This is a genomic window from Streptomyces bullii (assembly GCF_042657145.1).
GTDB classification, from domain to species: Bacteria; Actinomycetota; Actinomycetes; order Streptomycetales; family Streptomycetaceae; genus Streptomyces; species Streptomyces bullii.
In genome coordinates, this window is record NZ_JBHSNY010000012.1 from 169,764 (window position 1) to 280,653 (window position 110,890).

The window sequence follows — 110,890 nt, forward strand, 5'->3', positions numbered from 1 at the left end:
CCCAGGCCCTAATTGCCCGCCACCGACTTCACCGCCACGGACACCGGCGTCGACCCCGTGACCAGTTCCAGCGTCAGACCGGCCGTCGCCGGTGTGTCCACCAACTCGGCCAGTACGGCGGCCACGTCGGCGCGCGGGATCGGGCCGCGGCCCGTGTGGGCCTCCAGGCGGACCAAACCGGTGCCGACGTCGTCCGTGAGCCGGCCGGGGCGCAGGATCGTCCAGTCCAGGGCGTCCAGGCCGCGGACGTACTCGTCCGCCTCGCCCTTGGCGCGCAGGTAGACGTCGAACACCTCGTCACCCTCGTGCGCCGGGTTCGCGCCCATGGACGACACGATCACGAAACGCCGTACGCCGGCCCGCACCGCCGCGTCCGCGAAGAGGACCGCCGCCGACTTGTCCACCGTCTCCTTGCGGGCGGCGCCGCTGCCCGGGCCGGCGCCCGCCGCGAACACCGCCGCGTCCGCGCCCCGCAGCCGCTCCGCGACCGCCTCCACCGACGCCGACTCCAGGTCCAGCACGACCGGTTCGGCGCCCGCCTGCCGCAGGTCGTCCGCCTGCTCGGCCTTGCGGATGATCCCCGCTACCTCGTCCCCGCGCGCGGCGAGCAACCGCTCCAGCCGCAGCGCGATCTGACCATGACCACCAGCGATGACAATGCGCATGCCTTCGACCGTACGCCCGCCCGCCCTCATCTGCCGCACGGCCGCCTACAGCCCACGGCCGTTGCCTCATCTGCCGACGGCCACGTCCAGCCGACGGCCGCTACCTCTGCCGCACGGCCACCTCCAGCCCACCACCGCTACCTCATCTGCAGGCCACCTTCAGCCCACCACCGCTGCCGCAGCCGCCCCACCTTCGCACCGTCACGCGACCTAGCCACATCAACCACACCAGTCACGCCATGCAGTCAGGTCACTCCGCACCCCCGCCGCGATCACCCCGCATCGACCCCACGACGCCGACCACGCCCACGACGCCGACCACGCCCACGACGCCGACCACGCCCACGACGCCGACCATGCCCACACGCCGCCCAAGCCCCCACCCACGCGACGGCCCTACGACAACTCCCCCCGCCCCTGCCGCGGCAGCCCCAGTTCCGCGGAAGCCGCCGAGTTGCAGAACTCCCGCACCGCGCTGGTCCGCGCCACCACACGTCCCTCATGCACCACGACCCGGCTGTACGACAGTGACAGTGCCTCCGCCAGTCCGCCGCCGCGCACCGCCAGCAGCTCCGCCGGGAAACCGGCCTCAACCCGCACCTCGGGCAGCCCCAGTGCCGCCCGCGCCGACACGCTCACCGCGTCGTACGCGTCCTCGGGCGACAGGCCGTGGCGCGAGGCCAGCAGGTACGCCGCCTCCAGCGGGTCACCGCGCCCCACCGGGTTCGACACGTCGCGCAGCGCGCCGCTCCCGGCGGCGACCCGCACGCCGGCCGCGCGCAGCAGCCGTACCGGAGCCGCGCCCCGCCGTTCGACGCCCCCGCAGCCGCCCTGCGGCAGGCACACCACCGTCACCCCGGCCGCCGCAAGCTGGTCCGCGGTCCGCGAGGCCACCTCGGAGGGCAGCCGGCCGAGGGCACCGCACGGGCCGAGGGCCACCCCGGGACGCAGTCCGCCCGCCATCGCCGCGAGCCGGGACAGTCGCGCCGGGTCGGCGGCGTCGGTGTGCAGGTCGACCGGGCAGCCGTGCTCGGAGGCGACCTCCAGGACCGCCTCCACGTAACCCGTCGGATCGGGGTCGAGATCCGGACAGCCGCCCACCACCGAGGCGCCCATCTTCACGGCGTCCCGCAGGATCGCGAGCCCGTCCGCCCCGGCCACCCCGGTCAGCACCCGTGGCACCGCCACCGTCGTCAGCTCCACCAGCCCGCGCAGCGACCGCCGCGCCCGCAGTACCGCGGTCAGCGCGCCCAGCCCCTGCACGTCACCCACGCGCACGTGTGCCCGCAGTGCGGTCGCCCCGTGCCCGAGCTGCAGCAGGGCGGCCTCCGTCGCCCGGCGCTGGACGTCCTGGGGGTCGCTGGAGACCGGGCCGCCGGTGTCGGCCGACAGGGCCGTGTCGGCGTGGGCGTGCGGCTCGGCCGGGGCCGGCAGGAGCAGGTAGCCGGCGAGGTCCACGCGCGCGCGTGCGTCCTCCGCCGCCAGACTGCCCGCCGTACCGACCGCCTCGATGCGCCCGCCGCCCAGCCGTACGTCCACGGTCCGGCCGTCCGTCAGCCGGGCCCCGCACAGCAGCAGCGGGGCCGGCTCGGCGGAACCGGACGACGAGGACGGCGACGACGAGGGTGGCTGCGGCTGGCTGTCGGGCATCGTGCTCCAGGGGCTCGGGCTGCGCACGGAGGACGCGTGGTCACGCAGAGTGAGTCGAGCCTAGGACGGCCGTACGCCCGTCGCGGGGAGGAGCGCAATAGTCGTACCGGCGTGGTCCGCCGTGGCGGGAGGCAGACGCAGACGGGCAGACGGGCTGCTCCGTCGTGTCGGCAGACGTGCGCCTGGGCGCGATCCGCCGTACCGGCAGACGGCGCCCGCGGCGTGGTCCGCCGTGCGGAGGACCGCGGACAGACGGGGACGGAAGGAACCCGCGAGACCGCTGGGAGGTCCGCGCCAGGACGGGCGCGGGGGTCCGGGAAACGGATTTGGGCGAACGGCTGCCGACCGTGTAATGTCTTCATCGCTCGCCCCAATAGCTCAGTCGGCAGAGCGTCTCCATGGTAAGGAGAAGGTCAACGGTTCGATTCCGTTTTGGGGCTCTGGTGTGACGGTTCCCGCCGCGAGGCGGGTCCGACCACATCAAAGCGGTGTAGCTCAGTCGGTAGAGCAAGCGGCTCATAATCGCTGTGTCACCGGTTCAAGTCCGGTCACCGCTACACAAAGTAGCCGATTGCGGGGTCGGTCCTTCGATCGGCTACTCTTCTTGCGTTAAATCAGTCCATCTGTTCGTCAAGGAGCACTCACGTGGCTGCCACCGACGTCCGCCCGAAGATCACGCTGGCCTGCGTGGAGTGCAAGGAGCGGAACTACATCACCAAGAAGAACCGGCGTAACAACCCGGACCGTCTTGAGATGAAGAAGCACTGCCCGCGTTGCAACGCGCACACCGCGCACCGCGAAACGCGATAAAACAGGCTCGTTCGCGAGGCCGCCCCCGTAACGCCGGGGGCGGCCTCGCGGCGTTTCGACCAGCCGGTTACCGGTCGGTTCCGGTCGCCGGCCCACTTCGGGAAACCACAGCTGACATCAGGAGGTGCCGGGCCATGGCGCTCGACCAGTCCTTCGTGGGGCGGAGCTACCCGCCCACCGAGCCCTATGAGGTGGGCCGGGAGAAGATCCGTGAGTTCGCCGAGGCGGTGGGGGACGCCAACCCGGCGTACACGGACGCGGAGGCCGCCAAGGCGCTCGGCCACCCTGACGTGATCGCCCCGCCGACCTTCGTCTTCGCGATCACCTTCAAGGCGGCGAGGCAGGTCGTCCAGGACCCGCAACTCGGCCTCGACTACAGCCGGGTCGTCCACGGCGACCAGAAGTTCGCCTACAGCCGCCCCGTACGGGCCGGCGACCGGCTCACCGTCACCTCGACCATCGAGTCGATCAAGTCGCTGGCCGGCAACGACATCCTGGACGTCCGCGGCGAGGTCCACGACGAGGCCGGTGAGCACGTGGTGACCGCCTGGACCAAGCTCGTGGCCCGCGCGGCCGAGGAGGCGTGAGCACCATGACGGCGAAGATTGCCTACTCCGACGTCGAGGTCGGCACCGAACTGCCCGCGCAGACGTTCCCCGTGACCCGCGCCACCCTCGTCCAGTACGCCGGCGCCTCCGGCGACTTCAACCCCATCCACTGGAACGAGAAGTTCGCCAAGGAGGTCGGACTGCCGGACGTCATCGCGCACGGCATGTTCACCATGGCCGAGGCGATCCGCGTGGTCACCGACTGGGCCGGCGACCCGGGCGCGGTCGTCGAGTACGGCGTCCGCTTCACCAAGCCGGTCGTCGTCCCCAATGACGACGAGGGGGCCGTGATCGAGGTCAGCGGCAAGGTCGCCGCCAAGCTCGACGACAACACGGTCCGCGTCGACCTGACGGCGACCAGCGCCGGACAGAAGGTCCTCGGGATGTCGCGGGCGGTCGTACGACTGGCCTGACGCGGTCGCGAAGCTGTGAGGTAAGGGGCGCTCTCCCTGGTGGGGCGCCCCTTACCCGTTCCGCCCTTGACCTAGTTAGTGATTGAGTACTAACTTTCATCGCATGGTCAGGATGAGCGCAGAGGAGAGGCGCGAGAGCGTCATCCGCGCGGCGACGGCCGAATTCGCCCGTGGCGGCTACCACGGCACGTCGACCGAGGCGATCGCCAAGCGGGTGGGTGTCTCGCAGCCGTACCTCTTCCGGCTCTTCCCGGGCAAGAAGGCAATCTTCCTCGCGGTGGCGGAACGCTGCGTGGAGGACACCATCCGTACGTTCAGGGAGGCCGCCGAAGGGCTGGAGGGCGAGGAGGCCCTGCACGCCATGGCGAACGCCTACACCACGGTGATCGCGGAGCGGCCCGAGCGGCTGATGATGCAGATGCAGATGTACGTCGCGGTGGCCGCCGCCGAGCAGGAGGGCGATCACGAGTTCGGCGAGGCGGTGCGCGCCGGCTGGATGCGGCTGTGGGACACCGTGCATCTGCCGCTGGGCGCCGACGTCAGCGAGACGACGACCTTCCTGGCGTACGGGATGCTCATCAACTGCCTGGTGGCCATGGGATTTCCTCCCGAGCACCGGGTGTGGGAGGGGCTCTACCCTTCGGCGCGCGCCAAGGGCCGGCTGGAGCACTGAGGCGAAGGCCGTCTGTGTCATGGGTCTTTCGTGAGCGCAAAAGTTAGTGATCAATAACTATCCATCGCGAGCGCATCACTTCTGGGGGAGCGATGTCACAGCAGACCGCAGCACGCGGGGGAGCCGTCTGGGCCCTCGCCATCACCAGCGTCGCCGGATTCATGGCGGCCCTCGACAATCTCGTCGTCACCACCGCACTGCCCTCCATCCGCCAGGACCTGGGCGGCGCCCTGCACGACCTGGAGTGGACCGTGAGCGCCTACACGCTCACCTTCGCCGTCCTGCTGATGTTCGGCGCGGCCCTCGGTGACCGCTTCGGCCGCCGCAGGCTCTTCCTCGCCGGACTCACCGTCTTCACCGGTGCCTCCGCCGCCGCGGCCCTGGCCCCCGGCATCGACTCCCTCATCGCCGCCCGCGCCGTCCAGGGCGCCGGCGCGGCGGTCATGATGCCGCTCACGCTGACCCTGCTGACAGCCGCCGTGCCCGCCGCCAAACGCGGCATGGCGTACGGCGTCTGGGGCGCCGTCAACGGGCTAGCGGTGGCCTCCGGGCCGCTGGTCGGCGGCAGTCTCACCGAACACATCTCCTGGCAGTGGATCTTCTGGCTGAACGTTCCGCTGGGCCTGGCCCTGCTGCCGCTCGCCCGGCTGCGCCTCGCCGAGTCGTACGGCACCGGCGCCCCGCTCGACCTGCCCGGGACCCTCCTCGCCAGCGGCGGCCTGTTCGGGATCGTCTACGGCCTGGTCCGCGGGCCCGTCGACGGCTGGACGGGCTCCCTGGTCCTGACCGGCCTGATGGCCGGGACGGCGCTGCTCGCCGGCTTCGTCCTCTACGGCATCCGCGCCGCCCACCCGATGCTTCCGATGCGGCTGTTCCGCTCCCGCTCCTTCTCCGGCATCAACGCCGCGAGTCTGCTGATGTTCCTCGGCATGTTCGGCTCGATCTTCCTGCTCAGTCAGTACATGCAGGGCGTGCTCGGCTATTCGCCCACCGAAGCGGGCCTGAGGATGCTGCCCTGGACCGGCATGCCGATGCTCGTCGCCCCGATCGCCGGCATCCTCTCCGACCGCATCGGCGGCCGCCCGGTCGTCGCCGCCGGTCTCTTCCTGCAGGCCGTCGGCCTCGGCTACATGGCCACCGTCGCCACGGCCGACGCCTCCTACGCCGTCCAGCTGCCCGCCCTGGTCATCAGCGGCATCGGCATGGCGCTGTTCTTCGCGCCCGCCTCCCACCTGGTGATGTCCAGCGTCCGACCCCACGAACAGGGCATCGCCTCCGGCGCCAACAACGCCCTGCGCGAGGTGGGCGGCGCGCTCGGCATCGCGGTCATGGCGTCGATCTTCTCGGCCCAGGGCGGCTACGAGTCCGGCCAGGCCTTCGTCGACGGCCTGCGGCCCGCTCTGATGACGGGCTCGGCGGTGGTCGCCCTCGCGGGAGTCGCGGCCCTGCTGATCCCGGCCCGGCGGCGGCCCACCGTACGGCCCGCGAACCCGGAACAGCCGGCGCCCGCCCTCGAAACGGCCTCTCACTGACCCGGATCCGAAGGAGCTGTCATGCCCACTCTCCCCTGGACCGTCCCGGACACCCCGCCCCGCGACACCGAGGTGCACGTCTTCGCCTCCCGCTTCGAGACGCGCTCCCTGTGGGGCGCCCTGCGGTTCTTCCTCCGCACGCCGCGTGTGTGGTGGCAGGTGAGCCGGGCCCCCGGCGCCTACGGGGCGTCACTGCGGGCGCAGCCATTGCGGCGCACCTTCTGGACGCTGTCCGCCTGGGAATCCCCTGACGCGCTCAAGACCTTCGCGCACTCCGGCCCCCACGCGCCGACCTCCCGGGGCCTGGCCTCGCAGATGCGTGACGTGAAGTTCGCCTCCTGGAACGCGAACAGCGACGATCTCCCCGTCGGCTGGGCCGAGGCGCTGCGGCGCCTGACCTGACCTGAGCGGCACGCGCGCGTACGGCCCCGTTCCCCGCGAGCGGGGCCGTACGCGCGCGTGCCGGGGCTGTCGGTGGCGTCTCGTAGTCTTGGGCCCGTGCAGGAACTCCACGACGCCCCTCTCGCCCCGCTGACGACCTTCCGGCTGGGCGGCCCCGCCACCCGGCTGGTCACCGCGACGACCGACGACGAGGTGATCTCCGTCGTCCGCGAGGCCGACGACACCGGCACGCCCCTGCTGCTCATCGGCGGCGGCTCGAACCTGGTCATCGGCGACAAGGGCTTCGCGGGCACCGCGCTCGTCATCGCCACCAAGGGCTTCTCCCTCGACGGCACCCGGCTGGAGCTGGCCGCCGGCGAGGTGTGGACCGACGCCGTCGCCCGCACCGTCGAGGCGGGCCTGGCCGGCATCGAGTGCCTGGCCGGCATCCCCGGCTCCGCGGGCGCGACCCCCATCCAGAACGTCGGCGCGTACGGCCAGGAGGTCTCCTCGACGATCACCGAGGTGATCGCCTACGACCGCCGCACCGGCGAAACGGTCACCCTGCGCAACGAGGACTGCGGCTTCTCCTACCGACACAGCCGCTTCAAGGCCCACCCCGAGCGTTACGTCGTCCTGCGCGTCCGCTTCCGGCTTGAGGACGCCGACGGGCTGTCGGGCCCCCTCCGCTACGCCGAGACGGCCCGCGCCCTCGGCGTCGAGCCGGGCGAGCGCGTCCCGCTCGCCACCGCCCGCGAGACGGTCCTGAAGCTGCGCGCCGGCAAGGGCATGGTCCTGGACCCCGAGGACCACGACACCTGGTCGGCGGGGTCCTTCTTCACCAACCCCATCCTCACCGCCGAGGAGTTCGCGGCGTTCCGCGCGCGCGTGAAGGAGCGCCTGGGCCCCGAGGCCGAGCCCCCCGCGTACGCGGCGGGGGAGGGCCGCACCAAGACCTCCGCCGCCTGGCTGATCGACAAGGCGGGCTTCACCAAGGGCTACGGCACCGGCCCCGCCCGCATCTCCACCAAGCACACCCTCGCGCTCACCAACCGGGGCGAGGCGACCACGGAGGACCTGCTGGCCCTGGCCCGCGAGGTCGTCGCCGGCGTCCGCGACGCCTTCGGCATCACGCTGGTCAACGAGCCGGTGACGGTGGGGGTCAGCCTGTAGAGGCCCCTCAGTGCGGCCTCGGTAGGCCCGGCGAGGGCGCCGGAGAGCCGGCCGGCTCGGCCCGGGCCCACCCCACACACGCGGGCTGCGTAACCCGGGTTACGGCGCGGGCTGGTGCGCGGCGCCCCGCTGACCGTGTGCCGACGAGGCGCGCCCAGCCGGTACGCGGCCTCCTGGCGAGCACGCCGGGAGCGGGCCGGCCTGCGCGGACGAGCTGCGGCACGCCGCCCACGCCCGGACGTCCTTCCTCGTCGGCAGCCGGGACGTCGTCGCCGAGACGGCCACCTGCCTCGCCCACGCGGTCGGCCGGGGACCGCGCCGCAAGGCGTCGTCCAAGCCCTCGCTGCTGGTGGGCACCCTCCCGACTGCTCGTGCCGGAGCCGGGCGGCGGGCACCGGGTCCAGGTGCTGATCGAGGGCTGACCGCTTCAAGCCGTATCCGCCCTACGCGCCCTTCAGGCGACCGGGGCGCTGAGCCAGGCGTCGACCCCCGCCAGCAGCTTGTCCTGCACGTCCTGCGGCGCCGCCGAACCCCGCACCGACTGCCGCGCCAGTTCCGCCAGTTCCGCGTCCGTGAACCCGTGGTGCCGTCGCGCGATCTCGTACTGCGCCGCCAGCCGGGAGCCGAACAGCAGCGGGTCGTCCGCGCCCAGCGCCAACGGGACGCCCGCCTCGAACAGCGTCCGCAGCGGCACGTCCTCCGGCTTCTCGTACACCCCGAGCGCCACGTTCGACGCCGGGCACACCTCGCAGGTCACGCCCCTGTCCGCGAGCCGCTTCAGCAACCGCGGGTCCTCCGCCGCCCGCACGCCGTGACCGATCCGGTCGGCCTCCAGGAGGTCCAGGCAGTCCCGCACCGACGACGGCCCGGTCAGCTCACCCCCGTGCGGCGCCGACAGCAGCCCGCCGTCCCGCGCGATCGCGAACGCCCGGTCGAAGTCGCGCGCCATACCGCGCCGCTCGTCGTTCGACAGCCCGAAGCCGATCACCCCCCGGTCCGCGTACCGCACCGCCAGCCGGGCCAGCGTCCGGGCGTCCAGCGGATGCTTCATCCGGTTGGCGGCCACCAGCACCCGCATCCCGATCCCGGTCTCCCGCATCGCGGACTCGACCGCGTCGAGGATGATCTCCAGCGCCGGAATCAGTCCGCCCAGCCGAGGCGCGTACGACGTCGGATCCACCTGGATCTCCAGCCACCCCGAGCCGTCCCGCAGATCCTCCTCCGCGGCCTCCCGCACCAGCCGCTGGATGTCCTCCGGCTGGCGGAGGCACGAGCGCGCCGCGTCGTACAGCCGCTGGAAGCGGAACCAGCCCCGCTCGTCCGTCGCCCGGAGCCTCGGAGGCTCCCCGCTGACCAGCGCCTCGGTCAGCGCGTCGGGCAGCCGCACCCCGTACTTGTCGGCCAGCTCCAGCAGGGTGGTGGGTCGCATGGACCCGGTGAAGTGCAGGTGCAGATGGGCTTTCGGCAGCTCAGAGACATCACGTACACGCTCCATCCGAGGATCCTGCCGTACGCCCCGGCCGCCTCGGTAGCGCTTTCACCGAACGTGGTCTTGCTCGCACGGGCGGACGACGAAGCGGGCCGCTTCCCGAGGGAAACGGCCCGCCGTCAGCTGCTCACGTGCGTGGCTGGTCAGTCCCTGGCCTCCGCCAGCAGCTTCTGGATCCGGCTCACGCCCTCCACGAGGTCCTCGTCGCCCAGCGCGTACGACAGCCGCAGGTAGCCCGGCGTACCGAACGCCTCGCCCGGCACCACCGCGACCTCGGCCTCCTCCAGGATCAGCGCGGCCAGCTCCACCGTGTCCTGCGGGCGCTTGCCCCGGATCTCCTTGCCGAGCAGCGCCTTGACGGACGGGTACGCGTAGAACGCGCCCTCGGGCTCCGGGCAGAGGACTCCGTCGATCTCGTTGAGCATCCGCACGATGGTCTTGCGGCGCCGGTCGAAGGCCTCGCGCATCGTCGCGACCGCGTCCAGATCACCGGAGACCGCCGCCAGTGCCGCCGCCTGCGCCACGTTCGAGACGTTCGACGTCGCGTGCGACTGCAGGTTGGTCGCGGCCTTGACCACGTCCTTCGGGCCGATGATCCACCCGACCCGCCAGCCGGTCATCGCGTACGTCTTGGCGACACCGTTGACGACGACGCACTTGTCGCGCAGCTCGGGCAGCAGCGCCGGCAGCGACACGGCCGCCGCGTCGCCGTAGACCAGGTGCTCGTAGATCTCGTCCGTCAGCACCCACAGCCCGTGCTCGAGCGCCCAGCGGCCGATCGCCTCCGTCTCATGCTCGCTGTAGACCGCGCCGGTCGGGTTGGACGGGGAGACGAAGAGCACGACCTTCGTCTTCTCCGTACGGGCGGCCTCCAGCTGCTCCACGGTCACCCGGTAGCCGGTCGTCTCGTCGGCGACCACCTCGACCGGCACACCGCCCGCGAGGCGGATCGACTCGGGGTACGTCGTCCAGTACGGCGCCGGGACGATGACCTCGTCGCCCGGGTCCAGGATCGCGGCGAAGGCCTCGTAGATGGCCTGCTTGCCGCCGTTGGTGACGAGGATCTGCGAGACGTCGGGCTCGTAGCCGGAGTCGCGCAGCGTCTTCGCGGCGATCGCGGACTTCAGCTCGGGCAGACCGCCGGCCGGGGTGTAGCGGTGGTACTTCGGGTTCCTGCAGGCCTCGATCGCGGCCTCGACGATGTAGTCCGGGGTCGGGAAGTCGGGCTCACCGGCGCCGAAGCCGATCACCGGACGCCCGGCGGCCTTGAGGGCCTTGGCCTTGGCGTCCACGGCGAGGGTGGCGGACTCGGAGATCGCGCCGACTCGGGCGGAGACCCGGCGCTCGGTGGGAGGGGTTGCAGCGCTCATGGAGCCCATCGTTCCAGACCGGAAACGCGCGCGGCACGCGGGTTTCACAGACTGAACAGCACCGGGCAAACCCGTGAACACCAGTCCGGATCCACCCGGCCGCCAGGGCGATCTTCAGCCGATCTGCCGGGCCCGACGCCTCCCACCGTCCCTATCTGTTCGACGACCGGCCGCGGACCACGTACACTCTCACCTCGTTGGCCTTCAGCAGCCGCGCCCTCACGGTGCACACCCAGCATCCGGGCGGATGCGGTACGTTGGGGGACACACAAAGGGTCGTAGCTCAATTGGTAGAGCACTGGTCTCCAAAACCAGCGGTTGGGGGTTCAAGTCCCTCCGGCCCTGCTACACACACCTTCGCCAGGATGTGTGCGCATGTACGTACAGCATTGCACCGCCGTGCGGCTCAGACCGGGCGCGGCACGGCCACGACCCGGAATCAGGTGAGGACGAGTGACGGACGCCGTGGGCTCCATCGACATGCCTGATGCCCAGGACGAGGCGCCGGACTCCCGCAAGAAGACCCGCAAGGGCGGCAAGCGCGCCAAGAAGGGCCCGCTGAAGCGCCTCGCGCTCTTCTACCGTCAGATCATCGCGGAGCTTCGCAAGGTCGTCTGGCCGACGCGCAGCCAGCTGACGACGTACACCACCGTGGTGATCATCTTCGTCGTCATCATGATTGGCCTGGTCACCGTGATTGACTATGGGCTCAGCCACGCCGCCAAGTACGTCTTCGGCTGAGCCGTGAGCGAAGAGCGCCGAGGTACCCGGCGCTCCTTTCGCATGTTCCACCCCTATGTATCCAGGAAGAAGCAGCCACCGTGTCTGACCCGAACGTGAACGACGCCGTCGAGCCTCGCGGCGAAGGTGCCGAGTCCGTCGAGGACGAGCTCGACACCGTCGAGGGCGCGGACAGCGAGGACACCGAGGCCTCCGCCGAGGTCGAGGCTGCCGACGCCGCCGAGACCGAGACCGAGGGCGACGGCGAGACCGACGCCGAGGCCGAGGAAGCGGACACCGAGCCGGAGCCCGAGCTCGACCCGATCGAGAAGCTCCGCCAGGAGCTGCGCGGCCTGCCCGGCGAGTGGTACGTCATCCACACCTACGCCGGCTACGAGAAGCGCGTGAAGGCCAATCTGGAGCAGCGCGCCGTCTCGCTGAACGTCGAGGACTTCATCTACCAGGCCGAGGTGCCCGAGGAAGAGATCGTCCAGATCAAGAACGGCGAGCGCAAGACGGTCAAGCAGAACAAGCTCCCGGGCTACGTCCTCGTCCGCATGGACCTGACCAACGAGTCCTGGGGCGTCGTCCGCAACACCCCCGGCGTCACCGGCTTCGTGGGCAACGCCTACGACCCGTACCCGCTGACCCTGGACGAGATCGTCAAGATGCTCGCCCCGGAGGCCGAGGAGAAGGCCGCCCGCGAGGCCGCCGAGGCCGAGGGCAAGCCGGCCCCGCAGCGCAAGGTCGAGGTCCAGGTGCTGGACTTCGAGGTCGGCGACTCGGTCACCGTCACCGACGGCCCGTTCGCCACGCTCCAGGCGACCATCAACGAGATCAACCCCGACTCGAAGAAGGTCAAGGGCCTGGTCGAGATTTTCGGCCGCGAGACGCCGGTCGAGCTCTCCTTCGACCAGATCCAGAAGAACTGACGCTTTCCGGCCGACACACACGGCCAGGACGCCCCGGACCGGAGAGTGCCTCCGCGGCCGGGGCGTCGGCGTTGCGCCGGTGCGGCAGGGGGGAGTTCCAGGCCGGCGGGCAGCGGTGGTGGCGGAACCGCCCCTCGCGACGAGGCTGGAGCGGCGGCTCCTCGGTGACCACCGGCGGATCCGGATCCCGCCACCACGCGCGGGATCCGCAGGGGGGCGCCCCCGACGAGGCGACCGGCACCCCGAAGATCATGTTGCTGATCGTCCTGCCGGGCGGCTTCAACGGGGTCCTGCTGATCGCCGCGGGCGTCCGCTGGGGCGCCGTACGGCGGCCGGAGGAGTCCGCGCAGGTGGCCTGACCAGCCCGATTTCATTCTCCGCCGGGGCAACGGCTATCGTTGCACGGTATGCCTCCTGCGGGATGAATCATCCGAACCGCCGGACGAGACCGTCCGAAGGGCGCAGGCGGCGATCAACCTCTCACGTAAGGACCCGGAGAGAGCATGCCTCCCAAGAAGAAGAAGGTCACGGGGCTCATCAAGCTCCAGATCCAGGCCGGTGCCGCCAACCCGGCCCCGCCGGTCGGCCCCGCGCTGGGTCAGCACGGCGTCAACATCATGGAGTTCTGCAAGGCCTACAACGCCGCGACCGAGTCGCAGCGCGGTTGGGTCATCCCGGTGGAGATCACGGTCTACGAGGACCGTTCCTTCACCTTCATCACCAAGACCCCGCCGGCCGCCAAGATGATCCTCAAGGCCGCGGGCGTGGAGAAGGGCTCCGGCGAGCCGCACAAGACCAAGGTCGCGAAGATCACCCGCGAGCAGGTCCGCGAGATCGCCACCACCAAGATGCCCGACCTCAACGCCAACGACCTGGACGCCGCCGAGAAGATCATCGCCGGCACCGCCCGCTCCATGGGCGTCACGGTCGAGGGCTGACCCTCACCTTCGTAGACCAGCAGAACGTGGAAGGGCCTGCTCGGCCCGGACCACGACTCCTAAGACTCAACAGGAGCTTTAAGTGAGCAAGCGCAGCAAGTCCCTTCGCGCTGCGGACGCCAAGGTCGACCGGGAGAAGCTCTACGCTCCCCTCGAGGCCGTCCGTCTCGCCAAGGAGACCTCCACGACCAAGTTCGACGGCACCGTCGAGGTCGCCTTCCGCCTGGGTGTCGACCCGCGCAAGGCCGACCAGATGGTCCGTGGCACCGTGAACCTCCCGCACGGCACCGGTAAGACCGCCCGGGTCCTGGTCTTCGCGACCGGTGACCGTGCCGAGGCCGCGCGTGCCGCGGGCGCCGACATCGTCGGCGCCGACGAGCTGATCGACGAGGTGTCGAAGGGCCGTCTGGACTTCGACGCCGTCGTCGCCACCCCGGACCTCATGGGCAAGGTCGGCCGCCTCGGCCGCGTGCTCGGTCCGCGTGGTCTGATGCCGAACCCGAAGACCGGCACCGTCACCCCCGACGTCGCCAAGGCCGTCACCGAGATCAAGGGCGGCAAGATCGAGTTCCGTGTCGACAAGCACGCGAACCTGCACTTCATCATCGGCAAGACGTCGTTCGACGACACCAAGCTGGTGGAGAACTACGGCGCGGCCCTGGAGGAGATCCTCCGTCTGAAGCCGTCCGCCGCCAAGGGCCGCTACATCAAGAAGGCCGCGGTCAGCACCACCATGGGCCCCGGCATCCCGGTCGACCCGAACCGCACCCGCAACCTCCTCGTCGAGGAGGACCCGGCCGCGGTCTGAGCCTGACGGCTCACCCGAAATCCGGTCACGGGCCCGGCACCTTTCGAGGTGCCGGGCCCGTTCCCTTTGCGGGACATCTGTCAGCGCGCTGCGTTAGCGTGAGGCAGCGATACGCAGGGGGACGTATGAAGAGCAGCACCATGCGGCGGACGGGCCTCGCGGTCGCGGTGGCGGCCGCGCTGACGGCGGCGTCCGCCTGCACTCCCTCCGGCTCCTCGGGTGCCTCCGCCGAGAAGGCCCCCCCGCCCCGCAGGGACGCCACACAGGGCGCCGCACTCGCCGGCTCCCTGGCCGCCCTGCGCACCGCCGAACGCTCCACCGACCGGGCCGAGACCGCCCGCGTCGAGTCCACGACGAGCATGGGCGCGCTGATGTCCATGACGGCCCACGGCGCCCTCGGCTGGGGCGACGGCATCACCGGCACCCTCACCATCACCTACACCGGCGGCACCATGGCCGACACCATGCGCCGGCTCGGCACCACCTCCATGGAGGCCCGCTACCTGCCCGACGCCTACTACGCCCGCATGGGTGAGAAGTTCGCCCAGCAGGCGGACGGCAGGCACTGGATCCGGTACGCGTACGACGACCTGGAGAGCCTCGCGGGCGGCTCGGGTGCCCTCCTGAGGGACCAGATGCGCACCACCACGCCCAACCAGTGCGTGAAGCTCCTGCTGGCCTCGGGGGACGTACGGAGGGTCGGCCAGGAGACGGTGCGCGGCGAGCGCACCACCCACTACGCGGGCACCGTGGACGTGGCACGGATCGCCGACGCCGGTCTGAAGAAGCAGCTCACCCAGGCCGGCGTCACCACGCAGACCGTCGACGTCTGGGTCAACGACCGCGACCTGCTGGCCAAGAAGGTCGAGAAGGCCCGGCTGACGACGGGCGTGCTGACGCAGACCGCGTACTACGACGACTACGGCGTGAAGATCACCACCGGCAAGCCCCCCGCCGGGGACACCCAGGACTTCAGGGAACTGCTGCACAAGCAGGGCGGCACCTCCTGACGCCCGGCCAAATTCGGAGATCGACTCCCGCTCCGTGAGATACGCTCACGACCTCGCTGCGCCTGTGCAGCAGCCATGTATTCCTTGGGGGGAATCATATGAAGTCGTCCATACCCGTCGCCGGGCTCGCCGCTCTGCTCCTCGCCGGTACCGCCGTCGGCTGCGGTACCGAGAAGTCGCCGGAGATGTCCCCGGCGGCAGCCGTCGCCAAGGCGGCGAAGAAGACGGAGGACATCACGTCCCTGCGCTTCACCATGAACGGCCAGGTCCCGGAGCAGGGGCGGGTCAAGGGCGAGGCCGCGATGGCCTTCAAGCCCACCGTCTCCATGAGCATGAAGATGACGGCGCCGGACCAGGGCGCGGGCGAAACCTTCGAGATGCGTCTGGTCGACAAGGCGATGTACATCGGCGGGGGCGCCGAGATGGCCAAGGAGATGGACGGCAAGAGCTGGATGAAGCTCGACATGGCCGCGCTCGGCAAGGACAAGGAGCTGAACGCGCTCACGGGCGCCGGCAAGGCCGAGCAGAACCCGACCGCCGAGTCGTCCTTCCTGACCGGCTCCAAGAACGTGAAGAAGGTCGGCACCGAGACGATCGACGGCGTCGAGACCACTCGCTACTCGGGCACCGTCACCCTCGACGACTTCCGCGCCTCCCTCAAGGACGAGGACAAGGCCACCCGCGAGCGGCGCGAGAAGAGCCTCGAGCGGTACGAGGAGATGGGCGTCGACAAGTTCACCATGGACATGTGGGTGGACGGCGACGACCACACCAAGCAGTTCCGCATGAAGGGCGACGCGGACAAGGGCCCGCTCGACCTGACGGTCACCTTCTCGGACATCAACAAGCCGGTGACCGTCACGGCTCCGCCCGCCAAGGACACGATGGACTTCGCCAAGATGATGGAGGAGATGGCGTCCGGCGCCTGATCACCGCGGGAGCGGATTTGCTTGACAGCGATCCGTTCACGTAACCTCTCACAGAAGCCAAAGACCGCTGGTCGTTGCCGTGCGCTCGCATGAGGGCGCGGTGGCCGAAGGATCCGCTGAACTGCGGACGACCCGCGCAGGTGACAGTGGAAGAGTTCCCGGAGCACGCATTCCGTGTGTGCGTCCGGTAGAGCTACGCCCCGTGCGCCTGCGCCGGGGCGTTTCGTTTTCCCCAGTCCTCCTTCGGGTCCGCGCGGTCCGAATCACCCGGAAGGAGGCCGAGGCTCTATGGCGAGGCCCGACAAGGCTGCCGCGGTGGCCGAGTTGACGGACCAGTTCCGCAACTCCAGCGCTGCCGTGCTGACCGAGTACCGCGGTCTCACCGTGGCCCAGCTCAAGCAGCTGCGCCGTTCGCTCGGTGAGAACGCCCAGTACGCCGTGGTGAAGAACACGCTGACCAAGATTGCGGCCAACGAGGCCGGGATCACGACGCTGGACGACCTGTTCAACGGTCCGACGGCAGTCGCCTTCGTCACCGGTGACCCGGTGGAGTCGGCGAAGGGTCTTCGTGACTTCGCCAAGGACAACCCGAATCTCGTCATCAAGGGCGGTGTCCTTGACGGCAAGGCGCTGTCCGCCGACGAGATCAAGAAGCTTGCGGACCTCGAGTCCCGCGAGGTTCTGCTCGCCAAGCTGGCGGGCGCCATGAAGGGCAAGCAGTCCCAGGCTGCCGCGCTCTTCCAGGCGCTCCCGTCGAAGCTCGTCCGCACCGTGGACGCGCTGCGCGCCAAGCAGGCAGAGCAGGGCGGTGCCGAGTAATTCGGCTCGCTTTCCGATCCTCGCCGCATGAGGTGAGGGTCGATGCGGGCCCGACGTACGCCCGCCGCACCCAGTACATCCGGCACCTGCCGATTTAGTGGAAGGACCGCCATCATGGCGAAGCTCAGCCAGGAAGACCTGCTCGCCCAGTTCGAGGAGATGACCCTCATCGAGCTCTCCGAGTTCGTGAAGGCCTTCGAGGAGAAGTTCGACGTCACCGCCGCCGCCCCGGTCGCCGTGGCCGCCGCCGGCGCCCCGGGCGCCCCGGCCGCCGAGGCCGCCGAGGAGAAGGACGAGTTCGACGTCATCCTCACCGGCGCCGGCGACAAGAAGATCCAGGTCATCAAGGTCGTGCGCGAGCTGACCTCCCTCGGCCTGAAGGAGGCCAAGGACCTGGTCGACGGCACCCCGAAGCCGGTTCTCGAGAAGGTCAACAAGGAGCAGGCCGACAAGGCCGCCGAGGCCCTCAAGGGCGCCGGTGCCTCCGTCGAGGTCAAGTAAGACCTTCGCGGGGCCGCGTACGACGTCTCGTACGCCCCTGTAACGCTCAAGCGCTGAAGAGCGATCATCCATCCGGGTGGTCGCTCTTCGGCGTTCCGAGGCTCCGGCGGCGGCTGCCTTGCACCTGTGGCGGCGGGGAGTATGGTGATCATCGTCGTGCCTCCACGGGCCCTGAGCTCCCCCTGGTGGCAAGCGGTTTGGGCAAGGGGGGCCTTGACGAACCGCACGCAGCGCGCAATTCTCAGGACGCGTCGTCACAAGGATCCGAATCCGAGGCATGGATCGACGACGAAGAGGGCAGTATCAACGTGCGTTGAGGGCAGGGCCTTGTCGCAGGTGTTGAGGACAACGAGGGTCAACACGGGTTGCGAAACCCGCACTGGACATCAGTGTGCCAAGTGGCTACACTGACCCTTTGCGCTGCCTGTTAGCTGTCCCCTGCCCGTCACCAGGGGTCTGCCCTCACCCGAGCATCGAGAAACAGATCATCCCGACCTGGGATTTCTGTCTTCGTGCGTGGGGGAGGGGCCGGTACGCGCGTAGTGAGTCCGAGCCCTCGGAAGGACCCCCTCTTGGCCGCCTCGCGCAACGCCTCGACCGCGAATACGAACAACGCTGCCAGCACCGCCCCGCTGCGCATCTCCTTTGCAAAGATCAAGGAGCCCCTCGAGGTTCCGAACCTTCTCGCGCTCCAGACCGAGAGCTTCGACTGGCTGCTCGGCAACGACGCATGGAAGGCTCGCGTCGAGGAGGCCCTGGAGAACGGTCAGGACGTCCCCACCAAGTCCGGCCTCGAGGAGATCTTCGAGGAGATCTCCCCGATCGAGGACTTCTCCGGGTCGATGTCGCTGACCTTCCGCGACCACCGCTTCGAGCCGCCGAAGAACTCGATCGACGAGTGCAAGGAGCGCGATTTCACGTACGCCGCGCCCCTCTTCGTGACGGCCGAGTTCACCAACAACGAGACCGGCGAGATCAAGTCCCAGACCGTCTTCATGGGCGACTTCCCGCTCATGACGAACAAGGGCACCTTCGTCATCAACGGCACCGAGCGTGTCGTGGTGTCGCAGCTGGTCCGTTCCCCCGGTGTCTACTTCGACTCCTCCATCGACAAGACGTCCGACAAGGACATCTTCTCCGCCAAGATCATCCCGTCCCGGGGTGCCTGGCTGGAGATGGAGATCGACAAGCGTGACATGGTCGGCGTCCGTATCGACCGCAAGCGCAAGCAGTCCGTGACCGTGCTGCTCAAGGCTCTGGGCTGGACCACCGACCAGATCCTGGAGGAGTTCGGCGAGTACGAGTCCATGCGCGCCACCCTGGAGAAGGACCACACCCAGGGCCAGGACGACGCGCTGCTCGACATCTACCGCAAGCTGCGCCCGGGCGAGCCCCCCACGCGCGAGGCCGCGCAGACGCTGCTCGAGAACCTCTACTTCAACCCCAAGCGCTACGACCTCGCGAAGGTCGGCCGCTACAAGGTCAACAAGAAGCTGGGCACGGACACCCCGCTGGACGCCGGGATCCTGACCGTCGAGGACATCATCGCGACGATCAAGTACCTGGTGAAGCTGCACGCCGGTGAGACCGAGACGGTCGGTGACAACGGCCGCCCGATCATCGTCGAGACCGACGACATCGACCACTTCGGCAACCGTCGTATCCGCAGCGTCGGCGAGCTGATCCAGAACCAGGTCCGTACGGGTCTCGCCCGTATGGAGCGCGTCGTGCGCGAGCGCATGACCACCCAGGACGTCGAGGCGATCACGCCGCAGACCCTGATCAACATCCGGCCGGTCGTCGCCTCCATCAAGGAGTTCTTCGGCACCAGCCAGCTGTCCCAGTTCATGGACCAGAACAACCCGCTGTCGGGGCTGACGCACAAGCGGCGTCTCAACGCCCTCGGCCCGGGTGGTCTCTCCCGTGAGCGGGCCGGCTTCGAGGTCCGCGACGTTCACCCGTCGCACTACGGCCGTATGTGCCCGATCGAGACGCCGGAAGGCCCGAACATCGGTCTGATCGGCTCGCTGGCCTCCTACGGCCGGGTCAACGCGTTCGGCTTCATCGAGACGCCGTACCGCAAGGTCGTCGACGGCCAGGTCACCGACGAGGTCGACTACCTCACCGCCGACGAGGAGGACCGCTTCGTCATCGCGCAGGCCAACGCGCCGCTGACGGACGACCTCCGCTTCGCCGAGGCCCGCGTGCTGGTCCGCCGCAAGGGCGGCGAGGTCGACTACGTCGGCCCCGAGGACGTGGACTACATGGACGTCTCGCCGCGCCAGATGGTGTCGGTCGCGACCGCCATGATCCCCTTCCTGGAGCACGACGACGCCAACCGTGCCCTCATGGGCGCGAACATGATGCGCCAGGCCGTTCCGCTGATCCAGGCGGAGTCCCCGCTCGTCGGCACCGGCATGGAGTACCGCTCCGCCGTCGACGCCGGCGACGTCGTCAAGGCCGAGAAGAGCGGTGTGGTCCAGGAGGTCTCCGCGGACTACATCACCACCGCCAACGACGACGGCACGTACATCACGTACCGCCTGGCCAAGTTCGCCCGCTCCAACCAGGGCACCTCGGTCAACCAGAAGGTCATCGTCAACGAGGGCGACCGTGTCATCGAGGGCCAGGTCCTCGCCGACGGCCCGGCCACCCAGAACGGCGAGATGGCGCTCGGCAAGAACCTGCTCGTGGCGTTCATGCCGTGGGAGGGTCACAACTACGAGGACGCGATCATCCTGTCGCAGCGCCTCGTGCAGGACGACGTCCTCTCCTCGATCCACATCGAGGAGCACGAGGTCGATGCCCGTGACACCAAGCTCGGCCCCGAGGAGATCACCCGGGACATCCCGAACGTCTCCGAGGAGGTCCTCGCCGACCTCGACGAGCGCGGCATCATCCGCATCGGTGCCGAGGTCATCGCCGGTGACATCCTCGTCGGCAAGGTCACGCCCAAGGGTGAGACCGAGCTGACGCCGGAGGAGCGCCTGCTGCGCGCGATCTTCGGTGAGAAGGCCCGTGAGGTCCGAGACACCTCGCTGAAGGTGCCGCACGGCGAGACCGGCAAGGTCATCGGCGTGCGCGTCTTCGACCGCGAGGAGGGCGACGAGCTTCCCCCGGGTGTCAACCAGCTTGTGCGCGTGTACGTGGCGCAGAAGCGCAAGATCACCGACGGTGACAAGCTCGCCGGCCGGCACGGCAACAAGGGCGTCATCTCCAAGATCCTGCCGATCGAGGACATGCCGTTCCTGGAGGACGGCACCCCGGTCGACATCATCCTCAACCCGCTGGGTGTCCCGTCCCGAATGAACCCGGGACAGGTCCTGGAGATCCACCTCGGCTGGCTCGCCAGCCAGGGCTGGGACGTCTCCGGCCTGGCCGACGAGTGGGCGCAGCGCCTGCAGCAGATCGGCGCCGACCGCGTCGAGCCGAAGACCAACGTCGCGACGCCGGTCTTCGACGGTGCCCGCGAGGACGAGCTCGCCGGTCTGCTGGAGAACACCCTGCCCAACCGCGACGGCGACCGCCTGGTCCTCCCGTCCGGCAAGGCCCGGCTGTTCGACGGCCGTTCGGGTGAGCCGTTCCCGGACCCGATCTCGGTCGGCTACATGTACATCCTGAAGCTGCACCACCTGGTCGACGACAAGCTGCACGCCCGTTCGACCGGTCCGTACTCGATGATCACTCAGCAGCCGCTGGGTGGTAAGGCCCAGTTCGGTGGCCAGCGCTTCGGTGAGATGGAGGTGTGGGCGCTGGAGGCATACGGCGCCGCGTACGCCCTCCAGGAGCTGCTGACCATCAAGTCCGACGACGTCACCGGCCGCGTGAAGGTCTACGAGGCCATCGTCAAGGGCGAGAACATCCCCGAGCCCGGCATCCCCGAGTCCTTCAAGGTGCTCATCAAGGAGATGCAGTCGCTCTGCCTGAACGTGGAGGTGCTGTCCAGCGACGGTATGTCCATCGAGATGCGTGACACCGACGAGGACGTCTTCCGCGCTGCGGAGGAGCTCGGTATCGACCTGTCCCGGCGCGAGCCGAGCAGCGTCGAAGAGGTCTGACGGGAGTCCGGTGGCCTTCACCCCGAAGGCCGCCGGCCCCAGGACCCCCGTATCAGACCAAAGACTTACAACCCTGAGAGGGATTGACGCATAGTGCTCGACGTCAACTTCTTCGACGAGCTCCGGATCGGCCTGGCCACCGCTGACGACATCCGTCAGTGGAGCCACGGCGAGGTCAAGAAGCCCGAGACCATCAACTACCGCACCCTCAAGCCCGAGAAGGACGGACTCTTCTGCGAGAAGATCTTCGGTCCGACCCGGGACTGGGAGTGCTACTGCGGCAAGTACAAGCGCGTCCGTTTCAAGGGCATCATCTGCGAGCGCTGTGGCGTCGAGGTCACGCGCGCCAAGGTGCGCCGTGAGCGGATGGGCCACATCGAGCTCGCCGCGCCCGTCACGCACATCTGGTACTTCAAGGGCGTCCCGAGCCGGCTGGGCTACCTGCTCGACCTGGCTCCCAAGGACCTCGAGAAGGTCATCTACTTCGCGGCGTACATGATCACGTACGTCGACGAGGAGCGCCGTACGCGCGACCTGCCCTCGCTGGAGGCCCACGTCTCCGTCGAGCGTCAGCAGATCGAGCAGCGCCGTGACGCCGACCTGGAGGCCCGCGCCAAGAAGCTCGAGGCCGACCTGGCCGAGCTGGAGGCCGAGGGTGCCAAGGCCGACGTGCGCCGCAAGGTGCGCGAGGGTGCCGAGCGCGAGATGAAGCAGCTGCGCGACCGCGCCCAGCGCGAGATCGACCGTCTCGACGAGGTGTGGAACCGCTTCAAGAACCTCAAGGTCCAGGACCTGGAGGGCGACGAGCTGCTCTACCGCGAGCTGCGCGACCGCTTCGGCACGTACTTCGACGGCTCGATGGGTGCCGCGGCGCTGCAGAAGCGCCTGGAGTCCTTCGACCTGGAGGAGGAGGCCGAGCGCCTCCGCGAGATCATCCGCACCGGCAAGGGCCAGAAGAAGACCCGTGCCCTCAAGCGCCTGAAGGTCGTCTCCGCGTTCCTGCAGACGTCCAACAGCCCCAAGGGCATGGTGCTCGACTGCGTGCCGGTCATCCCGCCGGACCTGCGTCCGATGGTGCAGCTGGACGGTGGCCGCTTCGCGACCTCCGACCTGAACGACCTGTACCGCCGTGTCATCAACCGCAACAACCGTCTGAAGAGGCTGCTCGACCTCGGCGCGCCCGAGATCATCGTCAACAACGAGAAGCGCATGCTTCAGGAGGCCGTTGACGCCCTCTTCGACAACGGTCGTCGCGGCCGTCCGGTGACCGGTCCCGGTAACCGCCCGCTGAAGTCCCTCAGCGACATGCTGAAGGGCAAGCAGGGTCGCTTCCGGCAGAACCTGCTCGGTAAGCGTGTCGACTACTCGGCGCGTTCCGTGATCGTCGTCGGTCCGCAGCTGAAGCTGCACCAGTGCGGTCTGCCGAAGGCGATGGCGCTGGAGCTCTTCAAGCCGTTCGTGATGAAGCGCCTGGTCGACCTGAACCACGCGCAGAACATCAAGAGCGCCAAGCGCATGGTCGAGCGCGGCCGCACGGTCGTGTACGACGTGCTGGAAGAGGTCATCGCGGAGCACCCGGTTCTGCTGAACCGTGCGCCCACCCTGCACCGCCTCGGCATCCAGGCCTTCGAGCCGCAGCTGGTCGAGGGCAAGGCCATCCAGATCCACCCGCTCGTGTGCACCGCGTTCAACGCGGACTTCGACGGTGACCAGATGGCCGTGCACCTGCCGCTGTCCGCGGAGGCGCAGGCCGAGGCCCGCATCCTGATGCTGTCCTCGAACAACATCCTCAAGCCGGCCGACGGCCGTCCGGTGACGATGCCGACCCAGGACATGGTCCTCGGTCTGTTCTTCCTCACCACCGACGCCGAGGGCCGCGACGTCAAGGGCGAGGGCCGGTCCTTCGCCTCCGTCGCCGAGGCGATCATGGCGTTCGACGCGGGCGAGCTCTCGCTGCAGTCGCCGATCGACATCCGCTTCCCGGTGGGCACCATCCCGCCGCGGGGCTGGGAGCCGCCGGCGCGCGAGGAGGGCGAGCCGGAGTGGCAGCAGGGTGACAGCTTCCGTCTGAAGACCACGCTGGGGCGTGCGCTCTTCAACGAGCTGCTGCCCGAGGACTACCCGTTCGTCGACTACGAGGTCGGCAAGAAGCAGCTCTCCGAGATCGTCAACGACCTCGCCGAGCGCTACCCGAAGGTCATCGTGGCGGCGACGCTCGACAACCTGAAGGCGGCCGGCTTCTACTGGGCCACGCGTTCCGGCGTCACGGTCTCGATCTCCGACGTCGTCGTCCCCGAGGCGAAGAAGGAGATCGTCGCCAAGTGGGAGGCCGCGGACGAGAAGGTCCAGAAGCAGTACGAGCGCGGTCTGATCACGAAGGACGAGCGGACCCAGGAGCTCATCGGCATCTGGACCAACGCGACCAACGAGGTCGCCGAGGCCATGACGGGCAACTTCCCGAAGACCAACCCGATCTTCATGATGGTCAACTCGGGCGCCCGAGGAAACATGATGCAGATGCGTCAGATCGCCGGTATGCGCGGTCTGGTGTCGAACGCCAAGAACGAGACCATCCCGCGGCCCATCAAGGCCTCGTTCCGTGAGGGTCTCTCCGTGCTGGAGTACTTCATCTCCACGCACGGTGCCCGTAAGGGTCTGGCGGACACCGCTCTGCGTACCGCCGACTCGGGTTACCTCACCCGTCGTCTGGTCGACGTCTCGCAGGACGTCATCATCCGCGAGGAGGACTGCGGCACCGAGCGCGGTCTGCGTCTGCGGATCGCCGAGCGGAACGCCGAGGGCACCCTGCTCAAGGCGGAGAACGTCGAGACGTCCGTGTACGCGCGCTGCCTCGCCGAGGACATCGTGGTCGACGGGCAGGTGCTGGCCCCGGCCGGCACCGACCTGGGCGACGTCCTCATCGAGGAGCTCGTCTCCCGCGGCATCGAGGAGGTCAAGACCCGCTCGGTCCTGACCTGTGAGTCCGCGGTCGGCACCTGCGCGATGTGCTACGGCCGTTCGCTGGCCACCGGCAAGCTCGTCGACATCGGTGAGGCGGTCGGCATCATCGCCGCCCAGTCCATCGGTGAGCCCGGTACCCAGCTGACGATGCGTACCTTCCACACCGGTGGTGTGGCCGGTGACGACATCACCCAGGGTCTGCCGCGTGTCGTCGAGCTCTTCGAGGCCCGTACCCCGAAGGGTGTCGCCCCGATCTCCGAGGCCTCCGGCCGCGTGCGGATCGAGGAGACCGAGAAGACCAAGAAGATCGTCATCACCCCGGACGACGGCAGCGACGAGACGGCCTACCCGATCTCGAAGCGCGCCCGACTCCTGGTCAGCGAGGGCGAGCACGTCGAGGTGGGCCAGAAGCTCACCGTGGGTGCCACCAACCCGCACGACGTGCTGCGCATCCTGGGCCAGCGCGCCGTCCAGGTCCACCTGGTCGGCGAGGTCCAGAAGGTCTACAACTCGCAGGGTGTGTCGATCCACGACAAGCACATCGAGATCATCATCCGGCAGATGCTGCGCCGCGTGACGATCATCGAGTCCGGCGACGCCGAGCTGCTGCCCGGCGAGCTGGTCGAGCGCTCCCGCTTCGAGCAGGAGAACCGTCGTGTGGTCCAGGAGGGCGGTCACCCGGCCTCCGGTCGCCCGCAGCTCATGGGTATCACCAAGGCCTCGCTGGCGACCGAGTCCTGGCTGTCGGCGGCGTCCTTCCAGGAGACGACCAGGGTCCTCACGGACGCGGCGATCAACGCCAAGTCCGACTCCCTGATCGGCCTCAAGGAGAACGTCATCATCGGTAAGCTCATCCCGGCCGGTACGGGCCTGTCCCGCTACCGCAACATCCGGGTCGAGCCGACCGAGGAGGCCAAGGCCGCGATGTACTCGGCCGTCGGCTACGACGACATCGACTACTCGCCGTTCGGCACGGGCTCCGGCCAGGCCGTGCCGCTGGAGGACTACGACTACGGTCCGTACAACCAGTAAGGCGTACGTCTGAGGCAACTGGAGGGCGGTCATCCTGGGGGTGGCCGCCCTTCGGGCTGTCCGGACGGGACGCACCCGTGCCGATCCCCCTTGTTCGGCGCATCATGGAGGGACTCGGGGGGTTCCGGGGAGGTGCTCCGTGTCGCAGTCGTCGTATCCGTCGTGGCAGCCGTGGCAGGAGGGGCAGGGCGGGGTTCCGCAGCCTGTTCCTCAGCCTGGTGTGCATCCTCAGGCCTGGGTGGGGCACGGTGTGCCGTCGATGCTCGCCTCGCACGCCGATCGTGAGCGGGCCGTGGACGTGCTCCGGGCCGGCTTCGGTGAGGGGCGGCTGGAGAAGGGCGAGTTCGACAAGCGGGTCGCGCGGGCGTACGCGGCCCGTACGGTGGGGGAGCTGGCGCTGCTGGTCGCCGACCTGCCGCAGGGGCCCGTACCGCAGCCTGTGGCCGCCCTGCAGGTGCCGCGGACCTTCCTGCCGGTGCCGCGGCCGCAGACGAACGGGAAGGCGGTCGGGGCGGCCGTGTGCGGGCTGCTGTGTGTGCCGACCTTCGGGCTGACCGGGATTCCGGCGATCGTGCTGGGGCACGCGGCGCGGTCCGAGATCAGCCGCACCGGCGAGGGCGGAGACGGTCTGGCGATGACGGGTCTCGTCCTGGGGTGGATGTACACCGCGGGGTGGGCACTCGTTCTGGTGTTCCTGACCATGGTGTCGGCCCTGGTGGGCTGACACCCCGCAGGAGTGGAAGAAAAGCGATCGAAACGGACGGCTGCCGCCGATTCGAAGATCATCCGAGGGTCGGGGTCTTGACATGTCCCGCATGGCGATGCGGGCGGGGTCCATTTGTTTTGACCGCAGCGAATGCGATAGGTACGCTCAGACCTTGTGCCTGGGGTGTGCCTTGGCTCTCCTGCGTGCCTTCGACCGCATAGGGAGCTGTGACCGGCCACCGTAATCTGCGCCTCTTTCTGCCGTTCGGCAGGAATCTGCGGGATTCGACACACCCGACCGCGTGGGTCGGCGACGTTCCAGGTTAGCTGTACCCATCGGCACACAGAAACCGGAGAAGTAGTGCCTACGATCCAGCAGCTGGTCCGCAAGGGCCGGCAGGACAAGGTCGAGAAGAACAAGACGCCCGCACTCGAGGGTTCCCCTCAGCGTCGCGGCGTCTGCACGCGTGTGTTCACGACCACCCCGAAGAAGCCGAACTCGGCCCTCCGTAAGGTCGCGCGTGTGCGTCTGACCAGCGGTATCGAGGTCACGGCTTACATTCCGGGTGAGGGACACAACCTGCAGGAGCACTCCATCGTGCTCGTGCGCGGCGGCCGTGTGAAGGACCTGCCGGGTGTTCGCTACAAGATCATCCGCGGCTCGCTCGACACCCAGGGTGTCAAGAACCGCAAGCAGGCTCGCAGCCGTTACGGCGCCAAGAAGGAGAAGTAAGAATGCCTCGTAAGGGCCCCGCCCCGAAGCGTCCGGTCATCATCGACCCGGTCTACGGCTCTCCTCTGGTGACCTCCCTGATCAACAAGGTGCTGCTGAACGGCAAGCGCTCCACCGCCGAGCGCATCGTCTACGGCGCCATGGAGGGCCTGCGCGAGAAGACCGGCAACGACCCGGTCATCACGCTGAAGCGCGCTCTCGAGAACATCAAGCCGACCCTCGAGGTCAAGTCCCGCCGTGTCGGTGGTGCCACCTACCAGGTCCCGGTCGAGGTCAAGCCCGGCCGTGCCAACACCCTGGCGCTGCGCTGGCTCGTCGGTTACTCCCGCGCCCGTCGCGAGAAGACCATGACCGAGCGTCTGCTCAACGAGCTCCTCGACGCGAGCAACGGCCTCGGTGCCGCTGTGAAGAAGCGCGAGGACACGCACAAGATGGCCGAGTCCAACAAGGCCTTCGCGCACTACCGCTGGTAGTCGCTACCCACATCGAGACCGAGAGAAGACTGAAGCCTTATGGCTACCACTTCGCTTGACCTGGCCAGGGTGCGCAACATCGGCATCATGGCCCACATCGACGCGGGCAAGACGACCACCACCGAGCGGATCCTGTTCTACACCGGCGTTTCCTACAAGATCGGTGAGGTCCACGACGGCGCTGCCACCATGGACTGGATGGAGCAGGAGCAGGAGCGTGGCATCACGATCACCTCTGCTGCCACCACCTGCCACTGGCCGCTGGAGAACGTCGACCACACCATCAACATCATCGACACGCCGGGCCACGTCGACTTCACCGTCGAGGTGGAGCGTTCGCTGCGCGTGCTCGACGGTGCCGTGACGGTGTTCGACGGCGTCGCCGGCGTCGAGCCGCAGTCCGAGACGGTGTGGCGTCAGGCGGACCGCTACGGCGTTCCGCGCATCTGCTTCGTCAACAAGCTCGACCGCACCGGTGCGGAGTTCCACCGCTGCGTCGACATGATCAGCGACCGTCTGGGCGCGCAGCCGCTCGTCATGCAGCTGCCGATCGGTGCCGAGGCCGACTTCAAGGGCGTCATCGACCTCGTGAGGATGAAGGCCCTGGTCTGGTCCGCCGAGGCCACCAAGGGCGAGATGTACGACACCGTCGACATCCCGGACACCCACGTCGAGGCTGCCGAGGAGTACCGCGGCAAGCTGCTCGAGGCCGTCGCCGAGAACGACGAGGAGATGATGGAGCTGTACCTCGAGGGCCAGGAGCCCACCGAGGAGCAGCTGTACGCGGCTATCCGCCGTATCACCATCGCCTCCGGCAAGGGCCAGGGCACCACGGTGACCCCGGTCTTCTGCGGCACCGCCTTCAAGAACAAGGGCGTTCAGCCCCTGCTCGACGCGGTCGTGCGCTACCTGCCGTCCCCGGTCGACATCGAGGCCATCGAGGGCCACGACGTCAAGGACCCGGAGACGGTCATCAAGCGCAAGCCGTCCGACGAGGAGCCGCTGTCGGCGCTGGCGTTCAAGATCATGAGCGACCCGCACCTCGGCAAGCTCACCTTCGTCCGCGTGTACTCCGGCCGCCTGGAGTCCGGCACCGCCGTGCTGAACTCCGTCAAGGGCCGCAAGGAGCGCATCGGCAAGATCTACCGCATGCACGCCAACAAGCGTGAGGAGATCGAGTCGGTGGGCGCCGGCGACATCGTCGCCGTCATGGGTCTGAAGCAGACCACGACCGGCGAGACGCTGTGCGACGACAAGAACCCGGTGATCCTGGAGTCCATGGACTTCCCGGCGCCGGTCATCCAGGTCGCCATCGAGCCGAAGTCGAAGGGCGACCAGGAGAAGCTGGGCGTCGCGATCCAGCGCCTGGCCGAGGAGGACCCGTCCTTCCAGGTCCACTCGGACGAGGAGACCGGCCAGACCATCATCGGCGGCATGGGCGAGCTGCACCTCGAGGTGCTGGTCGACCGTATGCGCCGTGAGTTCAAGGTCGAGGCCAACGTCGGCAAGCCGCAGGTCGCGTACCGCGAGACCATCCGCAAGTCGGTCGAGAAGGTCGAGTACACCCACAAGAAGCAGACCGGTGGTACGGGCCAGTTCGGCCGCGTCATCATCTCGGTCGAGCCGATCGAGGGTGGCGACGCCTCCTACGAGTTCGTCAACCAGGTCACCGGTGGACGTATCCCGAAGGAGTACATCCCCTCGGTCGACGCCGGTTGCCAGGAGGCCATGCAGTTCGGCATCCTCGCCGGCTACGAGATGACCGGTGTGCGCGTGACGCTGCTCGACGGTGCCTACCACGAGGTGGACTCCTCCGAGCTCGCGTTCAAGATCGCCGGTTCGCAGGCCTTCAAGGAGGCCGCGCGCAAGGCCAGCCCTGTGCTGCTCGAGCCGATGATGGCCGTCGAGGTCACCACGCCCGAGGACTACATGGGTGAGGTCATCGGCGACATCAACTCCCGCCGTGGCCAGATCCAGGCCATGGAGGAGCGGGCCGGTGCCCGCGTCGTGAAGGGTCTCGTGCCCCTCTCGGAGATGTTCGGTTACGTCGGCGACCTGCGCAGCAAGACGTCCGGCCGCGCCAGCTACTCCATGCAGTTCGACTCCTACGCCGAGGTTCCGCGGAACGTCGCCGAGGAGATCATCGCGAAGGCCAAGGGCGAGTAACGGACCCCGTCCGTACGCCGTAGGCTTGACTCCGGAGCCTCATGGGGCAAACACCGCAATCGCGGGCGTTTGCCCCGGAGCTCCGGGCCATCCAGCAAAGATCACCTGGCGCCGATGAAGTAAGGCGTACAGAACCACTCCACAGGAGGACCCCAGTGGCGAAGGCGAAGTTCGAGCGGACTAAGCCGCACGTCAACATCGGCACCATCGGTCACATCGACCACGGTAAGACGACCCTCACGGCCGCCATTACCAAGGTGCTGCACGACGCGTACCCGGAGCTGAACGAGGCCACCCCGTTCGACAACATCGACAAGGCTCCTGAGGAGCGCCAGCGCGGTATCACCATCTCCATCGCGCACGTCGAGTACCAGACCGAGGCGCGTCACTACGCCCACGTCGACTGCCCGGGTCACGCGGACTACATCAAGAACATGATCACCGGTGCCGCCCAGATGGACGGCGCGATCCTCGTGGTCGCCGCGACCGACGGTCCGATGCCGCAGACCAAGGAGCACGTCCTCCTGGCCCGCCAGGTCGGCGTTCCCTACATCGTTGTCGCCCTGAACAAGGCCGACATGGTGGACGACGAGGAGATCCTGGAGCTCGTCGAGCTCGAGGTCCGTGAGCTCCTCTCCGAGTACGAGTTCCCGGGCGACGACTGCCCCGTCGTCAAGGTCTCCGCGCTGAAGGCCCTCGAGGGCGACGCGCAGTGGACCCAGTCCGTCCTGGACCTCATGAACGCCGTCGACACCGCGATTCCGGAGCCGGAGCGCGACGTCGACAAGCCGTTCCTGATGCCGATCGAGGACGTCTTCACCATCACCGGTCGCGGTACGGTCGTCACCGGCCGTATCGAGCGTGGTGTCCTCAAGGTCAACGAGACCGTCGACATCATCGGCATCAAGCCGGAGAAGACCACCACCACGGTCACCGGCATCGAGATGTTCCGCAAGCTGCTCGACGAGGGCCAGGCCGGTGAGAACGTCGGTCTGCTCCTCCGCGGCATCAAGCGCGAGGACGTCGAGCGCGGCCAGGTCATCATCAAGCCGGGCTCGGTCACCCCGCACACCGAGTTCGAGGCGCAGGCCTACATCCTCTCCAAGGACGAGGGTGGCCGCCACACGCCGTTCTTCAACAACTACCGCCCGCAGTTCTACTTCCGTACGACGGACGTGACCGGCGTCGTGACCCTCCCCGAGGGCACCGAGATGGTCATGCCGGGTGACAACACCGAGATGAAGGTGGAGCTCATCCAGCCCGTCGCCATGGAGGAGGGCCTGAAGTTCGCCATCCGTGAGGGTGGCCGGACCGTGGGCGCCGGCCAGGTCACCAAGATCGTCAAGTAAGTTCCGCTTGCTTGAGGGTCGCGTGACCTGACAAGGCCTGAGGGGCCCGTACGACTTCGGTCGTGCGGGCCCCTTTGCCGTGCGTCCGACCGCCGGTCACATGTCGCCCGTGGCGGGTGCGCCCGCCCGCGCGCACGCGGGCTCCGCCCTCAGTCCCGGTACCGGGGGGAGGCGCCCTGCTGCGCGTCGTCCGGGGCCATGGTCATGGCGCTCGCTCCTCGTCGTCCGGGCCCAGGGGCGCGGATCGACACGTTCCCGCCACGCGGCCTCCGGGAGCTCGCCCGGATCGGATCGGCAGCCCCGGCAGCGGCCGGGCTGTGGTGCCCCGAAGTGCGGTACCGCGGGAAGGGGCTTGGCCCCCGCGGCAGGCCGTTGCTTGGGGACCGGGTGGGTTCGGTGTCCGGGCTCGGCGGTGCGGTCGCGCTCGGCGGTGCGGTGTCCGGGCTGGTTGCAGGAGATCGTGCGGGTGACGATCCGGCCGCCGGGGACGCGTTCGCGGACGCGGCGCAGATAGCCGTGGGTCTCCAGCTCGCGCAGGGCGGCGGCGATACGGGTCGTGCCCTCGAGGAAGCGGGCGGCGAGCGTCTTGATGTCGACGCGGGCGCCCGCGGGGAGGGACTGGAGGTGCACCGACAGCCAGATCGCGAGGAGCGAGAGCTCCGGGTGCTGGGCGGTGGTTGCCGACCACGGTGAAGCGGGTGATGTGGCGGGCGTTGTCGTGCACCAGGCCGGTCCTGCTTCCTCGGTGGTCAGGCCCTCGATCGGGATCGCTGGTCCCGGCCGGGGGCCGTCGCATGTCTGCGGTTGTGTTGCGCCGGGCGTAGGGCAGGCAACGGCTCCCGGATCCAGCCGAGTTGGTGATGTCCACCCGCGCGGGTGAGGTGCGCGCGGTGGCGTCGCGGCGGACGGGAGGGGTGGGGCTTGGCTGGGTTCCTTTCACCGTCGTGGTCTTCGGAAGTGACCACTTGAGGCACCGGAGCGCGTGCTGTCGGGCTCCGGTGAGACGTCGAGTTCGGCCAGACCGTCTTGCGGGGCGGCAGGCCCGGAGTCACGCCCCAGCGGTCGGCTAGCGCGCCGACGAGGAGCAGCCCCCGGCCGGACTCGGCGTCCGGAGCGGGGAGTCGGCTCGTCGGCAGGCGGTCGTCGCGGGTGTCCGTCACCTCGATGCGGAGGGTGCCGGCGACGACGTACATCAGGAGACGGAAGTCGCGGCCCGGGACGCGGCCGTGCGTGGCGGCGTTGGTGGTCAGTTCGGCGACGACCAGCCGGGCCGGGTCCAACGGCACTCCCCAGGAACGCAGTTGCTCGGTGGCGAGGAAACGGGCCAGACGTGCGCCGCGCGGGGTCGGGGAGAGCTGGACGCCGAAGCTGCGGAGGGGCGAGGTGAGTTCGGGGAATTTCTGCATCACGTCACTCAGCGTGGCGGCGCCTGCGTACGGTGAACAGTGACTCAGCGGGTGCGTACGGTGACTGTCCGGAGCTTGTCCGGTGGTGTCCGGGCTGTCGGGACGGGACCTACGGGTAGGGCGTCGCTGCACGGTCGTACGACGGAGGGGTACGGGATGACGGTCGAGGCGGAGACAGGTCGGCTCAGGAGCGAGGCGGACGAGCCGGGTTGGGAGGTGGACCCGGACGACGAGTGGGGAGTCGCGGTCATCACCACGGTCGGGCGGCAGCTCAAGCTGCGGCGGGAGGCGGTCGGGATGCGGGCCGCGGAGTTCGGGGCGGCCGTCGGGTACGGCGAGGACATGGTCTACAAGATCGAGGGCGGAAAGCGGATCCCTCGGCAGGAGTACTTGGTCGCTGCGGACGAGGTGCTGCGGTCGGGTGGGCTGATCGCGGCGGCTTGGGAGGACGTGAAGAGGGTCCGGTATCCCAAGAAGGTGCGGGAGCTGGCCAAGCTGGAATCGCAGGCCGTCGAGATCGGGGTGTACGAAAGCATCAGCATCAACGGCCTGTTGCAGACCCCGGAGCACGCGCGAGCGCTGTTCGAGTCGTGGCAGCCTGCGTACACACCGGAGGAGGTGGAGCGCCTGGTGGCTGCTCGCATGGCTCGGCAGTCCGTGTTCGACCGGTCGCCCGCTCCGGCACTCGGATTCGTCCAGGAGGAGGCGACGCTCCGCCGCCCGGTCGGAGGCACAATGGTCTGGCGTCAGCAGCTTGAGCGCCTGCTGGAGGTGGGGCGGTTGCGCAACGTCACGCTTCAGGTGATGCCAACGAGCAGTGAGGCCCACCCCGGTTTGAACGGAAGGATCGAGGTGCTGAAGTTCGGGGACGGCAGTGCAGTGGGTCGGTCCGACGGCGCGTTCAATGGCCGACCGACCTCTGATCCGAAGCAGATCCGGATCCTTGAACTGCGCTATGGCACGATCCGGGCGCAGGCTCTCCCACCACGGGAGTCGCTGTCCTTCATTGAGCAACTGCTGGGAGAAACATGATCCGCAAGTCCTCCACCGGGGACGCCTCCGCACTGGCGTGGTTCAAGAGCAGCTACAGCAGTGGCCCCGATGGCGACTCCTGCCTGGAGATCGCCATAGCCTCCCGCACCGTTCACGTCCGCGACTCGAAGCACGCCGACGGACCTCGACTCGCCGTGACACCGGAGGCGTGGGCCGGCTTCGTCACCGGCGTTCGCACGTAACAGCCGGGGCCGCCCGCTGTATGCGGGGCGGCGCCACCGCCTTCAGGGGGCAGTGGCGCCTACCGCGTCACCCGAACGTCACCACCAGGCGGCCGTCCGAGGCGAAGGACCACCGCATGGTGCCGGCGTACGAGGAGCAGCGGGAGCCGTTCGAGCCCATCCAGAACTGGTTGGAGCTGTCGGCGTTGCCGACGATCCGGTCGTTCGTGCCGCTGCCGCTGCGGCAGGAGGTGTTGTTCTTGAACACCGACGTTCCGGCCTCGAAGTTGAAGTTGCGCTGCGCGTTGTCGACGCTGACGTTGTCCGACACGGTCATCGAGCCGGGGTTCCTGTTGTAGGTGAACCCGTGCTTGCCGTTCTTGTAGGCGATGCTGCGGCGGACGACGTGATTGACCCCGATGTCCTCGCCGCCGAGCTTGTAGCCGTTGCGGTCACCGTTCGCGTTGACGGTGCCGTCGGACAGCGTGCCGTTGCTGTACGCGAGGGAGTCCTCGATGGTCACCGGGCCGATCGCGCCCGTGTCCGACTTGGTGTAGAGGTCCCAGCCGTCGTCGATGTTGTTGTGGGCGACGGCGTACCGGAAGACGTTCCCGGGGCCCGACGTCAGCTTCGCGGCGAAGCCGTCGGCGTCCTCGCCGTCGGAGTCGGCGTTGTCGTGCGACTCCGCGCTGAGGATCAGGTTGTTGGACGGCCACTGGTCCTTGGGCGTGCTGGAGAGCATGCGCGAGAGCTGCAGGCCGGTGTCCCGGTTGTAGCGCGTGATCGTGCGCTCGAAGATGTTGTTGCTGCCGCCCACGAAGATCCCGTTGTCACCGGCGCGCTCGACGACGAGGCCCTTGACGTGCCAGTACGACCCGTTGACGGCGAGGCCGCGGTTGGCCGGGTCCTCGGCCTGGGCCGAGAAGTTCAGTACGGGGGTCTCGCCCGGGTAGGCGGTCAGCGTCTTGCGGGCGCTGGATGTGCCGTTGTTGCCCTGCGCGATGGTGACCGTCTGGGAGTAGCGGTACGTGCCGCCGCGCATGTAGATCGTGCCGCCGGCGGCGACGCGCGTGAGCGCCGAGGTGAGCGTGGTCGGGTCGGACTCCGTACCGGCGGCGTTGTCGGTGCCGTTCGGTGAGACGTACAGGGCGCCGCTGGTCGTGGGCGGCGGGGTGGTGGTGCCGCCCGTCTCGACCTCGATGTAGTCGACGTTGGGCAGGCCGGCGGAGGTGGTCGGGTTGAGCCGGACGGTGTTGCTGCCCGACCGCAGCGACACGGTGAGCGTCTTGGTCGCCCAGGTGCTCCAGGCGCCGGTGGCCTCGAACGACGCCGACGCGGCGGTCGAGCCGTTCACGACGACGTCCGCGGGGCGGGCGGTGCCGCTGCCGTTGGCGAAGCGGACCCGAAGGGTCGCGGTGCCAGCGGCGGGCGCGTTCACGGTGAACTGGGCGTAGCCGCCCGTGGAGTTGGTCCCGTTGCAGAATCCGCTGCCGGAGTAGCCGGACCAGTCGGAGTCGATGGTGCCGGTGCAGACCGCCGGCGAGGTCTCGGCCTCGTACCGGGTGGTGGCGGCCTGCGCCGTGGTGCCGGACAGTGCGACGAGCGTGCCGGTGAGCAGGCCGGCGCATGCGATGACGGGGCTGACGTGTCTCCGTTGCATCGTTCGTCTCCAGAGTGGCTCGTCTACCAGGGCTTGGGTGGTGGGGCTGTGGTTCATCTCCTCGAAGGGGAAAGCGCTTTCTTGGACGTTAAAAGCTTGTTGCGGGCACGTCAATAGACGGGTACTTGATCCTTATTCATGTCCTTGAACAAAAGCGTCGCGCACTGTGCGGAGAGACACTGAACGTCGGGCGGCGCGATTCAAGGGGTGGCAGCGGGCGAACGGGGCCCGCGTGCGGCGTCAGGGGGAAGCCGCCAGCCGGAGGCTCGTCCCGCCCTTGGTTTGATCCATGTCACCCCCGGGGTATTCTCTCCGGCTCGATTGGCATCCTCGCTGCCCCGTATGGCAGACTGTCCGAGTTGCTCGGTCGAGTGTTGATGCTGCGCGCCTCCCGCCGGGGGGACCGGAAGCGAGTCCCACAGTACTCGTCGTCTCAACTGCCACACGGCAGCGCTGAGGCGGACGTACGGGAATCTTCCGGGAAGCGTCGGCGCGGCACCGGCCAGGCACCCGGTGGGCCTTTCGTCCCCGACTCGCGGTTCCGGCAGGGCCGTGTGCAATCCCGCAGGGATGTTCGATCAAGGGACATCTGTGTCAGCGGGAGTGCGACACGCCCGACCGCGTGGGTCGGAGAAACGCAAAGCAGCACTGGGTTCCAGAGCGTAAAGAGAGACAGGACTACGAAGTAGCCATGGCGGGACAGAAGATCCGCATCCGGCTCAAGGCCTACGACCACGAGGTCATCGACTCCTCGGCGAAGAAGATCGTCGAGACGGTGACCCGCACTGGTGCGTCGGTCGCGGGCCCGGTGCCGCTGCCCACTGAGAAGAACGTGTACTGCGTCATCAAGTCGCCGCACAAGTACAAGGACTCGCGCGAGCACTTCGAGATGCGCACGCACAAGCGCCTGATCGACATCCTCGACCCGACCCCCAAGACCGTTGACTCTCTGATGCGACTCGACCTCCCGGCCGGTGTCGACATCGAGATCAAGCTCTGAGGCCGGTGATCTGAAGAGATGGCTAAGCAGATCAAGGGCATCCTGGGCGAGAAGCTCGGTATGACTCAGGTCTGGGACGAGAACAACCGTGTCGTCCCGGTGACCGTCGTCAAGGCCGGGCCGAACGTCGTCACCCAGGTCCGTACGAACGACGTCGACGGCTACGAGTCCGTCCAGATCGCCTTCGGCGAGATCGACCCGCGCAAGGTGAACAAGCCCCTCAAGGGCCACTTCGCCAAGGCCGACGTCACCCCCCGTCGTCACCTCGTCGAGATCCGCACCGCGGACGCCTCCGAGTACACGCTGGGCCAGGAGATCACCGCCGAGGTGTTCGAGGCCGGCGTGAAGGTCGACGTGACCGGCAAGAGCAAGGGCAAGGGCTTCGCCGGTGTCATGAAGCGCCACAACTTCCGTGGCCTCGGCGCCGGACACGGCACCCAGCGCAAGCACCGCTCTCCCGGTTCCATCGGTGGCTGCGCCACCCCGGGCCGTGTGTTCAAGGGCCTCCGCATGGCGGGTCGCATGGGCAACGAGCGGGTCACCACCCAGAACCTGACCGTCCACGCCGTTGACGCGGAGAAGGGTCTGCTGCTCATCAAGGGCGCGGTTCCCGGTCCGAACGGCGGCCTCGTCCTGGTCCGCACCGCGGCCAAGGGGGCCTGAGGTAACCGATGAGCACTGTTGACATCCTTTCGCCGGCAGGCGACAAGGCCGGTACCGTCGAGCTCCCCGCGGAGATCTTCGGCGTTGAGAAGGTCAGCATCCCGCTGATCCACCAGGTCGTCGTCGCGCAGCTGGCCGCTGCCCGCCAGGGCACCCACAAGACCAAGACCCGCGGTGAAGTCCGTGGTGGCGGCAAGAAGCCGTACCGCCAGAAGGGCACCGGCCGCGCCCGTCAGGGCTCGACCCGCGCGCCGCAGTTCGCCGGTGGTGGCGTCGTGCACGGTCCCGTGCCGCGCGACTACTCGCAGCGCACCCCGAAGAAGATGAAGGCTGCCGCTCTGCGTCACGCCCTCACCGACCGGGCGCGTCACAACCGCATCCACGTCGTCACCGGCGTGGTCGAGGGCGAGACCCCCTCCACGAAGGCCGCCAAGAGCCTGTTCGGCAAGATCAGCGAGCGCAAGAACCTGCTCCTGGTCGTCGACCGCTCCGACGAGGCCGCGTGGCTGTCCGCCCGCAACCTGCCCCAGGTCCACATCCTGGAGCCGGGCCAGCTGAACACGTACGACGTTCTCGTCTCGGACGACGTGGTCTTCACCAAGGCCGCTTTCGAGTCCTTCGTCGCCGGCCCGCAGAAGGCCAACGACACCGAAGGGAGCGAGGCCTGATGGCTGCCCGTCACCCCTCCATCGCCTCGAAGGCCGCCAAGGCGGCCAAGGAAGCGCGCGTCAAGAAGGCGCGTCGCCAGGCCGCCGAGGGCAAGAACACCGTCGAGACGCCGCTGAGCAAGTCGTACACGGACCCCCGTGACGTCCTGCTCAAGCCGGTCGTCTCCGAGAAGAGCTACGCGCTCCTCGACGAGAACAAGTACACGTTCGTCGTCGACCCGCGTGCCAACAAGACCCAGATCAAGGAGGCCGTCCAGTCGGTCTTCTCGGTCAAGGTCACCGGGGTCAACACGATCAACCGCCAGGGCAAGCGCAAGCGGACCCGCACGGGCTTCGGCCAGCGCGCGTCCACCAAGCGCGCGATCGTGACCCTCGCCGAGGGCGACCGTATCGACATCTTCGGCGGTCCGACCTCCTGACGGAGGTCCGGATCGTCCGATATCGGACGAGGACTGAGAAATGGGTATCCGCAAGTACAAGCCGACGACTCCTGGCCGTCGTGGCGCCAGCGTCGCCGACTTCGTCGAGGTCACGCGGTCCACGCCGGAGAAGTCGCTGGTTCGCCCGCTGCACAGCAAGGGCGGCCGTAACAATTCCGGTCGTGTGACCGTCCGCCACCAGGGTGGTGGCCACAAGCGCGCCTACCGCGTGATCGACTTCCGTCGTCACGACAAGGACGGCGTGCCGGCGAAGGTCGCGCACATCGAGTACGACCCCAACCGCACCGCGCGCATCGCGCTCCTGCACTACGCGGACGGCGAGAAGCGCTACATCCTCGCGCCGCGTGGCCTGAACCAGGGCGACCGCGTCGAGAACGGTCCCGGGGCCGACATCAAGCCGGGCAACAACCTCGCCCTGCGCAACATCCCGGTCGGTACCACGCTGCACGCCATCGAGCTGCGTCCGGGCGGCGGCGCGAAGTTCGCCCGCTCCGCCGGCGCCTCCGTGCAGCTGCTCGCGAAGGAGGGCGCCTACGCCCACCTGCGCATGCCGTCCGGCGAGATCCGCCTGGTCGACGTCCGCTGCCGCGCCACCGTCGGCGAGGTCGGCAACGCCGAGCAGAGCAACATCAACTGGGGCAAGGCGGGCCGCAAGCGGTGGCTGGGCGTTCGCCCGACCGTCCGTGGTGTGGTCATGAACCCGGTTGACCACCCGCACGGTGGTGGTGAGGGCCGGACCTCCGGTGGTCGTCACCCCGTGTCCCCGTGGGGCAAGAAGGAAGGCCGTACTCGTTCGCCCAAGAAGGCGTCGAACAAGTACATCGTCCGCCGCCGCAAGACGAACAAGAAGCGCTAAGGACGGGTTGAGATGCCTCGTAGCTTGAAGAAGGGACCCTTCGTCGACGACCACCTGATCAAGAAGGTGGACGCCCAGAACGAAGCCGGTACCAAGAACGTCATCAAGACCTGGTCCCGCCGCTCGATGATCGTCCCGGCCATGCTCGGCCACACGATCGCGGTGCACAACGGCAAGACCCACATCCCGGTGTTTGTCACCGAGTCGATGGTCGGCCACAAGCTCGGCGAGTTCTCGCCGACCCGCACCTTCCGGGGCCACGTCAAGGAAGACCGGAAGTCGAAGCGCCGCTAGTCAGCGGGGTGCGAATGACCATGACAAACATCGAAGGGACAACCATGGAAGCCAGGGCCCAGGCGCGGTACATCCGCGTCACGCCCATGAAGGCCCGCCGTGTGGTGGACCTCATCCGTGGCCTGAACGCCACGGAGGCTCAGGCGGTCCTGCGTTTCGCCCCGCAGGCCGCGAGCGTGCCGGTCGGCAAGGTGCTGGACAGCGCCATCGCCAACGCCGCGCACAACTACGACCACACCGACGTCGACAGCCTCTATGTCTCCGAGGCCTACGTCGACGAGGGCCCGACCCTGAAGCGGTTCCGTCCGCGTGCCCAGGGCCGCGCCTACCGGATCCGTAAGCGGACCAGCCACATCACGGTGGTCGTCAGCAGCAAGGAAGGAACCCGGTAATGGGCCAGAAGGTAAACCCGCACGGGTTCCGGCTCGGTGTCACGACCGACTTCAAGTCGCGTTGGTACGCCGACAAGCTGTACAAGGACTACGTCAAGGAAGACGTCGCCATCCGTCGGATGATGACGTCCGGCATGGAGCGCGCCGGCATCTCCAAGGTCGAGATCGAGCGCACCCGTGACCGTGTGCGTGTGGACATCCACACCGCGCGTCCGGGCATCGTCATCGGCCGCCGTGGCGCCGAGGCCGACCGCATCCGCGGCGACCTCGAGAAGCTCACGGGCAAGCAGGTCCAGCTGAACATCCTCGAGGTCAAGAACCCCGAGACCGACGCTCAGCTCGTGGCCCAGGCCGTCGCCGAGCAGCTCTCCTCCCGCGTCTCCTTCCGTCGGGCCATGCGCAAGAGCATGCAGTCCGCCATGAAGGCCGGCGCCAAGGGCATCAAGATCCAGTGCGGTGGCCGCCTCGGCGGCGCCGAGATGTCCCGCTCGGAGTTCTACCGCGAGGGCCGCGTGCCCCTGCACACGCTCCGCGCGAACGTGGACTACGGCTTCTTCGAGGCCAAGACGACCTTCGGCCGCATCGGCGTGAAGGTCTGGATCTACAAGGGCGACGTCAAGAACATCGCCGAGGTCCGCGCCGAGAACGCCGCCGCCCGTGCCGGCAACCGCCCGGCCCGTGGTGGCGCCGACCGCCCGGCCCGTGGTGGCCGCGGTGGCGAGCGGCGCGGTCGCAAGCCGCAGCAGGCCGCTGGTTCCGAGGCCCCCAAGGCCGAGGCTCCCGCGTCCGCCGCTCCGGCTGAGAGCACCGGAACGGAGGCCTGACCACCATGCTGATCCCCCGTAGGGTCAAGCACCGCAAGCAGCACCACCCCAAGCGCAACGGCATGTCCAAGGGTGGCACGCAGGTTGCGTTCGGCGAGTACGGCATCCAGGCGCTGACCCCGGCGTACGTCACGAACCGCCAGATCGAGGCGGCTCGTATCGCCATGACCCGTCACATCAAGCGTGGCGGCAAGGTCTGGATCAACATCTACCCGGACCGCCCGCTCACGAAGAAGCCGGCCGAGACCCGCATGGGTTCCGGTAAGGGTTCTCCGGAGTGGTGGGTCGCGAACGTCAAGCCCGGACGCGTCATGTTCGAGCTGTCGTACCCCAACGAGAAGATCGCCCGTGAGGCGCTGACTCGTGCGGCCCACAAGCTGCCGATGAAGTGCCGGATCGTCAAGCGCGAGGCAGGTGAAGCGTGATGTCGGCCGGTACCAAGGCGTCCGAGCTGCGCGAGCTGGGCAACGAGGAGCTTCTGGCGAAGCTCCGCGAGGCCAAGGAAGAGCTGTTCAACCTCCGTTTCCAGGCGGCGACGGGTCAGCTCGAGAACCACGGCCGTCTGAAGGCGGTCCGCAAGGACATCGCCCGGATCTACACCCTCATGCGTGAGCGTGAGCTCGGCATCGAGACGGTGGAGAACGCCTGATGAGCGAGAACAACGTGACTGAGCAGAACACCGAAGCGCGCGGCTTCCGTAAGACCCGCGAGGGTTACGTCGTCAGCGACAAGATGGACAAGACCGTCGTCGTCGCCGTCGAGGACCGCGTCAAGCACGCGCTGTACGGCAAGGTCATCCGCCGTACGAACAAGCTCAAGGCGCACGACGAGCAGAACGCCGCGGGTGTCGGCGACCGCGTCCTCCTGATGGAGACCCGGCCGCTGTCCGCGACCAAGCGCTGGCGCGTCGTCGAGATCCTCGAGAAGGCCAAGTAATCCCTCCTAGGGGGACCCCCTAGGCATCGTTCCGCCAGGCTCGGCAGGGGCCTTCCTCGGCAGAGGGAGCCCCTGCTGGGAACCGGCAGACAACCAGGAGATAGACGTGATCCAGCAGGAGTCGCGACTGCGTGTCGCCGACAACACGGGTGCGAAGGAGATCCTCTGCATCCGTGTGCTCGGTGGCTCCGGTCGCCGCTACGCGGGTATCGGTGACGTCATCGTCGCCACCGTCAAGGACGCGATCCCCGGTGGCAACGTGAAGAAGGGTGACGTCGTCAAGGCGGTCATCGTTCGCACCGTGAAGGAGCGCCGCCGTCCGGACGGCTCGTACATCCGCTTCGACGAGAACGCCGCCGTCATTCTGAAGAACGACGGCGACCCTCGTGGCACCCGTATCTTCGGCCCCGTGGGCCGTGAGCTGCGCGAGAAGAAGTTCATGAAGATCATCTCCCTCGCGCCGGAGGTGCTGTGAGCATGAAGATCAAGAAGGGCGACCTGGTCCAGGTCATCACCGGTAAGGACAAGGGCAAGCAGGGCAAGGTCATCGCGGCCTTCCCCCGTGAGGACCGCGTCCTGGTCGAGGGTGTCAACCGGGTCAAGAAGCACACCAAGGCCGGTCCGACGGCTCGCGGTTCGCAGGCCGGCGGCATCGTGACCACCGAGGCCCCCATCCACGTCAGCAACGTGATGCTCGTCGTGGAGAAGGACGGCCAGAAGGTCCCGACCCGGGTCGGTTACCGCTTCGACGACGAAGGCAACAAGATCCGCGTTGCCAAGCGGACGGGTGAGGACATCTGATGGCTACCACCACCGTGACCCCGCGTCTGAAGCAGAAGTACCGCGAGGAGATCGTCGGCAAGCTGCGTGACGAGTTCAAGTACGAGAACGTCATGCAGGTGCCGGGCCTCGTCAAGATCGTGGTCAACATGGGTGTGGGCGACGCCGCCCGCGACTCCAAGCTGATCGAGGGCGCCATCCGCGACCTCACCACGATCACCGGTCAGAAGCCGGCCGTCACCAAGGCCCGCAAGTCCATCGCTCAGTTCAAGCTGCGCGAGGGGCAGCCGATCGGTGCCCACGTCACGCTCCGTGGCGACCGCATGTGGGAGTTCCTGGACCGCACCCTGTCGCTCGCGCTGCCGCGCATCCGCGACTTCCGCGGCCTGTCCCCCAAGCAGTTCGACGGCCGTGGCAACTACACCTTCGGTCTCACGGAGCAGGTCATGTTCCACGAGATCGACCAGGACAAGATCGACCGCGTCCGGGGTATGGACATCACCGTGGTCACCACGGCGACCAACGACGCTGAGGGCCGCGCGCTCCTCCGTCACCTCGGCTTCCCCTTCAAGGAGGCGTGAGCGAGATGGCGAAGAAGGCTCTGATCGCGAAGGCTGCTCGCAAGCCCAAGTTCGGCGTGCGTGCGTACACCCGCTGCCAGCGCTGCGGTCGTCCGCACTCCGTGTACCGCAAGTTCGGCCTGTGCCGCGTGTGCCTTCGTGAGATGGCTCACCGTGGCGAGCTGCCGGGCGTGACCAAGAGCTCCTGGTAATCCCCGCTTTAAGGGATTAGCAGGGCTCTCGGTAAGCAACTGGGTCGGCAGAGCGCCCAGCTCACATGCCTTAGGCTTGTGGGGTTGGGCGCCTGCCGTGCCCGTACGACTTACTACGCCGTAGGTCCACCGCGCCGCACCCGTCCCGTCTCGGATCGGGGAGAGGGATGGCGCACCAGGAAACCCCGGCGAGAGAGGCCGAAGGCCAATTCATGACCATGACTGATCCGATCGCAGACATGCTGACGCGTCTGCGGAACGCGAACGCGGCTTACCACGACTCCGTGTCGATGCCGCACTCCAAGATCAAGTCGCACATCGCGGAGATCCTCCAGCAGGAGGGCTTCATCACGGGCTGGCGCGTCGAGGACGCCGAGGTCGGCAAGAACCTCGTCCTCGAGCTGAAGTTCGGCCCGAACCGTGAGCGCTCCATCGCGGGCATCAAGCGGATCTCCAAGCCCGGTCTCCGGGTGTACGCGAAGTCCACCAACCTGCCGAAGGTTCTCGGCGGCCTGGGCGTGGCCATCATCTCCACGTCCCACGGTCTGCTGACCGACAAGCAGGCGCAGAAGAAGGGCGTGGGTGGGGAAGTCCTCGCCTACGTCTGGTAATTCGGGAACGGAGGAGAGACACAATGTCGCGTATCGGCAAGCTCCCCATCCCGGTTCCCGCCGGCGTGGACGTCACCATCGACGGCCGTACGGTGCAGGTCAAGGGCCCCAAGGGCGAACTGACCCACACCGTCGTCGCGCCGATCGAGATCGCTAAGGGCGACGACGGCACCCTCCAGGTGACCCGCCCGAACGACGAGCGGCAGAGCAAGGCCCTGCACGGCCTGTCCCGCACGCTGGTGGCGAACATGATCACCGGTGTGACCCAGGGATACGTCAAGAAGCTCGAGATCAGCGGTGTCGGTTACCGCGTCCAGGCCAAGGGCTCCAACCTGGAGTTCTCCCTGGGCTACAGCCACCCGATCCTGGTCGAGGCGCCCGAGGGCATCACCTTCAAGGTGGAGACCCCGACCCGTTTCTCGGTCGAGGGCATCGACAAGCAGAAGGTCGGCGAGGTTGCGGCCAACATCCGCAAGCTGCGCAAGCCTGACCCGTACAAGGCCAAGGGCGTCAAGTACGAGGGCGAAGTCATCCGCCGCAAGGTCGGAAAGGCGGGTAAGTAAGCCATGGCATACGGGCAGAAGATCCTGAAGGGCGACGCCTACAAGCGCGCCGCGATCAAGCGCCGTCACATCCGGATCCGCAAGCGGATCAACGGTACGGCGGAGCGCCCCCGTCTGGTCGTGACCCGCTCCAACCGCCACATCGTGGCGCAGGTGATCGACGACCTGAAGGGCCACACCCTGGCGTCGGCGTCCTCGCTGGACGCGTCGATCCGCGGTGCCGAGGACAAGTCCTCGCAGGCCAAGAAGGTCGGCGCCCTGGTCGCCGAGCGTGCCAAGGCCGCCGGTGTCGAGGCCGTCGTGTTCGACCGTGGTGGCAACCAGTACGCCGGGCGCATCGCCGCCCTGGCGGACGCCGCCCGCGAGGCCGGGCTCAAGTTCTGAGCCGGTTCCGTAGCTAGCGGAAACAGAGAGAGGTAATTCCAATGGCTGGACCCCAGCGCCGCGGTGGCGGTGCCGGTGGCGGCGAGCGGCGGGACCGGAAGGGCCGTGACGGCGGCGCTGCTGCCGCCGAGAAGACCGCGTACGTTGAGCGCGTCGTCGCGATCAACCGCGTCGCCAAGGTTGTGAAGGGTGGTCGTCGCTTCAGCTTCACCGCGCTGGTCGTGGTGGGCGACGGTGACGGCACCGTGGGTGTCGGATACGGCAAGGCCAAGGAGGTGCCGGCCGCCATCGCCAAGGGCGTTGAGGAGGCCAAGAAGCACTTCTTCAAGGTCCCCCGGATCCAGGGCACCATCCCGCACCCGATCCAGGGTGAGAAGGCGGCCGGCGTCGTGCTGCTCAAGCCCGCGTCGCCCGGTACCGGTGTGATCGCCGGTGGTCCGGTGCGCGCCGTGCTCGAGTGCGCCGGTATCCACGACGTGCTGTCGAAGTCGCTCGGCTCCGACAACGCCATCAACATCGTGCACGCGACCGTGGAGGCCCTGAAGGGTCTGCAGCGTCCCGAGGAGATCGCGGCCCGCCGTGGTCTTCCCCTGGAGGACGTCGCTCCCGCGGCTCTGCTGCGTGCGCGTGCCGGGGCGGGTGCGTAATCATGGCGCAGCTCAAGATCACGCAGGTCAAGTCCTACATCGGCAGCAAGCAGAACCACCGTGACACCCTGCGTACGCTCGGGCTCAAGAAGCTCGGCGACGTGGTCGTCAAGGAGGACCGCCCCGAGTTCCGCGGCATGGTGCACACCGTCCGCCACCTCGTGACGGTCGAGGAGGTCGACTGATCATGGCGGAGAACAACCCGCTGAAGATCCACAACCTCCGTCCCGCCCCCGGCGCCAAGACCCCCAAGACCCGTGTCGGTCGTGGTGAGGCGTCGAAGGGTAAGACGGCCGGTCGTGGTACCAAGGGCACCAAGGCCCGCTACCAGGTTCCGGAGCGCTTCGAGGGTGGCCAGATGCCGCTCCACATGCGCCTCCCGAAGCTGAAGGGCTTCAAGAATCCGTTCAAGACCGAGTACCAGGTCGTGAACCTCGACAAGCTGGCCAAGCTCTACCCCGAGGGTGGCGAGGTCACGGTCGAGGACCTGGTGGCCAAGGGCGCCGTTCGCAAGAACAGCCTGGTCAAGGTGCTCGGCGAGGGTGAGATCTCCGTGGCGCTGCAGGTGCAGGTCGACAAGGCCTCCGCCTCCGCCAAGGAGAAGATCGCCGCCGCCGGCGGTTCGGTGACCGAGCTCGTCTGAGCCGGGGCCGATCCCTGACGCGGAAGGCCGGGAGTTCCCACGGGGAGCTCCCGGCCTTTGCGTGTGTCGCGTCGAACCCGGAGTGAACCGGGAGTGACATTCCTTGCGCGGCCCGAGTGATCCCTGTCGCTGACAGAACGGCGGACCCGTCGAAGAATGCCGTGAGGGCGCCCGGAGAGCGCTCTGAGGGCCTCTTGCGCCGCCTGAGGGCCACCGGGGCCGGTGTCAGCGCTTTCGAGGGTGCTGAGCGGGCCTGACAGGAGGTACCCGAGGCTTGCTGAGAAGGGACAGGACGCAGACCGTGTCAAAGGGAGCGCATCGGCTCCGCCGCTGGCCGACAGGGCGGTTTCATGTCGGTGCGGGCTCCGCGTAGGGTAGTCGACACTGTTAGTCTCCCTGATGCCCTGTCGTAGGACCCTGTGCCGGACAGGTCAACAGGAACAGAGAATTCCGTCCTCGCACAACATACCGTCACCTCTCGCGTAGCGAACGCGGGGGTCGCAGGAGGCACCGTGCTCACCGCGTTCGCCCGGGCGTTCAAGACGCCCGACCTGCGCAAGAAGCTGCTCTTCACGCTCGGCATCATCGTGATCTACCGGGTCGGCACCCACATCCCGATCCCGGGCGTCAACTACAAGAACGTGCAGACCTGTATCGACGCCGCCGAGGCCAACTCGGGCCTGTTCGGTCTGGTCAACATGTTCAGCGGCGGCGCACTGCTACAGGTCACGGTCTTCGCGCTGGGCATCATGCCGTACATCACGGCGAGCATCATCCTGCAGCTGCTGACCGTGGTGATCCCGCGCCTGGAAGCCCTGAAGAAGGAGGGCCAGGCCGGCACAGCGAAGATCACGCAGTACACCCGCTACCTGACGGTGGCCCTCGCCGTGCTGCAGGGCACCGGTCTGGTGGCCACCGCCCGCAGCGGCGCCCTGTTCAGCAACTGCCCGGTGGGCAGCCAGATCGTCCCGGACCAGTCGATCTTCGTGACCATCACGATGGTCATCACGATGACCGCCGGCACGGCCCTGGTGATGTGGCTCGGCGAGCTCATCACCGACCGCGGCATCGGCAACGGCATGTCGATCCTGATGTTCATCTCGATCGCCGCCACCTTCCCTGCCGCCCTGTGGGCCATCAAGGAGCAGGGCAGCCTGGCCGGCGGCTGGATCGAGTTCGGCACCGTCATCCTCGTCGGCCTGGTCATGGTCGGCCTGGTCGTCTTCGTCGAGCAGGCCCAGCGCCGCATCCCCGTGCAGTACGCGAAGCGCATGATCGGCCGCCGTTCCTACGGCGGGACGTCCACCTACATCCCGCTCAAGGTCAACCAGGCGGGTGTGATCCCGGTCATCTTCGCGTCGTCGCTGCTCTACATCCCGGCGCTGATCGTCCAGTTCACCAACTCGACCGCGGGATGGGCGACCTGGATCCGCCAGAACCTCGCGGAGACGGACGCGCCGGCGCACATCACGCTCTACTTCTTCCTGATCGTCTTCTTCGCGTTCTTCTACGTGGCCATCTCGTTCAACCCCGAGGAAGTCGCGGACAACATGAAGAAGTATGGTGGCTTCATCCCGGGCATCCGGGCTGGCCGACCGACCGCTGAGTACCTCAGCTACGTGCTCAACCGGATCACCTGGCCGGGTTCGCTGTATCTGGGTCTGATCGCTCTCGTGCCGACGATGGCGTTGGCAGGTTTCGGGGCAAACCAGAACTTCCCGTTCGGCGGGACCAGCATCCTGATCATCGTGGGTGTCGGACTGGAAACCGTGAAGCAGATCGAGAGCCAGCTCCAGCAGCGCAATTACGAAGGGTTCCTCCGCTGATGCGAATCGTCCTCGTGGGGCCGCCGGGTGCCGGCAAGGGTACGCAGGCCACCCGCCTTGCCGAGAAGCTGCGCATCCCGCACATCTCCACCGGCGACCTGTTCCGGGCCAACATCAGTCGGCAGACGGAGCTCGGGAAGCTCGCGAAGTCCTACATGGACGCCGGCAACCTGGTGCCCGACGAGGTCACCATCGCCATGGCCAAGGACCGCATGGAGCAGCCGGACGCCGAGGGCGGGTTCCTGCTGGACGGCTTCCCACGCAACGTCTCCCAGGCCGAGGCCCTGGACGAGCTCCTCGAGACCGAGAGCATCACGCTGGACGCGGTGCTGGACCTGGAGGTCCCCGAGGAGGAGGTCGTCAAGCGGATCGCCGGGCGGCGGATCTGCCGCAAGGACTCCAGCCACGTCTTCCACGTCTCGTACAGCCCGCCGAAGAAGGAGGGCGTCTGCGACGTCTGCGGCGGTGAGCTGTACCAGCGCGACGACGACTCCGAGGAGACCGTGCGGACCCGGCTGGAGGTCTACCACACGCAGACCGAGCCGATCATCGACTACTACAAGGCGCAGGGGCTGGTCGTGACCATCTCCTCGCTGGGCCCGGTGGACGAGGTCACCAAGCGGGCCCTGGAGGCGCTCAAGCGCGAGGACGCCACCCAGTAGCACGCGCGTCACGCAGCCGAAGGCCGCGGTTCCCGATACGGGGACCGCGGCCGCTGTGTGGGGGCCGGTGCGCGCGGCCCGTATCGTTGAAGGCGTCCGTACTCTCTCCGGTCCCGAACGTCCCGGGCCAAGAAAGGCCGTAGCCCCCATGGTGCAGATCAAGACCCCCGAGCAGATCGCCAAGATGCGAGAGGCGGGGCTGGTGGTCGCCGCCATCCACGCGGCCACGCGTGAGGCCGCCGTACCCGGCGCCACCACCAGGGATCTGGACCAGGTCGCCCGCAAGGTGCTCGCCGAGCACAACGCCAAGCCGAACTTCCTCGGCTACGGCGGGTTCCCCGCGACGATCTGCACCTCGGTGAACGAGGTCGTGGTGCACGGCATCCCGTCCGAGGACGTCGTCCTCAAGGACGGCGACATCATCTCCGTCGACTGCGGCGCGATCATCGACGGCTGGCACGGCGACGCGGCCTACACGGCCTTCGTGGGGTCCGGGCACGCCCCGGAGCTGATCGAGCTCTCCCGGGTGACCGAGGAGTCGATGTGGGCCGGCATCGCGGCCATGAAGCAGGGCAACCGGCTCGTCGACATCTCCCGGGCCGTCGAGACGTACATCCGCCGCCAGCCCAAGCCGGGCGGCGGGCGGTACGGGATCATCGAGGACTACGGCGGTCACGGCATCGGCTCCGAGATGCACATGGACCCGCATCTGCTGAACTACGTCGACCGGCGGCGCGGCAAGGGGCCGAAGCTGGTCCCGGGCTTCTGCCTCGCCATCGAGCCCATGGTGTCCCTGGGCACACCGAAGACGGAGGTCCTGGAGGACGACTGGACGGTCGTCACCACGGACGGCACCTGGTCCTCGCACTGGGAGCACTCCGTCGCCCTGACCGAGGACGGGCCGCTGGTGCTGACGGCTCCCGACGGCGGCCGGGCCAAGCTCGCCGAGTACGGCATCACGGCCGCCCCCGACCCTCTCGGTTAAGGATCTCCTGTGTGGGGCAGACTTCCCCGATTCGTGTTTCCGGGTGCGCTGACGTAGACTGACTCGTCGGCTCTTGTGCACCCGCATGTCCGCATGCTCGAAACGGTGCGCGCCGGAGTCGATCAAGGTAGTCGATTCGAAGGGCGAAGCGTGGCCAAGAAGCAAGGTGCCATCGAGATCGAGGGCACTGTCGTCGAGTCTCTGCCGAACGCCATGTTCAAGGTCGAGCTCCAGAACGGCCACCAGGTCCTGGCACACATCAGCGGCAAGATGCGGATGCACTACATCCGTATCCTCCCTGACGACCGGGTCGTGGTGGAGCTGTCTCCGTACGACCTGACGCGTGGCCGGATCGTCTACCGCTACAAGTAGATCTTGCCCGCGCCCCGGTTCTTCCGGGGCGATGGCACTGACCCGGAGAACCTCACATCCCATGAAGGTCAAGCCGAGCGTCAAGAAGATCTGCGACAAGTGCAGGGTGATCCGCCGTCACGGTCGGGTCATGGTCATCTGCGAGAACCCGCGCCACAAGCAGCGCCAGGGCTGACGCACGACCTTCCTCTGCGATTCGCAGGGCTTCGCGCGACGCGAGCTGAATATGTTCATACGCAGGGCCCGAGCCGCAGCCGCGGCTCGACACCCCCGGTTCGGAGGCCGGGGACCCAGTTCGTACCTGATACGGCGGCTGGGAGCCGGTCCTGCGGCAGACCTCCGAAGATCACCAGGAGCCATTGAATGGCACGCGTTTCCGGTGTCGACATCCCGCGCGACAAGCGCGTGGAGATCGCCCTGACCTACGTGTTCGGCATCGGCCGGACCCTCTCCCAGCAGACGCTGGCCGCCACCGGCGTGAACCCGAACACCCGCGTTCGGGACCTCACCGAGGAGCAGCTGGTCGCGATCCGCGAGTACGTCGACAACAACCTCAAGACCGAGGGTGACCTCCGTCGCGAGATCCAGGCCGACATCCGCCGCAAGGTCGAGATCGGCACGTACCAGGGTCTGCGCCACCGCCGCGGCCTGCCCGTCCGTGGTCAGCGCACCAGCACCAACGCCCGCACCCGCAAGGGCCCGCGTCGCGCCATCGCCGGCAAGAAGAAGCCGGGCAAGAAGTAGTCCGCAGCGGACACCTGTCCACGGTCTTCGCTGTAGGACCGACCACCTCCCGTAGGAGTTAGAGATGCCCCCCAAGGGACGTCAGGGCGCTGCCAAGAAGGTGCGCCGCAAGGAAAAGAAGAACGTCGCTCACGGCCACGCGCACATCAAGAGCACGTTCAACAACACGATCGTCTCCATCACGGACCCGTCCGGCAACGTGATCTCCTGGGCCTCCGCCGGCCACGTCGGCTTCAAGGGCTCCCGGAAGTCCACGCCGTTCGCCGCGCAGATGGCCGCCGAGTCGGCCGCCCGCCGCGCCCAGGAGCACGGCATGCGCAAGGTCGACGTCTTCGTCAAGGGCCCGGGCTCCGGTCGTGAGACCGCGATCCGCTCCCTGCAGGCGACCGGCCTCGAGGTCGGCTCCATCCAGGACGTCACGCCGACCCCGCACAACGGCTGCCGTCCGCCGAAGCGCCGCCGCGTCTGACGCAGGGCTGGCTCTTCGCCGCAGGTTTCCGGGCGGTACGGTCCGTACGGGTCGTACCGCCCGTACCCTTGCAGTACCCGTCCCTTCTTCTCGGGGGGCGGCTTGAGTCGGGCGTCATATAGCGGGCGCCCCCGACTGAAGGATCTGATCCACACATGCTGATCGCTCAGCGTCCCTCGTTGACCGAAGAGGTCGTCGACGAGTTCCGCTCCCGGTTCGTGATCGAGCCGCTGGAGCCGGGCTTCGGCTACACCCTCGGCAACTCCCTGCGTCGTACGCTCCTCTCCTCGATCCCGGGTGCGGCGGTCACGTCCATCCGCATCGACGGTGTCCTGCACGAGTTCACCACCGTGCCGGGCGTCAAGGAGGACGTCACCGACCTGATCCTCAACATCAAGCAGCTGGTCGTCTCCTCGGAGCACGACGAGCCGGTCGTGATGTACCTGCGCAAGCAGGGCCCGGGTCTGGTCACCGCCGCCGACATCGCGCCGCCGGCCGGTGTCGAGGTGCACAACCCCGACCTGGTCCTCGCCACGCTCAACGGCAAGGGCAAGCTGGAGATGGAGCTGACCGTCGAGCGCGGTCGCGGCTACGTCTCCGCCGTGCAGAACAAGCAGGTCGGTCAGGAGATCGGCCGCATCCCGGTCGACTCGATCTACTCGCCGGTCCTCAAGGTCACCTACAAGGTCGAGGCCACGCGTGTCGAGCAGCGCACCGACTTCGACAAGCTGATCGTCGACGTCGAGACCAAGCAGGCGATGCGTCCCCGTGACGCCATGGCCTCCGCCGGTAAGACGCTGGTCGAGCTGTTCGGTCTCGCCCGCGAGCTGAACATCGACGCCGAGGGCATCGACATGGGTCCGTCCCCGACGGACGCCGCGCTCGCCGCCGACCTGGCGCTGCCGATCGAGGAGCTGGAGCTCACGGTCCGCTCCTACAACTGCCTCAAGCGCGAGGGCATCCACTCCGTGGGTGAGCTCGTGGCGCGTTCCGAGGCGGACCTGCTCGACATCCGCAACTTCGGTGCGAAGTCGATCGACGAGGTCAAGGCGAAGCTGGCCGGCATGGGCCTGGCCCTGAAGGACAGCCCGCCCGGATTCGACCCGACCGCGGCCGCCGACGCGTTCGGCGCCGACGACGACACGGACTCCGGTTTCGTCGAGACCGAGCAGTACTGAGTCGTTCCCGGGGGTGCGAGCCCCCGGGCCCCGCTCCTCTCCTCATGGGAGGGGCCGGTTGTTGCCGGTGAGCATCCGCTCATCGGGTCCTGACCCCGGTACCTGATACGGCCGGGGCAGATACCAAGGAGACACACCATGCCGAAGCCCACCAAGGGTGCCCGTATGGGCGGCAGCGCCGCGCACGAGAAGCTGATGCTCGCGAACCTCGCGAAGTCGCTCTTCGAGCACGGCCGTATCACCACCACCGAGGCGAAGGCCCGCCGCCTGCGCCCGTACGCGGAGCGTCTGATCACCAAGGCGAAGAAGGGCGACCTTCACAACCGCCGCCAGGTGCTCCAGGTCATCACGGACAAGGGCATCGTCCACACGCTCTTCACCGAGATCGGCCCGCGGTACGAGAACCGTCCGGGTGGCTACACCCGCATCACCAAGATCGGTAACCGCCGTGGCGACAACGCGCCCATGGCCGTCATCGAGCTGGTCGAGGCGCTGACGGTGCAGCAGACGGCGGTCGGCGAGGCCGAGGCCGCCACCAAGCGCGCGGTCAAGGAAGACGCCCTCAAGAAGGACGAGGCCGCCGAGGCCACGTCCGAGGACGCCGCCGAGGCCAAGGCCGACGAGGCTGCCGAGGAGTCCAAGGACGCCTGAGGCACTGCCGAGCGGGGAAGCGGGTCCGTCCTTCGGGGCGGGCCCGCTTTCGCGTACCTGAGAGGATCCAGGGATGAGCGACGAAGTACAGCCCGGGTACGTCCGTATCCGTCTCGACCTCTCCTACGACGGGACCGAGTTCTCCGGGTGGGCCAAGCAGGCCGGAGGGCGGCGGACCGTCCAGGGGGAGATCGAGGACGCGCTGCGTACGGTCACGCGGTCCGGGGAGACGTACGAGCTGACCGTGGCCGGGCGGACCGACGCGGGGGTGCACGCGCGCGGGCAGGTGGCGCATGTCGACCTGCCGCGTGAGGTGTGGGCCGAGCACAGCCAGAAGCTCCTCAAGCGGCTCGCCGGGCGGCTGCCGAGGGATGTGCGCGTGTGGGCCCTGCGGGAGGCGCCTGCCGGCTTCAACGCCCGCTTCTCGGCGGTCTGGCGGCGTTACGCCTACCGCGTCACCGACAACCCGGGCGGGGTCGACCCGCTGCTGCGCCACCATGTCCTGTGGCACGACTGGCCGCTCGACGTCGACGCCATGAACGAGGCGGCGCGCGGGCTGCTCGGTGAGCACGACTTCGCCGCGTACTGCAAGAAGCGCGAGGGGGCCACGACCATCCGGACGCTTCAGGAGCTGAGCCTCGTGCGCGGGGAGGACGGGATCGTGACCGCCACCGTGCGGGCCGACGCCTTCTGCCACAACATGGTGCGCTCGCTCATCGGGGCGCTGCTGTTCGTCGGCGACGGGCACCGTGCGCCGGACTGGCCCGCGAAGGTGCTGGCGGCCGGGGTACGGGACTCCGCGGTGCATGTCGTACGGCCGCACGGGCTGACGCTGGAGGAGGTCGGCTACCCGGCCGACGAGTTGCTCGCGGCGCGCAACAAGGAGGCGCGGAACAGGCGGACGCTGCGGGGGGCGGGCTGCTGCTGAGCGGTTGTCGGGTGCTCGGTGTTGGTGCTGAGCGGTTCGTCGGGTGCTCGGCGTTGCTGCTGGGGTTGTCGGGTGCTCGGCGTCGGTGCCGGGGCGGAGTAGGGGCGCAACCGTGCGCTGCGGGGTGCCTCCCAACGCTCGGCTTCGCCGGAGCGGGGTCCCACCGTCCACCCGTGCCGCCCCAGCGGCACGCATGCCCGTAGCAGCGGCGGATTGGTGAGCGCGGCTCCCTGCGGTGGCGGGTTGGTGGCGCGGTCGTCCGCGGTGTGAGTGGGCGAGCGCGGCTCCGGGCGGCGGTGGGTGTGCGGCACGACTGCCCGCGGCGGCGGTGGGTTCGGGGCGTGGTGGTCCCGGTGCCTGCCGCCGCGGTGGGACTGCCCGCGGCGGCGGTGGATGGGCGAGCGCGGCTTGCCGCGGCAGTGGGCTTGCCGCGCTACTCGTTGGCCGCTGTCGAGGCCTGGGCCTCGCCGCGGCGGTGGATCTGGCGGAAGGTGAACTCTGCCAGGTTGTCGCCGACCGCGAAGACCTTCGTGTCCTGGTCCGTCACGTCCTTGCCGCTGGTGAAGCCGGCGTTGGTGAAGTAGGCGTAGCGGCCGTAGGAGTTGGTGGTCGTGCGGCAGAACCCGGAGTTGCAGAAGGGCTTCACGCCGCCGCCGGAGAGGGACTGGACGAAACTCTTCCGGTCCGCCTGGTCCTTCGCCCTGGCCGCCTGGGCCTCGGTGTCGAAGACCGCCACGCCGACCGTCACCGCGATGCCGTCCTTGGTGTACGTGACGCGGATCAGGCGTGTGCAGTCGTTCGCCGTGAGGATCTTGGGGAGCGTGCCACCGGCCGCCGAGGCGCAGCTGCGGGTGTCGGCCGTCGGGCCCTTCTTGTAGACCGTCTCGCCCATGGTCAGCTGGGTGCCCGGGAAGAGGATCTCCGGGCTGAGCGGCGCCTTGTCCTTCTTCGCGCTGGCGATGAAGTCCCTCGGGTCCAGCGGGGGCGGCGCGCTGGTCGGCGCGAACGACGGTGCCGAGGCGCCGGCCGTCGGAATGTCCGCGGTCGAGGGCAGCTGGGAGGTCGGGTTGTTCGACGCCTGGCTGCTGCCGTTCGCCGAGACGACGGCCACCGCGACGGCGGCCGCGATCCCGACGGTGGCGAGCGCGCCACCGCCGATGAACAGCAGCCGGCGCCGCTTGTTGCGGGCCTCGGACGCCTCAGCGAGCGCCGCCCAGTCCGGCGTCTGGCCACCGTCGCTGGTCCAGGGCTGCTGAGAATGTGGTTTCCAGGGATCCCACTGGGACTGAGGTCCCCCCTGCCCATAACTCATGGGGCGCATCTTAGACGGGTCAAGGGGCGTGCTGTTCCGCCTCATTGGGCTCCGGAACCCCTAGCGTTCCTTCAATGAGCACGGGCAAAAGCGGCATCTCCGGGTGGTTGGGGCGACCGGCGACCTGGCATGTGTGGGTGGGACTCGCGGCGGTGCTGGGCGCGCTGGCGGCGCGCACGGCACGCGAGGCCCCGGACGGCGGGATGGACAACGCCATCGTCGTGCGGGCCGCACGCGTCTGGCTGGCGGGCGGCTCGCCGTACGACGATCCGCACTTCCTGTATCTGCCGAGTGCCGTCCTGGCGGCGGTTCCGCAGGCCCTGCTGCCGCAGGGCGTGCTGCGCGTGCTGGTGCCGGTGGCGGTGACGGGCTGCCTGGCACTGGGCTGGGCCTGCGCGCTGCGCCTGCACCGCGTCCCGCTGGCCAGCCGTCTCGCGGCCCTCGGCCTGCTGGGACTGGCGGTGGGCTTCGCGCCGTTCGGCCATCTGGTGCGGCTGGGGAACTGGACGGTGACGGCGGTGGTGGCGCTCCCGCTGTGCCTGCTGCTGGCCGGTCGGGGCCGCTGGGTGGCGGCGGGCGTGGTGGTCGGCGCGGCCGTGGCGCTGAAGCCGCTGCTCGCCCCGATGGCCCTGCTGTTCGTCTTCGCGCGCCGCTGGCGGGCCCTCGGCGTGCTGGTCCTGGTGCCGGCCGTCACCTCGGTCTCGGCGGCGCTCCTGCTGCCCGACCCTGTGGGCTTCCTCACCCGCACCCTGCCGTTCCTGCTGCGCGGCGACGACGGCTTCGTACGGCTCTACGAGGCCTCTCCGGCGGCGGTGCTGCCGCGGCTGGGGGTGCCGGAACCGGTGGCGGGGGCGGTCGCGCTGCTGGCGGCGGCGGCCGGGGTGCTGTGCGCGTACCGCCGCTGGCACCGTGCCGGGCCGGGCCCGCTCCGGCTCGTCGAGACCTCCGCCGGCCTGATGCTCTCGGCGTTCCTCGTCTCCCGTCCGTCGTACGACCACTACCTCCTGGTCGTCCTTCCGCTGCTGCTCGCAGGGCTGCCGTACCCCGGCTCGGTGGCCCGGCGGCCCTGGTTCTGGCTGGGGCTCGTTCCGCAGGTGCCGGGGGTGACGTGGCCCTACCTGGAAACCGTCCGGCGGCGGGCCTTCAAGGACGCGGTCACGCTCTGTGTGCTGGCGGTGACGGTCGCCCGGCAGGCTGTCGGGCCGCGTCCGCCGGACGGCTCGGACGGTCCGGTGGTGGGTCCGCGGCGGGAGGCGGGTGCCCTCCCACCCAGTAGACTGGACGTCGGCAGTGATCCCGCGTTTTGACCCCCTCCGGGCGCCCCGGTATCCTGCCTATTCGTTGTGTATTGGCTTGCTCATTCTCACGGGACGGGCCCTTACACCGGTCCACCGGGCCGATGACCAGCGACCAGCACGCGGTTTGCGTCACCGTGGTGCGGTCAAGGCTGTCGTGATCGTTTCGGTGACCTTGTCTAGGACCATTCACTCGAAGCGAAGGCTACGAACCGTGCGTACGTACAGCCCCAAGCCCGGCGATGTGACGCGCCAGTGGCACGTCATCGACGCTCAGGACGTTGTCCTGGGCCGTCTCGCCAGCACTGCCGCCACCCTTCTGCGGGGCAAGCACAAGCCGATCTACGCGCCGCACGTCGACGCTGGTGACTTCGTCATCATCATCAACGCCGACAAGGTGCACCTGTCCGGCAACAAGCGGACCCAGAAGATGGCGTACCGCCACTCCGGCTACCCGGGTGGTCTGCGCTCCGTCCGTTACGACGAGCTGCTCGACAAGAACCCCGAGAAGGCCATCGAGAAGGCCGTCAAGGGCATGCTCCCGAAGAACTCCCTGGGCCGTCAGATGCTCTCGAAGCTGAAGGTCTACAAGGGTGACCAGCACCCGCACGGCGCGCAGCAGCCGCAGCCGTACGAGATCACCCAGGTCGCGCAGTAAGTCCGGCCACCCCCTAAGACTGAAGAGAATCTGAGGAGAATCGTGGCCGAGACCACTGCCGAGCAGCCGCTCGAAGAGCTTGACATCGACAGCTACACCACCGAGTCCGAGGTTCCGGTGGAGGGTGAGTACACCTCCGAGTCCCTCGCCTCGCGCTTCGGTGAGCCCCAGCCCGCCGCCGGCCTGGGCCGTCGCAAGAACGCCATCGCCCGCGTCCGGATCGTCCCGGGCACCGGCAAGTGGAAGATCAACGGTCGCACCCTCGAGGACTACTTCCCGAACAAGGTGCACCAGCAGGAAGTCAACGAGCCCTTCAAGGTGCTCGAGCTCGAGGGCCGTTACGACGTCATCGCCCGCATCGCCGGTGGCGGTGTCTCCGGTCAGGCCGGTGCGCTCCGTCTCGGTGTCGCCCGTGCGCTGAACGAGGCCGACGTCGACAACAACCGCGGTCCGCTGAAGAAGGCCGGCTTCCTGCGCCGCGACGACCGCGCGGTCGAGCGGAAGAAGGCCGGTCTGAAGAAGGCCCGTAAGGCCCCGCAGTACAGCAAGCGCTAATCGCTTCGCTGTCTCGCAGTTTCGCGTGATCGCCCCGGCGGCACTTTTCGTGCCACCGGGGCGGTTCGTTTACGGGGGACGTCGCTTATCGCAGGCTTACGCACAGGTCCACAACTCCCGCGGACCTCGGACGGTCTCGGGGGATGTACTCGGGCCGGGTCGCGCCTGGACACTCGGTGAGAGCCGCACTCTCTCAGAACTTTCGGAGGACACCACAGTGGGACGACTCTTCGGCACGGACGGCGTGCGCGGTGTCGCCAACGCGGACCTGACGGCCGAGATGGCGCTCGGCCTCTCCGTCGCCGCGGCGCACGTACTGGCCGAGGCGGGCACGTTCGAAGGACACCGGCCGACCGCGGTGGTCGGGCGTGACCCGCGCGCGTCCGGGGAGTTCCTGGAGGCCGCCGTGGTCGCGGGCCTGGCCAGCGCCGGCGTGGACGTGCTGCGGGTCGGCGTGCTGCCGACGCCCGCGGTGGCGTACCTCACGGGCGCGCTCGGCGCCGACCTCGGTGTGATGCTCTCCGCGAGCCACAACGCCATGCCCGACAACGGCATCAAGTTCTTCGCCCGCGGCGGCCACAAGCTCGCCGACGAGCTGGAGGACCGTATCGAGGCCGTGTACGAGGAGCACAAGCGCGGTGAGCCGTGGGAGCGGCCCACGGGCGCGGGCGTCGGCCGGGTGCGGTCGTACGAGGAGGGCTTCGAGCGGTACGTCGAGCACCTCATCGGTGTCCTGCCGAACCGGCTGGAGGGCCTGAAGATCGTCCTCGACGAGGCGCACGGCGCGGCCTCCCGGGTCTCGCCGGAGGCGTTCGCGCGCGCCGGTGCCGAGGTCGTCACGATCGGCGCCGAGCCGGACGGGCTCAACATCAACGACGGGTGCGGCTCCACGCACCTGGAGAAGCTGAAGGCCGCCGTCGTGGAGCACGGCGCGGACCTGGGCATCGCGCACGACGGTGACGCCGACCGCTGCCTGGCCGTCGACCACACCGGCGAGGAGGTGGACGGCGACCAGATCCTGGCCGTGCTCGCGCTGGCGATGAAGGAACGCTCCGCGCTGCGCGCCGAGACGGTGGTGGCGACCGTCATGTCCAACCTCGGCTTCAAGCTGGCCATGGAGCGCGAGGGCATCCGCCTCGTCCAGACCGCGGTCGGTGACCGCTACGTCCTGGAGGAGATGAAGGAGAACGATTACGCGCTCGGCGGCGAGCAGTCCGGGCACGTGATCGTCCTCGACCACGCGACCACCGGCGACGGCACGCTGACCGGCCTGCTGCTGGCCGCCCGGGTCGCGCAGAGCGGTCGTACGCTGCGGGAGCTGGCGTCCGTGATGGAGCGGCTGCCGCAGGTGCTGATCAACGTCCCGGACGTCGACAAGTCCCGGGTCGGGACGTCGGCGGAGCTCGCCGCCGCGGTCGCCGAGGCGGAGCGGGAGCTGGGGGCGACCGGTCGGGTGCTGCTGCGGCCGTCGGGGACCGAGCCGCTGGTGCGGGTGATGGTGGAGGCCGCCGACATCGAGCAGGCCCACTCGGTGGCCGGGCGACTGGCCGACTCGGTGAAGTCGGCGCTGGGTTAGCCGGTCTTGCGCAGACGTTCGCGCTGCTTGGACCAGAGTCCCTTCTGGACCAGCAGCGTGAGCGTGCCCGCGAGGAGGATGGCGAGCAGGTTGAGCAGGAGCTGCTCCGACGAGCCCCAGGTCTGCCGGGTGTCGCCGTAGCTGAGCGCCACCGCCGCGTTGGCGGCGGCCGGGACCGTCGTCACGGAGATGGCGACGCCCACCAGCGCGCCGGACTTGGCGGAGGTCAGGGAGAGGGTGCCGGCGGCGCCGGCGAGGATCGCCACGACGAACGAGAACCAGTCGGGGGCGTAGATGAAGCCGGTGTTGGGCCGGTCGCCCTCCAGTTTCGCCTCGCTGAACAGGCCGACCGCGTCCATGAAGTGGCTGAAGCCGACCGTCACCGCCATCGCCACCGCGAAGCCCGCCAGCAGGGCGACCAGCGAGCGCAGCGCCAGCCGCGGCGCGCGCTGCACCACCGCCGTGCAGATGCCCGCGAGCGGGCCGAACTCCGGACCGACCGCCATCGCGCCCACGATCAGGATCGCGTTGTCGAGCACCACACCACAGGCCGCGATCATGGTGGCCAGCGTGATGAACGCGAGGTAGGTGACCGACAGGGTCGACTCCTCGTGCGTGGCGTCGGTCAGGTGCTCCCACAGCACCGCGTCCGCGCTCTCGCCCGGGGCCTCGGCCTCCGCCTCGTCCGCGCGCTGGGACAGCGACAGGTCGATGTTCTCGACGGCGATGGAGCCGCAGCCGTCGATGTCCAGGTCCTGAAGGCCGCTGAGAAGCTCGTCGCCCGCCTCGCGCGCCACGTCGCACAGGACGACGTCACCGGCAGGGTCGCGGGCGGCTCCGGGCAGCACGACGAGATGTGTGGTGCCGACGGTGCCCTCGATCAGACGGACCACGTCGCCGGTCTTCTCGGGCGGCGTGATCAGGCGCAGATGCAGCATGGAGCCTTTCTAACAGGCCGCCGTGACAGTCCGCCGTGACAGTCCGCGGTGACCGTCGGCCGTGACCGTCCGCGTCACAGTTTGCGCAGGCTCAGGCGCTGCACCGTGTGGTCCGGGCCCTTGCGCAGCACGAGGGTGGCCCGGCCGCGGGTGGGCGCGATGTTCTCGACGAGGTTCGGCTTGTTGATCGTGCGCCACATGGTGCGGGCGTAGTCGAGGGCCTCCTCCTCGGAGACCTGGGTGTACTTGCGGAAGTACGAGGACGGGTTCTGGAAGGCGGTCGCGCGCAGCTTCTTGAAGCGGTCGAGGTACCAGCGCTCGATGTCCTCGGTGCGGGCGTCGACGTACACGCTGAAGTCGAAGTAGTCGGCGAGACCGACCCGGGTGCGGCCGTCCTTGCCGGGCAGGGCGGGCTGGAGCACGTTCAGCCCCTCGACGATCAGGATGTCCGGCCGCCGGACGACGAGCTTCTCGCCGGGCACGATGTCGTAGATCAGGTGGGAGTAGACGGGCGCGGTCACCTCGGCCTTGCCCGCCTTGATGTCGGCGACGAACCGGGTGAGGGCGCGGCGGTCGTACGACTCGGGGAAACCTTTCCGCGACATCAGGCCGCGGGCCTGGAGCTCCTTGGTGGGCAGCAGGAAGCCGTCCGTCGTCACGAGCTCGACGCGCGGGTGCTCGGGCCAGCGCCGCAGCAGCGCCTGGAGGAGGCGGGCGACGGTGGACTTGCCGACGGCGACGGAACCGGCGACCCCTATGACGAAGGGCGTGCCGGACTGGGAGCCCTGTTCGCCGAGGAACGTGTTCAGCGCCCCTCTGAGCCCGTCCGTGGCGCCGACGTACAGGTTGAGGAGCCGGGACAGCGGGAGGTAGATGTCCCGCACCTCGTCCAGGTCGATCACGTCGCCGAGACCGCGCAGCTTCTCGACCTCCTCGGCCGTGAGCGGCAAGGGCGTCTTGTCCCGCAGCGCACTCCACTCCGCGCGGGTGAGGTCGACGTAGGGAGTCGCCTCCGGCCGTTGCCGGTGGGCGCTCCGGGGCATCGAGGAGACCGGAGAGATCACAGTCCATTGTTAACGGAGTTCGAGGGGGATGGCGGGTGGGGTCGGTCACGCCGACGCCCGGCTCCGTGGCCTGCCCGCACCGGTGGGTTTTTCCGATTCCGGGCAAGGAGTGCCGTGTTTCGTGGCAGTTCGGGTCGTAGGCTGCCGCGCATGTGCGGAATCGTGGGATACGTGGGGCCGCAGTCTGCCCTCGACGTCGTAATGGCCGGGCTGAAGCGGCTGGAGTACCGGGGCTACGACTCGGCGGGTGTCGCCGTGCTGGCGGACGGCGGGCTGGCGACGGCGAAGAAGGCCGGGAAGCTGCTCAACCTGGAGAAGGAGCTGGACGACCGGCCGCTGCCGACCGGCTCGACGGGCATCGGGCACACACGGTGGGCCACGCACGGCGGGCCGACCGACGCCAATGCCCACCCGCACATCGACAACGCGGGGCGGGTCGCGGTCGTGCACAACGGCATCATCGAGAACTTCGCGGCGCTCCGGGCGGAGCTGCAGGAGCGGGGGCACGAACTCGCCTCCGAGACCGACACCGAGGTGGTCGCGCATCTGCTCGCTGAGGAGTTCTCCTCCTGCGCGGACCTCGCCGAGGCGATGCGGCTGGTGTGCCGGCGGCTGGAGGGCGCGTTCACGCTGGTCGCGGTGCATGCCGACGAGCCCGAGGTGGTCGTGGGCGCGCGGCGGAACTCGCCGCTGGTGGTGGGCGTCGGAGAGGGCGAGGCCTTTCTCGCCTCGGACGTCGCCGCGTTCATCGAGCACACGCGGTCGGCGGTCGAGCTGGGCCAGGACCAGGTGGTGGAGCTGCGCCGGGACGCCGTGACGGTGACCGGCTTCGACGGCCGCCCGGCGGACGTGCGCTCGTACCACGTCGACTGGGACGCGTCGGCCGCGGAAAAGGGGGGGTACGACTACTTCATGCTCAAGGAGATCGCCGAGCAGCCCAAGGCGGTCGCCGATACGTTGCTGGGGCGCATCGACGGGTCCGGCTCGCTGACCCTGGACGAGGTGCGGATCCCTCCGCAGGTGCTGCGGGAGGTCGACAAGGTCGTCGTCGTCGCGTGCGGTACGGCCTTCCACGCGGGGCTCATCGCCAAGTACGCCATCGAGCACTGGACGCGGATTCCGTGCGAGGTGGAGCTGGCGAGCGAGTTCCGCTACCGGGATCCGATCCTGGACCAGCAGACGCTGGTCATCGCCATCTCCCAGTCCGGGGAGACCATGGACACGCTGATGGCGGTACGCCATGCCCGCGAGCAGGGCTCCAGGGTGCTGGCGATCTGCAACACCAACGGGTCGACGATCCCGCGCGAGTCCGACGCGGTGCTGTACACGCATGCCGGGCCCGAGGTGGCCGTCGCCTCCACCAAGGCGTTCCTGACGCAGCTGGTCGCCTGTTACCTGGTGGCGCTGTACCTGGGGCAGGTGCGGGGTACCAAGTGGGGCGACGAGATCCGGGCGGTGGTCCGGGACCTGTCCTCGATCGCCGGTGCGGTGGAGCAGGTCCTGGGGACCATGGAGCCGGTACGGGAGCTGGCCCGAACGCTCGCCTCCAAGAACACGGTGCTGTTCCTGGGCCGGCATGTGGGGTATCCGGTGGCGCTGGAGGGCGCGCTGAAGCTGAAGGAACTCGCCTACATGCACGCCGAGGGCTTCGCGGCGGGGGAGTTGAAGCACGGGCCGATCGCCTTGATCGAGGAGGATCTGCCCGTGGTGGTGGTCGTGCCGTCGCCCCGGGGGCGGTCGGTGCTGCACGACAAGATCGTGTCCAACATCCAGGAGATCCGGGCGCGGGGTGCGCGGACCATCGTGATCGCGGAGGAGGGGGACGAGGCGGTCGTTCCGTACGCCGACCATCTGATCCGCATTCCGGTGACGCCGACGCTGCTTCAGCCGATGGTGGCGACCGTGCCGTTGCAGGTGTTCGCCTGTGAGCTGGCCACGGCCCGGGGCAACGAGGTCGACCAGCCGCGGAACCTGGCGAAGTCGGTGACGGTGGAGTGAGCTGACGCGGACCGTCGAAAGGGGCGGACGGCTGCGCGCCGTCCGCCCCCTGGTCCGCCGGTGAACCGTCAACTGGCCAGCCGGTCGGGCGATCAGCTGGTCACGCCGTCGGGCGACTACCAGTTGATGCAGGTCTTCGGCACCCAGCCGGTCTTCTTCTCGCCGCCGTAGTACCACATGTTGCTCTTCTTGCCGCAGGCCGTGTACGAACCGCCCTTGTAGGCCTTGCCGTCGTTGCAGATCGTGCCCTTCTTGCCCTTGCCCCAGATGCCGACGGCCGTGGCCGTCGTCTTCGGCGCGGTGCGGACGTTGACGGTCTCCTTGGCCTTGACGTTGACGATCGCCTTGCTGCAGTCCTGCGGCGGAGCCGCGGAGGCGGTGCCGGCGGTGGCGACGGTGCCGGTGAGGGCCGTACCGATGACGACGGCGGTGGCGACCGCGGTCCGCAGCGACTTCAGATGCATGGTCAGTGCTCTCCCGTTATGTGCGAGCGTCCGCCGAGCGCGGAGCACGGGAAAACCCTACGGGCGCCAGGGGCACGTCAGTTGCCCGGGGCTTCCTTCTGCATCGCTGCGATGAACTGGGCGAAGGCCGCGACCGGGAAGGTGAGGGTGGCTCTGGCCGGGGCCTTCGAGTCGCGGATGGCTATGCGGGTGGGGGTGTTTGCGATTTCCACGCAGTCGTTGCCGTCGCCCTCGCCGGAGTAGGACGACTTCCGCCAACTGTCAGTGGTGACCATGGGTGCCTCACAGCTCTCTCGCCAGCTTGTGGATGAAGTCACGCGAGCGTTCGGGTTCGAGTGATACAGCCTGCACCCTGTGGAAGCGTGTTCGATAGGCGTTGAGCTGAGCTTCAGTATCGATAAAGACGGAGCCATGGGGTGCATCACGCACCACCGTGTCCAGTTTGGGTACGGGGCCACCCACGTAGGTCATGGTGCTTGAGGCTCTGGCGAAGCCGTCCAGGTCGAAGGGGATGACGCGCACGGTGATGTGGTCCGCCTCGGACAGTTCGAGGATCCGGGCCACTTGAGCCTGTGAGGTGGTGCGGTCGCTGACCCGGATCCGCAGTGCCGCCTCGTGGATCACCACTTCGTACGGGGTGGGGGAGGGGCCCTCGATGACCACGCGGCGCGCCATCCGATGGCGGATGCGCGACTCCCGCTCCTCCGACGTCAGTTCGGGGACCCTCGACGAGAAGACGGCGCGGGCGTAGTCCTCCGTCTGAAGCAGGCCCGGGACGAACAGGATGGCAACCTCTTGGCGGAACGACCCGTGGTGGTCCAGTTCGGACAGGTCAAGGAACTGGGTGGGCAGGAGGCCCCGGTACTCCTCCCACCAGCCGCGTGTCCGGTCAGTGGCCATCGCGACCAGGGCGTCGATGAACTCCTTGTCCGTACAGGCGTAGTGGGAGGCCAGGCGGCGTAGCCGCTCCTCACTCACGCCCGTCAGCCCGGATTCGATGTGGCTCATCTGGACGCGGCCCGTTCCGAGCAGCGCCGCCGCCTCACGAGCGGTGAGTCCTGCCGCCTCGCGGAGTCTGCGCAACTCGACACCCAGGCGCACCTGGCGTGCCGTTGGTTCGCGCCGCAGGACCATCGTTTGCTCCTTCTGCAACAGGCCTGTAGGTACGGCTCGTTCGAGGTCAGATTACGCGATCAGCTTGCTCGGGATGACAGGTTAGTCCTACTGTCTGTGATGCGCCGCACACGCTGCGAAACCCCCATGTGCCGGAAGCGCACCGCTCCGTCCTGCCATGACGCTGCGGCAACGACACCGGCAGTCCTGTTGGCGCGCATTCCAACTCCCCATCCCCGTCATGGAGTTCACGCATGTCCGAGACCGAGATCCACGAGCCCTGGGAGTGCACCCTGTACATCCCCAACGACTTGCGTGCCGTCACTGTCAGTCGCCGTACCCTGCGCCTGATCCTCACCATCCACGGACTGATCCGGCTGGCCGATGTCGCCGAGCTGCTGGCGACGGAGCTGGTGTCCAACGCCGTTCGGCACACCAAGGGGCCCGCCGCACTGCGCGTGCGCTGGTCGGCCGGTGTGCTGCGGGTCGGGGCGTGGGCGCGGACCCCGGGCCGCCCGAGCCCCCAGGGGTGCTGGAGCAGGCCGTCGACCTGGAGGAGGGGCGAGGGCTGGCGCTGGTCCGGGCCTGTGCGGATGTGTGGGGCTGGCAGCCGCTGACGCGGGACGGGAACCGGGGGAAGTACGTGTGGTGCGAGCTGAGTGCCGCGCGAGCGGCGTGACGTACGTAGAGTGCCCGCCATGAGCATCATCGGGGTCGGTATCGACGTGGCCGAGATCGATCGGTTCGCGGCGTCCCTGGAGCGGACGCCCGGGATGGCCCGACGGCTTTTCCGGCCGAGCGAGTTGTTGCTGCCCAGCGGGGAACGCCGCGGGGTCGCCTCGCTCGCCGCCCGGTTCGCCGCCAAGGAGGCGCTGGCCAAGGCGCTCGGCGCGCCGGCCGGGCTGTTGTGGAGCGACGCCGAGGTGTATGTCGAGGACAGCGGACAGCCCCGGCTGCGGGTGACCGGCACGGTGGCCGCGCGGGCGGCGGAACTCGGTGTGCGGTCGTGGCACGTGTCGCTGAGCCATGACGCGGGGGTGGCCTCCGCGGTCGTGATCGCGGAGGGGTGAGGGCCGTTCGGCCTAGGACGCCGCCCACAGAAGTGTGGCGGTGCCGAAGAAGCCCATCGCGCCCAGGGTCGTTCCGGCGGCCGCGGTCCACAGGTGGCCGACGCCGTGGCGGGCGTGGTGGATGCCCAGGGCGCCGAGGGTGACGGCGAGGCCGCCGGCGATCACCGTCCAGGGGAACAGGTAGGCCCAGGTGCCCACGGCGGAAAGGGCGCCGAGGACGAGTGCGGTGGGTCCCAGGGCTGTGGCGGGTGTGTCGGTCTGCTCGGGCACGGTCGGCTGAGACATGGCCGGTCCCCCGGGGGGAGAGCCCCCGCCCGGTGGGGCGGGGGCTCCGGACCGGCCGGTCGTGGGGTCTCTCAGCAGATCGACTGGCTGCTGTTCACCAGGCGGTTGTTGCGGAACGTCGTGTTCTCGCCGCACGGGCTCTCCCGTATCGCCGAGTTGGTCACCGTCAGGTTCTGGATGGTGATGTCCCGGTTGTTCGGGAACTCCGAGCGGGCCGCCAGGCGGATCTCGCCGCCGCCCGTGACGCTGCCGCTCTGCGCGGCGAGGCTGACGTTGTAGCAGTTCTCGATGAGCACCGAGTTGTTGCCGGTGTTGGAGATCGTGACCCTGTCGATCGTCGCGCCGCCGCTCTCGGAGACGCAGAAGACACCGCGTCCGCCACCTCGCGCGATGACCTCGCCGACCCGGATGTTGGTGGGGTAGGAACTGCCGACGCGGCCGTTGCGGTTGGCCATGCGGAAGGCCGCGTAGCCGGTGCCCGTGCCCGCGTTCTCCGCGTCGACCTTGGTGACGGTGGCGTTGATGGTCTGGTTGAACAGCAGGCCCGACTCGCCCACGTTGCGGGCGGTCACCGTGCCGATGGTGATGCCGTCGACGCCGTACGTCTCGACCGCGTGACTGGAGGCTCCGGAGACGTACACGTTGTCGATGCGGACGTTGCGCGTCCACTGGCTGGTGTCGCCGCGGTTGTCGATCCGGACGCCGAGGCCGCGCGAGAGGCGCATGTCGATCTGACCCAGCGTCACGTTCTGGACGTTGCGCAGGAAGATGCCATACAGCGGGGTGCCGGTGACGTTGAGGTGCTGGACCTCGACGTCCCGGGTGCCGCGCGAGTAGACCGGCGCCTGGTCGCCCGAGCCGGTGCCGGTCACGTTGATCGTGCCGCACACGTCGAGGACGGTGTAACTCGGCAGGGAGATGCGGGAGCCGGCGGACATCGAGCCCGAGCCGCGGACCACGACCCGCTGCTTCGAGGTCCGGCCGGCGGTCAGGCTGTTGACCGCCGCCTGGACGGCGGCGCGCATGTCGGTGCCGGTGTAGACGGTGCTGCCGCCACGCCGAGCGGTCCATGTGCTGCCGCTCTGCACGGCCTCCGCGTGGAACGAACCGTCCCCGCATGCGGCCGCCCGCGTGGGGGCCGCCGTGGCCGGGGCCGTGAGGGTGCCGACGGCGGTGAGGAGAGCGGTGGCGCCGACGGCGGCGACGAGTGCGGCTCTGCGTCCCATGTGGGGGTCCTCTCGTCGAATCGATTCGACTGAATCGATTCATCCTGTGGGGGGCCGTGAGTTTGACAAAGGCATGGCAAAGCGTCAATGGATGCGACGGAGTTGGCGGGACACGGCTGGGTCGGCCGGATGCGACGGAGTCGGCCGGTACGGGAGACTCGACCGCATGCGTACTGCGTACAGCGTGGAGACGGTCAGGACGGCTGAACGAGAGCTGATGGCACGGCTTCCGGAAGGCGCGCTGATGCAACGCGCCGCCGCCGGGCTCGCCGCCGCCTGCGCGGATCTGCTCGGGCGGGTGTACGGCAGCCGGATCGTCCTGCTCGTCGGCAGCGGGGACAACGGCGGCGACGCACTGTACGCCGGGGCCCGGCTGGCCCGGCGCGGCGCCGGTGTCACGGCGGTGCTGCTCGCGCCGGAGCGGGCGCACGGCGGCGGGCTCGCGGCGTTGCGCCGCGCGGGCGGCCGGGCCGTGGGAGCCGGTGGCGCGGAGGAGTTGATCGAGCGGGCCGACCTGGTCGTCGACGGCATCGTCGGGATCGGCGGCAAGGGCGGACTGCGGCCGGACGCCGTGCCGTTGGCCGCCGCCGCCCGACGGTCGCGGGCCGTGGTGGTCGCCGTCGACCTGCCGAGCGGGGTCGACGTCGACACCGGGGAGGTGCACGGGGCGGCCGTACGGGCCGATGTGACGGTGACGTTCGGCACGCACAAGCCGGGGCTGCTCATCGATCCGGCGCGGGAGTACGCCGGGTTCGTCCGGCTGGTCGACATCGGGCTGGAGCTGCCGGCCGAGCCCGCACTGGAGGCGTTGCAGCACGCGGACGTCGCGCGGCTGCTGCCGGTGCCGGCGGCGGAGAGCGACAAGTACCGGCGGGGCGTGGTCGGGGTCGCCGCCGGGTCCGCGCGGTACCCGGGGGCCGCCGTACTCGCCGTCGCGGGGGCGCTGCGGGGCGGGGCCGGGGCGGTGCGGTACGTCGGTCCGGCCGGGGACGCCGTGATCGCCCGCTTCCCCGAGACGCTGGTGTCCGACCGGGGGCCGCACAAGGCGGGGCGGGTGCAGGCCTGGGTCGTCGGGCCGGGCGCGGGGGACGACGCCGGCACCGTCGCGGAGGTGCTGGAGGCGGACGTGCCGGTGCTGATCGACGCGGACGGGCTGCGGTTGGCGGAGGTGGGGGCCGTACGGGGGCGTGCGGCGCCGACGTTGATGACACCGCACGCGGGGGAGGCCGCGGCGCTGCTCGGGGTGGAGCGGGCGGTCGTCGAGGGGGCGCGGCTGAGTGCCGTGCGGGAGTTGGCGCGGCGGTACGGGGCGACCGTGCTCCTGAAGGGTTCGACGACGCTGGTCGCCGATCCCTCGGGCGGGGCTGTCCGGGTGAACCCGACCGGGACGTCCTGGCTGGCCACGGCGGGGAGCGGGGACGTGCTGTCGGGGCTGGCGGGGTCCTTGCTGGCGGCGGGGCTCACGGCGGTGGACGCGGGGAGTGCGGCGGCGTATCTGCACGGGCTGGCAGGGAGGTTGGCCGCGGACGGGGCGCCTGTGGGGGCGCATGACGTGGCGGAGGCGGTTCCGGTGGCTTGGCGGAACGTGGCTGGGTAGCGGTGGGGCGTGTCGGTGCTGCCGGTCGTCCGGTGCTCGGCGTCGGTGCTGGGGCCGGGTGAGCGCGCAACCCGGCGCGACGAGGTGCGACGAGGTGCCTCCCCCACTCTCGGCTTCGCTCGAGCGGGGCCCCACCGCCCACCTGTGCCCCCCAGGGGCAGGACTGCCCACAGCTGGGTCGGTAGGGATGCCCGCATTCAGGTCGGCACACATGCCCGCCGCCCTGCGCGCATGCTCGCCGCTGGGGCGGAGCCGGGCGGGGAGCGGCTGCCCGCAGCCAGGTCGGCGCGAAGCCCGCAGCCAGATGCACGAATGTCGCAGCCAGGGTGGAGCCGGGCGGGGACGGCTGCCCGCGGCTTGGTCGGCAGGCGTGCTCGTAGCTGAGCGTGGAGCGGCTGCCCCGCAGTCAGGTCGGCAGCGTGCCCGCAGTCAGGTGGCACGGATGCCCGCTGCCAGGGTGGAGCCGGGCGGGGACGGCTGCCCGCGGCTTGGTCGGCAGGCGTGCTCGTAGCTGAGCGGGGAGCGGCTGCCCCGCAGTCAGGTCGGCAGCGTGCCCGCAGTCAGGTGGCACGGATGCCCGCTGCCAGGGTGGAGCCGGGCGGGGACGGCTGCCCGCGGCTTGGTCGGCAGGCGTGCTCGTAGCTGAGCGGGGAGCGGCTGCCCCGCAGTCAGGTCGGCAGGCGTGCCCGCAGTCAGGTGGCACGGATGCCCGCTGCCAGGGTGGAGCCGGGCGGGGACGGCTGCCCGCGGCTTGGTCGGCAGGCGTGCTCGTAGCTGAGCGGGGAGCGGCTGCCCCGCAGTCAGGTCGGCAGGCGTGCCCGCAGTCAGGTGGCACGGATGCCCGCTGCCAGGGTGGAGCCGGGCGGGGACGGCTGCCCGCAGCCAAGCGGTGGGGCCTCTGAGACACTGGGCGCGATGAACGAGACAGCAGCCTTGCGGACCGCGCCCCTGCGGGCCCGTGCCGAGATCGACCTGGCCGCTCTGCGGGCCAACGTGCGGACCCTGCGTGCCCACGCGCCGGGCGCGGCCCTGATGGCCGTCGTGAAGTCCGACGCGTACGGCCACGGTGCGGTGCGCTGCGCCCGTGCGGCCGTCGAGGCGGGGGCGACCTGGCTGGGTACCGCCACGCCCGAGGAGGCCCTGGTACTGCGGGCGGCCGGGTTGACGGGACGCGTCATGTGCTGGCTGTGGACGCCCGGCGGGCCCTGGCGGGAGGCGATCGAGGCCGACCTGGACGTGTCCGTCAGCGGTATGTGGGCCCTGAAGGAGGTCACGGCGGCGGCGCGTCGCGCGGGGCGGCCCGCGCGGGTGCAGCTCAAGGCCGACACCGGGCTCGGACGGGGCGGCTGCCAGCCGGGCGAGGACTGGGCCGAGCTGGTCGGCGAGGCGCTGCGCGCCGAGGACGAGGGCCTGGTCCGGGTCACCGGGCTGTGGTCGCACTTCGCGTGCGCCGACGAGCCGGGCCACCCCTCCATCGCCGCCCAGCTCGCCGCCTTCCGGGAGATGACGGCGTACGCCGAGCAGCGCGGCGTCCGGCCCGAGGTCCGGCACATCGCCAACTCGCCCGCCACCCTCACCCTCCCCGATAGCCACTTCGACCTCGTGCGGACCGGCATCGCCCTGTACGGCGTCTCGCCCAACCCCGAGATCGGCACCCCGGCCGACTTCGGGCTGCGCCCGGTGATGACGTTGTCGGCCTCGCTGGCCCTGGTCAAGCACGTCCCGGGCGGTCACGGCGTCAGCTACGGGCACCGCTACGTCACACCCGGCGAGACGACCCTGGGCCTGGTGCCCCTCGGCTACGCGGACGGCATCCCCCGGCACGCCTCCTCCGCCGGCCCCGTACTGGTCGAGGGCAAGTGGCGCACGGTCGCGGGGCGTGTCGCCATGGACCAGTTCGTCGTCGACCTGGGCGGGGACGAGCCCGAGCCGGGCACCGAGGCGGTCCTGTTCGGACCCGGCGACCGCGGCGAACCCACCGCCGAGGACTGGGCGCAGGCCGCGGGCACCATCGCGTACGAGATCGTCACACGGATCGGAACGCGCGTTCCTCGCGTCTATGTGGGTGACGCACACGTCAGCCACGAACAGGTGAATGACGAACAGGACGGGTAACCCGCACGACCTGTGCACAGTCCCGGCCCGACCAGTAGCCCGGTGAAGAGGAGCGGTACGTGAGCGAGAGCAGTGCGGAGGCCGTCGCGGACGCCGCCGCGGCGGTCGTCGCCTCGGCCGCCGCGGGAGCGACGGGAGGCTGGCGCCGGGCGACCGGCATCGCGGGCGTCGCGATAGGCGTAGTGGCCGCGGGCGCGGCCGCCGGTGTCGCCATCGAGCGGCTCACCGTCGGCCGGGGCATGCGGCAGAAGGCGCGACTCGCCCTCGACTCGGCGGGACCGTACGGCGCGCTGCGCGGCACGCCCGGCAAGGCGTACGCCGACGACGGCACCGAGCTGTACTACGAGGTCGACGACGTCGACCCGGAGGCGGCCTCCGCCCTCACCCCGCGCCGCCGGCGGCTCTTCGGGCGCAAGGCGCCCGCTCCCGTCACCGTCGTCTTCAGCCACGGCTACTGCCTCAACCAGGACTCCTGGCACTTCCAGCGCGCGGCGCTGCGGGGCGTCGTAAGGACCGTGCACTGGGACCAGCGCAGCCACGGCCGGTCCGCGCGGGGCGTCGCCCAGGTGGAGCGCGACGAGCCGGTCACCATCGAGCAGTTGGGCCGCGACCTGAAGGCCGTCATCGACGCGGCCGTCCCCGAGGGGCCGATGGTGCTGGTCGGGCACTCCATGGGCGGGATGACGGTCATGGCGTTCGCCGACCAGTACCCGGAGCTGATCCGGGAGCGGGTCGTCGGCGTCGCCCTCGTCGGCACCTCGTCGGGGCGGCTCGGCGAGGTCAACTTCGGGCTGCCGGTCGCCGGGGTCAACGTGGTGCGGCGGGTGCTGCCCGGGGTGCTGAAGGCGCTGGGGCAGCGGGCCGAGCTGGTCGAGAAGGGGCGCCGGGCCACCGCCGACCTGTTCGCCGGGATCATCAAGCGGTACTCGTTCGCCTCCAAGGACGTCGACCCGGCGGTCGAGCGGTTCGCCGAGCGCATGATCGAGGGCACGCCGATCGACGTGGTCGCCGAGTACTACCCGGCGTTCGACAACCACGACAAGACCGAGGCGCTGGCCCACTTCGCGGACATGCCGGTCCTGGTGCTGGCCGGGGTGCAGGACATGGTCACGCCGAGCGAGCACAGCGAGGCCATCGCCGACCTGCTGCCGGAGGCGGAGCTGGTGCTGGTCCCGGACGCGGGCCACCTGGTGATCCTGGAACACCCGGAAGTGGTCACCGACCGCCTCGCCGACCTGCTCACCCGCGCGGGTGCCGTGCCCGCAGGAGCTACCGTGGGTGGCTATGGAAGCACCAGCAGCACCGCACAACCCGGCTGAGTCCGGTTCCGTCCGGATCACCGTCACCTCTCCCGAACAGATGCGGGAGCTGGGCCGCAGGCTCGCCAAGCTGCTGCGCGCCGGGGACCTGGTGATGCTCACCGGGGAGCTCGGCGCGGGCAAGACGACGCTGACCCGGGGGCTCGGCGAGGGGCTCGGCGTGCGCGGCGCGGTCACCTCCCCGACGTTCGTGATCGCCCGTGTGCATCCGTCGCTGGGCGACGGTCCGCCGCTCGTCCACGTCGATGCCTACCGGCTGTCCGGCGGACTGGAGGAGATGGAGGACCTCGACCTCGACGTCTCGCTGCCCGAGTCGGTGATCGTCGTGGAGTGGGGCGAGGGCAAGGTCGAGGAGCTGACCGAGGAGCGGCTCCAGGTCGTCATCCACCGGGCCGTGGGAGACACGACGGACGAGGTGCGGCAGGTGACGCTCACCGGGCTGGGGGAGCGCTGGGCCGGGGCTGACCTGAGCGTGCTGTCCGCCTGAGCATGCCCGCCGCGCTCCGTCCGGGCCGGGCGGCTTTCATGAAGGTTCCGACAAGACGTCGGCAAGATGTTGCGTTCCGCGTCTCGCGCGTGGTCACATGGTATCCCGTCCGTAGTTAGGTGTACCTAACTACGTCCGCCCCCGGAACCCAGGAGGCGTCCATGTCGGCTACACAGAACGAGGCGCGGCCGCAGCCGTTCGCGGTCGCCGGGGTGTCCATGCACGACCTGCTGGCGTCCTGTGCCGCCGCGCGGACGATCTCGACGCCGCCCAGGGTGCCGGACCCGGAGGCGTCCGGCCCGCAGCTGTCCGGGCCGCAGGGGTCCGGCCCGGTCGCAGGGCACCGCGAGGCCGCCTAGCGCACCCACCGCGTGCAGGCGCGCAGGCGGCGGCGTCGTGCTCCGGCGCCCGGTCGGCCTAGCGGACCACGACGACCTTCCGGCCGATCGTCGCGAACATCCACATCGCCTCGCCGTCCTCCCGCGTCTCCCGGATGCCGCCCGTCCTCACGCGCGGGTCCGGTGCCGGTGTCGAGCCGTCGACGGCCGCGCTGAAGCCGATGGCCACGCCCTCCACGCTGGTGAAGCGCACGACGTGCTCGACGGGCGTGCCGTCCGAACCGGTGACGGCCTTGGAGCGGGACGTGACCGCGTAGCTGCCCGGCGCCGGGTCCACCGCGCTCGGGTAGACCCGGAACGTGTGCTTGACCTTGCCGCCTCCGCCGACCAGCCACACCCGGTCGCCACCCAGGGAGTACACGACACGCTCACCCTTGCCGGAGCCGGCGGGCACGGCCGTGGGGCCCTTCGCGTTCCGGGGGGCCTCGGAGGCGCCGGCCGCCGGTGAGCCGACCGTCCGCGGACTGCCCAGATCGGCCGGGACGGTCGCCGAGGCCTGGTAGGCGAGGAAGCCGACCGTGGCGAGAGCGGCCACGGTGAGCCCGGCCACGATTCCCGAGCTGCTGGCTGCCACCGGCACCCACCTCCGCGTCGTACGTCCGTTGCTTGGGTCCACTGCTGTCGTGACGGTAGGTGACGGTAGCAGGGGGTGACGGTCCGACCGGGGCGGCCGTGCCGGGGCCGCGGGAGCCGTAGGCTGTTTGCGTGCTCTTGCTCGCTCTGGATACCGCCACACCCGCCGTCACCGTCGCGTTGCACGACGGCAGGGACGTCATCGCCTCGTCGAGCCAGGTGGACGCGCGCCGACACGGTGAGCTGCTGCTGCCCGCGATCGACCGCGTACTCGCCGAGGCCGGTCTCAAGCTCGACGCCGTCACCGGGATCGTCGTCGGCGTCGGACCCGGCCCGTACACCGGGCTGCGCGTCGGCCTGATGACCGCCGACACCTTCGGGCTCGTGCTCGGTGTGCCCGTGCACGGCGTGTGCACGCTCGACGGCCTCGCGTACGCCACCGACCTGGAGGGCCCCTTCGTCGTGGCGACCGACGCCCGCCGCAAGGAGGTCTACTGGGCGCGGTACGCCGACTCCCGCACCCGCGTCACCGACCCGGCCGTCGACCGGCCCGCCGACATCGCCGAGCAGGTCAGGGGTCTGCCCGCGGTCGGCGCGGGAGCGCTGCTGTACCCGGACACCTTCCCGAGCGCGCACGAGCCCGAGCACGTGTCCGCCGCCGCCCTGGCCCGCCTGGCCGCCGAGAAACTGGCCGAGGGCGGGGAGCTCGCCGCGCCCCGGCCGCTGTACCTGCGCCGGCCCGACGCGCAGGTCCCCAAGAACTACAAGGTGGTCACCCCCAAGTGACCGAACCCGTGACGCCCGTACTGCGCGAGATGCGCTGGTGGGACATCGATCCCGTGCTGGAGCTGGAGCGGGACCTGTTTCCCGAGGACGCCTGGTCGCGGGGCATGTTCTGGTCCGAGCTGGCCCACGCGCGCGGGCCGGAGGCGAACCGCCGGTACGTCGTGGCCGCTGTCCCGGCGGAGCCCGCCGAGCGGATCGTCGGGTACGCCGGACTCGTCGCCTCCGGTGAGCAGGCCGACATCCAGACCATCGCCGTCGCCCGCGACCAGTGGGGCACCGGCCTCGGCAGCCGCCTGCTGGCCGAACTGCTGAAGGCGGCGACCGCCTTCGAGGTCGCGGAAGTGATGCTGGAGTGCCGCGTGGACAACGTCCGCGCGCAAAAGCTCTACGAGCGCTTCGGCTTCGAGCCCATCGGTGTCCGGCGCGGCTATTACCAGCCGGGGAACGTGGACGCCCTGGTGATGCGCCTGACCACCCCCGAGAACTCCGTACAAGGAACCGACATCCATGGCTGACGAACCCCTGGTGCTGGGGATCGAGACCTCCTGCGACGAGACCGGCGTGGGCATCGTGCGCGGTACCACCCTGCTGGCCGACGCCGTCGCCTCCAGCGTCGACGAACACGCCCGCTTCGGCGGGGTCGTGCCGGAGGTGGCCTCGCGGGCCCATCTGGAGGCGATGGTGCCGACCATCGACCGCGCGCTGAAGGACGCCGGGGTGAGCGCGAGGGACCTGGACGGCATCGCGGTGACCGCCGGACCCGGCCTGGCCGGAGCGCTGCTGGTCGGCGTCTCGGCGGCGAAGGCGTACGCCTACGCCCTCGGCAAGCCGCTCTACGGCGTCAACCACCTCGCCTCCCACATCTGCGTGGACCAGCTGGAGCACGGCCCGCTGCCGGAGCCGACGATGGCGCTGCTGGTCAGCGGCGGTCACTCCTCCCTGCTGCTGTCCTCCGACATCACCTCCGACGTCCGGCCGATGGGCGCGACCATCGACGACGCGGCGGGCGAGGCCTTCGACAAGATCGCCCGGGTGCTGGACCTCGGCTTCCCCGGCGGACCGGTCATCGACCGGTACGCGAAGGAGGGCGACCCGGACGCGATCGCGTTCCCGCGCGGCCTGACCGGCCCGCGCGACCCGGCGTACGACTTCTCCTTCTCCGGGCTGAAGACGGCCGTGGCCCGCTGGATCGAGGCCAAGCGGGCGGTGGGCGAGGAGGTGCCGGTGCGGGACGTGGCGGCCTCCTTCCAGGAGGCGGTCGTGGACGTGCTGACCCGCAAGGCCGTCCGCGCCTGCAAGGACGAGGGCGTCGACCACCTGATGATCGGCGGCGGCGTGGCCGCCAACTCGCGCCTGCGGGCCCTGGCCCAGGAGCGCTGCGAGGCCGCCGGGATCCGGCTGCGCGTGCCGCGTCCCAAGCTGTGCACGGACAACGGGGCGATGGTGGCCGCGCTCGGCGCGGAGATGGTCGCGCGGGGCCGTGCGGCCTCGTCGTGGGACCTGTCGGCGGACTCCTCACTGCCGGTGACGGACCCGCACGTGCCCGGACACGACCATGTGCACGAGGTCGGCACGGAGAACCTCTACCCGTGACGGTCGCGCTGATGTGGGAGGCGCGGGCGGTGCCCGGGCGGGGCGGGGAGCTGCTGGCCTGGGCCCAGGCGCAGGAGCTGGCCGGGCGGCCCCTGCGCCGGGAGACCTTCCGCGCGCCTGCGGACCGGGTGTTGGTGATCACCTGGTGGGACGCGCCGTACGACGCCGAGCTGCCCGAACTGCCGGAGCCCGACGGGGCGTTGGTCACGCGGGCGGTGCACCGGTGGCGGTTCGAGTCGGCGGGAGTGAGCTGACCGGCGCCGGCCGTGCCGGACGTCGGCCGGTGCCGCCGTGTCGGCGGGAAGCGCGGCCGGTTCGAGTCGGTCGGCGTGAGGTGACCGTCGTGCGGGATGTCGGCGGCGTCGCCATATTGGCGGGGGCGGGGGCCGTTGGAGTCGGTGGGTGTGGGCTGACCGGTTCTGTGGGGTGCCGGGCGGCGTCGCCTTGTCGGTGGGGAGCGGGGCCAGCAGCGAGGGCCGGTCGTGTCGGCGTGAGCGGGGTCGGCCGACGTGAGGTGACGGGCCGTGCCGGACGTCGGCCGGTGCCGCCGTGTCGGGGGAAGCGCGGCCGGTTCGAGTCGGTCGGCGTGAGGTGACCGTCGTGCGGGACGGCGGTCGGCGTCGCCTTGTCAGCGGGGGAACGCGGTCAGTACCCGGAGCGCCTCGGGCGGTTCGACGTGGAGCTGCCTGACCATCGCGTTCGGCCAGGCGCGAGCGTCAGGCCGCCTCGGTCACCTCCGTCTCGCACCGCAGCCGCCGGCCGGGGCCGAGGACCCGGACCGGGCCGGTGAGCGTGAGCCGCGCGGTGTGTCGGGTGTCCGCGCTGGACGCCCCCAACCGCAGTTCGAGCGCGCCCGGTTCGACGACCTTTCTGCCGGAGCTGTCGGTGAAGGCGGAGAGGTCCGCGTGGAAGCGGAACGTCACCCGCCGGGACTCGCCGGGCGCCAGCTCCAGCCGCTGGTAGCCGATCAGCCGGACGTCCGGGCGCGTCACCGACGCCACCGGATCGTGCAGGTACAGCTGGACGACCTCCGCGCCCGCACGGTCGCCCGTGTTACGGACGGTGACGGAGAGGTCGTATGTGCCGTCCGTGCCGATCCCGGGGGCCGTCCCCGCGAAGTCCTCCCACGCGAACGTCGTGTAGGAGCGGCCGTGACCGAAGGCGTACAGCGGCGTCGGGTCCAGGTTGCTGACCTCGCCCGCCAGGCCGAGCGGGGGCTGGAGATACGTCCAGGGCTGGCCGCCGGGGAGCTTCGGGACGCTGACGGGGAGCCGGCCCGAAGGGGTGACGCGGCCCGACAGCACTCCCGCGACCGCCGGGCCGCCCTCTTCCCCCGGGAAGAAGGCCTGGACGACGGCGCCCAGGCGGCCGTGCCAGCGGCCCAGCGCGTACGGCCGTCCGGTCAGCAGGACCAGGACCACGGGGACGCCCGTGGCCACCAGGGCGTCGAGCAACTCGCCCTGCACGCCGGGCAGTCGCAGATCCGCCGCGTCGCAGCCCTCGCCCGAGGTGCCCCGGCCGAACAGGCCCGCCCGGTCGCCGAGCACCGCCACGCACACGTCCGCCTCCGCGCTGCGCGCGATCGCCTCCTCGAAGCCGGATGTGTCCGGGTCCGCCACCCCGCAGCCTGCGGCGAACGTCACCTTCGCGTCGGGCAGTTCGGTGCGCAGCGCCTCCAGCAGCGTCGGGATCTCGATGCCCGTGGGCACGTCGGGGTGGTGGGGCAGCACGTGCGAGGGGAAGGAGTAGCAGCCCAGCATGGCGAGCGCGTCGTCCGCCCGCGGGCCCACGACCGCGACGCGGGTGCCGGGGGCCAGCGGCAGCAGGCCGTCCGGGTTGTCCAGCAGCACCACCGACTCCTCGGCCAGGCGGCGGGCCAGGACACGGTTCGCCGTCGAGTCGAGGGCGATCCCGGTGGCCGGCTCGGGCGTCCAGTCGGCGTTCAGCAGGCCCAGTTCGCACTTCTGGAGCAGCACACGGCGAGCCGCGCGGTCCACCAGGTCCTCCGGGATCTCGCCCGCGCGGACGGCGTCCAGCAGAGGCTGCCCGTAGCACTTCAGGGTGGGCAGCTCGACGTCGATCCCGGCCGTGAGCGCCGCGTGCGCCGCCTGCGCGGGGCCGGCCGCGACCCGGTGCAGGGTCTCCAGGAAGCCGATGCCGAAGTAGTCCGCGACCACCGTGCCCGTGAAACCCCACTCGTCGCGCAGCAGCCTGGTCAGCAGTTCGGGATCCGCAGAGGCCGGGACGCCGTCCGTCTCGGTGTACGCGGCCATCACCGAGCGCGCTCCGCCCTCGCGCAGCGCCATCTCGAACGGCGGGAGGGTGACGTCGGCGAACTCCCGGACCCCGGCCCGGACCGGCGCCAGATTGCGGGCCCCGGCCGAGGAGGCGTACCCGGCGAAGTGCTTGAGGGTGGCGACGATCCCGGCCGACTCCAGGCCCCGCACGTACGCGGCGCCGATCGTGCCCACCAGGTACGGGTCCTCGCCGATCGTCTCCTCCACCCGGCCCCAGCGCGGATCGCGTACGACGTCCAGGACGGGGGCCAGGCCCTGGTGGACGCCGACCGCGCGCAGGTCGCCGCCGATGCGGCGGGCCATCTCCTCGACGAGCGGCGGGTCGAAGCTGGCGCCCCAGGCCAGCGGTACCGGGTAGGCGGTGGCCTGCCAGGCGGTGAACCCGGCCAGGCACTCCTCGTGGGCGATCGCGGGGACGCCGAACCGGCTCGCCGCCATGATGCGGCGCTGGGCGCGGGCGAGGGCCTGCGCGCCCAGCGCCGGGTCCACGGGTGCGGTGCCGAAGGAGCGGGTGAGCTGGCCCAGGCCCCGGGTGATGAGCTCGTCCCAGTCGTAGTCCGCGGTCATGTCGTGCTGGTGCGGGGCGACTCCGCCGCCGTCCGTCGAGGCACCCACCCACACGCCGTACAGCTGGGCGGTCTTCTCCTCCAGGGTCATCCGGGAGAGCAGGTCGTCGACGCGGGCGGCTGCGGGCAGGGCGGGGTCACGCCAGGGCGCGGTGGTCATGAAGCTCCTGTCGGGTGGACGGGACGGCCCTCACACGGTCGGTCTCACGAATGTTTCGATATGGGCATCGAATGTTCCGGGAACCTATGGTGCCGCGAGGACTTCGTCAAGAGGTCCCGCAGGGATACGATCGCCGCCATGACATCCCCGGAGCCGGCGGAAAGCCGGACGCAAACCCGGACGCAGGGGCGGACGCAAGGGCGGTCCACGCAGACCGCGACGCTTGCCGAGATCGCCCGCGAGGCCGGCGTGTCGGCGCCGACTGTTTCGAAGGTCCTCAACGGCCGCGCCGATGTCGCCCCGGCCACCCGGACCCGCGTCGAGGAACTGCTGCGCGCCCACGGCTACCGGCGCCGCCGCGCCGAGGCGACCCGCTCGCCGCTGATCGACCTGGTCTTCCACGAACTGGAGAGCGCGTGGGCGATGGAGGTCATCCGGGGTGTGGAGAACGTGGCCCGGGACGCCGGGCTGAGCGTGGTGCTCTCCGAGAGCGCGGGGCGGCTGACGCCCGGGCGGACCTGGGCCGACCAGGTCGCCGCCCGCCGCCCGCACGGGGTCGTCCTGGTGCTGTCGGGCCTCGACGAGTCCCAGCGCGCGCTGCTGACCAGCAGGTCCATTCCGTTCGTGGTGATGGACCCGGCCGGCGACCCGGGCGCCGACGTGCCGTCGATCGGCGCCACCAACTGGCAGGGCGGCCTGGCGGCCACCCGGCACCTGGTCGAGCTGGGGCACCGGAGGATCGGTGCGATCAGCGGGCCCTCCCGGATGATCTGCAGCCGGGCCCGCATCGACGGCTACCGCGCCGCGCTGGAGACGGCCGGGCTGCCGGTCGACCCAGGCCTGATCATGACCGGCGACTTCCATCACGAGGCCGGCTACCGCCAGGGCCTGGAACTGCTGCGCCGGGACGACCGGCCCACCGCCGTGTTCGCCGGCAACGACCTCCAGGCGCTCGGCCTCTACGAGGCCGCGCGCGAGCTGGGCCTGCGCATCCCCGAGGACGTGAGCGTGGTCGGGTTCGACGACCTGCCGGTGGCCCGCTGGGTCGGCCCGCCGCTGACGACCGTACGGCAGCCGCTGACCGAGATGGCGGAGACGGCGGCCAAGCTGGTCCTCGACCTGGGCCGAGAGGGGGGCACCCCGGCGGCGACCCGGGTGGAACTGGCGACGAGCCTGGTGGTGCGCACCAGCACGGCGGCGCCTTCGGCGGGGTAGCCCGGCGGGGCGAGGCGGGGCACCCCGGCCAAGAGGCGTGTCGCCGTGTCGACGGGCGCTCCGGCCGTCTCCAGGCCTGGGTCGAAGACTGTCGGTCACCCCGTCGAAACTTTCGACTCGCCGGGGCGGCGATGTCGCCCTCCCGCTCCGGAACCCACAACTGCCTGTCCGTCCGGTGCCCAGCGGCCCCGTATGCCCCGGCTCGCTGCATCACCGACGCGCTCGGCGACGACGCCCCAGCGCGTACGGGGTCGCCTGCGGGCCGGCCCGGCGGGCCACGGCCACAACCCCCGCGCACGGTGACGGGTCAGGCGCGGTGAGGTGTCGCCGTAGCCTGGGGGTCGGTCTGTGCCAGCCGTGCGTACGGACGCCGTGGACCGTGCCGCTCGTGGCCGGCCTGCTGACACCGGCGGTCGTCGCCGGTGAAGTCACCGTCCGATCGGTTCGGCAGCGCCGTCCGGCTCCAGGACGTCGAGGGCGACGGCCGCGCCGACCTGGCGGCCGTCGCCGGGGCCGAGACGCCGGCGACGGCGCGGTCTGGGAACTGCGTGACCGCCCGAAGCGGATCGCGCCGGACGCGGCTCCGGTGGTCGGGGGCAGGGCGGTGGGAGCGCCGCAGGCGAAGGCGGCGTTCGTGACCGCCGTGAAGTGGCAAGCGTGACTTGGGAAAACAGGCCCGCGGAAAAAATCTCGAAGAAATCCCGCGAGCGTGTCGATCCAGGTGTCTCCCGTTCGACGCAGGGGTGAGAGGCCGGGAAGGACCCGGCCACCGATCCCGAGGAGTCACGATGCCGCGCTTTCTCACCCTGATCCGTATCGACGAGAAGAACGCACCCGCCGAGGGGCCGAGCCCGGAGCTCCAGGAGCGCATGGGCAAGCTCCTGGAGGAGATCACCAAGGCCGGGGTCATGCTCGACACGGCCGGACTCACCCCGACCTCTGAGGGCAGCCGGGTGCACTGGGCGGGCGGGAAGCTGTCCGTCACCGACGGGCCGTTCACCGAGTCCAAGGAAGTGATCGGCGGCTACTCGATCTCGCAGTGCAAGGACAAGGCCGAGGCGATCGAGTGGGCCAAGCGCTTCCTGCAGCTGCACGAGGAGTACTGGACGATCACCGCCGAGGTCCGGCAGATCGCCGAGGACTGAGCGGATTCCTTGGCCGAGCGCCGGTGAGGGTGTCTGATGGTGGGCTGTGACACCGCAGCCCACCGCCTCCCCGTCGCCCCGACCGCCCACTGGGCCTCCTGGCACGCAGTCGGGCGACGAGACCGGCTCGGCCATCGAGACCGTCTTCCGGATCGAGTCGCCGCGGATCATCGCGGGGGTCACCCGTGTCGTCCGGGACGTCGGTATCGCCGAGGAGCTGGCGCAGGACGCGCTGGTCGCCGCGCTGGAGCAGTGGCCGCGGGACGGTGTCCCCGACAACCCGGGCGCCTGGCTCATGGCCACGGCCCGCAACCGCGCCGTCGACCTGGTCCGCCGCCGGGAGAACTACGCCCGCAAGCTGGCCGAGATCGGCCGTGACCTGTCCGACGTGCCGCCGCCGGAGGAACCCGCAGACCCCGACGACATCGACGACGACCTGCTCCGCCTGGTCTTCACCGCCTGCCACCCGGTGCTGTCCGCCGAGGCCCGCATCGCCCTGACCCTGCGTCTGCTCGGCGGCCTGACCACCGCCGAGATCGCCCGCGCCTTCCTGGTGCCCGAACCGACCGTCGCGCAGCGCATCGTGCGCGCCAAACGGACCCTGGCCACGAAGAACGTCGCCTTCGAGGTGCCGTACGGCCCCGACCGCGAGGCCCGTCTGGGCTCGGTCCTGGAGGTCATCTACCTGATCTTCAACGAGGGGTACGCGGCCACGTCCGGCGACGACTGGCTCCGCCCGGCGCTGTGCGAGGACGCCCTGCGCCTGGCCCGGGTGCTGTCCGCCCTGATGCCGAAGGAGCCCGAGGTCCACGGCCTCACCGCGCTCCTGGAATTCCAGGCGTCCCGCGCCGCCGCGCGCACCGGGCCGTCCGGCGAACCGGTCCTGCTCAAGGACCAGAACCGCGCCCGCTGGAACCGCATGCTCATCGCCCGGGGCATCGCCGCCCTCGCCCGCGCCGACGCCACCGGCGGCCCCGGCCCGTACGCCCTCCAGGCCGCCATCGCCGCCTGCCACGCGCAGGCCCACACCTTCGAGGAGACCGACTGGGCGATGATCGCCACGCTGTACGGTCTGCTCGCGGTCCGCTCCCCGTCTCCCGTCGTCGAGCTGAACCGCGCGGTGGCCGTCTCGATGGCCGAGGGACCGGAACCGGCGCTGGCCCTCGTCGACTCCCTCGCCGCCGAACCCGCCCTGCGTGACTACCACCTGCTGCCCAGCGTGCGCGGTGATCTGCTGGCACGGCTGGGGCGCACGGCCGAGGCCCGGGCGGAGTTCGAACGGGCCGCGTCGCTGACCCGCAACGCGCCGGAACGGCGGCTGCTGCTGCGCCGGGCGGCACAGGCGGGCTGACCGGACCGCCCAGCGGGCGGCAGGCCCGGCCGTAACCGATGGTCGCCGGTGCGCGTTCTTGCTGTCGGTGAGCGGCCACGCGCAGCCGTGGACCGACGAGCCGCCGGATGCCGGTGTGGGGGAGTGGGCTGGGGGGTCCGTGTCGCAGACGTGGAAGATCGTGTCGGTCGTCGCCGCTGGGGTGGGTATCGCGTCGACTCCGGTGGTCTGGCTCCTGGACAGCCCGGACACGGGCCAGTTGGCCGGTGCCTCCGTGCAGGCCGCCACCGGCATCGTGGCCCTGCTCTGGGCCCTTCTCCAGCGGCCCGCGGCCACGCCCGCGTCGCCCGAACCCGGCCCCGGGGACGAGGCCCGCAACACCGGGGCGGCCACGGCCACCGCCGGCGGCGACGCCACCTCCGGCGTGGTCAAGCCCGCGGACGCGGCGAGCGGCCCGGCACGGGCGGACAGCACCGGACCGGCCCACGCGGACGGCGCCGGCAGCAGCGCCAACACCGGGGTCCGGTACACCCGCTGACCCGCCCAGCCCCACTGGACAGAGGGAGCTCTCCCGTCATGGATCCGAAGCGCCGCCACCGGTCCGGCCCGGCCGCTCACGCGCCTGATGCCGAAGGCGGCTCGCCGACGCCGCCGTTCGTCGCCGAGAGGACCGGAGCGGCCCGGGCGGAGGACACCGGCACCGCCAACTCCGGCTGCCAGGCCCCGTCCCCGGACGCCACCGCCCCCGTGCCCGCCCCTGCGGTCCGGGCGTCCGACACCGGCGACTCCCTCGCCACCGCGCCCAACGCGTTCTCCAACACCGGCGTCATCGCGACGATCGTGCAGGCCCCGCGCGACGCGGCACCGCGGATACGCAAGCGGACCCTGCTCATCGGCACCGCCCTCGCCGCCCTCACGGTCCTGGCGTCCACCACCGTGGCCGACGGCCCAGCCGGCCGTCCCCGTGCGGCCACGGCGACACCGACGGACGGCAGCACGGTCTCCGCCGGCCCCTCCGCCCCGGGCGCCTCCCCGTCCCCCAGCGGATCGGCCACCCCGAAACCCACCGACCGCGCCGTCCCCGCGCCGGACCCGTCCGCGGGCGAGGTCCCCTCACCCGTCAGCCGTCCCGCTCCCACCCGGAAACCGGACGCCGCGCCGCCGGTCGCCCGGCCCCCGAAGACCGACCAGGTCCTCTCCGCCGGCTGCACGAAGGAGACGGGGCCCTCGCACCCCGCCTGGCCGGTCCAGTACGCCGACACCAACTGGGGTCCCTCCGAAGCCGCCGAGGAACACGACCTCAGCGAGGACGGCGAGCTGGTGGGCGGGTTCAGGCTGATGCGCGCCAACCGCCCGAACCTGACCTACTACTGGGCCACGGGCTGGACCGCCGTCGACCCGGACGACACCGAGACCTGGCTGGTCCTCACCTGGACCGACGGCACGACGGCCTCCAGCTGCCGCCGGCGCCTGAGCAGCACCGGCCACTGGCACGACACCATCGCCGTGCCGCGCTACATCAACGGCAAGTTCATCAGGTACCAGGCCTGCCAGGGCAGCTACGGCCGTCCCGCCACCTGCACGAAGTGGACGTAGCGACCCCGAGGTGGTCACCCGTGATCCCGCACCGGACTCAGCGGACTCACCGGACTCACCGGGATCGGCCGGCTCACCCGGCTCCCGGCCCATCGGACTCACCGGCTCAGCGGCTCATCGGGCGGGATGCCCGACCAGCATCGCCGGCGCTCCGGCGACCCGGGTCAGGAAGACGGTCGCGGAGTGCGGCCCGTGCGGCTTGGGCAGCACCTTCCGGCGCAGTTCCTCCGGCTCGACCGCCGACCCCCGCTTCTTCACGGTCAGCGTGCCGACCTCCCGTTCCCGCAGCAGCGCCTTCAACTTCTTGACGTTGAAGGGGAGATGGTCGGTGATCTCGTAAGCGGTGGCGTACTGCGTCGGCCGGAGCTCGTCCGCCGTGACGTAGGCGATCGTCGCGTCGAGCAGCCCGCCGCCGAGCCGCTGGGCGACCTCCGCGACCAGGTGTGCCCGGATGACGGCCCCGTCGGGTTCGTACAGGTACCGCCCGACGGGGCGGACGACCGGGTCGGGCAGCCCCTGGGAGAGCAGGGTGCGCAACCCGGGCAGCAGGGTCGCCCGTACCGCCCCCGGCTCGGTGCCGAACCACAGCACCGCCTCCTTCACGTCCCCGCCGTCGGAGATCCACTCGGCCTCGGCGTCGGAGGGGATCGCCTCGTGCGGGATGCCGGGCGCGATCTTCAGTGCGGCACGGGGAGCCGTCCGGGCCGTCCTGATCGCCCAGGACAGGGGCGGCGAGTACGCCTCCGGGTCGAAGATCCGGCCCCGCCCGCCGCGCCGGGCCGGGTCGACGAAGACGGCGTCGTAACCGGCCGTGTCCACCTCCGTGACGTCGGCCTCCCGCACCTCGATCAGCCCGGCGAGCCCCAGCGCGTCGGCGTTCGCACGCGCCGCCGCCACCGTCAGCGGGTCGCGGTCCACGGCCAGCACCCGGATTCCGGCACGGGCCAGCGCGATCGCGTCACCGCCGATCCCGCAGCACAGGTCGGCGACCGAGGCCACGCCCAGCTCCCGCATCCGCCGGGCGCGGTACGTCGCCACGCTCGCGCGCGTCGACTGCTCGACCCCGTTCGGCGTGAAGAACATCCGCTCGGCGTCCTCCGCCCCGAACTTCGCCGCCGCCCGCTGCCGCAGCCGCGCCTGGCCGAGCGCCGCCGACACCAGCTCCGCGGGGTGGTCGCGGCGCAGCCGGGTGGCGACGGCGAGTTCCCGCGCCGGGTCGGTGCCGCGCACCTCGTCGAGGAGGGCACGGCCTTCGGGGGTGAGGAGAGGGGCGAGGTCGTTCACCGGAACATTGTCGGCCAGAGGCGGTTGTGGGCCAGTCGGTGGACGGCGGGCCGCCGGTCGCGGTGTCGGGGCGGGTTCGGCGCGGCGCCCTGCGAGGATCCCGCTCCATGCGAGCAGTCGTAAGAAACGATAAAAACCGGGCTTTCGGGCGGGCGCGGCTCGGCCTCGCCGTGCTCGCGGTCGCCACCATCACCTCGGGCTGCGCGCAGGAGGGCGGCGACGGGGCGCGGCCGGCCGCCGGTCAGCAGCCCCTCGACGCGCCCCCGGCCCGTGCGCTCGACTCCTACGCCACCAAGCTGCGCGCGGCCCACGCCGCCCGGGTCGCCGCCGCACGGCGCTGGGGCCTGCGGAAGGTCCCGCTGACGGCCCCGGCGCCTCCCGCCCAGAAGCCGAGGATCACCACCCGTAAGGGGTTCGAGGTCGACGGCCACCGGGAGTTCGACCTCCCCCCGGTCTTCACCACGGTCCCCACCAAGGACAAGGTCGTCTTCCTCACCATCGACGACGGCGCGGAGAAGGACCCGGAGTTCCTGCGCATGACGCGCGAACTGAGGATTCCCTACACCGCCTTCCTCAGCGACTACCTGGTCAAGGAGGACTACGCCTACTTCGGGAAGATGCAGGCCCAGGGAGCGGCCCTGAACAATCACACCCTGCACCACCCCTATCTGCCCGCACTGTCCTACGCCCGCCAGAAGCGCGAGATCTGCGGCATGCAGGACGTGATCGAGGAGCGCTACGGCAAGCGCCCCGTCCTCTTCCGCCCGCCCTTCGGCAACTACGACAGGGCCACGCTGCACGCCGCGAAGGCCTGCGGCATCCGGTACGTCCCGCTGTGGAACGAGGAGGTCTTCGTCGACCGCTGGGAGTACCGCGAGTGGGACCGCGCTCTGCACCCCGGCGACATCGTGCTCAGCCACTTCCGGGGCCGGGAGCACTGGAAGGGCGCGATGCCCGACATGATCCGCCGCTTCCTGAACAAGGTCACGGCCGAGGGCTACGCGGTGGGGCGCCTGGAGGACTACCTGTGAGGCCGTGCGGCCTGGCGGCCGTGGCCCTGGCCGCCGCCGCCCTGCTCAGCGGCTGCACCGGCACGGTGCCGTCGGACGGCCGGCCCCGGACGCCGGGGCAGGGCGCGACGCCCTCCGTTCTCCCTCCCGTGGTGGATCACATCCCCACCCGCGACCGCGTCGTCTTCCTGACGTACGACGACGACGCCGAGCGTGACCCGCGCTTCGCCGACCTCGTCAGGACCCGCCGCCTGCCGGTCAGCCTCTTCCTGACGGACCGCGTCGTCGGCCCGGCGTACGGCCATCTCGCGCGCCTGCGGGCGGTCGGCGCGAGCATCCAGAACCACACCCTCGACCACCCCGCCCTGCGTGGCCTGCCCTACGCCGGCCAGCGCGCCGAGATCTGCGGTCAGCAGGACAAACTCCGCGCCCGCTTCGGCGTCCGCCCCCACCTCTTCCGCCCGCCCCACGGCACGTACGACACGACGACCCTGCGCGCCGCCGCCGACTGTGGCATCACGGCGGTCGTCCTGTGGCGGGCCGCGGTCCGAGGCGACGGCACGCTGACCTACACCCGGGGCGGGCACGACCTGCGCCCCGGCGACATCGTGGCCGTCACCCCGGACGCCGGCACGACGGGCGTCCCCCTGGTGGAACGCACGGTACGACTGCTCCGGGAGATCGAGGGGCGGCGGTTGAGGGTGGGGCGGCTGGAGGACTACGTCCAGCGGTATCCGGCGGCGACCGGCGGCACCGCTTCGGCGCCGGTGAGTCGTTGACCCGGGCCCAGCCCGTCCGTTGCTCGAGGACGAGGCCGTTCAGGCCGAAGCGGGGACCTGGGGCGGCAGCCCCCGACGGCAGCACACCGACGCCGAGCACTGCACCCCGCAGGGCGGTACGGCCGGGCGGTGGGGGTCCCGTCGTCCGAGCGAGGCCGGGGGGGGGGCAGCGTGGCGCCGGGCTGGCACCCGCCCCAGGCACCGACGCCGGGCAGGCGCGAAAACGTACGCCCGCACGAAACCCCCACCGACGCGCGCAGGCAATTGGCACTCCGCTTGACCGAGTGCTAACGACGGTCATAGTCTCGGCTCTGGCACTCCCACCCGGAGAGTGCCAACAACGCGACGGGCAGGTCCGGCACCCGCGACGACGGATCGACCTGGTCGCCACCTCAGACAGTTAACCCCGTGAGATCTCCGAAGGGGGAGGTCGGATCGTGACGACCGCCAGCTCCAAGGTTGCCATCAAGCCGCTCGAGGACCGCATCGTGGTCCAGCCGCTGGACGCCGAGCAGACCACGGCCTCTGGCCTGGTCATTCCGGACACCGCCAAGGAGAAGCCCCAGGAGGGCGTCGTCCTGGCCGTGGGCCCGGGCCGCTTCGAGAACGGCGAGCGTCTCCCGCTCGACGTGAAGACCGGCGATGTCGTGCTGTACAGCAAGTACGGCGGCACCGAGGTGAAGTACAACGGCGAGGAGTACCTCGTCCTCTCGGCCCGCGACGTGCTCGCGATCGTCGAGAAGTAAGCCACCTCTTTTTGCTCTGCTACTGCGCCCCTGGCCCCCGCGACCGATAAGAAGCCGGGCGCCCGGGGCGCAGTGCTTTCACCCAGATTTCCGAGAGGGCTCACGCTCCCATGGCGAAGATCCTGAAGTTCGACGAGGACGCCCGTCGCGCCCTCGAGCGCGGCGTCAACAAGCTCGCCGACACGGTCAAGGTGACGATCGGTCCCAAGGGCCGCAACGTCGTCATCGACAAGAAGTTCGGCGCCCCCACCATCACCAACGACGGTGTCACGATCGCCCGCGAGGTCGAGATCGAGGACCCGTACGAGAACCTCGGCGCGCAGCTGGTCAAGGAGGTGGCGACCAAGACCAACGACATCGCGGGTGACGGTACGACCACCGCGACCGTGCTGGCCCAGGCGCTCGTCCGCGAGGGCCTGAAGAACGTCGCCGCAGGCGCCTCCCCGGCCGCCCTGAAGAAGGGCATCGACGCCGCCGTCGCCGCCGTCTCCGAGGAACTGCTCGCGTCGGCCCGCCCGATCGACGAGAAGTCCGACATCGCCGCCGTCGCCGCGCTGTCCGCCCAGGACCAGCAGGTCGGCGAGCTCATCGCCGAGGCGATGGACAAGGTGGGCAAGGACGGTGTCATCACCGTCGAGGAGTCCAACACCTTCGGCCTGGAGCTGGACTTCACCGAGGGCATGGCCTTCGACAAGGGCTACCTGTCGCCGTACTTCGTGACGGACCAGGAGCGCATGGAAGCCGTCCTGGACGACCCGTACATCCTCATCCACCAGGGCAAGATCTCCGCCATCGCGGACATGCTGCCGCTGCTGGAGAAGATCATCCAGGCCAACTCCTCCAAGCCGCTGCTGATCATCGCCGAGGACGTGGAGGGCGAGGCCCTGTCCACCCTCGTCGTCAACAAGATCCGCGGCACCTTCAACGCCGTCGCCGTCAAGGCCCCCGGCTTCGGCGACCGCCGCAAGGCGATGCTGCAGGACATGGCGGTCCTCACCGGCGCCACGGTCATCTCCGAGGAGGTCGGCCTCAAGCTCGACCAGGTCGGTCTGGACGTCCTCGGCTCCGCCCGCCGCGTCACCGTCACCAAGGACGACACCACGATCGTCGACGGCGCCGGCAAGAAGGAGGACGTCGAGGGCCGCGTCGCCCAGATCAAGGCCGAGATCGAGACCACCGACTCCGACTGGGACCGCGAGAAGCTCCAGGAGCGCCTCGCGAAGCTGGCCGGCGGCGTGTGCGTGATCAAGGTCGGCGCCGCCACCGAGGTGGAGCTGAAGGAGAAGAAGCACCGCCTGGAGGACGCCATCTCCGCGACCCGCGCCGCGGTCGAGGAGGGCATCGTCTCCGGTGGTGGGTCCGCGCTCGTCCACGCGGTGAAGGTCCTGGAGGGCAACCTCGACAAGACCGGCGACGAGGCCACGGGTGTCGCGGTCGTCCGCCGCGCCGCCGTCGAGCCGCTGCGCTGGATCGCCGAGAACGCCGGCCTCGAGGGCTACGTCATCGTCTCCAAGGTGGCGGAGCTGGAGAAGGGCAGCGGCTACAACGCCGCCACCGGCGAGTACGGCGACCTGGTCAAGGCCGGCGTCATCGACCCGGTCAAGGTCACCCGCTCCGCCCTGGAGAACGCCGCCTCCATCGCCTCCCTCCTCCTGACGACCGAGACCCTGGTCGTCGAGAAGAAGGAAGAGGAGGAGCCGGCCGCCGCGGGCCACGGCCACGGCCACGCCCACTGAGGCACGCACTCCGGAAGAAGCCCCCGTTCCGGTCGGAACGGGGGTTTCTCCCGTACGCCCGCGCGCCGCTGCTCCTAGATCTCCAGATCGTCGAGCGCCCCGAGCTGCGCCATCAGCCCCAGGCGGTCGTACTGCCACCACCCCTCGACGATCTTCCCACCGCCCCCGAACCGGAAGATGGTCGTCCCGGTCATGGACACCTTCCGCCCGGTCGGCCGCAGCCCCAGGAACTCGCCGGTGTGGGTCGCGTCCCAGCTCCACCGGGTGCACACCCGGTCGCCCTGGGCGATCTGGTCCTCGATGCGGACGGAGAAGTCGAAGGCCTCCCGCCACATCTCCATCTCGCGCCGGACGCCGTCCCTTCCGCGGGTGTCCTGGTCGTTGGCCGGATCGTGGTCGTGGTAGTCCTCGTCGACCAGGTCGTCCAGCGGCAGCAGCCCCTCCTGGCCGGACAGCACCTCGAAGAACCGCCGCGCGGTGTCCGCGTTGAGCTGCTCGTCCCGCACGACGTCCAGGTTGGTGAAGGTGGGTTCCCCGTCGCAGAGCGCCACCATCTCCTGGAAGATCCGGTCGGTCTCCGGCAGGCCGGAATTGCGCATGGCCTCCTCGTACGACGGAAACTCCACGATCTCGACGAAGTGCGACGCGTCGTCCCGGTCCTTGCCGATGACGTCGTGCGTCGCCGTCCGCTTCCCCTTGGTCTGCTCGACCCACCTGTCCATCAGCCGGTTCATCTCGTCGAACCGGCTGGTCTTGCAGTCGATGAGCTGTACGAAGGTCATGGCACCGCCCTCCGGCCCCCCTGGGTCCGGTTGAACAGCACCATTCTCCCAAGCGCCCCGCGCCGCCGCCTGTCGTCACCGACGGGCCGGCCGGCGGCTACGGGCGCGCGTCAGGCGTTGCCGCGTGCTGGTCGCGGGGCGTCGTCGGCGGCCGGCTTGCGGGCGGTGGTCGGGTCCGCCCCTCGCACCCCTACGTCGCTTTTGGCCCAGCTTTGCCTCGGTGGTGTGAGCGGGGGTTCGGGTCGGTGGTGTGGGCCGGGGGTTCGGGTCAGTGGTGTGCGGGGTTCGGGTCCGGGTGTGGGCGGGTGTTCGGGTCGGTGATGTGGCGGGTCGCGTCTGTGGTGCGGCCGGGGCCCGAGTCGGCCGTGTGGTCGGGGCCCGAGTCGGCCGTGTGGCCCGGGCGGGCACTGGTCGTGGCGTGTGCCGGGGTCCTGGCGTGTGCTGGGAGTCGTCGGCTTTACGGCGTGGCCGCGCGCGCACCGCGCGGCGCCCGGGGCGGCATCCAGGCGCAACCGGGCCGCACCGCCTCTCGGCGACACGGACGGCCCTACTGCGGCCCGTACTTGCGCCCCGTCTTCGACGTGATTCCGCCGAGCAGGCCCTGGGGCATCAGCCTCGCCGCCCCCGTCAGCGCCTTGTACCGGGGGTCCGGAATTGACAGCGTCTTGCCGCGCGCCAGGTCGGTGAGGGCCACCGCGACCAGCTTGTCCGCGTCGAGCCACAGCCAGTTCGGGATGTTGTCCGTCCCCATGCCGGCCCGCGCGTGGAACTCCGTGCGCACGAACCCCGGGCACAACGCCATCAGCCGCACACCGCTGCCGGCCAGGTCCCGCGCCGCGCCCTGCGTGAACTGGACGACCCACGCCTTGGACGCCCCGTAGGTCCCGCGCGGCACGAAGGCCGCGACCGAGGCGACGTTGATGACACCTCCGCGGCCCCGCTCGCGCATCGCCTGCGTCGCCGCCGACGTCAGCCGCAGCACCGCCTCGCAGTGCACCTTGAGCATCCGCAGCTCGTCGGCCATGGGGACGTCGAGATAGCGGCCCTTGTTGCCGAAGCCGGCGTTGTTGATCAGCAGGTCGACGGGGTTCTTGCGGTCGCCCAGCCGGGTCGCCACCGCCTCGATGCCCTTGTCCTCCGCCAGGTCGGCCGTCAGCACCTCCGCCTCGATGCCGTGTCGGTCGTGCAGCTCGGTCGCCTGTTCCCGAAGCCGTTGGGTGTCGCGGGCCACCAGCACCAGGTTGTGCCCGTCGGCCGCCAGTCGCCGCGCGAACGCGGCCCCGATGCCTGCCGTCGATCCCGTAATCAGAGCCGTTGTCATGGCCCAAGGGTAGTTACCCGGAGTTTGCGCGTCCGCTCGCCTCGGCGGCCGTCCACGACATGCCCTCCTCCCGACTCCCTGCTGCCCGTCCCGACCTACGGCCCGCGCGCACCGGGGGAGCACCCACCAGGGAACGCCCGGCGTGTCCTGCCGACTCGACCGCTCCCGGCCGAGTCGGCGGGCCCGTTCCCCGGACCGCTGCGAGACGTGTGGCGAGACATGCTTCGATCGTCGCCGAGCCGGGCCCGCCGGACATCGGGGACCAGCCCCGACTGTCCCCGAACCAACCCCCGCCCGCCGCCCGGGGTTTCCCCCCCAGGAGCCGTGCGGCGCCCGGCCGAGCACGACAGCTGCCCGAGCCGGACGCACAGCTGGCGGGCCGTCAGGCTCCATCTCGGCTCGTCCCCAGCCCCAGCCCCAGCCCCAGCCGCAGCCCAGCCACAGCCGGACCCAGCCCCGGGTCCCGGCCCGGGCCAGCCGCGGCCTCCGCCCACCGCCCCCTCACCCGGTGTGCTTCTCCACGTACTTCCGCGCCGTCGCCAGAGCCTCCGGATGCAGCGCCTCACCTGCCGGCAGCAGCCGCGGCAGCAGCGCCCGATCGGTCGTCACCGCCCGGAACTGCAGGGCGACGGTCACGCCGTGGTCCGGCCGGTGCACGATCTCCACCGGGTCACCCGCCCGTATCTCACCGGGCTCGATCACCCGCAGATAGGCCCCGGGCGCACCTCGCTCCGTGAACCGTCTCACCCACCGCTCCTCCCCGAGATGCCCCTGGAAGGTGCGGCAGGGAATCCGGCCGGAGGTGATCTCCAGCACCACCGTGCTCCCGATGCGCCAGCGCTCGCCGATCAGCGCGCCGGACACGTCGACGCCCTGCGTGGTGAGGTTCTCGCCGAAGGCACCGGGGGCCAGCGGCCGCCCCAGCTCGCGCTCCCACGCGTCGAGGTCCTCGCGCGCCATCGCGTACACCGCCTGGTCGTCGCCGCCGTGGTGCTCCTTCTTGCACACCGCGTCCCCGGCCAGCCCGCTCCCGCCTATGCCCTTCGGGCCGGGGGCGGCCACCCGTACCGCTCCCTGCACCGGCTGCTTGTCGATCCCGGTCACGCCCTCCGGGTTGTCCGTGTACGGCACGGCCTTCGCCCGGCCCAGGTTTACAGACAGAAGCTTCATGGCCGCACGGTAGAAGGCGACGGTCCAAAGCGTCGACGCATTATTCGCCGCGCCGTCAAAGGCTCGCTTATCCTCCAAGTGTGATCGAAGCCCGCCATCTCCGTGTCCTGCGCGCCGTGGCCACCACGGGCTCTTTCTCGGCGGCGGGGCGCGAGCTGGGCTGCACCCAGCCCGCCGTCAGCCAGCAGATGAAGGCCCTGGAGGCGTCCGTCGGCACGCCGCTGCTGATCCGCACCGGACGCGAGATGCGCCTGACCCAGGCCGGTGAGGCACTGGTGCGGCACGCCGCCGGGATCCTCGCCGGGCTCACCGCGGCCGAGGAGGAGGTCGCCGCCATCGCGGGCCTGCGCGCGGGCCGGGTACGGCTCGTCTCCTTCCCCAGCGGCAGTTCCACGCTCGTCCCGACCGCTCTCGCCGCGCTGCGCGACGTCCATCCCGGCACCCGGGTCTTCCTGGAGGAGGCCGAACCGCCGAGGTCCGTGGAGATGCTGCGGGACGGCGACTGCGACGTGGCGCTCGCCTTCCGGTACGAGACGGCGGCCGGCGCCGAGGAGTGGGACGAGCTCGTCGTCCGACCGCTGCTGACGGACCGGCTGGTCGCGCTCGTGCCCGAACGGCACCGTCTCGCGCGCGCGGAGTCTGTCGCCATCGGCGAGCTCGCCGAGGAACCGTGGATCGCGGGCTGCCCGCGCTGCCGTGGCCAGCTGGTCGAGGTGTGCGAGGCGGCCGGCTTCACGCCGCGCATCGACTTCGCCACCGACGACTACCCGGCGGTGGTCGGCCTGGTCGGCGCCGGGCTCGGCGTCGCCGTCCTGCCTCAGCTGGCCGTCGAGTCCGTACGGCCCCGAGGCGCACGCACCGTGACACTGCGACCGACGGTGCGGCGGGAGATCGTCGCGCTCACGCTGCCGGACCTCGCGCACGTGCCGGCCGTGGCGGCGACGCTGGACCAGCTGGCGCGGGCGGCGGCCCGCTGAGCGGGAGCCGGCCGTCCGCTGGGCACAGCACCCGGGAAAAAACGAGGGCACGCATACGCGTGCCCCTAGTGCAGAAACGTTCCTTCAATGTTCAGTTGCCAGAAGCGGCGTGCCCGCTGGATGCCGATGCCGACACCAGCCGGTTGCGCGCCCGCCCCATCAGCTCTTCGCGCTCGTCCTCGGTCAGCCCGCCCCAGACGCCGTACGGCTCCCGCACCGCCAGCGCGTGAGCGGCGCACTCGGCGCGCACCGGGCACCTCATGCAGACCTCTTTGGCCGAGTTCTCGCGGGCACTCCGAGCAGCACCACGCTCGCCCTCCGGGTGGAAGAACAGCGAGCTGTCCACCCCGCGACAGGCAGCCAGCAGCTGCCAGTCCCACAGGTCCGCGTTCGGTCCGGGAAGGCGGGAGAAATCTGCCATTGCGTGACCCCTTGTAGCCGTTCTGGGCGGATCCGTGTCCACGACCGTACAACTACGATCTAAGGAGATGAAAATATGACTCATTGCGAATCTAGTCGCAGACACCAGCGAAGGGGAAGAAAAGGGTCTAAATGGGGCATAGGTTGTGATGAACATTTGAGGGTCTGCCGCGCATATCTGCACCGTGTCCGCGCCCTCACGTAGAGTGCCGAAGATGGCAGACCGCCCCGTAACTCTTTCGAGTGACCGTCGTTGAGAGTGACGAGGCGGTTGAAGGAACAAGCGCTCGGGCGGGCGTCCGAGACGGTCGACCGCACAGGTGACGATTCGTACCAGCCTGGAGGCTCAAGGTGACGCGCATCAGCTGCGGAGGGCGGTCATGACTTCCGTCCTCGTCTGCGACGACTCCCCGCTTGCCCGAGAGGCGCTCCGCCGCGCGGTCGCGACCGTGCCCGGCGTCGAGCGCGTGACGACGGCTGCCAACGGCGAGGAAGTCCTCCGCCGCTGGGGCGCCGACCGCTCGGACCTGATCTTGATGGACGTACGCATGCCCGGTCTGGGCGGCGTGGAGACCGTCCGGCGGCTGCTGTCCGCCGACCCCGGAGCGCGCATCATCATGCTCACGGTCGCCGAGGACCTGGACGGTGTGGCCCTCGCGGTGGCCGCCGGCGCCCGCGGCTATCTGCACAAGGACGCCTCCCGCGCGGAACTGCGCGCCACGGTGACCCAGGCCCTCGCCGACCCGACCTGGCGGCTCGCCCCGCGTCGGCTGCGCTCCGCGGAGATGGGCGCCGCGCCCACGCTCACCGCGCGTGAGATCCAGGTGCTCGAAGGCATGAGCCACGGCCGCTCCAACGCCGAGATCGGCCGCGAGCTGTTCCTGTCGGAGGACACCGTCAAGACGCACGCCCGCCGGCTCTTCAAGAAGCTCGGCGCGTCGGACCGGGCCCACGCCGTGGCGCTCGGGTTCCGATGGGGTTTGGTGCGCTAGGGCCTGTCCTTCGGATCGGGCCGACCGAGCCGTGCGGCATCCGGCCGACGCCGACGCCGGAGCGCGGGGGTGCGGGGATGCCGCCGCGTGAGCCGCACACGCGCGTGGTCGCGTCGGCGGCCGACGACAACGCCGGCTGCCGCCCGCCCGAGCGCGTGCGACAGCTCGGACGGGTGCCCACCAGGTCTCACGGCACCGGGGTGATCCGAAAGACAGGCCCTAGGGGCGGCCGCGTACGTCGTGGTGGGGGCACGGACATCCCGGTCCACCACCTCAGGGGCGGGTTCGTCGAAGGCGCTCCTCCGGTGCCCGCTGCTCGTTTCGCCGCGGATGCCGCATCCTTGAGATGTGGAGTCTCTCGGGGACGAGTCGGTCGAGCGGAAGGGGAGGGCGCAGGGGATGAGTTCCGGCGCACCTGCTCATAACGCTTCGGTGCACAACAACGGACGCGGTGCCACGGACCGCGCGGCCGCAAGGCACCATGGACCGATGCGCGACGACGAGGCGGCCACTGCCCCAGGGGCGATCGGTGAGCTCGTCCACCGCGCCGTCGACGGGGACGAGCAGGCCACGCACGACCTGCTCGCCCATGTCCACCCCCTCGCGCTGCGCTACTGCCGTACCCGCCTGTCCCGGCTCCCGGGCGACGCCCGGCACTTCGTCGAGGACCTCGCCCAGGAGGTCTGCGTGGCGGTGCTCCTCGCTCTGCCGCGCTACAGGGACACCGGGCGCCCCTTCGAGGCGTTCGTCTTCGCCATCGCCGCCCACAAGGTCGCCGACCTGCAGCGTGCGGCGATGCGGCATCCCGGTTCGACGGCCGTGCCCTCCGACGAGATGCCCGAGCGCCCCGACGACTCCCTCGGCCCCGAGGAGCGCGCCCTGCTGAGCAGCGACGCCGAATGGGCCAAGAAACTGCTGGCGAACCTCCCCGAGAGCCAGCGGGAACTGCTGCTGCTGCGTATCGCGGTGGGCCTCACGGCCGAGGAGACGGGCCGCATGTTGGGAATGTCACCCGGGGCCGTCCGGGTGGCGCAGCACAGGGCGCTGAGCCGGTTGCGGGCGCTGGCAGAGCAATAGCCCTACCCGAGCCCTTGATTGAACAGGCGGTGCCTCGCCCCCGTACGAACATACGAAGCCCGGAGCCATCCGGAACCGTGGAATGAGACAGCCGCGCTTCCCGTTAGCATGGACATCCGCACCGATCAAGGCCATTTGGGGAAGGTGTCATGACTGCCAACGTCGACGGAGTGCCCGAGAAATTCGCGACACTCGGGCTGACCTACGACGACGTGCTGCTGCTGCCGGGCCCGTCGGACATGGCACCCGACGAGATCGACACCGCCTCGTACGTCTCCAAGAACGTGCGGGTCAACATCCCGCTGCTGTCCGCCGCCATGGACAAGGTCACCGAGTCGCGCATGGCGATCGCGATGGCCCGCCAGGGCGGCGTCGGCGTCCTGCACCGCAACCTGTCCATCGAGGACCAGGCCAACCAGGTCGACCTGGTGAAGCGGTCCGAGTCCGGCATGGTCACCGACCCCATCACCATCCACCCGGACGCCACGCTCGCCGAGGCCGACGCACTGTGCGGCAAGTTCCGCATCAGCGGTGTCCCGGTCACCGACGGCGCCGGCAAGCTACTCGGCATCGTCACCAACCGCGACATGGCCTTCGAGACCGACCGCACGCGTCAGGTGCGCGAGGTCATGACGCCGATGCCGCTGGTCACCGGCAAGGTCGGCATCTCCGGCCCGGACGCGATGGAGCTGCTGCGCCGCCACAAGATCGAGAAGCTTCCGCTGGTCGACGACAGCGGCGTCCTCAAGGGCCTGATCACGGTCAAGGACTTCGTGAAGGCGGAGAAGTACCCGAACGCCGCCAAGGACGCCGAGGGCCGACTGCTGGTCGGTGCCGCGGTCGGCGTCGCGGGTGACGCCTTCGAGCGCGCCCAGGCCCTGATCGAGGCGGGCGTCGACTTCATCGTCGTCGACACCGCGCACGGCCACTCCCGGCTGGTCGGCGACATGGTCGCCAAGATCAAGTCGAACTCGTCCGGCGTGGACGTCATCGGCGGCAACATCGCCACGCGCGACGGAGCGAAGGCCCTCGTCGACGCGGGCGCCGACGGCATCAAGGTCGGCGTCGGCCCCGGCTCGATCTGTACGACCCGTGTGGTCGCCGGAGTCGGCGTCCCGCAGGTCACGGCCATCTACGAGGCCGCGCTGGCCGCCAAGGAGGCCGGTGTCCCGGTCATCGGCGACGGCGGTCTGCAGTACTCCGGCGACATCGCCAAGGCCCTGGTGGCGGGCGCCGACACGGTGATGCTGGGCTCGCTGCTGGCGGGCTGCGAGGAGTCGCCCGGCGAGCTGCTGTTCATCAACGGCAAGCAGTTCAAGTCGTACCGCGGCATGGGCTCGCTGGGGGCCATGCAGTCCCGCGGCGACCGCCGCTCGTTCTCCAAGGACCGCTACTTCCAGGAGGGCGTCGCCTCCGACGAGCAGCTGGTGCCCGAGGGCATCGAGGGCCAGGTGCCCTACCGCGGCCCGCTCTCCTCGGTCGTCCACCAGCTGGTCGGCGGCCTGCGCCAGTCGATGTTCTACGTCGGCGGCAGGACCGTGCCGGAGCTCCAGGCGAACGGCCGGTTCGTGCGGATCACCTCCGCGGGCCTGAAGGAGAGCCACCCGCACGACATCCAGATGACGGTCGAGGCGCCGAACTACAGCGCCAAGCGGTGACGCACGCGCGCGTGGCGCGCACATCTGACGCTTCAGGGCGGCCCCGGAACTCCGGGGCCGCCCCCGTCGTACGTCCGGGGCGACCGCTGTCACCCCCGTCGGGGATACTGGAAGGCGCTGAAACGCATCAGGGAAAGGCCACACATCGTGACTGAGATCGAGATCGGGCGCGGCAAGCGCGGCCGCCGGGCGTACGCCTTCGACGACATCGCCGTCGTCCCCAGCCGCCGTACCCGGGACCCGAAGGAGGTCTCGATCGCCTGGCAGATCGACGCCTACCGCTTCGAGCTGCCGTTCCTGGCCGCCCCCATGGACTCGGTCGTCTCGCCGGCCACGGCGATCCGCATCGGCGAGCTCGGCGGCCTGGGCGTGCTGAACCTCGAAGGCCTGTGGACGCGGCACGAGGACCCGCAGCCGCTGCTCGACGAGATCGTCGGCCTGCCCGCCGAGACGGCGACCCGCCGCCTTCAGGAGATCTACGCCGCCCCCATCAAGGAGGAGCTGATCGGCGCGCGCATCAAGGAGGTGCGCGACTCGGGCGTGGTCACCGCCGCCGCGCTCTCCCCGCAGCGCACGGCCCAGTTCTCCAAGGCCGTCGTCGACGCGGGCGTGGACATCTTCGTCATCCGCGGTACGACGGTGTCCGCCGAGCACGTCTCCCACTCGCACGAGCCGCTGAACCTGAAGCAGTTCATCTACGAGCTCGACGTCCCGGTGATCGTCGGTGGCTGCGCCACGTACACCGCCGCCCTGCACCTGATGCGCACCGGCGCGGCCGGTGTGCTGGTCGGCTTCGGCGGCGGCGCCGCGCACACCACGCGCAACGTGCTCGGCATCCAGGTGCCCATGGCGACGGCGGTCGCCGACGTGGCCGCCGCCCGCCGCGACTACATGGACGAGTCCGGCGGCCGGTACGTGCACGTGATCGCGGACGGCGGCGTCGGCTGGTCCGGCGACCTGCCCAAGGCGATCGCGTGCGGCGCCGACGCCGTGATGATGGGCTCCCCGCTCGCGCGGGCGACCGACGGCCCGGGCAAGGGCCACCACTGGGGCATGGAGGCCGTCAACGAGGAGCTGCCGCGCGGCAAGAAGGTCGACCTCGGCACGGTCGGCACCATCGAGGAGATCCTCACCGGGCCGTCCCACACCCCCGACGGTTCGATGAACTTCTTCGGCGCCCTGCGCCGCGCCATGGCCACCACCGGCTACAGCGAGCTCAAGGAGTTCCAGCGGGTCGAGGTGACCGTGGCGGACTCGCAGCACCGGCGGTAGTCCGGGAGAGACCGTACGACGCCGCAGGGCCCGTGCACCGTGTGGTGAACGGGCCCTGCGCGCGTGGGGACGTCCTTACGACGCGGCCTTCTTGGCGCCGGAGAACGCGGCGAAGGCGCCGATCGCGAAGAACAGGTAGGTCATCGCGTCGGCGGTCTCCTTCCAGCTCTCGGTCAGCACGTCGAAGTGCTCGCTGAGCAGTGTCGTCGCGGAGACCCCGAGCTCGTCGGCGGCGATCATCGCGATGCCGATGAGCTGGCCGACGTAGACGGCGCCCAGGGACAGGACGGCGCTCAGGACGGGCAGTACCGGGTTGGAGCCGCCCACCTTGCCGGCGACGAAGCCGACGAGGAAGCCGACGCCGACCGCGGCGTAGCCGATCTCGTACTCGGTGGCGCCGACGATGCCGCCGTAGATGCCGGCGGTGACCAGGGCCGCGACGACGGCGGCGACCAGGCCGAGGGCGAGGTTGCCGCGTGCCGGGGCGGGCGGCGGGGGCGGCACGGCGCCCGGCTGCTGGGCGAACGGGTTGCCGTCGGTGGGTTGCGGCGGTATTGGCTTGGTCATGACAGAAATCCCCCCACGGGACTGGCGATCGAGCGGCGGTGTGGTGTGTGCGCACGACTGTGCGGCGAGTCGCCGAAGAGTAACAGGTGGTCCGCTCGGATTCGCCGGTGATTTTCGCGCTCAGAGCCGGTGTGCGGCCCCCGTCGGCGCCGCCCCGCGCGTGTCCAGGAGCAGCTGCGCCTTCACCGACAGGCCCTGGAGGTCGTACGTGCGGTGCTGCTGGAGCAGGATCGTCAGGTCGGCGTCGGCGGCGGCCTCGTAGAGGGAGTCCGCCCGGGGGACGGGGTGGCCGAGCACGCTCCACGCGGGCACGTGCGGGTCGTGGTAGCTGACCGACGCACCCAGCTCCATCAGCCGCAGGGCGATCTCCTGTGCGGGCGCGCCCTGCTGGTCGGCGAGGTCGGGCTTGTAGGTGACGCCGAGCAGCAGCACGCGGGCGCCGCGAGCCGACTTGCCGTGCTCGTTGAGGAGCGCGGCGGCGCGCTGGACGACGTACCCGGGCATCCGGCTGTTGACCTGCTGGGCCAGTTCCACCATGCGCAGGGTGCGGCCGGTGTGGGCGGTCAGGTCCAGGGGGACGGCGTGGCCGCCGACGCCGGGGCCGGGGCGGAAGGCCTGGAAGCCGAACGGCTTGGTCTCCGCGCAGCGGATGACGTCCCACAGGTCGACGCCCAGATCGTGACAGAGCACGGCCATCTCGTTGACCAGGGCGATGTTCACATGCCGGTAGTTGGTCTCCAGGAGCTGGACCGTCTCGGCCTCGCGCGGGCCACGCGCGCGTACCACCTTGTCGGTGAGCCGTCCGTAGAAGGCGGCGGCCGACTCGGTGCAGGCGGGGGTCAGGCCGCCGATGACCTTCGGGGTGGTGGCCGGGGTGACGTCGCGGTTGCCAGGGGCGACACGGCTGGGGGAGTAGGCCAGGTGGAAGTCGCGGCCGGCGTGCAGGCCCGAGCCGTCTTCGAGAAGCGGACGCAGGAATTCCTCCGTGGTGCCCGGGTACACGGGCGACTCCAGGATCACCGTGGTGTGCGGGCGCAGCCGTGCGGCCAGGGTGCGGGCGGCGGTCTCCACCTGGCTCAGGTCGAGCCCGCCGTCGGCGCCCCGCGGCGTCGGCGCGCAGATCACGGCGGTGCGCACCCGGCCGAGCTCGGCCGGGTTGGTGGCCTGCCGGAAGCCCCCCGAGAGCATCCGGCGCAGTTCGGCGGGGCTGAGGGGACCCGGCTCGGGGCCCGTCCGGTATCCCAGCGTGGTGATGCCGGCGGCGACGGCGGCCTGGGCCAGGGGCAGGCCGTACGGGCCGAGTCCGATGACGGCGAGATCTGCGGGCATGCGTGGGCCGTCCTTCCCGGTAGCCGAAGTGGGACAGGTCCGCAAGCCCTGTGGACAGGACGAGCGAACGCAATGTCAGACTAGGAGTAAATATGACCGATATGTGGGATTGGTCGGCCGAGTCTTGAGAGTTTCCGCGCGTGTTTCCGTGAGCGTCGTCCACAGGCTGGGAGCGCGTGGTGGCCGAAGCCGGGCAAGCCGGTCAGAATTTGGGCATGGGGGGTACGAATCGGGCTTCGCCCGACGGGTGCGGCCGACGCGATCGATGAGCGGGAGGCAGCAGTGAGGACAGCGACACTGGGGCCGGCGCAGCGCGCCGAGGCACTCGCGGCCATGGCCGAGCGCGAGCTCGATGTGCTGGTCGTCGGCGCGGGCGTGGTCGGCGCGGGCACCGCCCTGGACGCGGCTACCCGCGGCCTGACCACGGGCCTGGTCGAGGCGCGGGACTGGGCGTCGGGCACCTCCAGCCGGTCGAGCAAGCTGATACACGGCGGCCTGCGCTACCTGGAGATGCTCGACTTCGCGCTCGTACGGGAGGCGCTGAAGGAACGCGGCCTGCTGCTGGAGCGGCTCGCACCCCACCTCGTGAAGCCGGTGCCCTTCCTTTATCCGCTCCAGCACAAGGGCTGGGAGCGGCTGTACGCCGGATCGGGCGTCGCCCTGTACGACGCCATGTCGATGGCCCGTGGACACGGCCGGGGCCTGCCGATCCACCGGCACCTGACCCGTCGTCACGCGTTGCGCGTCGCCCCCTGCCTGAAGAAGGACGCGCTGGTCGGAGCGCTGCAGTACTACGACGCCCAGATGGACGACGCCCGCTTCGTGGCGACGCTCGTGCGCACGGCGGTGGCGTACGGCGCGAAGGCCGCCAACCGCGCGCGCGTGACCGGCTTCCTCCGCGAGGGCGAACGGGTCGTCGGCGCCCGGGTGCAGGACGTCGAAGGGGGCGGCGAGTACGAGATCCACGCCAAGCAGGTCGTCAACGCGACCGGCGTGTGGACGGACGACACGCAGGCCATGGTGGGGGAGCGGGGCCAGTTCCACGTGCGGGCGTCCAAGGGCATCCACCTGGTCGTGCCGAAGGACCGCATCCACTCCACGACCGGACTCATCCTGCGCACCGAGAAGTCCGTGCTGTTCGTCATCCCCTGGGGCCGGCACTGGATCATCGGCACCACCGACACCGACTGGGACCTCGACAAGGCGCACCCGGCCGCGTCCAGCGCGGACATCGACTACCTGCTGGACCATGTGAACTCGGTCCTCGCGGTGCCGCTGACCAGGGACGACGTGGAGGGCGTGTACGCGGGCCTGCGGCCGCTGCTCGCCGGCGAGTCCGACGCCACCAGCAAGCTGTCGCGCGAGCACACCGTGGCCCACCCCGTGCCCGGGCTCGTCGTCGTGGCGGGCGGCAAGTACACCACGTACCGCGTGATGGCCAAGGACGCGGTGGACGAGGCCGTCCACGGGCTCGACATGCGGGTTGCTGAGTGCGTCACCGAGGACATCCCGCTGCTGGGCGCCGAGGGGTACCGGGCACTGTGGAACGCGCGAGCGCGGATCGCGGCGCGGACCGGTCTCCACGTGGTGCGGGTGGAGCATCTGCTCAACCGGTACGGAGCACTGGCGGAGGAACTCTTCGACCTCATCGCCGCGGACTCCTCGCTGGGCGAGCCGCTGCAGGGCGCCGACGACTACCTGCGCGCCGAGATCAGGTACGCGGCCTCGCACGAAGGGGCACGGCACCTGGACGACGTGCTGACCCGGCGCACCCGCATCTCGATCGAGACCTTCGACCGGGGCACGCGCTGCGCCCGCGAGGCCGCCGAGCTGATGGCGCCGGTGCTCGGCTGGGACAAGGACCAGATCGAGCGGGAGGTCGAGCACTACGAGAAGCGGGTGGAGGCCGAGCGGGAATCGCAGCGGCAGCCGGACGACCTGACGGCCGACGCGGCTCGGCTGGGGGCGCCGGACATCGTGCCGTTGTAGGGCTCGGGGCTCGCGACTCGGGACCCGGGGCTCGCGGGTCCTGCGGGTGCGGGTGGGCGCGGAGGCGCTCGGACCTCCGGGGTCCGGGATCTCTGGCTCTGGCTCGCGGGCCCGCGGGCTGACGGGTTCGGCGGGCTTCAAGGCTGGAGGGACGGCGGGTTCGCGGGCTGGCGGGTTCACGGGTTCGCGGGCTCACACATGGGCCGGTGGCTAGCGGTCACGCAGTAGGCGGCGCCCTCTCGGATGTCGCGACCGCTTGGCCGCTCGACGGCCTCGGCGCCCGGGTGCACGGCCACCAACTCGGCCGAGCTCGGCCGGGTGCGCAGGCCGCTCGACCGCACGACCGCTCGCTCACGGACCGCCTCGGTTCACTCGAACGGGTGTAGCGAGCCGGGATCTCCGTTCGGGACCCGTCCGTTCTACGAGGTGCGAGGGCAGAACTCGGCGGTGAGCACCGCGGGTTCGAGGCCGGGATCTGCGATCGCGTCCGTGTTCACCCGGAACGTGAGGACACGTCGGCCGTCGCGTGTGGCTGCGGTGCGCACGTAGCTGCCGGAGATATGGCCGTTGTGCCCCCAGACCGTGATGCCGCACGGCAGTTTCTCGGGGAACAGACCCATGCCGTACGCGCCGTGTGCGGCACGGGTGTCGAGCATCTCGCGCAGTTGGCGCGGGGGCAGCAACTTGCCGCCCAGCAGGGCCGCGTAGAAGCGGTCCAGGTCGGCGAGGGTGCTCACCAACTCGCCCGCGGCTCCGGCCACCCGCGGGTCGAGAGCGGTGACGTCGGTGCCGTCGGCGGCGTAGGCGCGGCCGTGCGGAGAGGGCAGAGAAATGCGGGAACCGGGGAAGGAGGTGCCGGTCAGGCGCAGCGGAATGATGATGCGGCGCTCGGCCTCGGCCGCGTAGGAGTGGCCGGTGACCTGGCGGACGATCAGGCCGAGCAGGACGTAGTTGGTGTTCGAGTAGGAGAAGCGGCCGCGGTGGGCCGGGGGGTGGGTGAGCGCGATGCGTACGGCCTGAAGAGGTGTCAGGGGCACGGCCCCGTCGGTGTCCGCGGTGAAGTCGTACAGGCCACTGGTGTGGGTGAGCAGGGAACGCAGGGTCAGCGCGCGGCCGTCGTTGCCCTCTCCCCGCACCAGGCCCGGCAGGTGCCGCTCCACGGTGTCGGACAGCGACAGCCGGTGCTCGGCCGCCAGTTGCAGGGCGACCGTCGCGATGAACGTCTTCGTGATGCTGCCCGCGCGGAAGTGGTCCGACCGGCTGATCCCCTGGCCGGCCTGTGCGTAGCGGGCCTTGGCCCCGTCCTGGGCCAGCAGGGCCGCGGCGGGCGCACCGCCCCGGGTGACCAGCAGCGGGAGGAGCGTGTCCGTGGGCGGGGCGGACGGTGCCGGCGAAGCCGTCGGGGTCAGGACGAAAAGGACCAGGACGACGGCCAGGACCAGGAGTGTCCTCAGTGGCGGCATCCTGGCTCCTCCCGTGTGGGGGCCCATCATGCAGGGCGGCGGAACGCGCGCTTCAGCCGGTCCCCGGGTCAGCGGGCCCGCGAGGCCGCGCCACCGGCACCCTGGGCGTTGGGCACTTGTCGGGTGAGAGACAATGGAGGCTCTGTCAGGGCGGGTTGTATGAGGGGACGCATGTCGGAGGCGGAGCGGGCGGGGGCATCTCGTCAGGACACTCGGCAGGACAACCGTGACCGTCTCCTCGCGGGGCGGTATCGGCTGGGGGACGTACTCGGCCGGGGCGGCATGGGCACGGTGTGGCGTGCCGAGGACGAGACCCTGGGCCGGACGGTCGCCGTCAAGGAGCTGCGGTTCCCGTCGAACATCGACGAGGAGGAGAAGCGGCGTCTGATCACGCGCACCCTGCGCGAGGCCAAGGCGATCGCGCGGATCCGCAACAACGGCGCCGTGACGGTGTTCGACGTGGTCCAGGAGGACGACCGGCCCTGGATCGTGATGGAGCTCGTCGAGGGCAAGTCGCTCGCCGAGGTGATCCGGGAGGACGGCCTGCTGGAGCCGAAGCGCGCGGCGGAGGTCGGCCTGGCGATCCTCGACGTGCTGCGGTCCGCGCACCGCGAGGGCATCCTGCACCGCGACGTGAAGCCGTCGAACGTGCTGATCGCCGAGGACGGCCGGGTCGTGCTCACCGACTTCGGCATCGCCCAGGTCGAGGGCGACCCGTCCATCACCTCGACCGGCATGCTCGTCGGTGCTCCCTCCTACATCTCCCCGGAGCGGGCGCGCGGCCACAAGCCGGGGCCGGCGGCCGACCTGTGGTCGCTCGGCGGGCTGCTGTACGCGGCGGTGGAAGGCCTGCCGCCGTACGACAAGGGGTCCGCCATAGCGACGCTCACGGCCGTGATGACCGAGCCGCTCGAGGAGCCGAAGAACGCGGGACCGCTCAAGGACGTCATCTACGGGCTGCTGACCAAGGATCCCGCCCAGCGGCTCGACGACGCGGGTGCGCGGGCGATGCTCAACGCGGTCATCCACGGGCCCGATCCGAAGGCGGACCAGCCGGAGCCGCTGGACGCGACGAAGGTCGTGCCGTTGCCGGTGCAGCCGGACGAGCGGGGCGGCCGGGGCGGTTCGGCGGGCGCCGGGGGCAAGCGGGGCGAGGAGGCTGCCGAGCGGCTGCGCGGGGCGCTGCGTTCCGTGCGGAAGGCCGCCGTCGGGACGGGGGCGGCCGGATCGGCGGCCACGACCCGTGGCACGTCGGGGAGCGGTACGCCCGCTTCGGGGACGGGCGGTGCGGCCGAGACGCCGACGACCGGAGCGCCCGCGCCGTCGACAACGTCGTCAGCTTCGAGCGGGGCCGCCGGGGCAAGGACCGCATCGGCGGGCCGGAGTTCGGGATGGCCCGTCATGCCGCCGCCGGACCTGCCCGACCTGCCGCCGCGGCCGGTGCCCCGGGCGCCACTCACCGACGTGGTGCCGCGGCGGACACTGATCGTCATCGCGGTGGCCGTGGTGCTCGCCGTGCTCGGAACCGTGCTCGCCCTCGCACTCGGAGATGACGGCCAGGGCTCGAACGGCGCCAGGAGCGGCGACAAGACGCCCGTGGCCAGTGCTCCGGCCGGCGCGGACACCAAGGAGGACGAGAAGGGCGGCACCCGGCCGGACGGCTCGGCGTCCACGTCCGCCGAGCCGGGGACGGAACCGGGCAGCACGCCGACCGCCGACGGCGGCACCGCCGACACCGGCACCGGCTCGGAGGGGTCCGCCGGGAAGGACACCGCGGCGGAGTCGACGCACAAGGGGAGCCAGGGGTATTCGATCGGGCTGCCCAAGGGGTGGAAGTTCCAGTCGACGGGTGCCGCAGGGGATCGTTTCACCGGACCCGACGGGCAGAAGCTGCTCATCGGCTGGACGTCCACGCCGAAGGACGACCCGGTCGCGGACTGGAAGAACCAGGAGCGCGCCATGCGGCGCGCGCAGTACCAGAGGATCCGCATAGAGGCGGTGGACTACCGCGGCTGGAACACGGCCGACTGGGAGTTCACCTACGTGGAGAGCGGCACCAAGTACCGGTCCGTCGACCGGGGGTTCGTCGTCGACGACCAACTCGGGTACGGCCTGATGTACACGGCGAAAGCGGCCGATTGGGGCAGTGAGCTGCGCAAGCAGACATGGCGGACGTTGACGAAGACGTTCGAACCGAAGTCCTGAGCATGAGCCGCGCCGGCTTTGGGGAGTCAGATCTGGCGTCACGTGCCTGCGGGTTGCCTCCGGCACGTATCGTGAGTGCTTGCGGACCGTACGAAGCCGGAACGGGGCGCAGGGCGAACGGAATTGACCGACGGGGCTGCCGGGGGAGGCAACGTGGACGACTATGCGGGACGGGTCCTCGCCGACCGCTACCGCCTGCCGCTGCCGCCGTCCGACGAGTACGAACTCACCGAGACCCGGGCCTTCGACACCTACAGCGGGCAGGAAGTCCTGGTCAGGCAGGTGCCATTGCCGGAAGTCGTCGAGGCCGAGGTGCTCGACGCGGAGGGTCTGCCCGACGGGTTCACGGCCCGTGACGGCGGTGCGCGGCGCGGTGGCGGGCGCACGGGCGCGCGTGCCGGCACACGGCGGCCCACCGATCCGGTCGTCCGGCGTGCCGTCGAGGCCGCGCAGGCGGCCGCCCGCGTCCCCGACCATCCGCGGCTCGACCAGGTCTTCGACGTGTTCGCCGAGGGCGGTTCGCTGTGGATCGTCTCCGAATTGGTGTCCGCGCGGCCCCTGGCGGCGCTGCTCGCCGAGAAGCCGCTGACGCCGTACCGGGCGGCCGAGGTCGCCTCCGACGTCCTCATGGCCCTGCGGGTGCTGCACGCCCACGGCTGGGTGCACCGCAACATCACCGCCCGTACGGTGCTCGTCTGCGACGACGGCCGTGTGATGCTGACCGGCCTCGCGGTCGGGGCGGCGGAGGAGGCGCTGTGCGGGTACGACCCGGTTCCTGCCACCGAGGAGCAGGGGCACGGACCCGAGCCCGTGGAGCACGGCCCCCGGTCGCCCCTCGGTGGGGGTCCTGGTGGCGGGCCGGTCGGACCGTCCGGGGCATCGGGCGGGTTGACCGATCCCGAGGCGGCGCGGCGGGCCGCGATCGAGGCGCGCGCGGCAGGGGGGCTGCCCGGTGCCGGAGGAGACACGGCCAACGGGGCCTCGGCCGCCCTGGCACACCGGCCCGTGGATCCCGGCGGGGACATCCGGGCGGCGCGTGCCGGAGCGATCGCCGCGTACCGTGCGGGAGCCCGGGCCGCCGCCCGTGTGCAGGAGGCGCAGCACGGGCGGGCGGAGCTGCCCGGCGCCCGGCCCGCCCCCGGCAGCGGTCCCGTGCCCCACGGCAACGGCGCGGCGCAGCAGCCGTACGTCCCCGGACAGGGCACGGCGCCCGGCGCCGGCTCTCCCGGCCAGATCGCCGACCCGTACGGCGTGGGCGGCTCGGCCTGGCACGGCGCCGCACCCCGTACAGGCACGGGCACTGGCGGTGCGGCGTCCGCCGGCGGCTCCGGCGGCAACGGGCCCGGGGGGCAGGGCCGTACGACGCTTCCGCCCGCGGGCCACGGCACCGCACCCCTCGGACTGCCCGGCCCCGGCCCCGCCCAGGGCACCGGTCCTGGTGCCGCATCAGGTCCGGGCCCGGCCCCCGTCGGCGAAGGCGCCTCCCCGGCACGCTGGGACGATCTCGTCGCCCACACCCCCGCCCACCGGGGCCCGACCACCGCCCTGGCCGCCGAGCGGGCGCGGCAGACGCGGATGTCGGTCGTGGGGCCGGTGACCGAGCGATGGGCGCCGGAGCAGGCCGGGCCGGTGCACGAGAACTGGCAGCTGGCCGCGCCGATCGGGCCCGCGACCGACCTGTGGGCGCTCGGCGCGCTGCTCTTCCGCGCCGTACAGGGGCATGCGCCCTACCCGGAGGAGTCCACGGCCGAGCTGGTGCAGATGGTGTGCGCGGAGCCGCCCGCCTACGCCGAGGAGTGCGGGCCGCTCCGGCCGGTCGTGGAGTCGCTGCTGCGTCAGGACCCCACCGACCGGATCGACTTCGAGGAGCTGCGCGGCTGGCTGCGGTCGCTGGTGCGCTCGGCACCCGAGCCGGAGGCGGGCGTGCACGTCGTGGCGGCGCCGCCCGTCGACGCGAGCCGGCTGCCCGTCGTGCGCCGCCGGGGGGAGCTGGTGCGCAGGCGGCGCGCCGGGCTGCCCGCGCACCACGGGCGGCACAAGCGGGCCCGGCAGGAGACGGCGTCACCGCGCCGCCTCGGCCGCAACCTGCTCCTGCTGGTGCTGCTCGCCCTGGCCGCGGCGGTCGCGTACGCCATGCTCTTCATGCCGAAGGCCGACAGCGACACCGGCGGGACGGGCGCCCAGGACCGGACCGGCGCCGCCGGCGAGGTGAGCCGGGCGCCCGAGCCGGACGCCAGCGGTGAGCCCCGCACCGACCAGACCTCCCCGAAGCCGGAGGACGGCAAGCAGAGTCCCAAGGAGTCGGCCGGTTCCACCGAGACGCAGACCACCGGCCCCGAGGTCGCCGACGGCTTCACCCTGCGCAAGGACTCCGAGGGCTTCCAGGTCGCCGTCGCCGAGGGCTGGGACCGTACGCCCAAGAACGGCAGTGGTCAGGTGGTCTACGCCGAGGGGGCTTTCGAACTCATCGTCGTACCGGGCCGGGACAGCGCGCGGGAGTACGGCAGCGATCCCATGGCGTACCAGCGGGAGAAGGAGCGCGAGCTGCAGCCGTACCGCGACTCCAGTTGGGCCACCTCCACCGGGCTGAAGACGATCCAGGTCGGCGGGCGGACCATGGCCGAGGGGCAGTTCACCTGGAGCGGCGGCGACGGGAGCGAGCTGTACGTGCGCAACCTCGCGATCCTGATCGACGGGCGCTACCACGTGGTGCAGGTGCGCGGTCCCGAGGCCGAACGCGACGAGGTGACGCGACTGTACGAGCAGGCGGCGGCCACGTACCGGTTCACCGGCTGATCGCCTGCCGTGCGCCTCGCCGCGAGCCGGTGAGTCACTGTCGGCTGACGGGCCGTTTCACAGCGTGCCGTTCACCTCTTGGTTCCCTCCAGCCCCGAACAGCGACAACCGTCACAGTGCGGTCTCCTTGGCACCCCGCTTGTTCCCTGGGCGCGGGTGGGTCCTTACTCTGACCCTGTCAAGACCATTGCGGGGCAACGTGAATCAGATGCAGGGCCTGCTCGTCGCGGGCCGCTACCGGCTCGGCGATCCGATCGGCAGCGGCGGCATGGGCCGTGTGTGGCGTGCGCATGACGAGGTGCTGCACCGAACCGTCGCCATCAAGGAGCTGACCGCCGCGCTCTACGTGTCCGAGAGCGAGCAGGCCGTCCTGCTGGCGCGGACCCGGGCGGAGGCGCGCGCGGCGGCACGGATCAACCACTCCGCCGTCGTCACCGTGCACGACGTGCTCGACCACGACGGCCGGCCGTGGATCGTGATGGAGCTGGTCGAGGGCCGCTCACTCGCCGACGAGGTCAAGGAACACGAGCGGGTCGAGCCCCAGGAGGCGGCCCGCATCGGCCTGTGGGTGCTGCGCGCGCTGCGTGCCGCGCACACCGCCGGCGTCCTGCACCGTGACGTCAAGCCCGGCAACGTCCTCCTCGGCCGCGACGGCCGCGTCCTGCTCACCGACTTCGGCATCGCGCAGATCGAGGGCGACACGACCATCACGCGCACCGGAGAGGTCGTCGGCTCGGTCGACTACCTGGCGCCCGAGCGCGTCCGTGGCCACGACCCCGGTCCCGCGTCCGACCTGTGGGCGCTCGGCGCGACGCTGTACACGGCGGTGGAGGGCAGGTCGCCGTTCCGCCGCACGACGCCGCTGACCACCATGCAGGCGGTGGTCGAGGAGGAGGTGGCCGAGCCGCGGTACGCCGGTCCGCTGGAGCCCGTCGTCCTCGCGCTGCTGCGCAAGGATCCGGCCAGTCGGCCGGGCGCGGCGGAGCTGGAGCAGATGCTGGCCGAGGCAGCGCAGGGACGGCGGCCGAGCGCGGCACAGGCGTACGTGCCGACCCAGCACCAAGGCACTCACCACCCCGTTCACTCCGGCCGGGGCGGGTCCGGAGCGGGGACGTCCGCG

113 protein-coding genes, 3 tRNA genes and 2 pseudogenes (1 of these 118 running past the window's edge) are annotated in these 110,890 nt (G+C 70.4%); 93 read left to right on the forward strand and 25 right to left on the reverse strand.

Annotated features, from left to right (window positions below; all coding sequences use genetic code 11):
- Positions 1 to 8: 8 nt before the first annotated feature.
- Together ACFPZJ_RS31450 and ACFPZJ_RS31455 are read right to left on the reverse strand one after the other, a co-directional pair.
- Complete coding sequence (locus tag ACFPZJ_RS31450) at positions 9 to 665, reverse strand: SDR family oxidoreductase (protein ID WP_381028737.1); 657 nt, start codon at positions 663 to 665, stop codon at positions 9 to 11.
- Between the two features lie 396 nt (positions 666 to 1,061).
- Positions 1,062 to 2,315, reverse strand: coding sequence for an amidohydrolase family protein (locus tag ACFPZJ_RS31455; protein WP_381028740.1), 1,254 nt, complete (start codon positions 2,313 to 2,315; stop codon positions 1,062 to 1,064).
- 367 nt (positions 2,316 to 2,682) lie between these two features.
- Between ACFPZJ_RS31455 and ACFPZJ_RS31460 the strand changes: the two genes are divergently transcribed.
- The 9 genes from ACFPZJ_RS31460 to ACFPZJ_RS31500 all read left to right on the forward strand — a co-directional run bounded on the left by ACFPZJ_RS31460 (position 2,683) and on the right by ACFPZJ_RS31500 (position 7,905).
- Positions 2,683 to 2,755 (forward strand) — tRNA-Thr (locus ACFPZJ_RS31460).
- A gap of 44 nt (positions 2,756 to 2,799) precedes the next feature.
- Positions 2,800 to 2,872, forward strand: a tRNA-Met gene (locus ACFPZJ_RS31465).
- Positions 2,873 to 2,960: 88 nt separating this feature from the next.
- Positions 2,961 to 3,125 carry a 50S ribosomal protein L33 gene (rpmG, locus tag ACFPZJ_RS31470; protein WP_003948671.1) on the forward strand — a complete coding sequence of 55 codons (165 nt, stop codon included), beginning with the start codon at positions 2,961 to 2,963 and terminating at the stop codon, positions 3,123 to 3,125.
- A gap of 134 nt (positions 3,126 to 3,259) precedes the next feature.
- Positions 3,260 to 3,712, forward strand: a complete 453-nt coding sequence (locus ACFPZJ_RS31475; protein ID WP_381028742.1) for an FAS1-like dehydratase domain-containing protein — start codon at positions 3,260 to 3,262, stop codon at positions 3,710 to 3,712.
- Between the two features lie 5 nt (positions 3,713 to 3,717).
- The gene (locus ACFPZJ_RS31480; RefSeq protein WP_381028745.1) at positions 3,718 to 4,146 is read left to right on the forward strand and encodes a MaoC family dehydratase; all 429 of its coding nucleotides are present in this window, start codon (positions 3,718 to 3,720) and stop codon (positions 4,144 to 4,146) included.
- Between the two features lie 103 nt (positions 4,147 to 4,249).
- Positions 4,250 to 4,819, forward strand: a complete 570-nt coding sequence (locus tag ACFPZJ_RS31485; RefSeq protein ID WP_381028748.1) for a TetR/AcrR family transcriptional regulator — start codon at positions 4,250 to 4,252, stop codon at positions 4,817 to 4,819.
- A gap of 92 nt (positions 4,820 to 4,911) precedes the next feature.
- The gene (locus tag ACFPZJ_RS31490) at positions 4,912 to 6,351 is read left to right on the forward strand and encodes an MFS transporter (protein ID WP_381028751.1); all 1,440 of its coding nucleotides are present in this window, start codon (positions 4,912 to 4,914) and stop codon (positions 6,349 to 6,351) included.
- A gap of 21 nt (positions 6,352 to 6,372) precedes the next feature.
- On the forward strand, positions 6,373 to 6,753 hold the full coding sequence (locus ACFPZJ_RS31495) for a DUF3291 domain-containing protein (protein ID WP_381028754.1): 381 nt from the start codon (positions 6,373 to 6,375) through the stop codon (positions 6,751 to 6,753).
- A 96-nt stretch (positions 6,754 to 6,849) separates the two neighbouring features.
- On the forward strand, positions 6,850 to 7,905 hold the full coding sequence (locus ACFPZJ_RS31500) for a UDP-N-acetylmuramate dehydrogenase (RefSeq protein WP_381028756.1): 1,056 nt from the start codon (positions 6,850 to 6,852) through the stop codon (positions 7,903 to 7,905).
- Between the two features lie 454 nt (positions 7,906 to 8,359).
- Here ACFPZJ_RS31500 and ACFPZJ_RS31505 read toward each other — a convergent pair whose 3' ends face one another.
- Positions 8,360 to 9,400, reverse strand: coding sequence for an adenosine deaminase (locus ACFPZJ_RS31505; RefSeq protein WP_381028759.1), 1,041 nt, complete (start codon positions 9,398 to 9,400; stop codon positions 8,360 to 8,362).
- 137 nt (positions 9,401 to 9,537) lie between these two features.
- A complete protein-coding gene (locus ACFPZJ_RS31510; protein ID WP_381028762.1) occupies positions 9,538 to 10,764 on the reverse strand; it encodes a pyridoxal phosphate-dependent aminotransferase in 1,227 nt (408 codons plus the stop codon).
- Between the two features lie 272 nt (positions 10,765 to 11,036).
- On the opposite strand from ACFPZJ_RS31510, the gene ACFPZJ_RS31515 reads away from it, so the two are divergent.
- From ACFPZJ_RS31515 to tuf, 17 genes are all read left to right on the forward strand, one after another.
- Positions 11,037 to 11,109 (forward strand) — tRNA-Trp (locus ACFPZJ_RS31515).
- Positions 11,110 to 11,217: 108 nt separating this feature from the next.
- Positions 11,218 to 11,505, forward strand: a complete 288-nt coding sequence (gene secE / locus ACFPZJ_RS31520) for a preprotein translocase subunit SecE (RefSeq protein ID WP_381028765.1) — start codon at positions 11,218 to 11,220, stop codon at positions 11,503 to 11,505.
- Between the two features lie 80 nt (positions 11,506 to 11,585).
- Positions 11,586 to 12,416: a transcription termination/antitermination protein NusG gene (gene nusG / locus ACFPZJ_RS31525; RefSeq protein ID WP_381028767.1), complete on the forward strand. Its 831-nt coding sequence runs from the start codon at positions 11,586 to 11,588 to the stop codon at positions 12,414 to 12,416.
- A gap of 164 nt (positions 12,417 to 12,580) precedes the next feature.
- Positions 12,581 to 12,775: a hypothetical protein gene (locus tag ACFPZJ_RS31530; RefSeq protein ID WP_381028769.1), complete on the forward strand. Its 195-nt coding sequence runs from the start codon at positions 12,581 to 12,583 to the stop codon at positions 12,773 to 12,775.
- A gap of 144 nt (positions 12,776 to 12,919) precedes the next feature.
- Positions 12,920 to 13,354, forward strand: coding sequence for a 50S ribosomal protein L11 (gene rplK, locus ACFPZJ_RS31535; protein WP_019525223.1), 435 nt, complete (start codon positions 12,920 to 12,922; stop codon positions 13,352 to 13,354).
- An 82-nt stretch (positions 13,355 to 13,436) separates the two neighbouring features.
- The gene (gene rplA, locus ACFPZJ_RS31540; protein WP_381028772.1) at positions 13,437 to 14,162 is read left to right on the forward strand and encodes a 50S ribosomal protein L1; all 726 of its coding nucleotides are present in this window, start codon (positions 13,437 to 13,439) and stop codon (positions 14,160 to 14,162) included.
- Between the two features lie 125 nt (positions 14,163 to 14,287).
- Positions 14,288 to 15,172: an SCO4651 family lipoprotein gene (locus ACFPZJ_RS31545; protein ID WP_381028774.1), complete on the forward strand. Its 885-nt coding sequence runs from the start codon at positions 14,288 to 14,290 to the stop codon at positions 15,170 to 15,172.
- Positions 15,173 to 15,270: 98 nt separating this feature from the next.
- Positions 15,271 to 16,101, forward strand: a complete 831-nt coding sequence (locus ACFPZJ_RS31550) for an SCO4651 family lipoprotein (protein ID WP_381028776.1) — start codon at positions 15,271 to 15,273, stop codon at positions 16,099 to 16,101.
- 288 nt (positions 16,102 to 16,389) lie between these two features.
- A complete protein-coding gene (gene rplJ / locus ACFPZJ_RS31555; protein ID WP_381028778.1) occupies positions 16,390 to 16,920 on the forward strand; it encodes a 50S ribosomal protein L10 in 531 nt (176 codons plus the stop codon).
- A 114-nt stretch (positions 16,921 to 17,034) separates the two neighbouring features.
- Positions 17,035 to 17,421 carry a 50S ribosomal protein L7/L12 gene (gene rplL, locus ACFPZJ_RS31560; protein WP_381028780.1) on the forward strand — a complete coding sequence of 129 codons (387 nt, stop codon included), beginning with the start codon at positions 17,035 to 17,037 and terminating at the stop codon, positions 17,419 to 17,421.
- Positions 17,422 to 17,993: 572 nt separating this feature from the next.
- Positions 17,994 to 21,479 (forward strand): DNA-directed RNA polymerase subunit beta, encoded by a 3,486-nt coding sequence (gene rpoB / locus ACFPZJ_RS31565; protein ID WP_381028783.1) that lies wholly within the window; start codon positions 17,994 to 17,996, stop codon positions 21,477 to 21,479.
- 93 nt (positions 21,480 to 21,572) lie between these two features.
- Complete coding sequence (locus tag ACFPZJ_RS31570; RefSeq protein ID WP_381028786.1) at positions 21,573 to 25,472, forward strand: DNA-directed RNA polymerase subunit beta'; 3,900 nt, start codon at positions 21,573 to 21,575, stop codon at positions 25,470 to 25,472.
- A 139-nt stretch (positions 25,473 to 25,611) separates the two neighbouring features.
- A complete protein-coding gene (locus ACFPZJ_RS31575) occupies positions 25,612 to 26,196 on the forward strand; it encodes a DUF1707 and DUF4190 domain-containing protein (RefSeq protein ID WP_381028789.1) in 585 nt (194 codons plus the stop codon).
- 342 nt (positions 26,197 to 26,538) lie between these two features.
- Positions 26,539 to 26,910 (forward strand): 30S ribosomal protein S12, encoded by a 372-nt coding sequence (gene rpsL, locus ACFPZJ_RS31580; RefSeq protein ID WP_003948652.1) that lies wholly within the window; start codon positions 26,539 to 26,541, stop codon positions 26,908 to 26,910.
- Positions 26,911 to 26,912: 2 nt separating this feature from the next.
- Entirely contained in the window at positions 26,913 to 27,383 is a 471-nt protein-coding gene (gene rpsG, locus ACFPZJ_RS31585) for a 30S ribosomal protein S7 (protein ID WP_003998848.1), read from the forward strand.
- 39 nt (positions 27,384 to 27,422) lie between these two features.
- Entirely contained in the window at positions 27,423 to 29,549 is a 2,127-nt protein-coding gene (gene fusA, locus ACFPZJ_RS31590; RefSeq protein WP_381028792.1) for an elongation factor G, read from the forward strand.
- A 155-nt stretch (positions 29,550 to 29,704) separates the two neighbouring features.
- Entirely contained in the window at positions 29,705 to 30,898 is a 1,194-nt protein-coding gene (gene tuf, locus ACFPZJ_RS31595) for an elongation factor Tu (RefSeq protein WP_381028795.1), read from the forward strand.
- A gap of 438 nt (positions 30,899 to 31,336) precedes the next feature.
- Here tuf and ACFPZJ_RS39850 read toward each other — a convergent pair.
- Both ACFPZJ_RS39850 and ACFPZJ_RS31605 read right to left on the reverse strand, forming a co-directional pair.
- Positions 31,337 to 31,694 (reverse strand): annotated as a pseudogene (locus ACFPZJ_RS39850) (helix-turn-helix domain-containing protein); the annotation flags it as partial.
- The gene (locus tag ACFPZJ_RS31605; protein ID WP_381029003.1) at positions 31,648 to 32,304 is read right to left on the reverse strand and encodes an ATP-binding protein; all 657 of its coding nucleotides are present in this window, start codon (positions 32,302 to 32,304) and stop codon (positions 31,648 to 31,650) included. The gene ACFPZJ_RS31605 and the pseudogene ACFPZJ_RS39850, both read right to left, overlap by 47 nt.
- Before the next feature lie 156 nt (positions 32,305 to 32,460).
- On the opposite strand from ACFPZJ_RS31605, the gene ACFPZJ_RS31610 reads away from it, so the two are divergent.
- The gene (locus ACFPZJ_RS31610) at positions 32,461 to 33,336 is read left to right on the forward strand and encodes a helix-turn-helix domain-containing protein (RefSeq protein WP_381028801.1); all 876 of its coding nucleotides are present in this window, start codon (positions 32,461 to 32,463) and stop codon (positions 33,334 to 33,336) included.
- The gene (locus ACFPZJ_RS31615; protein ID WP_381028803.1) at positions 33,333 to 33,539 is read left to right on the forward strand and encodes a DUF397 domain-containing protein; all 207 of its coding nucleotides are present in this window, start codon (positions 33,333 to 33,335) and stop codon (positions 33,537 to 33,539) included. Before ACFPZJ_RS31610 ends, ACFPZJ_RS31615 begins: the two co-directional genes overlap by 4 nt.
- 67 nt (positions 33,540 to 33,606) lie before the next feature.
- On the opposite strand, the gene ACFPZJ_RS31620 is transcribed toward ACFPZJ_RS31615, so the two are convergent.
- Positions 33,607 to 35,178: a carbohydrate-binding protein gene (locus tag ACFPZJ_RS31620; protein WP_381028805.1), complete on the reverse strand. Its 1,572-nt coding sequence runs from the start codon at positions 35,176 to 35,178 to the stop codon at positions 33,607 to 33,609.
- 691 nt (positions 35,179 to 35,869) lie between these two features.
- On the opposite strand from ACFPZJ_RS31620, the gene rpsJ reads away from it, so the two are divergent.
- The 31 genes from rpsJ to truA all read left to right on the forward strand — a co-directional run bounded on the left by rpsJ (position 35,870) and on the right by truA (position 53,466).
- Entirely contained in the window at positions 35,870 to 36,178 is a 309-nt protein-coding gene (rpsJ, locus tag ACFPZJ_RS31625) for a 30S ribosomal protein S10 (protein WP_003948644.1), read from the forward strand.
- 18 nt (positions 36,179 to 36,196) lie between these two features.
- On the forward strand, positions 36,197 to 36,841 hold the full coding sequence (rplC, locus tag ACFPZJ_RS31630) for a 50S ribosomal protein L3 (protein ID WP_014674369.1): 645 nt from the start codon (positions 36,197 to 36,199) through the stop codon (positions 36,839 to 36,841).
- An 8-nt stretch (positions 36,842 to 36,849) separates the two neighbouring features.
- The gene (gene rplD, locus ACFPZJ_RS31635; protein WP_381028807.1) at positions 36,850 to 37,509 is read left to right on the forward strand and encodes a 50S ribosomal protein L4; all 660 of its coding nucleotides are present in this window, start codon (positions 36,850 to 36,852) and stop codon (positions 37,507 to 37,509) included.
- Positions 37,509 to 37,928, forward strand: coding sequence for a 50S ribosomal protein L23 (gene rplW / locus ACFPZJ_RS31640; RefSeq protein ID WP_381028809.1), 420 nt, complete (start codon positions 37,509 to 37,511; stop codon positions 37,926 to 37,928). Before rplD ends, rplW begins: the two co-directional genes overlap by 1 nt.
- Positions 37,929 to 37,968: 40 nt before the next feature.
- Positions 37,969 to 38,805, forward strand: a complete 837-nt coding sequence (gene rplB / locus ACFPZJ_RS31645; RefSeq protein WP_365672112.1) for a 50S ribosomal protein L2 — start codon at positions 37,969 to 37,971, stop codon at positions 38,803 to 38,805.
- Between the two features lie 12 nt (positions 38,806 to 38,817).
- Positions 38,818 to 39,099: a 30S ribosomal protein S19 gene (gene rpsS, locus ACFPZJ_RS31650; RefSeq protein ID WP_004984529.1), complete on the forward strand. Its 282-nt coding sequence runs from the start codon at positions 38,818 to 38,820 to the stop codon at positions 39,097 to 39,099.
- A 44-nt stretch (positions 39,100 to 39,143) separates the two neighbouring features.
- Positions 39,144 to 39,491 carry a 50S ribosomal protein L22 gene (rplV, locus tag ACFPZJ_RS31655; protein WP_029380974.1) on the forward strand — a complete coding sequence of 116 codons (348 nt, stop codon included), beginning with the start codon at positions 39,144 to 39,146 and terminating at the stop codon, positions 39,489 to 39,491.
- The gene (gene rpsC / locus ACFPZJ_RS31660) at positions 39,491 to 40,315 is read left to right on the forward strand and encodes a 30S ribosomal protein S3 (protein ID WP_030233882.1); all 825 of its coding nucleotides are present in this window, start codon (positions 39,491 to 39,493) and stop codon (positions 40,313 to 40,315) included. The genes rplV and rpsC overlap by 1 nt, the downstream gene beginning before the upstream one ends.
- Before the next feature lie 5 nt (positions 40,316 to 40,320).
- On the forward strand, positions 40,321 to 40,740 hold the full coding sequence (gene rplP / locus ACFPZJ_RS31665) for a 50S ribosomal protein L16 (RefSeq protein WP_029380975.1): 420 nt from the start codon (positions 40,321 to 40,323) through the stop codon (positions 40,738 to 40,740).
- A complete protein-coding gene (gene rpmC, locus ACFPZJ_RS31670) occupies positions 40,740 to 40,964 on the forward strand; it encodes a 50S ribosomal protein L29 (RefSeq protein WP_007494763.1) in 225 nt (74 codons plus the stop codon). The genes rplP and rpmC overlap by 1 nt, the downstream gene beginning before the upstream one ends.
- Positions 40,964 to 41,251 carry a 30S ribosomal protein S17 gene (gene rpsQ, locus ACFPZJ_RS31675; RefSeq protein ID WP_028420769.1) on the forward strand — a complete coding sequence of 96 codons (288 nt, stop codon included), beginning with the start codon at positions 40,964 to 40,966 and terminating at the stop codon, positions 41,249 to 41,251. The genes rpmC and rpsQ overlap by 1 nt, the downstream gene beginning before the upstream one ends.
- Before the next feature lie 106 nt (positions 41,252 to 41,357).
- The gene (gene rplN, locus ACFPZJ_RS31680) at positions 41,358 to 41,726 is read left to right on the forward strand and encodes a 50S ribosomal protein L14 (protein ID WP_003998823.1); all 369 of its coding nucleotides are present in this window, start codon (positions 41,358 to 41,360) and stop codon (positions 41,724 to 41,726) included.
- A gap of 2 nt (positions 41,727 to 41,728) precedes the next feature.
- Entirely contained in the window at positions 41,729 to 42,052 is a 324-nt protein-coding gene (gene rplX / locus ACFPZJ_RS31685) for a 50S ribosomal protein L24 (protein ID WP_029380977.1), read from the forward strand.
- Positions 42,052 to 42,612, forward strand: coding sequence for a 50S ribosomal protein L5 (gene rplE, locus ACFPZJ_RS31690; protein WP_381028812.1), 561 nt, complete (start codon positions 42,052 to 42,054; stop codon positions 42,610 to 42,612). Before rplX ends, rplE begins: the two co-directional genes overlap by 1 nt.
- Before the next feature lie 5 nt (positions 42,613 to 42,617).
- A complete protein-coding gene (locus ACFPZJ_RS31695) occupies positions 42,618 to 42,803 on the forward strand; it encodes a type Z 30S ribosomal protein S14 (protein ID WP_003956452.1) in 186 nt (61 codons plus the stop codon).
- 212 nt (positions 42,804 to 43,015) lie between these two features.
- Positions 43,016 to 43,414, forward strand: a complete 399-nt coding sequence (gene rpsH, locus ACFPZJ_RS31700; RefSeq protein WP_344599540.1) for a 30S ribosomal protein S8 — start codon at positions 43,016 to 43,018, stop codon at positions 43,412 to 43,414.
- 23 nt (positions 43,415 to 43,437) lie between these two features.
- Positions 43,438 to 43,977: a 50S ribosomal protein L6 gene (gene rplF, locus ACFPZJ_RS31705; RefSeq protein WP_381028815.1), complete on the forward strand. Its 540-nt coding sequence runs from the start codon at positions 43,438 to 43,440 to the stop codon at positions 43,975 to 43,977.
- Positions 43,978 to 43,980: 3 nt separating this feature from the next.
- Positions 43,981 to 44,361, forward strand: a complete 381-nt coding sequence (gene rplR / locus ACFPZJ_RS31710; protein WP_019753098.1) for a 50S ribosomal protein L18 — start codon at positions 43,981 to 43,983, stop codon at positions 44,359 to 44,361.
- Between the two features lie 41 nt (positions 44,362 to 44,402).
- Complete coding sequence (rpsE, locus tag ACFPZJ_RS31715; protein ID WP_009190144.1) at positions 44,403 to 45,008, forward strand: 30S ribosomal protein S5; 606 nt, start codon at positions 44,403 to 44,405, stop codon at positions 45,006 to 45,008.
- A 2-nt stretch (positions 45,009 to 45,010) separates the two neighbouring features.
- Positions 45,011 to 45,193: a 50S ribosomal protein L30 gene (rpmD, locus tag ACFPZJ_RS31720; protein ID WP_073951480.1), complete on the forward strand. Its 183-nt coding sequence runs from the start codon at positions 45,011 to 45,013 to the stop codon at positions 45,191 to 45,193.
- A gap of 2 nt (positions 45,194 to 45,195) precedes the next feature.
- Positions 45,196 to 45,651, forward strand: coding sequence for a 50S ribosomal protein L15 (rplO, locus tag ACFPZJ_RS31725; protein ID WP_381028817.1), 456 nt, complete (start codon positions 45,196 to 45,198; stop codon positions 45,649 to 45,651).
- Positions 45,652 to 46,163: 512 nt separating this feature from the next.
- On the forward strand, positions 46,164 to 47,477 hold the full coding sequence (gene secY / locus ACFPZJ_RS31730; protein ID WP_381028820.1) for a preprotein translocase subunit SecY: 1,314 nt from the start codon (positions 46,164 to 46,166) through the stop codon (positions 47,475 to 47,477).
- On the forward strand, positions 47,477 to 48,139 hold the full coding sequence (locus ACFPZJ_RS31735; RefSeq protein WP_381028822.1) for an adenylate kinase: 663 nt from the start codon (positions 47,477 to 47,479) through the stop codon (positions 48,137 to 48,139). The genes secY and ACFPZJ_RS31735 overlap by 1 nt, the downstream gene beginning before the upstream one ends.
- Before the next feature lie 148 nt (positions 48,140 to 48,287).
- Entirely contained in the window at positions 48,288 to 49,124 is an 837-nt protein-coding gene (gene map, locus ACFPZJ_RS31740) for a type I methionyl aminopeptidase (protein WP_381028825.1), read from the forward strand.
- A gap of 150 nt (positions 49,125 to 49,274) precedes the next feature.
- Positions 49,275 to 49,496, forward strand: coding sequence for a translation initiation factor IF-1 (infA, locus tag ACFPZJ_RS31745; RefSeq protein WP_003948620.1), 222 nt, complete (start codon positions 49,275 to 49,277; stop codon positions 49,494 to 49,496).
- A 61-nt stretch (positions 49,497 to 49,557) separates the two neighbouring features.
- Positions 49,558 to 49,671, forward strand: coding sequence for a 50S ribosomal protein L36 (rpmJ, locus tag ACFPZJ_RS31750; protein ID WP_003998809.1), 114 nt, complete (start codon positions 49,558 to 49,560; stop codon positions 49,669 to 49,671).
- Between the two features lie 188 nt (positions 49,672 to 49,859).
- The gene (rpsM, locus tag ACFPZJ_RS31755) at positions 49,860 to 50,240 is read left to right on the forward strand and encodes a 30S ribosomal protein S13 (RefSeq protein ID WP_381028827.1); all 381 of its coding nucleotides are present in this window, start codon (positions 49,860 to 49,862) and stop codon (positions 50,238 to 50,240) included.
- A 64-nt stretch (positions 50,241 to 50,304) separates the two neighbouring features.
- Positions 50,305 to 50,709 carry a 30S ribosomal protein S11 gene (rpsK, locus tag ACFPZJ_RS31760; protein WP_003956432.1) on the forward strand — a complete coding sequence of 135 codons (405 nt, stop codon included), beginning with the start codon at positions 50,305 to 50,307 and terminating at the stop codon, positions 50,707 to 50,709.
- 155 nt (positions 50,710 to 50,864) lie between these two features.
- Positions 50,865 to 51,887, forward strand: coding sequence for a DNA-directed RNA polymerase subunit alpha (locus ACFPZJ_RS31765; protein WP_356859813.1), 1,023 nt, complete (start codon positions 50,865 to 50,867; stop codon positions 51,885 to 51,887).
- A 138-nt stretch (positions 51,888 to 52,025) separates the two neighbouring features.
- On the forward strand, positions 52,026 to 52,538 hold the full coding sequence (gene rplQ / locus ACFPZJ_RS31770) for a 50S ribosomal protein L17 (protein ID WP_381028829.1): 513 nt from the start codon (positions 52,026 to 52,028) through the stop codon (positions 52,536 to 52,538).
- A gap of 73 nt (positions 52,539 to 52,611) precedes the next feature.
- Positions 52,612 to 53,466 carry a tRNA pseudouridine(38-40) synthase TruA gene (gene truA / locus ACFPZJ_RS31775; RefSeq protein WP_381028832.1) on the forward strand — a complete coding sequence of 285 codons (855 nt, stop codon included), beginning with the start codon at positions 52,612 to 52,614 and terminating at the stop codon, positions 53,464 to 53,466.
- A gap of 433 nt (positions 53,467 to 53,899) precedes the next feature.
- On the opposite strand, the gene ACFPZJ_RS31780 is transcribed toward truA, so the two are convergent.
- On the reverse strand, positions 53,900 to 54,778 hold the full coding sequence (locus ACFPZJ_RS31780; protein ID WP_381028835.1) for a hypothetical protein: 879 nt from the start codon (positions 54,776 to 54,778) through the stop codon (positions 53,900 to 53,902).
- Between the two features lie 74 nt (positions 54,779 to 54,852).
- On the opposite strand from ACFPZJ_RS31780, the gene ACFPZJ_RS31785 reads away from it, so the two are divergent.
- The 4 genes from ACFPZJ_RS31785 (at position 54,853) to glmM (ending at position 58,862) form a co-directional block, all read left to right on the forward strand.
- Positions 54,853 to 56,085, forward strand: a complete 1,233-nt coding sequence (locus tag ACFPZJ_RS31785) for a glycosyltransferase family 87 protein (RefSeq protein ID WP_381028837.1) — start codon at positions 54,853 to 54,855, stop codon at positions 56,083 to 56,085.
- Between the two features lie 202 nt (positions 56,086 to 56,287).
- Positions 56,288 to 56,731: a 50S ribosomal protein L13 gene (gene rplM, locus ACFPZJ_RS31790; protein WP_031118775.1), complete on the forward strand. Its 444-nt coding sequence runs from the start codon at positions 56,288 to 56,290 to the stop codon at positions 56,729 to 56,731.
- 42 nt (positions 56,732 to 56,773) lie between these two features.
- A complete protein-coding gene (gene rpsI, locus ACFPZJ_RS31795; RefSeq protein WP_003998795.1) occupies positions 56,774 to 57,286 on the forward strand; it encodes a 30S ribosomal protein S9 in 513 nt (170 codons plus the stop codon).
- Between the two features lie 217 nt (positions 57,287 to 57,503).
- A complete protein-coding gene (gene glmM / locus ACFPZJ_RS31800; protein WP_381028840.1) occupies positions 57,504 to 58,862 on the forward strand; it encodes a phosphoglucosamine mutase in 1,359 nt (452 codons plus the stop codon).
- Here glmM and ACFPZJ_RS31805 read toward each other — a convergent pair.
- Positions 58,859 to 59,800, reverse strand: coding sequence for a DUF389 domain-containing protein (locus tag ACFPZJ_RS31805; protein ID WP_381028842.1), 942 nt, complete (start codon positions 59,798 to 59,800; stop codon positions 58,859 to 58,861). The two genes, glmM and ACFPZJ_RS31805, sit on opposite strands and share 4 nt — an antisense overlap.
- Positions 59,801 to 59,874: 74 nt before the next feature.
- Positions 59,875 to 60,843 carry a type I pantothenate kinase gene (coaA, locus tag ACFPZJ_RS31810; protein WP_381029005.1) on the reverse strand — a complete coding sequence of 323 codons (969 nt, stop codon included), beginning with the start codon at positions 60,841 to 60,843 and terminating at the stop codon, positions 59,875 to 59,877.
- A gap of 171 nt (positions 60,844 to 61,014) precedes the next feature.
- On the opposite strand from coaA, the gene glmS reads away from it, so the two are divergent.
- Positions 61,015 to 62,862: a glutamine--fructose-6-phosphate transaminase (isomerizing) gene (gene glmS, locus ACFPZJ_RS31815; protein WP_381028845.1), complete on the forward strand. Its 1,848-nt coding sequence runs from the start codon at positions 61,015 to 61,017 to the stop codon at positions 62,860 to 62,862.
- Positions 62,863 to 62,978: 116 nt separating this feature from the next.
- On the opposite strand, the gene ACFPZJ_RS31820 is transcribed toward glmS, so the two are convergent.
- The 3 genes from ACFPZJ_RS31820 to ACFPZJ_RS31830 form a co-directional block, all read right to left on the reverse strand.
- Entirely contained in the window at positions 62,979 to 63,326 is a 348-nt protein-coding gene (locus ACFPZJ_RS31820) for a hypothetical protein (protein WP_381028848.1), read from the reverse strand.
- Between the two features lie 77 nt (positions 63,327 to 63,403).
- Positions 63,404 to 63,601, reverse strand: coding sequence for a DUF397 domain-containing protein (locus ACFPZJ_RS31825; protein ID WP_381028850.1), 198 nt, complete (start codon positions 63,599 to 63,601; stop codon positions 63,404 to 63,406).
- A 7-nt stretch (positions 63,602 to 63,608) separates the two neighbouring features.
- Complete coding sequence (locus ACFPZJ_RS31830) at positions 63,609 to 64,460, reverse strand: helix-turn-helix domain-containing protein (protein WP_381028853.1); 852 nt, start codon at positions 64,458 to 64,460, stop codon at positions 63,609 to 63,611.
- Between the two features lie 233 nt (positions 64,461 to 64,693).
- Here ACFPZJ_RS31830 and ACFPZJ_RS31835 point away from each other — a divergent pair.
- Together ACFPZJ_RS31835 and ACFPZJ_RS31840 are read left to right on the forward strand one after the other, a co-directional pair.
- Positions 64,694 to 65,118: pseudogene (locus ACFPZJ_RS31835) on the forward strand (ATP-binding protein).
- A 19-nt stretch (positions 65,119 to 65,137) separates the two neighbouring features.
- Positions 65,138 to 65,509 carry a holo-ACP synthase gene (locus ACFPZJ_RS31840; protein ID WP_381028854.1) on the forward strand — a complete coding sequence of 124 codons (372 nt, stop codon included), beginning with the start codon at positions 65,138 to 65,140 and terminating at the stop codon, positions 65,507 to 65,509.
- 12 nt (positions 65,510 to 65,521) lie between these two features.
- Here the strand turns inward: ACFPZJ_RS31840 and ACFPZJ_RS31845 are convergent, their stop codons facing one another.
- Positions 65,522 to 65,794, reverse strand: a complete 273-nt coding sequence (locus ACFPZJ_RS31845) for a hypothetical protein (protein WP_381028856.1) — start codon at positions 65,792 to 65,794, stop codon at positions 65,522 to 65,524.
- A 71-nt stretch (positions 65,795 to 65,865) separates the two neighbouring features.
- Positions 65,866 to 67,020: a hypothetical protein gene (locus ACFPZJ_RS31850; protein WP_381028857.1), complete on the reverse strand. Its 1,155-nt coding sequence runs from the start codon at positions 67,018 to 67,020 to the stop codon at positions 65,866 to 65,868.
- Between the two features lie 166 nt (positions 67,021 to 67,186).
- On the opposite strand from ACFPZJ_RS31850, the gene ACFPZJ_RS31855 reads away from it, so the two are divergent.
- From ACFPZJ_RS31855 to ACFPZJ_RS31875, 5 genes are all read left to right on the forward strand, one after another.
- Positions 67,187 to 68,617: an NAD(P)H-hydrate dehydratase gene (locus ACFPZJ_RS31855; RefSeq protein ID WP_381028860.1), complete on the forward strand. Its 1,431-nt coding sequence runs from the start codon at positions 67,187 to 67,189 to the stop codon at positions 68,615 to 68,617.
- Positions 68,618 to 69,532: 915 nt separating this feature from the next.
- A complete protein-coding gene (gene alr, locus ACFPZJ_RS31860; protein ID WP_381028863.1) occupies positions 69,533 to 70,732 on the forward strand; it encodes an alanine racemase in 1,200 nt (399 codons plus the stop codon).
- Positions 70,733 to 70,791: 59 nt separating this feature from the next.
- The gene (locus tag ACFPZJ_RS31865) at positions 70,792 to 72,051 is read left to right on the forward strand and encodes an alpha/beta fold hydrolase (protein ID WP_381028866.1); all 1,260 of its coding nucleotides are present in this window, start codon (positions 70,792 to 70,794) and stop codon (positions 72,049 to 72,051) included.
- Positions 72,017 to 72,538, forward strand: a complete 522-nt coding sequence (gene tsaE / locus ACFPZJ_RS31870; RefSeq protein ID WP_381028868.1) for a tRNA (adenosine(37)-N6)-threonylcarbamoyltransferase complex ATPase subunit type 1 TsaE — start codon at positions 72,017 to 72,019, stop codon at positions 72,536 to 72,538. Before ACFPZJ_RS31865 ends, tsaE begins: the two co-directional genes overlap by 35 nt.
- Before the next feature lie 161 nt (positions 72,539 to 72,699).
- Positions 72,700 to 72,897: a hypothetical protein gene (locus ACFPZJ_RS31875; protein ID WP_381028871.1), complete on the forward strand. Its 198-nt coding sequence runs from the start codon at positions 72,700 to 72,702 to the stop codon at positions 72,895 to 72,897.
- 58 nt (positions 72,898 to 72,955) lie between these two features.
- On the opposite strand, the gene ACFPZJ_RS31880 is transcribed toward ACFPZJ_RS31875, so the two are convergent.
- Positions 72,956 to 73,510, reverse strand: a complete 555-nt coding sequence (locus ACFPZJ_RS31880) for a hypothetical protein (protein WP_381028873.1) — start codon at positions 73,508 to 73,510, stop codon at positions 72,956 to 72,958.
- Between the two features lie 131 nt (positions 73,511 to 73,641).
- On the opposite strand from ACFPZJ_RS31880, the gene tsaB reads away from it, so the two are divergent.
- From tsaB to ACFPZJ_RS31900, 4 genes are read left to right on the forward strand one after another with little or no spacing between them, the layout of a single operon-like run.
- Complete coding sequence (gene tsaB / locus ACFPZJ_RS31885; RefSeq protein ID WP_381028876.1) at positions 73,642 to 74,295, forward strand: tRNA (adenosine(37)-N6)-threonylcarbamoyltransferase complex dimerization subunit type 1 TsaB; 654 nt, start codon at positions 73,642 to 73,644, stop codon at positions 74,293 to 74,295.
- Positions 74,292 to 74,810: a ribosomal protein S18-alanine N-acetyltransferase gene (gene rimI / locus ACFPZJ_RS31890; protein ID WP_381028879.1), complete on the forward strand. Its 519-nt coding sequence runs from the start codon at positions 74,292 to 74,294 to the stop codon at positions 74,808 to 74,810. The genes tsaB and rimI overlap by 4 nt, the downstream gene beginning before the upstream one ends.
- On the forward strand, positions 74,803 to 75,888 hold the full coding sequence (gene tsaD / locus ACFPZJ_RS31895) for a tRNA (adenosine(37)-N6)-threonylcarbamoyltransferase complex transferase subunit TsaD (protein ID WP_381028882.1): 1,086 nt from the start codon (positions 74,803 to 74,805) through the stop codon (positions 75,886 to 75,888). The genes rimI and tsaD overlap by 8 nt, the downstream gene beginning before the upstream one ends.
- Positions 75,885 to 76,142, forward strand: a complete 258-nt coding sequence (locus tag ACFPZJ_RS31900; protein WP_381028885.1) for a hypothetical protein — start codon at positions 75,885 to 75,887, stop codon at positions 76,140 to 76,142. Before tsaD ends, ACFPZJ_RS31900 begins: the two co-directional genes overlap by 4 nt.
- A 462-nt stretch (positions 76,143 to 76,604) precedes the next feature.
- Here the strand turns inward: ACFPZJ_RS31900 and ACFPZJ_RS31905 are convergent, their stop codons facing one another.
- Complete coding sequence (locus ACFPZJ_RS31905; protein WP_381028888.1) at positions 76,605 to 78,911, reverse strand: beta-xylosidase/alpha-l-arabinosidase; 2,307 nt, start codon at positions 78,909 to 78,911, stop codon at positions 76,605 to 76,607.
- A gap of 138 nt (positions 78,912 to 79,049) precedes the next feature.
- Here ACFPZJ_RS31905 and ACFPZJ_RS31910 point away from each other — a divergent pair, with 138 nt between their 5' ends.
- The 5 genes from ACFPZJ_RS31910 to ACFPZJ_RS31930 all read left to right on the forward strand — a co-directional run bounded on the left by ACFPZJ_RS31910 (position 79,050) and on the right by ACFPZJ_RS31930 (position 84,197).
- Entirely contained in the window at positions 79,050 to 80,126 is a 1,077-nt protein-coding gene (locus ACFPZJ_RS31910) for a LacI family DNA-binding transcriptional regulator (RefSeq protein ID WP_381028890.1), read from the forward strand.
- Between the two features lie 788 nt (positions 80,127 to 80,914).
- Positions 80,915 to 81,271 carry a YciI family protein gene (locus ACFPZJ_RS31915; protein ID WP_381028892.1) on the forward strand — a complete coding sequence of 119 codons (357 nt, stop codon included), beginning with the start codon at positions 80,915 to 80,917 and terminating at the stop codon, positions 81,269 to 81,271.
- Positions 81,272 to 81,317: 46 nt separating this feature from the next.
- On the forward strand, positions 81,318 to 82,622 hold the full coding sequence (locus ACFPZJ_RS31920) for an RNA polymerase sigma factor (protein WP_381028894.1): 1,305 nt from the start codon (positions 81,318 to 81,320) through the stop codon (positions 82,620 to 82,622).
- Between the two features lie 139 nt (positions 82,623 to 82,761).
- Positions 82,762 to 83,139 carry a hypothetical protein gene (locus ACFPZJ_RS31925; RefSeq protein ID WP_381028897.1) on the forward strand — a complete coding sequence of 126 codons (378 nt, stop codon included), beginning with the start codon at positions 82,762 to 82,764 and terminating at the stop codon, positions 83,137 to 83,139.
- A 38-nt stretch (positions 83,140 to 83,177) separates the two neighbouring features.
- Entirely contained in the window at positions 83,178 to 84,197 is a 1,020-nt protein-coding gene (locus ACFPZJ_RS31930; RefSeq protein WP_381028899.1) for a hypothetical protein, read from the forward strand.
- Positions 84,198 to 84,311: 114 nt separating this feature from the next.
- Here ACFPZJ_RS31930 and ACFPZJ_RS31935 read toward each other — a convergent pair whose 3' ends face one another.
- Positions 84,312 to 85,481, reverse strand: a complete 1,170-nt coding sequence (locus tag ACFPZJ_RS31935) for a THUMP-like domain-containing protein (protein ID WP_381028901.1) — start codon at positions 85,479 to 85,481, stop codon at positions 84,312 to 84,314.
- A 107-nt stretch (positions 85,482 to 85,588) separates the two neighbouring features.
- On the opposite strand from ACFPZJ_RS31935, the gene ACFPZJ_RS31940 reads away from it, so the two are divergent.
- The 4 genes from ACFPZJ_RS31940 (at position 85,589) to groL (ending at position 89,752) form a co-directional block, all read left to right on the forward strand.
- Entirely contained in the window at positions 85,589 to 86,512 is a 924-nt protein-coding gene (locus ACFPZJ_RS31940) for a polysaccharide deacetylase family protein (RefSeq protein WP_381028903.1), read from the forward strand.
- Complete coding sequence (locus ACFPZJ_RS31945; protein ID WP_381028905.1) at positions 86,509 to 87,270, forward strand: polysaccharide deacetylase family protein; 762 nt, start codon at positions 86,509 to 86,511, stop codon at positions 87,268 to 87,270. Before ACFPZJ_RS31940 ends, ACFPZJ_RS31945 begins: the two co-directional genes overlap by 4 nt.
- Positions 87,271 to 87,707: 437 nt before the next feature.
- Entirely contained in the window at positions 87,708 to 88,016 is a 309-nt protein-coding gene (gene groES, locus ACFPZJ_RS31950) for a co-chaperone GroES (RefSeq protein WP_266486653.1), read from the forward strand.
- Positions 88,017 to 88,126: 110 nt separating this feature from the next.
- Entirely contained in the window at positions 88,127 to 89,752 is a 1,626-nt protein-coding gene (groL, locus tag ACFPZJ_RS31955) for a chaperonin GroEL (RefSeq protein ID WP_381028907.1), read from the forward strand.
- Positions 89,753 to 89,826: 74 nt separating this feature from the next.
- Here groL and ACFPZJ_RS31960 read toward each other — a convergent pair whose 3' ends face one another.
- The 3 genes from ACFPZJ_RS31960 to ACFPZJ_RS31970 all read right to left on the reverse strand — a co-directional run bounded on the left by ACFPZJ_RS31960 (position 89,827) and on the right by ACFPZJ_RS31970 (position 93,025).
- Positions 89,827 to 90,534 carry an ester cyclase gene (locus tag ACFPZJ_RS31960; RefSeq protein WP_381028909.1) on the reverse strand — a complete coding sequence of 236 codons (708 nt, stop codon included), beginning with the start codon at positions 90,532 to 90,534 and terminating at the stop codon, positions 89,827 to 89,829.
- A 547-nt stretch (positions 90,535 to 91,081) separates the two neighbouring features.
- Complete coding sequence (locus tag ACFPZJ_RS31965) at positions 91,082 to 91,855, reverse strand: SDR family NAD(P)-dependent oxidoreductase (protein ID WP_381028911.1); 774 nt, start codon at positions 91,853 to 91,855, stop codon at positions 91,082 to 91,084.
- Between the two features lie 501 nt (positions 91,856 to 92,356).
- Positions 92,357 to 93,025 carry an MOSC domain-containing protein gene (locus tag ACFPZJ_RS31970; protein ID WP_381028914.1) on the reverse strand — a complete coding sequence of 223 codons (669 nt, stop codon included), beginning with the start codon at positions 93,023 to 93,025 and terminating at the stop codon, positions 92,357 to 92,359.
- A gap of 80 nt (positions 93,026 to 93,105) precedes the next feature.
- Between ACFPZJ_RS31970 and ACFPZJ_RS31975 the strand changes: the two genes are divergently transcribed.
- A complete protein-coding gene (locus tag ACFPZJ_RS31975; RefSeq protein ID WP_381028916.1) occupies positions 93,106 to 94,002 on the forward strand; it encodes a LysR family transcriptional regulator in 897 nt (298 codons plus the stop codon).
- Between the two features lie 91 nt (positions 94,003 to 94,093).
- Here the strand turns inward: ACFPZJ_RS31975 and ACFPZJ_RS31980 are convergent, their stop codons facing one another.
- Positions 94,094 to 94,423, reverse strand: a complete 330-nt coding sequence (locus tag ACFPZJ_RS31980) for a WhiB family transcriptional regulator (RefSeq protein WP_381028918.1) — start codon at positions 94,421 to 94,423, stop codon at positions 94,094 to 94,096.
- Positions 94,424 to 94,802: 379 nt separating this feature from the next.
- On the opposite strand from ACFPZJ_RS31980, the gene ACFPZJ_RS31985 reads away from it, so the two are divergent.
- The 4 genes from ACFPZJ_RS31985 (at position 94,803) to ACFPZJ_RS32000 (ending at position 99,421) form a co-directional block, all read left to right on the forward strand.
- Positions 94,803 to 95,414 carry a response regulator transcription factor gene (locus ACFPZJ_RS31985; RefSeq protein WP_003948568.1) on the forward strand — a complete coding sequence of 204 codons (612 nt, stop codon included), beginning with the start codon at positions 94,803 to 94,805 and terminating at the stop codon, positions 95,412 to 95,414.
- Between the two features lie 489 nt (positions 95,415 to 95,903).
- Positions 95,904 to 96,491: a sigma-70 family RNA polymerase sigma factor gene (locus ACFPZJ_RS31990; protein WP_381028921.1), complete on the forward strand. Its 588-nt coding sequence runs from the start codon at positions 95,904 to 95,906 to the stop codon at positions 96,489 to 96,491.
- A gap of 149 nt (positions 96,492 to 96,640) precedes the next feature.
- The gene (gene guaB, locus ACFPZJ_RS31995) at positions 96,641 to 98,149 is read left to right on the forward strand and encodes an IMP dehydrogenase (protein ID WP_381028924.1); all 1,509 of its coding nucleotides are present in this window, start codon (positions 96,641 to 96,643) and stop codon (positions 98,147 to 98,149) included.
- A gap of 147 nt (positions 98,150 to 98,296) precedes the next feature.
- Complete coding sequence (locus tag ACFPZJ_RS32000) at positions 98,297 to 99,421, forward strand: GuaB3 family IMP dehydrogenase-related protein (protein ID WP_381028926.1); 1,125 nt, start codon at positions 98,297 to 98,299, stop codon at positions 99,419 to 99,421.
- A 75-nt stretch (positions 99,422 to 99,496) separates the two neighbouring features.
- Here ACFPZJ_RS32000 and ACFPZJ_RS32005 read toward each other — a convergent pair whose 3' ends face one another.
- Together ACFPZJ_RS32005 and ACFPZJ_RS32010 are read right to left on the reverse strand one after the other, a co-directional pair.
- The gene (locus tag ACFPZJ_RS32005; protein WP_381028929.1) at positions 99,497 to 99,988 is read right to left on the reverse strand and encodes a hypothetical protein; all 492 of its coding nucleotides are present in this window, start codon (positions 99,986 to 99,988) and stop codon (positions 99,497 to 99,499) included.
- A gap of 120 nt (positions 99,989 to 100,108) precedes the next feature.
- On the reverse strand, positions 100,109 to 101,317 hold the full coding sequence (locus ACFPZJ_RS32010; protein ID WP_381028931.1) for a nucleotide sugar dehydrogenase: 1,209 nt from the start codon (positions 101,315 to 101,317) through the stop codon (positions 100,109 to 100,111).
- Between the two features lie 282 nt (positions 101,318 to 101,599).
- On the opposite strand from ACFPZJ_RS32010, the gene ACFPZJ_RS32015 reads away from it, so the two are divergent.
- Positions 101,600 to 103,306 (forward strand): glycerol-3-phosphate dehydrogenase/oxidase, encoded by a 1,707-nt coding sequence (locus ACFPZJ_RS32015; protein ID WP_381028933.1) that lies wholly within the window; start codon positions 101,600 to 101,602, stop codon positions 103,304 to 103,306.
- Between the two features lie 419 nt (positions 103,307 to 103,725).
- Here ACFPZJ_RS32015 and ACFPZJ_RS32020 read toward each other — a convergent pair whose 3' ends face one another.
- On the reverse strand, positions 103,726 to 104,769 hold the full coding sequence (locus ACFPZJ_RS32020) for a serine hydrolase domain-containing protein (RefSeq protein WP_381028936.1): 1,044 nt from the start codon (positions 104,767 to 104,769) through the stop codon (positions 103,726 to 103,728).
- Between the two features lie 171 nt (positions 104,770 to 104,940).
- Between ACFPZJ_RS32020 and ACFPZJ_RS32025 the strand changes: the two genes are divergently transcribed.
- From ACFPZJ_RS32025 to ACFPZJ_RS32035, 3 genes are all read left to right on the forward strand, one after another.
- Positions 104,941 to 106,974: a serine/threonine-protein kinase gene (locus ACFPZJ_RS32025; protein ID WP_381028940.1), complete on the forward strand. Its 2,034-nt coding sequence runs from the start codon at positions 104,941 to 104,943 to the stop codon at positions 106,972 to 106,974.
- 153 nt (positions 106,975 to 107,127) lie between these two features.
- Entirely contained in the window at positions 107,128 to 109,770 is a 2,643-nt protein-coding gene (locus ACFPZJ_RS32030; RefSeq protein ID WP_381028943.1) for a protein kinase, read from the forward strand.
- Positions 109,771 to 109,978: 208 nt separating this feature from the next.
- Positions 109,979 to 110,890 carry the beginning of a serine/threonine-protein kinase gene (locus tag ACFPZJ_RS32035; RefSeq protein ID WP_381028946.1) on the forward strand. 921 nt of this gene lie beyond the right edge of the window, so the window shows 912 of its 1,833 coding nt (coding positions 1-912); it begins with the start codon at positions 109,979 to 109,981; its stop codon lies beyond the right edge, outside the window.

Coding starts and splice junctions, on each gene's coding strand:
- ACFPZJ_RS32005 (WP_381028929.1), bottom strand. CDS start 99,988: ATGACCAAGCCAATACCGCCGCAACCCACCGACGGCAACCCGTTCGCC.
- ACFPZJ_RS31550 (WP_381028776.1), top strand. CDS start 15,271: ATGAAGTCGTCCATACCCGTCGCCGGGCTCGCCGCTCTGCTCCTCGCC.
- rpsE (WP_009190144.1), top strand. CDS start 44,403: ATGGCTGGACCCCAGCGCCGCGGTGGCGGTGCCGGTGGCGGCGAGCGG.
- rplL (WP_381028780.1), top strand. CDS start 17,035: ATGGCGAAGCTCAGCCAGGAAGACCTGCTCGCCCAGTTCGAGGAGATG.
- ACFPZJ_RS32010 (WP_381028931.1), bottom strand. CDS start 101,317: ATGCCCGCAGATCTCGCCGTCATCGGACTCGGCCCGTACGGCCTGCCC.
- ACFPZJ_RS31985 (WP_003948568.1), top strand. CDS start 94,803: ATGACTTCCGTCCTCGTCTGCGACGACTCCCCGCTTGCCCGAGAGGCG.
- ACFPZJ_RS31980 (WP_381028918.1), bottom strand. CDS start 94,423: ATGGCAGATTTCTCCCGCCTTCCCGGACCGAACGCGGACCTGTGGGAC.
- rpsJ (WP_003948644.1), top strand. CDS start 35,870: ATGGCGGGACAGAAGATCCGCATCCGGCTCAAGGCCTACGACCACGAG.
- coaA (WP_381029005.1), bottom strand. CDS start 60,843: ATGCCCCGGAGCGCCCACCGGCAACGGCCGGAGGCGACTCCCTACGTC.
- ACFPZJ_RS31505 (WP_381028759.1), bottom strand. CDS start 9,400: ATGGAGCGTGTACGTGATGTCTCTGAGCTGCCGAAAGCCCATCTGCAC.
- rplC (WP_014674369.1), top strand. CDS start 36,197: ATGGCTAAGCAGATCAAGGGCATCCTGGGCGAGAAGCTCGGTATGACT.
- ACFPZJ_RS31990 (WP_381028921.1), top strand. CDS start 95,904: ATGCGCGACGACGAGGCGGCCACTGCCCCAGGGGCGATCGGTGAGCTC.
- ACFPZJ_RS31855 (WP_381028860.1), top strand. CDS start 67,187: ATGCGTACTGCGTACAGCGTGGAGACGGTCAGGACGGCTGAACGAGAG.
- ACFPZJ_RS31930 (WP_381028899.1), top strand. CDS start 83,178: ATGGATCCGAAGCGCCGCCACCGGTCCGGCCCGGCCGCTCACGCGCCT.
- ACFPZJ_RS31695 (WP_003956452.1), top strand. CDS start 42,618: ATGGCGAAGAAGGCTCTGATCGCGAAGGCTGCTCGCAAGCCCAAGTTC.
- rplP (WP_029380975.1), top strand. CDS start 40,321: ATGCTGATCCCCCGTAGGGTCAAGCACCGCAAGCAGCACCACCCCAAG.
- rplX (WP_029380977.1), top strand. CDS start 41,729: ATGAAGATCAAGAAGGGCGACCTGGTCCAGGTCATCACCGGTAAGGAC.
- rplR (WP_019753098.1), top strand. CDS start 43,981: ATGGCATACGGGCAGAAGATCCTGAAGGGCGACGCCTACAAGCGCGCC.
- ACFPZJ_RS31940 (WP_381028903.1), top strand. CDS start 85,589: ATGCGAGCAGTCGTAAGAAACGATAAAAACCGGGCTTTCGGGCGGGCG.
- ACFPZJ_RS31485 (WP_381028748.1), top strand. CDS start 4,250: ATGGTCAGGATGAGCGCAGAGGAGAGGCGCGAGAGCGTCATCCGCGCG.
- ACFPZJ_RS31830 (WP_381028853.1), bottom strand. CDS start 64,460: ATGGTCCTGCGGCGCGAACCAACGGCACGCCAGGTGCGCCTGGGTGTC.
- groL (WP_381028907.1), top strand. CDS start 88,127: ATGGCGAAGATCCTGAAGTTCGACGAGGACGCCCGTCGCGCCCTCGAG.
- map (WP_381028825.1), top strand. CDS start 48,288: ATGGTGCAGATCAAGACCCCCGAGCAGATCGCCAAGATGCGAGAGGCG.
- rplW (WP_381028809.1), top strand. CDS start 37,509: ATGGCTGCCCGTCACCCCTCCATCGCCTCGAAGGCCGCCAAGGCGGCC.
- ACFPZJ_RS32025 (WP_381028940.1), top strand. CDS start 104,941: ATGTCGGAGGCGGAGCGGGCGGGGGCATCTCGTCAGGACACTCGGCAG.
- rplF (WP_381028815.1), top strand. CDS start 43,438: ATGTCGCGTATCGGCAAGCTCCCCATCCCGGTTCCCGCCGGCGTGGAC.
- ACFPZJ_RS31820 (WP_381028848.1), bottom strand. CDS start 63,326: ATGCATCTGAAGTCGCTGCGGACCGCGGTCGCCACCGCCGTCGTCATC.
- ACFPZJ_RS31605 (WP_381029003.1), bottom strand. CDS start 32,304: ATGCAGAAATTCCCCGAACTCACCTCGCCCCTCCGCAGCTTCGGCGTC.
- ACFPZJ_RS31970 (WP_381028914.1), bottom strand. CDS start 93,025: ATGAAGCTTCTGTCTGTAAACCTGGGCCGGGCGAAGGCCGTGCCGTAC.
- guaB (WP_381028924.1), top strand. CDS start 96,641: ATGACTGCCAACGTCGACGGAGTGCCCGAGAAATTCGCGACACTCGGG.
- ACFPZJ_RS31475 (WP_381028742.1), top strand. CDS start 3,260: ATGGCGCTCGACCAGTCCTTCGTGGGGCGGAGCTACCCGCCCACCGAG.
- ACFPZJ_RS31615 (WP_381028803.1), top strand. CDS start 33,333: ATGATCCGCAAGTCCTCCACCGGGGACGCCTCCGCACTGGCGTGGTTC.
- ACFPZJ_RS31785 (WP_381028837.1), top strand. CDS start 54,853: ATGAGCACGGGCAAAAGCGGCATCTCCGGGTGGTTGGGGCGACCGGCG.
- ACFPZJ_RS31545 (WP_381028774.1), top strand. CDS start 14,288: ATGAAGAGCAGCACCATGCGGCGGACGGGCCTCGCGGTCGCGGTGGCG.
- fusA (WP_381028792.1), top strand. CDS start 27,423: ATGGCTACCACTTCGCTTGACCTGGCCAGGGTGCGCAACATCGGCATC.
- ACFPZJ_RS31455 (WP_381028740.1), bottom strand. CDS start 2,315: ATGCCCGACAGCCAGCCGCAGCCACCCTCGTCGTCGCCGTCCTCGTCG.
- rpmD (WP_073951480.1), top strand. CDS start 45,011: ATGGCGCAGCTCAAGATCACGCAGGTCAAGTCCTACATCGGCAGCAAG.
- ACFPZJ_RS31905 (WP_381028888.1), bottom strand. CDS start 78,911: ATGACCACCGCGCCCTGGCGTGACCCCGCCCTGCCCGCAGCCGCCCGC.
- glmS (WP_381028845.1), top strand. CDS start 61,015: ATGTGCGGAATCGTGGGATACGTGGGGCCGCAGTCTGCCCTCGACGTC.
- rpsH (WP_344599540.1), top strand. CDS start 43,016: ATGACCATGACTGATCCGATCGCAGACATGCTGACGCGTCTGCGGAAC.
- rpsS (WP_004984529.1), top strand. CDS start 38,818: ATGCCTCGTAGCTTGAAGAAGGGACCCTTCGTCGACGACCACCTGATC.
- rplQ (WP_381028829.1), top strand. CDS start 52,026: ATGCCGAAGCCCACCAAGGGTGCCCGTATGGGCGGCAGCGCCGCGCAC.
- ACFPZJ_RS31450 (WP_381028737.1), bottom strand. CDS start 665: ATGCGCATTGTCATCGCTGGTGGTCATGGTCAGATCGCGCTGCGGCTG.
- rplE (WP_381028812.1), top strand. CDS start 42,052: ATGGCTACCACCACCGTGACCCCGCGTCTGAAGCAGAAGTACCGCGAG.
- rplD (WP_381028807.1), top strand. CDS start 36,850: ATGAGCACTGTTGACATCCTTTCGCCGGCAGGCGACAAGGCCGGTACC.
- rpsK (WP_003956432.1), top strand. CDS start 50,305: ATGCCCCCCAAGGGACGTCAGGGCGCTGCCAAGAAGGTGCGCCGCAAG.
- ACFPZJ_RS31490 (WP_381028751.1), top strand. CDS start 4,912: ATGTCACAGCAGACCGCAGCACGCGGGGGAGCCGTCTGGGCCCTCGCC.
- ACFPZJ_RS31480 (WP_381028745.1), top strand. CDS start 3,718: ATGACGGCGAAGATTGCCTACTCCGACGTCGAGGTCGGCACCGAACTG.
- ACFPZJ_RS31915 (WP_381028892.1), top strand. CDS start 80,915: ATGCCGCGCTTTCTCACCCTGATCCGTATCGACGAGAAGAACGCACCC.
- rplB (WP_365672112.1), top strand. CDS start 37,969: ATGGGTATCCGCAAGTACAAGCCGACGACTCCTGGCCGTCGTGGCGCC.
- ACFPZJ_RS31825 (WP_381028850.1), bottom strand. CDS start 63,601: ATGGTCACCACTGACAGTTGGCGGAAGTCGTCCTACTCCGGCGAGGGC.
- alr (WP_381028863.1), top strand. CDS start 69,533: ATGAACGAGACAGCAGCCTTGCGGACCGCGCCCCTGCGGGCCCGTGCC.
- rplK (WP_019525223.1), top strand. CDS start 12,920: ATGCCTCCCAAGAAGAAGAAGGTCACGGGGCTCATCAAGCTCCAGATC.
- rpmC (WP_007494763.1), top strand. CDS start 40,740: ATGTCGGCCGGTACCAAGGCGTCCGAGCTGCGCGAGCTGGGCAACGAG.
- ACFPZJ_RS31495 (WP_381028754.1), top strand. CDS start 6,373: ATGCCCACTCTCCCCTGGACCGTCCCGGACACCCCGCCCCGCGACACC.
- ACFPZJ_RS31845 (WP_381028856.1), bottom strand. CDS start 65,794: ATGTCTCAGCCGACCGTGCCCGAGCAGACCGACACACCCGCCACAGCC.
- ACFPZJ_RS31620 (WP_381028805.1), bottom strand. CDS start 35,178: ATGCAACGGAGACACGTCAGCCCCGTCATCGCATGCGCCGGCCTGCTC.
- ACFPZJ_RS31910 (WP_381028890.1), top strand. CDS start 79,050: ATGACATCCCCGGAGCCGGCGGAAAGCCGGACGCAAACCCGGACGCAG.
- rpsG (WP_003998848.1), top strand. CDS start 26,913: ATGCCTCGTAAGGGCCCCGCCCCGAAGCGTCCGGTCATCATCGACCCG.
- tsaD (WP_381028882.1), top strand. CDS start 74,803: ATGGCTGACGAACCCCTGGTGCTGGGGATCGAGACCTCCTGCGACGAG.
- ACFPZJ_RS31765 (WP_356859813.1), top strand. CDS start 50,865: ATGCTGATCGCTCAGCGTCCCTCGTTGACCGAAGAGGTCGTCGACGAG.
- ACFPZJ_RS31850 (WP_381028857.1), bottom strand. CDS start 67,020: ATGGGACGCAGAGCCGCACTCGTCGCCGCCGTCGGCGCCACCGCTCTC.
- ACFPZJ_RS31960 (WP_381028909.1), bottom strand. CDS start 90,534: ATGACCTTCGTACAGCTCATCGACTGCAAGACCAGCCGGTTCGACGAG.
- ACFPZJ_RS31840 (WP_381028854.1), top strand. CDS start 65,138: ATGAGCATCATCGGGGTCGGTATCGACGTGGCCGAGATCGATCGGTTC.
- rplJ (WP_381028778.1), top strand. CDS start 16,390: ATGGCGAGGCCCGACAAGGCTGCCGCGGTGGCCGAGTTGACGGACCAG.
- tsaE (WP_381028868.1), top strand. CDS start 72,017: ATGGAAGCACCAGCAGCACCGCACAACCCGGCTGAGTCCGGTTCCGTC.
- ACFPZJ_RS31805 (WP_381028842.1), bottom strand. CDS start 59,800: ATGCTGCATCTGCGCCTGATCACGCCGCCCGAGAAGACCGGCGACGTG.
- ACFPZJ_RS31510 (WP_381028762.1), bottom strand. CDS start 10,764: ATGAGCGCTGCAACCCCTCCCACCGAGCGCCGGGTCTCCGCCCGAGTC.
- rpsM (WP_381028827.1), top strand. CDS start 49,860: ATGGCACGCGTTTCCGGTGTCGACATCCCGCGCGACAAGCGCGTGGAG.
- ACFPZJ_RS31735 (WP_381028822.1), top strand. CDS start 47,477: ATGCGAATCGTCCTCGTGGGGCCGCCGGGTGCCGGCAAGGGTACGCAG.
- rpsQ (WP_028420769.1), top strand. CDS start 40,964: ATGAGCGAGAACAACGTGACTGAGCAGAACACCGAAGCGCGCGGCTTC.
- rplO (WP_381028817.1), top strand. CDS start 45,196: ATGGCGGAGAACAACCCGCTGAAGATCCACAACCTCCGTCCCGCCCCC.
- ACFPZJ_RS32020 (WP_381028936.1), bottom strand. CDS start 104,769: ATGCCGCCACTGAGGACACTCCTGGTCCTGGCCGTCGTCCTGGTCCTT.
- ACFPZJ_RS31875 (WP_381028871.1), top strand. CDS start 72,700: ATGTCGGCTACACAGAACGAGGCGCGGCCGCAGCCGTTCGCGGTCGCC.
- rpmJ (WP_003998809.1), top strand. CDS start 49,558: ATGAAGGTCAAGCCGAGCGTCAAGAAGATCTGCGACAAGTGCAGGGTG.
- ACFPZJ_RS31780 (WP_381028835.1), bottom strand. CDS start 54,778: ATGAGTTATGGGCAGGGGGGACCTCAGTCCCAGTGGGATCCCTGGAAA.
- rpsC (WP_030233882.1), top strand. CDS start 39,491: ATGGGCCAGAAGGTAAACCCGCACGGGTTCCGGCTCGGTGTCACGACC.
- ACFPZJ_RS31610 (WP_381028801.1), top strand. CDS start 32,461: ATGACGGTCGAGGCGGAGACAGGTCGGCTCAGGAGCGAGGCGGACGAG.
- truA (WP_381028832.1), top strand. CDS start 52,612: ATGAGCGACGAAGTACAGCCCGGGTACGTCCGTATCCGTCTCGACCTC.
- rplV (WP_029380974.1), top strand. CDS start 39,144: ATGGAAGCCAGGGCCCAGGCGCGGTACATCCGCGTCACGCCCATGAAG.
- ACFPZJ_RS31965 (WP_381028911.1), bottom strand. CDS start 91,855: ATGACAACGGCTCTGATTACGGGATCGACGGCAGGCATCGGGGCCGCG.